Origin of the sequence: Pseudoalteromonas neustonica, from assembly GCF_001653135.1 — a bacterium.
Classification (GTDB): Bacteria; Pseudomonadota; Gammaproteobacteria; order Enterobacterales; family Alteromonadaceae; genus Pseudoalteromonas; species Pseudoalteromonas neustonica.
In genome coordinates this window covers 230686-346028 of sequence record NZ_BDDS01000003.1, presented here as the reverse complement: position 1 = coordinate 346028, position 115343 = coordinate 230686, and the positions used below count along the sequence as shown (strand labels likewise).

General features: G+C 38.5%; 90 protein-coding genes and 3 pseudogenes (1 of these 93 running past the window's edge). 63 read left to right on the top strand and 30 right to left on the bottom strand.

The window, feature by feature from the left end; genetic code table 11:
• Window positions 1-292 precede the first annotated feature (292 nt).
• The 3 genes and pseudogenes from tnpA (A7967_RS23625) to A7967_RS07250 all read right to left on the bottom strand — a co-directional run bounded on the left by tnpA (A7967_RS23625) (window position 293) and on the right by A7967_RS07250 (window position 2061).
• A pseudogene (gene tnpA, locus A7967_RS23625) lies at window positions 293-630 on the bottom strand (IS200/IS605 family transposase).
• Between the two features lie 238 nt (window positions 631-868).
• A complete protein-coding gene (locus A7967_RS07255; RefSeq protein ID WP_082916324.1) occupies window positions 869-1411 on the bottom strand; it encodes a hypothetical protein in 543 nt (180 codons plus the stop codon).
• A gap of 104 nt (window positions 1412-1515) precedes the next feature.
• A complete protein-coding gene (locus A7967_RS07250; protein ID WP_064435575.1) occupies window positions 1516-2061 on the bottom strand; it encodes a GbsR/MarR family transcriptional regulator in 546 nt (181 codons plus the stop codon).
• Window positions 2062-2326: 265 nt separating this feature from the next.
• On the opposite strand from A7967_RS07250, the gene adhP reads away from it, so the two are divergent.
• Window positions 2327-3337, top strand: a complete 1011-nt coding sequence (adhP, locus tag A7967_RS07245) for an alcohol dehydrogenase AdhP (RefSeq protein ID WP_064435574.1) — start codon at window positions 2327-2329, stop codon at window positions 3335-3337.
• Between the two features lie 82 nt (window positions 3338-3419).
• Here adhP and A7967_RS07240 read toward each other — a convergent pair whose 3' ends face one another.
• Together A7967_RS07240 and A7967_RS07235 are read right to left on the bottom strand one after the other, a co-directional pair.
• On the bottom strand, window positions 3420-5831 hold the full coding sequence (locus A7967_RS07240; RefSeq protein ID WP_099458975.1) for a TonB-dependent receptor: 2412 nt from the start codon (window positions 5829-5831) through the stop codon (window positions 3420-3422).
• 218 nt (window positions 5832-6049) lie between these two features.
• Window positions 6050-7315 (bottom strand): Xaa-Pro dipeptidase, encoded by a 1266-nt coding sequence (locus A7967_RS07235; protein ID WP_064435572.1) that lies wholly within the window; start codon window positions 7313-7315, stop codon window positions 6050-6052.
• Between the two features lie 196 nt (window positions 7316-7511).
• Here A7967_RS07235 and A7967_RS07230 point away from each other — a divergent pair, with 196 nt between their 5' ends.
• The 3 genes from A7967_RS07230 to A7967_RS07220 all read left to right on the top strand — a co-directional run bounded on the left by A7967_RS07230 (window position 7512) and on the right by A7967_RS07220 (window position 10428).
• A complete protein-coding gene (locus A7967_RS07230; RefSeq protein ID WP_064435571.1) occupies window positions 7512-9326 on the top strand; it encodes a DUF885 domain-containing protein in 1815 nt (604 codons plus the stop codon).
• 95 nt (window positions 9327-9421) lie between these two features.
• On the top strand, window positions 9422-9919 hold the full coding sequence (locus tag A7967_RS07225; protein WP_064435570.1) for a YcgN family cysteine cluster protein: 498 nt from the start codon (window positions 9422-9424) through the stop codon (window positions 9917-9919).
• On the top strand, window positions 9919-10428 hold the full coding sequence (locus A7967_RS07220; protein ID WP_064435569.1) for an RNA methyltransferase: 510 nt from the start codon (window positions 9919-9921) through the stop codon (window positions 10426-10428). The genes A7967_RS07225 and A7967_RS07220 overlap by 1 nt, the downstream gene beginning before the upstream one ends.
• A gap of 375 nt (window positions 10429-10803) precedes the next feature.
• Here A7967_RS07220 and A7967_RS07215 read toward each other — a convergent pair whose 3' ends face one another.
• The 3 genes from A7967_RS07215 to A7967_RS07205 all read right to left on the bottom strand — a co-directional run bounded on the left by A7967_RS07215 (window position 10804) and on the right by A7967_RS07205 (window position 14919).
• A complete protein-coding gene (locus tag A7967_RS07215) occupies window positions 10804-12534 on the bottom strand; it encodes a hypothetical protein (protein ID WP_054203721.1) in 1731 nt (576 codons plus the stop codon).
• A gap of 211 nt (window positions 12535-12745) precedes the next feature.
• Complete coding sequence (locus tag A7967_RS07210; RefSeq protein WP_054203720.1) at window positions 12746-13705, bottom strand: carbohydrate kinase family protein; 960 nt, start codon at window positions 13703-13705, stop codon at window positions 12746-12748.
• Complete coding sequence (locus A7967_RS07205; protein ID WP_054203719.1) at window positions 13702-14919, bottom strand: AGE family epimerase/isomerase; 1218 nt, start codon at window positions 14917-14919, stop codon at window positions 13702-13704. Before A7967_RS07205 ends, A7967_RS07210 begins: the two co-directional genes overlap by 4 nt.
• A 142-nt stretch (window positions 14920-15061) precedes the next feature.
• Here A7967_RS07205 and A7967_RS07200 point away from each other — a divergent pair, with 142 nt between their 5' ends.
• The 15 genes from A7967_RS07200 (at window position 15062) to A7967_RS07135 (ending at window position 33556) form a co-directional block, all read left to right on the top strand.
• Window positions 15062-16333 (top strand): sugar MFS transporter, encoded by a 1272-nt coding sequence (locus A7967_RS07200; protein ID WP_054203718.1) that lies wholly within the window; start codon window positions 15062-15064, stop codon window positions 16331-16333.
• Window positions 16334-16534: 201 nt separating this feature from the next.
• Complete coding sequence (locus tag A7967_RS07195; RefSeq protein WP_064435568.1) at window positions 16535-18892, top strand: GH92 family glycosyl hydrolase; 2358 nt, start codon at window positions 16535-16537, stop codon at window positions 18890-18892.
• A 3-nt stretch (window positions 18893-18895) separates the two neighbouring features.
• The gene (locus A7967_RS07190; protein WP_231658968.1) at window positions 18896-19663 is read left to right on the top strand and encodes a basic secretory protein-like protein; all 768 of its coding nucleotides are present in this window, start codon (window positions 18896-18898) and stop codon (window positions 19661-19663) included.
• A 240-nt stretch (window positions 19664-19903) separates the two neighbouring features.
• Entirely contained in the window at window positions 19904-21793 is a 1890-nt protein-coding gene (locus tag A7967_RS07185) for a methyl-accepting chemotaxis protein (protein WP_054203716.1), read from the top strand.
• A 32-nt stretch (window positions 21794-21825) separates the two neighbouring features.
• Window positions 21826-22917, top strand: a complete 1092-nt coding sequence (locus A7967_RS07180; protein ID WP_054203715.1) for a GGDEF domain-containing protein — start codon at window positions 21826-21828, stop codon at window positions 22915-22917.
• 30 nt (window positions 22918-22947) lie between these two features.
• Window positions 22948-23094 carry a hypothetical protein gene (locus A7967_RS23620; protein ID WP_316244659.1) on the top strand — a complete coding sequence of 49 codons (147 nt, stop codon included), beginning with the start codon at window positions 22948-22950 and terminating at the stop codon, window positions 23092-23094.
• A 15-nt stretch (window positions 23095-23109) separates the two neighbouring features.
• On the top strand, window positions 23110-23532 hold the full coding sequence (locus A7967_RS07175; RefSeq protein WP_331458687.1) for a DsbA family protein: 423 nt from the start codon (window positions 23110-23112) through the stop codon (window positions 23530-23532).
• Window positions 23533-23750: 218 nt separating this feature from the next.
• Window positions 23751-24503: a DUF3450 domain-containing protein gene (locus A7967_RS07170; RefSeq protein WP_054203714.1), complete on the top strand. Its 753-nt coding sequence runs from the start codon at window positions 23751-23753 to the stop codon at window positions 24501-24503.
• Between the two features lie 10 nt (window positions 24504-24513).
• Window positions 24514-25881: a MotA/TolQ/ExbB proton channel family protein gene (locus A7967_RS07165; RefSeq protein WP_054203713.1), complete on the top strand. Its 1368-nt coding sequence runs from the start codon at window positions 24514-24516 to the stop codon at window positions 25879-25881.
• Between the two features lie 3 nt (window positions 25882-25884).
• Complete coding sequence (locus A7967_RS07160) at window positions 25885-26412, top strand: MotA/TolQ/ExbB proton channel family protein (RefSeq protein ID WP_054203712.1); 528 nt, start codon at window positions 25885-25887, stop codon at window positions 26410-26412.
• 51 nt (window positions 26413-26463) lie between these two features.
• Window positions 26464-26874, top strand: coding sequence for an ExbD/TolR family protein (locus tag A7967_RS07155; protein WP_054203711.1), 411 nt, complete (start codon window positions 26464-26466; stop codon window positions 26872-26874).
• A 9-nt stretch (window positions 26875-26883) separates the two neighbouring features.
• Window positions 26884-27489 (top strand): energy transducer TonB, encoded by a 606-nt coding sequence (locus tag A7967_RS07150; protein ID WP_054203710.1) that lies wholly within the window; start codon window positions 26884-26886, stop codon window positions 27487-27489.
• Between the two features lie 33 nt (window positions 27490-27522).
• The gene (locus A7967_RS07145; protein WP_054203709.1) at window positions 27523-28830 is read left to right on the top strand and encodes a tetratricopeptide repeat protein; all 1308 of its coding nucleotides are present in this window, start codon (window positions 27523-27525) and stop codon (window positions 28828-28830) included.
• Window positions 28831-29149: 319 nt separating this feature from the next.
• Window positions 29150-30760: a beta-helix domain-containing protein gene (locus tag A7967_RS07140; protein WP_054203708.1), complete on the top strand. Its 1611-nt coding sequence runs from the start codon at window positions 29150-29152 to the stop codon at window positions 30758-30760.
• A 72-nt stretch (window positions 30761-30832) separates the two neighbouring features.
• On the top strand, window positions 30833-33556 hold the full coding sequence (locus A7967_RS07135; RefSeq protein WP_054203707.1) for a TonB-dependent receptor domain-containing protein: 2724 nt from the start codon (window positions 30833-30835) through the stop codon (window positions 33554-33556).
• Between the two features lie 219 nt (window positions 33557-33775).
• Here A7967_RS07135 and A7967_RS07130 read toward each other — a convergent pair whose 3' ends face one another.
• On the bottom strand, window positions 33776-34183 hold the full coding sequence (locus tag A7967_RS07130; RefSeq protein WP_054203706.1) for a hypothetical protein: 408 nt from the start codon (window positions 34181-34183) through the stop codon (window positions 33776-33778).
• Between the two features lie 267 nt (window positions 34184-34450).
• On the opposite strand from A7967_RS07130, the gene asd reads away from it, so the two are divergent.
• Window positions 34451-35596 (top strand): aspartate-semialdehyde dehydrogenase, encoded by a 1146-nt coding sequence (gene asd, locus A7967_RS07125; protein ID WP_054203705.1) that lies wholly within the window; start codon window positions 34451-34453, stop codon window positions 35594-35596.
• A gap of 68 nt (window positions 35597-35664) precedes the next feature.
• On the opposite strand, the gene A7967_RS07120 is transcribed toward asd, so the two are convergent.
• Together A7967_RS07120 and A7967_RS07115 are read right to left on the bottom strand one after the other, a co-directional pair.
• The gene (locus A7967_RS07120; RefSeq protein WP_054203704.1) at window positions 35665-37779 is read right to left on the bottom strand and encodes a TonB-dependent receptor; all 2115 of its coding nucleotides are present in this window, start codon (window positions 37777-37779) and stop codon (window positions 35665-35667) included.
• A 160-nt stretch (window positions 37780-37939) separates the two neighbouring features.
• Window positions 37940-38749, bottom strand: a complete 810-nt coding sequence (locus A7967_RS07115) for an ion transporter (protein WP_170172978.1) — start codon at window positions 38747-38749, stop codon at window positions 37940-37942.
• 101 nt (window positions 38750-38850) lie between these two features.
• Here A7967_RS07115 and A7967_RS07110 point away from each other — a divergent pair, with 101 nt between their 5' ends.
• The 6 genes from A7967_RS07110 (at window position 38851) to A7967_RS07085 (ending at window position 41142) form a co-directional block, all read left to right on the top strand.
• Window positions 38851-39072 carry a hypothetical protein gene (locus tag A7967_RS07110; RefSeq protein WP_054203702.1) on the top strand — a complete coding sequence of 74 codons (222 nt, stop codon included), beginning with the start codon at window positions 38851-38853 and terminating at the stop codon, window positions 39070-39072.
• A complete protein-coding gene (locus A7967_RS07105) occupies window positions 39065-39352 on the top strand; it encodes a hypothetical protein (protein ID WP_054203701.1) in 288 nt (95 codons plus the stop codon). The genes A7967_RS07110 and A7967_RS07105 overlap by 8 nt, the downstream gene beginning before the upstream one ends.
• A 4-nt stretch (window positions 39353-39356) precedes the next feature.
• A complete protein-coding gene (locus tag A7967_RS07100) occupies window positions 39357-39806 on the top strand; it encodes a hypothetical protein (protein WP_157601462.1) in 450 nt (149 codons plus the stop codon).
• Between the two features lie 57 nt (window positions 39807-39863).
• On the top strand, window positions 39864-40058 hold the full coding sequence (locus A7967_RS07095; protein ID WP_054203699.1) for a YwbE family protein: 195 nt from the start codon (window positions 39864-39866) through the stop codon (window positions 40056-40058).
• Window positions 40055-40573 carry a DUF4240 domain-containing protein gene (locus tag A7967_RS07090; protein WP_054203698.1) on the top strand — a complete coding sequence of 173 codons (519 nt, stop codon included), beginning with the start codon at window positions 40055-40057 and terminating at the stop codon, window positions 40571-40573. Before A7967_RS07095 ends, A7967_RS07090 begins: the two co-directional genes overlap by 4 nt.
• 104 nt (window positions 40574-40677) lie before the next feature.
• Window positions 40678-41142: a hypothetical protein gene (locus A7967_RS07085; protein WP_054203697.1), complete on the top strand. Its 465-nt coding sequence runs from the start codon at window positions 40678-40680 to the stop codon at window positions 41140-41142.
• Window positions 41143-41256: 114 nt separating this feature from the next.
• On the opposite strand, the gene A7967_RS07080 is transcribed toward A7967_RS07085, so the two are convergent.
• Window positions 41257-42519: a Y-family DNA polymerase gene (locus A7967_RS07080; RefSeq protein WP_054203696.1), complete on the bottom strand. Its 1263-nt coding sequence runs from the start codon at window positions 42517-42519 to the stop codon at window positions 41257-41259.
• Window positions 42507-42920 (bottom strand): LexA family protein, encoded by a 414-nt coding sequence (locus A7967_RS07075; protein WP_054203695.1) that lies wholly within the window; start codon window positions 42918-42920, stop codon window positions 42507-42509. Before A7967_RS07075 ends, A7967_RS07080 begins: the two co-directional genes overlap by 13 nt.
• 427 nt (window positions 42921-43347) lie before the next feature.
• Between A7967_RS07075 and A7967_RS07070 the strand changes: the two genes are divergently transcribed.
• From A7967_RS07070 to A7967_RS07050, 5 genes and pseudogenes are all read left to right on the top strand, one after another.
• Complete coding sequence (locus A7967_RS07070) at window positions 43348-44754, top strand: alanine/glycine:cation symporter family protein (RefSeq protein WP_054203694.1); 1407 nt, start codon at window positions 43348-43350, stop codon at window positions 44752-44754.
• Between the two features lie 73 nt (window positions 44755-44827).
• Window positions 44828-44944 (top strand): annotated as a pseudogene (locus A7967_RS22975) (patatin-like phospholipase family protein); the annotation flags it as partial.
• Between the two features lie 236 nt (window positions 44945-45180).
• On the top strand, window positions 45181-45726 hold the full coding sequence (locus tag A7967_RS07060; protein ID WP_004334904.1) for an SLATT domain-containing protein: 546 nt from the start codon (window positions 45181-45183) through the stop codon (window positions 45724-45726).
• Window positions 45723-47093, top strand: a complete 1371-nt coding sequence (locus A7967_RS07055; protein ID WP_054203692.1) for an RNA-directed DNA polymerase — start codon at window positions 45723-45725, stop codon at window positions 47091-47093. The genes A7967_RS07060 and A7967_RS07055 overlap by 4 nt, the downstream gene beginning before the upstream one ends.
• A gap of 20 nt (window positions 47094-47113) precedes the next feature.
• On the top strand, window positions 47114-48157 hold the full coding sequence (locus A7967_RS07050) for a patatin-like phospholipase family protein (RefSeq protein ID WP_054203691.1): 1044 nt from the start codon (window positions 47114-47116) through the stop codon (window positions 48155-48157).
• 112 nt (window positions 48158-48269) lie between these two features.
• Here A7967_RS07050 and A7967_RS07045 read toward each other — a convergent pair whose 3' ends face one another.
• Complete coding sequence (locus A7967_RS07045) at window positions 48270-48746, bottom strand: hypothetical protein (protein WP_054203690.1); 477 nt, start codon at window positions 48744-48746, stop codon at window positions 48270-48272.
• 627 nt (window positions 48747-49373) lie between these two features.
• Window positions 49374-49937 (bottom strand): lipid-binding SYLF domain-containing protein, encoded by a 564-nt coding sequence (locus A7967_RS07040; protein ID WP_054203689.1) that lies wholly within the window; start codon window positions 49935-49937, stop codon window positions 49374-49376.
• A gap of 116 nt (window positions 49938-50053) precedes the next feature.
• On the opposite strand from A7967_RS07040, the gene A7967_RS07035 reads away from it, so the two are divergent.
• Both A7967_RS07035 and A7967_RS07030 read left to right on the top strand, forming a co-directional pair.
• Window positions 50054-51265 carry a tyrosine-type recombinase/integrase gene (locus A7967_RS07035; protein WP_054203688.1) on the top strand — a complete coding sequence of 404 codons (1212 nt, stop codon included), beginning with the start codon at window positions 50054-50056 and terminating at the stop codon, window positions 51263-51265.
• Window positions 51266-52456, top strand: a complete 1191-nt coding sequence (locus tag A7967_RS07030) for a cation:proton antiporter (protein WP_054203687.1) — start codon at window positions 51266-51268, stop codon at window positions 52454-52456.
• Between the two features lie 95 nt (window positions 52457-52551).
• Here A7967_RS07030 and ydiJ read toward each other — a convergent pair whose 3' ends face one another.
• Window positions 52552-55623, bottom strand: coding sequence for a D-2-hydroxyglutarate dehydrogenase YdiJ (gene ydiJ, locus A7967_RS07025; protein WP_064435567.1), 3072 nt, complete (start codon window positions 55621-55623; stop codon window positions 52552-52554).
• Between the two features lie 150 nt (window positions 55624-55773).
• Here ydiJ and A7967_RS07020 point away from each other — a divergent pair, with 150 nt between their 5' ends.
• Window positions 55774-55983, top strand: coding sequence for a PGPGW domain-containing protein (locus tag A7967_RS07020; RefSeq protein ID WP_054203901.1), 210 nt, complete (start codon window positions 55774-55776; stop codon window positions 55981-55983).
• Between the two features lie 67 nt (window positions 55984-56050).
• On the opposite strand, the gene ppsA is transcribed toward A7967_RS07020, so the two are convergent.
• Window positions 56051-58426 (bottom strand): phosphoenolpyruvate synthase, encoded by a 2376-nt coding sequence (gene ppsA, locus A7967_RS07015; protein WP_054203902.1) that lies wholly within the window; start codon window positions 58424-58426, stop codon window positions 56051-56053.
• 153 nt (window positions 58427-58579) lie between these two features.
• On the opposite strand from ppsA, the gene ppsR reads away from it, so the two are divergent.
• On the top strand, window positions 58580-59389 hold the full coding sequence (ppsR, locus tag A7967_RS07010; RefSeq protein ID WP_054203903.1) for a posphoenolpyruvate synthetase regulatory kinase/phosphorylase PpsR: 810 nt from the start codon (window positions 58580-58582) through the stop codon (window positions 59387-59389).
• Between the two features lie 87 nt (window positions 59390-59476).
• Here ppsR and A7967_RS07005 read toward each other — a convergent pair whose 3' ends face one another.
• Window positions 59477-60826: a class II 3-deoxy-7-phosphoheptulonate synthase gene (locus A7967_RS07005; protein WP_054203904.1), complete on the bottom strand. Its 1350-nt coding sequence runs from the start codon at window positions 60824-60826 to the stop codon at window positions 59477-59479.
• Between the two features lie 987 nt (window positions 60827-61813).
• Window positions 61814-62113, bottom strand: a pseudogene (tnpA, locus tag A7967_RS23615) (IS200/IS605 family transposase); the annotation flags it as partial.
• A gap of 378 nt (window positions 62114-62491) precedes the next feature.
• Between tnpA (A7967_RS23615) and A7967_RS07000 the strand changes: the two are divergent.
• The gene (locus tag A7967_RS07000; protein WP_054203905.1) at window positions 62492-63367 is read left to right on the top strand and encodes a DNA replication terminus site-binding protein; all 876 of its coding nucleotides are present in this window, start codon (window positions 62492-62494) and stop codon (window positions 63365-63367) included.
• A 58-nt stretch (window positions 63368-63425) separates the two neighbouring features.
• Here the strand turns inward: A7967_RS07000 and A7967_RS06995 are convergent, their stop codons facing one another.
• Window positions 63426-64640 carry a hypothetical protein gene (locus A7967_RS06995; RefSeq protein WP_054203906.1) on the bottom strand — a complete coding sequence of 405 codons (1215 nt, stop codon included), beginning with the start codon at window positions 64638-64640 and terminating at the stop codon, window positions 63426-63428.
• Between the two features lie 774 nt (window positions 64641-65414).
• On the opposite strand from A7967_RS06995, the gene A7967_RS06990 reads away from it, so the two are divergent.
• From A7967_RS06990 to A7967_RS06970, 5 genes are all read left to right on the top strand, one after another.
• Window positions 65415-66653: an AAA family ATPase gene (locus A7967_RS06990; protein WP_054203907.1), complete on the top strand. Its 1239-nt coding sequence runs from the start codon at window positions 65415-65417 to the stop codon at window positions 66651-66653.
• A gap of 14 nt (window positions 66654-66667) precedes the next feature.
• The gene (locus A7967_RS06985; protein ID WP_054203908.1) at window positions 66668-67630 is read left to right on the top strand and encodes a transcriptional regulator; all 963 of its coding nucleotides are present in this window, start codon (window positions 66668-66670) and stop codon (window positions 67628-67630) included.
• 416 nt (window positions 67631-68046) lie between these two features.
• Window positions 68047-71196: a DEAD/DEAH box helicase gene (locus A7967_RS06980; protein WP_054203909.1), complete on the top strand. Its 3150-nt coding sequence runs from the start codon at window positions 68047-68049 to the stop codon at window positions 71194-71196.
• 1226 nt (window positions 71197-72422) lie between these two features.
• Entirely contained in the window at window positions 72423-73406 is a 984-nt protein-coding gene (locus tag A7967_RS06975) for an FHA domain-containing protein (RefSeq protein ID WP_054203910.1), read from the top strand.
• The gene (locus A7967_RS06970; protein WP_054203911.1) at window positions 73390-75987 is read left to right on the top strand and encodes a serine/threonine-protein kinase; all 2598 of its coding nucleotides are present in this window, start codon (window positions 73390-73392) and stop codon (window positions 75985-75987) included. The genes A7967_RS06975 and A7967_RS06970 overlap by 17 nt, the downstream gene beginning before the upstream one ends.
• Here A7967_RS06970 and A7967_RS06965 read toward each other — a convergent pair.
• Window positions 75984-76541, bottom strand: coding sequence for a hypothetical protein (locus A7967_RS06965; protein ID WP_054203912.1), 558 nt, complete (start codon window positions 76539-76541; stop codon window positions 75984-75986). The two genes, A7967_RS06970 and A7967_RS06965, sit on opposite strands and share 4 nt — an antisense overlap.
• 270 nt (window positions 76542-76811) lie before the next feature.
• Between A7967_RS06965 and A7967_RS06960 the strand changes: the two genes are divergently transcribed.
• From A7967_RS06960 to A7967_RS06950, 3 genes are read left to right on the top strand one after another with little or no spacing between them, the layout of a single operon-like run.
• Window positions 76812-78278, top strand: coding sequence for a DNA recombination protein RmuC (locus A7967_RS06960; RefSeq protein ID WP_054203913.1), 1467 nt, complete (start codon window positions 76812-76814; stop codon window positions 78276-78278).
• Between the two features lie 8 nt (window positions 78279-78286).
• Complete coding sequence (locus tag A7967_RS23295; RefSeq protein WP_231658978.1) at window positions 78287-79201, top strand: hypothetical protein; 915 nt, start codon at window positions 78287-78289, stop codon at window positions 79199-79201.
• Between the two features lie 12 nt (window positions 79202-79213).
• Window positions 79214-79792, top strand: coding sequence for a DJ-1/PfpI family protein (locus tag A7967_RS06950; RefSeq protein WP_054203914.1), 579 nt, complete (start codon window positions 79214-79216; stop codon window positions 79790-79792).
• Here the strand turns inward: A7967_RS06950 and A7967_RS06945 are convergent.
• Window positions 79789-80679: a LysR family transcriptional regulator gene (locus A7967_RS06945; protein WP_054203915.1), complete on the bottom strand. Its 891-nt coding sequence runs from the start codon at window positions 80677-80679 to the stop codon at window positions 79789-79791. The two genes, A7967_RS06950 and A7967_RS06945, sit on opposite strands and share 4 nt — an antisense overlap.
• A gap of 100 nt (window positions 80680-80779) precedes the next feature.
• Here A7967_RS06945 and A7967_RS06940 point away from each other — a divergent pair, with 100 nt between their 5' ends.
• From A7967_RS06940 to A7967_RS06920, 5 genes are all read left to right on the top strand, one after another.
• On the top strand, window positions 80780-81271 hold the full coding sequence (locus A7967_RS06940) for a DUF2938 domain-containing protein (RefSeq protein ID WP_054203916.1): 492 nt from the start codon (window positions 80780-80782) through the stop codon (window positions 81269-81271).
• Window positions 81272-81280: 9 nt separating this feature from the next.
• Complete coding sequence (tmpT, locus tag A7967_RS06935) at window positions 81281-81925, top strand: thiopurine S-methyltransferase (RefSeq protein ID WP_054203917.1); 645 nt, start codon at window positions 81281-81283, stop codon at window positions 81923-81925.
• 181 nt (window positions 81926-82106) lie between these two features.
• Window positions 82107-84464: a S9 family peptidase gene (locus A7967_RS06930; protein WP_054203918.1), complete on the top strand. Its 2358-nt coding sequence runs from the start codon at window positions 82107-82109 to the stop codon at window positions 84462-84464.
• 355 nt (window positions 84465-84819) lie between these two features.
• Window positions 84820-86079 carry an SMODS domain-containing nucleotidyltransferase gene (locus A7967_RS06925; RefSeq protein WP_054203919.1) on the top strand — a complete coding sequence of 420 codons (1260 nt, stop codon included), beginning with the start codon at window positions 84820-84822 and terminating at the stop codon, window positions 86077-86079.
• 10 nt (window positions 86080-86089) lie between these two features.
• Window positions 86090-86818 (top strand): SLATT domain-containing protein, encoded by a 729-nt coding sequence (locus tag A7967_RS06920; RefSeq protein ID WP_054203920.1) that lies wholly within the window; start codon window positions 86090-86092, stop codon window positions 86816-86818.
• Between the two features lie 292 nt (window positions 86819-87110).
• Here the strand turns inward: A7967_RS06920 and A7967_RS06915 are convergent, their stop codons facing one another.
• Both A7967_RS06915 and A7967_RS06910 read right to left on the bottom strand, forming a co-directional pair.
• Window positions 87111-87398 carry a helix-turn-helix domain-containing protein gene (locus tag A7967_RS06915; protein WP_054203921.1) on the bottom strand — a complete coding sequence of 96 codons (288 nt, stop codon included), beginning with the start codon at window positions 87396-87398 and terminating at the stop codon, window positions 87111-87113.
• 98 nt (window positions 87399-87496) lie between these two features.
• Window positions 87497-88345 carry a LysR family transcriptional regulator gene (locus tag A7967_RS06910; protein ID WP_064435566.1) on the bottom strand — a complete coding sequence of 283 codons (849 nt, stop codon included), beginning with the start codon at window positions 88343-88345 and terminating at the stop codon, window positions 87497-87499.
• 130 nt (window positions 88346-88475) lie between these two features.
• Between A7967_RS06910 and A7967_RS06905 the strand changes: the two genes are divergently transcribed.
• A complete protein-coding gene (locus A7967_RS06905) occupies window positions 88476-89150 on the top strand; it encodes an FMN-dependent NADH-azoreductase (RefSeq protein WP_064435565.1) in 675 nt (224 codons plus the stop codon).
• 204 nt (window positions 89151-89354) lie between these two features.
• On the opposite strand, the gene katG is transcribed toward A7967_RS06905, so the two are convergent.
• Window positions 89355-91532, bottom strand: a complete 2178-nt coding sequence (gene katG / locus A7967_RS06900) for a catalase/peroxidase HPI (protein WP_064435564.1) — start codon at window positions 91530-91532, stop codon at window positions 89355-89357.
• Between the two features lie 773 nt (window positions 91533-92305).
• Between katG and A7967_RS06895 the strand changes: the two genes are divergently transcribed.
• Window positions 92306-94384 (top strand): sensor domain-containing protein, encoded by a 2079-nt coding sequence (locus A7967_RS06895; RefSeq protein WP_064435563.1) that lies wholly within the window; start codon window positions 92306-92308, stop codon window positions 94382-94384.
• Between the two features lie 109 nt (window positions 94385-94493).
• On the opposite strand, the gene A7967_RS06890 is transcribed toward A7967_RS06895, so the two are convergent.
• The gene (locus A7967_RS06890) at window positions 94494-95363 is read right to left on the bottom strand and encodes an MYG1 family protein (RefSeq protein ID WP_054203926.1); all 870 of its coding nucleotides are present in this window, start codon (window positions 95361-95363) and stop codon (window positions 94494-94496) included.
• Between the two features lie 471 nt (window positions 95364-95834).
• Here A7967_RS06890 and A7967_RS06885 point away from each other — a divergent pair, with 471 nt between their 5' ends.
• From A7967_RS06885 to A7967_RS06870, 4 genes are all read left to right on the top strand, one after another.
• Window positions 95835-97346 carry a DUF3360 family protein gene (locus A7967_RS06885; protein ID WP_064435562.1) on the top strand — a complete coding sequence of 504 codons (1512 nt, stop codon included), beginning with the start codon at window positions 95835-95837 and terminating at the stop codon, window positions 97344-97346.
• A gap of 299 nt (window positions 97347-97645) precedes the next feature.
• On the top strand, window positions 97646-98707 hold the full coding sequence (locus A7967_RS06880) for a hypothetical protein (protein ID WP_064435561.1): 1062 nt from the start codon (window positions 97646-97648) through the stop codon (window positions 98705-98707).
• A gap of 262 nt (window positions 98708-98969) precedes the next feature.
• Window positions 98970-99608, top strand: a complete 639-nt coding sequence (locus A7967_RS06875; protein WP_054203929.1) for a glutathione S-transferase family protein — start codon at window positions 98970-98972, stop codon at window positions 99606-99608.
• 80 nt (window positions 99609-99688) lie between these two features.
• On the top strand, window positions 99689-100330 hold the full coding sequence (locus tag A7967_RS06870) for a glutathione S-transferase family protein (RefSeq protein ID WP_054203930.1): 642 nt from the start codon (window positions 99689-99691) through the stop codon (window positions 100328-100330).
• Between the two features lie 17 nt (window positions 100331-100347).
• Here the strand turns inward: A7967_RS06870 and A7967_RS06865 are convergent, their stop codons facing one another.
• Window positions 100348-101136, bottom strand: a complete 789-nt coding sequence (locus tag A7967_RS06865; RefSeq protein ID WP_157756405.1) for an SH3 domain-containing protein — start codon at window positions 101134-101136, stop codon at window positions 100348-100350.
• Window positions 101137-101331: 195 nt separating this feature from the next.
• On the bottom strand, window positions 101332-103035 hold the full coding sequence (locus tag A7967_RS06860) for a DUF3592 domain-containing protein (RefSeq protein ID WP_054203932.1): 1704 nt from the start codon (window positions 103033-103035) through the stop codon (window positions 101332-101334).
• Window positions 103036-103237: 202 nt separating this feature from the next.
• On the opposite strand from A7967_RS06860, the gene A7967_RS06855 reads away from it, so the two are divergent.
• The 7 genes from A7967_RS06855 (at window position 103238) to A7967_RS06825 (ending at window position 111211) form a co-directional block, all read left to right on the top strand.
• Window positions 103238-103858, top strand: a complete 621-nt coding sequence (locus A7967_RS06855) for a fused MFS/spermidine synthase (RefSeq protein ID WP_054203933.1) — start codon at window positions 103238-103240, stop codon at window positions 103856-103858.
• A complete protein-coding gene (locus A7967_RS06850; protein ID WP_054203934.1) occupies window positions 103851-104750 on the top strand; it encodes a spermidine synthase in 900 nt (299 codons plus the stop codon). Before A7967_RS06855 ends, A7967_RS06850 begins: the two co-directional genes overlap by 8 nt.
• Before the next feature lie 167 nt (window positions 104751-104917).
• The gene (locus tag A7967_RS06845; RefSeq protein WP_054203935.1) at window positions 104918-105679 is read left to right on the top strand and encodes an ABC transporter ATP-binding protein; all 762 of its coding nucleotides are present in this window, start codon (window positions 104918-104920) and stop codon (window positions 105677-105679) included.
• 17 nt (window positions 105680-105696) lie between these two features.
• A complete protein-coding gene (locus A7967_RS06840) occupies window positions 105697-107697 on the top strand; it encodes a TonB-dependent receptor (RefSeq protein ID WP_054203936.1) in 2001 nt (666 codons plus the stop codon).
• 11 nt (window positions 107698-107708) lie between these two features.
• Window positions 107709-109148 carry an ABC transporter permease gene (locus A7967_RS06835; RefSeq protein ID WP_054203937.1) on the top strand — a complete coding sequence of 480 codons (1440 nt, stop codon included), beginning with the start codon at window positions 107709-107711 and terminating at the stop codon, window positions 109146-109148.
• Entirely contained in the window at window positions 109141-110508 is a 1368-nt protein-coding gene (locus tag A7967_RS06830; RefSeq protein ID WP_054203938.1) for a DUF3526 domain-containing protein, read from the top strand. Before A7967_RS06835 ends, A7967_RS06830 begins: the two co-directional genes overlap by 8 nt.
• A gap of 328 nt (window positions 110509-110836) precedes the next feature.
• Window positions 110837-111211 (top strand): DoxX-like family protein, encoded by a 375-nt coding sequence (locus A7967_RS06825; RefSeq protein ID WP_054203939.1) that lies wholly within the window; start codon window positions 110837-110839, stop codon window positions 111209-111211.
• A 75-nt stretch (window positions 111212-111286) separates the two neighbouring features.
• Here A7967_RS06825 and A7967_RS06820 read toward each other — a convergent pair whose 3' ends face one another.
• On the bottom strand, window positions 111287-112816 hold the full coding sequence (locus A7967_RS06820) for a glycoside hydrolase family 19 protein (RefSeq protein WP_054203940.1): 1530 nt from the start codon (window positions 112814-112816) through the stop codon (window positions 111287-111289).
• 363 nt (window positions 112817-113179) lie between these two features.
• Entirely contained in the window at window positions 113180-114379 is a 1200-nt protein-coding gene (locus tag A7967_RS06815; protein ID WP_054203941.1) for an alkaline phosphatase family protein, read from the bottom strand.
• A 130-nt stretch (window positions 114380-114509) separates the two neighbouring features.
• On the opposite strand from A7967_RS06815, the gene dgt reads away from it, so the two are divergent.
• A protein-coding gene (gene dgt / locus A7967_RS06810; protein ID WP_054203942.1) for a dGTPase crosses the window boundary here: on the top strand, window positions 114510-115343 show its 5' portion. The gene runs 630 nt beyond the window's last position; only the first 834 of its 1464 coding nucleotides appear in the window; the start codon lies at window positions 114510-114512; its stop codon lies off the right edge, out of view.

Genomic DNA, 115343 nt, shown 5'->3' with positions numbered 1-115343 from the left:
TATCCTATCAGTCTGCATCTTTGCTTAGTATTAACAAGCCTTTCATTGCTCTTTTTTGTGGTGAAAACACTTCAAGTGAATTATTCACAAAGAGGTTATGAGACGCTGCGCTTAAGAGGATGTATAAAAATTTATAAGCATATAGCTGTAAATTAGAGCACAGGCAATGATTTTGATGCTTAAGGCGTGATGAATTCTATCAATTCCCAGGACTTTTAGTTGAACAAGGTGATTCTAATAATGAGCTGGTGTAATACTCCTTTATTAAAGAATCGGCCGCAAGCGACCGAGTTTAAAGGAGCCCTAACTGAGCCCCGTGTTTTTCTTTATTATCTAATTCGGTTAGCTGATTTTGCACATACGCTCTGATCGTATCTTCGTTTGCATTTCCTATCGTTTCGACAAAATAACTCTGAGTCCACAGCTTACCACCCCAAAAGTATCGCCTCTTTACATCTGGATAAAGTCGAAAAAATTCTCTCGCCAAATACTCTTTACTATCTGCATTATTTTACTAGGTGACATTTTCGGTTCACTTCGAACTACCATATGAATATGATCTTCTGGTATTTCTAACTCAATTATATCAATGTCATAGTCGTAACCAATCTTTTGAATAATTGCTTTCATCTCTGTCCTATAAGGCTCTGAGAACACTTTATGTGGATATTTAGGTATTCACACAAAATGGTACATGATCCTAAAAACGTGATGCGTATTTCTTTGAAGTTCCATGTGTTCGATAGTACAGACTGGGACAAGCCCAGTCTACACTATCCAGCACGGGGGCAAGCCCCCGAGGTTTTCGCTACGCTCTGTTAAAAGTCCTTTAAACCACTCTAGTCCACATAAAGCTTTGTTAGATAGTTTATTCACCAAATAATTCATTAAATCCTGGATGGTTTATTATTTTACCTATTAACTCTTGCACTGTTGGTAAGAACGATTTTGGCATGTCATCTCTACAAGCTATATCGCCCATAAAACTAGCACTATATTCTCTTTTATAATTAATAGTGAAACTTTTACCTTCAGTGTTAGAAACAGTTAAATTAAATGTCCAATGGGCATCCGTAACACCAGAACTTACGTCTGTATCATTCAGGTGACCCTTAATAATTATCTTTGAGTCTTTTGAATACGCCCCTGCCATTTTTAATTCTTCTATTAATGCATCTTGAATATAGCCTTCAAAAGATCTTCCATCAGTCATCTCTACATTATTTGCTAAGCGACATTGTACCTTATAGTCTGTTTTAGTTGCGGTAAACTTATCCACACCTAGCTTATGTTTAAAGGTTTTGATTTTGGTCTGATTATCAGCTGTTGCGTGATATCTGTCCACGGGAACCGCACAGCCTGTAACCATTAAGATTATTGCGAAAGGTAATGTTTTTTTTATTGTTAACAATTTAATTACTCCATAGTTTATTGAATCTGTCTAACATTTTAGTATTTATGCGACTGTAATGGTCAAATTTCCTAGAACCTAGAACCTAGCACCTAGTACCTAATTTACTGTTTCTTCAAAATCTTATCTTTAAAATCGAGTACTTTTCCTATGCCTGAGCCGAGTTTCATTAAGCTTTGTAATTGCTCTGGGCTTAGGCGTTGTAGCTCTGATGACCACTTTGTAACTGTCTCTAACAGGTCATGAATTTCATGCATTTGTTGTTGAGCAAACTTTTCATCGTCATTGGTGGCAGGCTCAATAAGGTTATCCCTTAACAGGCTTAAAGTAGGATCTATTTCACGCTTTTTACGCTCTTCAAACACGCGATTTGCCATATCCCAAATAGTACCGGCAGGTGCGTAATATTCTTTACGATCGCCGGGAATATGTTGAACTTTTATCAAGCGCCACGACTGTAACTCTTTAATACCCATACTGACATTACCACGAGAAATACTTAAGCCATCAGCTATCTCGTTAGCTGTCATTGGCTCTTTGGTAATAATTAAAAGTCCACACATTTGCCCAATGGTACGGTTAAAGCCCCAGCGGCTGCCCATTTCACCGCAGTGCATTACAAAAGCATAATTTTTATCCGATAACGTCATGGCTTTTCAAGTTTCAATAAATAATGAAACCAATGCTAGCACGATGAAATACGATAGCAAGATTTACCCTGTGCTTTAACGTCTGTTTTTTACTGCACGTAAAATTAGCTGGTTACGAGTAAGTACGGTCTTGCGGTGTTATTTTAGAGCATTAATACCAAAGTTTGATATGGATTAATATTTACTCATCTATTGTGGGTTATGTTGTGTAATAAGTGATAACCAAATGAATGACAACATTTTTCTAACCAACCAAGGGATGAGCATGAAAGCAGCAATCAACAACGAATATAAAGGTAAATTAGAAATTGGCCAACTCCCTATTCCAAAAGTAGGCCCAAACGATGTGCTGGTTAAAATAGCAGCATGCGGTGTTTGCCATACGGATTTACACGCTTGCCACGGTGATTGGCCGGTAAAGCCAAAAATGCCATTGGTTCCAGGGCATGAAGGCGTGGGTGTTATTGAGCAAATGGGCAGTAACGTTACTCACTTAGAAATTGGTGATAGAGTGGGTGTACCTTGGCTTTATAGCGCGTGTGGCCACTGTGAATATTGTTTAGACGGTAGAGAGACATTGTGTTTGTCACAGCATAATACGGGCTACTCTATTGATGGCAGCTACGCAGAGTATTGTTTAGCCCACGGTGATTATGTTGTTAAAATTCCAAAAGAGCTTGGTTTCACAGAGGCTGCGCCATTATTTTGCGCCGGTGTAACAACGTATAAAGCACTGAAAGTCTCGGATGCAAAACCGGGTCAATGGGTTGCTATTGTGGGTGTTGGTGGGTTAGGGCATTTGGCTGTCCAATACGCTAAAGCGATGGGTTTTAATGTTATTGCTGTTGATACAGGTAAAGAAAAACTAGCCCTAGCAAAAGAGTTAGGTGCTGATATTACGCTTGATTTTAAAGATGTTGTGCCAAGCGAGGCAATCTTTGAGCAGGTCGGTGGAGCGCATGCCGTAATTTGTACTGCTGTTTCTAAACCTGGTTTTGAGCAAGCGTATAAAAGTGTACGTCGTGGTGGTAAATGTGTTTTGGTCGGTTTACCTCCTGACGATATGCCATTACCGATTTTTGATACTGTGCTTAATGGTGTTTCGGTTGTTGGTTCAATTGTTGGCACACGAAAGGACTTACAAGAGTGCTTAGAGTTTGCCGCTCAAGGTAAAGTAAAAGCAATTGTTCAAGAAAAACGCCTTGAAGATATTAATGAGATTTTTGATGATATGTTAAAAGGTGAAATTAATGGGCGTATCGTTGTAACAATCTGATTTTAAATTAGTAAACAAAAAGCGCACTCCCTTGTGCGCTTTTTTATTGTCACTAAATCTATAGCGTTTATTGTCACTAAATCTATAGAGTATAGCTAAATGTTAGTTTAGCACTACGTTCTTCACCCGGCATGCCGCCTAGGAACATCGCCTTTGAATAATAAGATTTATTAAATAGATTATTAACGTTTAGCTGTAATTGCCATTGCTGTGTTTTATAGCTTAACGCAGCATCATACACTGTGTAACTTGGTACATAGCCATCTGGGATACCAAATGACGTTGAGTTTGTACTTCTATCATCTACGTACTTAATTCCGCCATTTATCTGAAGTGGCTCAGAAAGCTCAAACCATTGCGCGCTGTAGGTTACCCACGTACTTGCAGCTACGTGAGGCACACCTTTTTGACGTGTATCGTAATTTTGTGAATGTGGGTTTTTCTTATCTCGAGCATCTTGATACACACCATTGAAATTTATTTTCCATTGCTCATTGATATCGGCATTTAAATCAAACTCTATGCCGGTTGTTTGGTCTTTACCATCAAAAAAATCTTTTGGTACGTCAGGACCCGATACACCATCCTCGTAATCAGGGTTTGTATATTGTAGGTTTGTACGTTCAGTATTAAAGACAACGAGTGATGCTAGAAGTTGGTCGTCAAGTGCCTTAAAGCGAATGCCGAGATCAGAACTTAATGATTCAGAATCATCACGATCACCTTCATTTCCAAGTACAGTCCCAAGAACAGAATAGGCTGCTCGGCCTTTTGCATGATTAATGAATAATGCAATGTTATCTGTTGGTCTATAAGTTGCCCCTAGATTATACGTTATGCCTTTATTGTCAGTGCTTTGTTGCGGTGTTGGCTCTGAAGCACTGGCACGATAACGTGCATCAACTCCAAAGTGTTCATAGGTTTGTTTTATATTATTCATGGCAACCCCAGCACGGGTTGTTATTACGTCATTTATGTACGCAACATGCTGTATACCAACGCCCCAAGATTGTACTTTTTTGTTATAGTTACTTGTCATTAATGGATCATAATCAGCGAAGCTACCCGCTCCCCACTCAGGGCTACGAATGTCAAGGATATACGGCAAGCTTCCTTGATAGATTAAATTGCTTTGCTTATTTCTAATCATTTTATCAGCGTCGTAGATAGAATGCTGTGTTAAGCGGATATCTCTGTCTTCATAGTTGGCATTGACTAAAAATTCATTGTCGATATCGCCAAGTGCAAAGTCATAACGTAAATCGACAAAGTACTGTAAGGATTTTTCGTCAGCTTCTACTTGTCGATATTCTTGGCGTCGAGCAGCAAACGGATAAAGTACGTCATCAATCACTAATGGAGCACGCGGATCTGCGTTAATTATATTTCTTCTATTCCAATATACATAATTATACGCGCCTGTTTGACGGGCAAAGCTGGTTGTGAAATTACGATACTGGAGTTGTTGATTTAAAAATAAATCGTCAGTTAAAAAATAGTTATGACTTAATTTAAAACGCAGTTCTTCACCTTCATTATCTTTTGCCATTGGTGAAATTATGCCGTTATGGCCAAACTTATAGGGTGTTAAGCCATCAGAGCCAGCAAGAGAGTCCGCTAGTTGTTGACGTTGAGCGTCAGATAATTGCAGCCCCGCAGATGTTGGGTGGTTTACTAAGTCATCTCCCGTTATTTGATCTGCTGTTTTGCCACCTACGGATTCAGCGTTGTAAATCCTAATAGGGTGCCCGATAGAATCAACAGCAAGTGCGTCTTTAATATAGGCCCCAGAAATTAAAAAGTCTTGTTGATCATTTAATACATATTTAAGCGAGGCATAGATTTCATCACGGTCATCTTTTAAATCACGATACCCGTCGCTTCGCGCTGTTTTTATATTGATACGGTATGCAAGATCATCCGTTATTGCATTCGTACTATCAAACCCAAGTGAGTAAGTATCCCATTGACCAATTTCGGCAGTAATTGTGTGTTGCTCATCAAACTTTGGTTTTTTCTCAATAAGGTTAATTACACCACCAGCGCTGCCCATACCATATAAACCTGTAGCAGGGCCTTTTAAAATTTCTACCGATTCTACGTTTGAAAGTGAGCGTGTAGGGTTAAATGTATTCCCTAACCCTGCACCGCCATACATGCCATCATAGGTATAATTTGCACCAAGGCCACGAATAACTAAATTATCGCCAATACCATAATTGTTACCTGCTTGTGTTGCGCCACTTATATTACGTGCTAAGTCTTGTAAATTATCAACGCCTTGTGAATTAATAAGGGCTAGATCAACGACAACGATTGGCGCAGGCGTTTCCATTAGTGACATGTCAGATTTTGTGGCTAACCCTGAATTTAAAATTACGCGATTTTGCTTTTCATACACAGTTATGTGCTCAAGATCTGCTTGTTCGGTTGCAAAAGCAGTATAGGGTGATAAACAGGCTAACGAGATAAGTGAGAATTTAAACATTGTAATTATAAGTATCATTTTGAAATTTAAGGTAATGATAATGTTTGTTATTTGTATTACAAGATAAAATTACCATTCACTTAAAATTAATTAAATGTGAAACAATCTTATTATTATTCGTTTTTTTGTGGTTTACATAGTAACAATTTATTCAACTAATAGAGGCGTCAGAAAATAAAAATTCGAAATAAAGCGGGCCAACCATTGTGGTTAACCCTTAATAATTAATAAACTGTGCCTGCTTTCATTACAAAGCTAACATTTTCAAGCAATGTCACATCATTTAATGGGTTTCCTTTTACGGCAATTATATCTGCTGCAAAGCCCACTTTTAGTTGACCAAGCTTATCCTCAACCTTTAATAATTTTGCGCTATTGATTGTTGCAGACTGTATTGCTTGTAATGGGCTCATACCAAATTCAACCATACGAGAAAACTGTTTAGCGTTATCGCCATGTGGGTAAATAGCAGCGTCTGTACCAAACACCATATTAACGCCAGCATCAACTGCGCGCCTAAAACTATCTCTTTGCTTTTTTGATACTTGACGCTCTTTTTCTAAGTTCTCTTGTGCAACACCATTTTGCTCACCATAAGTGAGCGTATATTCGGTGTTATAGATGTCCATTGAAAACCAAGTTCCGTGTTTTTTCGCGAGCTTAATTGCTTCATCGTCAACAAAGCTAACATGCTCAACACTATCTACACCTGCTTTAATTGCTGCTGTAATTCCACTGGTACCGTGCGCATGCGCTGCGACCGTTAAGCCTCGCATATGGGCTTCGTCCACAATTGCTGTCATCTCTTCAAGCGAGTATTGCTGAATACCCACTTTAGTGCCTTTAGAAAATACCCCACCAGTGGCACAAAACTTAATAGCATTTGCACCATATTTTATATTTTCGCGTACTTTTGCACGCACAGCCCACGGACCATCGGCAACACCTTCTGCCGTGTACTTCATCTCAGGCGGCAGGCGGTTATTATCACAATGACCACCAGTAACACCTAGCGATGGTCCTGCGGCCCAAATTCTTGGGCCAATAATGTCGCCTGCATTAATACCATCACGAACAGCAATAACACTGTAACCTTGTGCGCCGACATTACGCACGGTTGTAAAACCAGCGTTTAAGGTTTTTTGTGCAAAGTATGCAGCTTTAATTGCTTGGCGAGGGATTGATTGACCAATACGATCACTACGAGGCACGGTAGGATCGCTGGTTAAATGCACATGCATATCCATAAGTCCTGGCATTATTGTTAATTCAGGTAATTGAATATGTTCATCGCCTTGTTGCAGCGTAGGTAAGTTTCCCGTGCTGACTTGAGTAATTACGCCATTATCAATTTGAATGAGTGGCGTGCTAATTAGCTTGCCGTTATTAACGTCAAGCATTGCTTTAGCTGTAATGTAGGTTGTTGCTTCAGTGCTAAAAGCAGATAGGCAAAGCAGGCTCAAAGGGACGCTAAGTGACAATTTATTCATTAGTTTCTTCTGATTATGTATGAATTAATTTTTAAATGTAGCAAGGTCGATTTACATTGTATACTAAACACGCTAATTCGTAGTTAATGGATTAATTAACATGCGAATAAATATCAGTTAGAGCATAATGCCTAATAAAACAAAATGGTAATCGTTTTTTACTCACAACGCGGGTTATTTATATTCAAGGATCTTCATGAAAAATTTTAAGTTAACAATGCTGGTAACGTGCGTTATAAGTGCATTATCAGGGTGTTCAAGTAGCAACAACACGGTGCAAATCACACCAAATTCGCCTAGTGCAACAACATCGCTTTCAGCACAGCAGTTAAATACATTAGTTGAGCAATATTTTGTAGAGTCACTTCAATTTAACCCATTAGGTGGTACTTTTATTGGTTATAACGAGTATAACAATCAATTTATAAATCCCATTTCTGAGCAACAACGCAATAAAATGCGCGCCTTTACTGAGGCCTATCAACAACGCTTAGTTGCGATAGACTCAAAACAGTTAACGGGTCAAGCGTTGCTTAGCTATCAAATATTGAAACGCGATTTAGCATTAAGTGTTGAAGGACAAGGCTTTCCAAGTTATTTGATCCCAATTAATCAAATGTCGGGTGCGCATAATACGTTTGCGGGTTTTGGTTCTGCGCAAAGTGCTCAACCGTTTAATAATTATCAGGATTATGAAAATTTTATAAGCCGTGCAGATGGCTTCATAACGTGGTTAGACAGCGTTGAACAAGCGATGCAACAAGGCATACAGCAACAAATAGTGTTACCAAAACCGCTAGCTGAAAAATTATTGCCGCAGTTTAAAGCGCATGTGGTTAGCGACGTAAAAGAGTCATTATTTTATAGTCCCATTAAACAACTACCAGAACAGTTTACAGCGCAACAAAAACAACAACTGACTGAGCAATACAGTGCGCTTATTATGGATCGTTTAGTCCCTGCCTATAAAAAGATGAGTGACTTTTTAGCCAATACCTATATACCTCAAAGCCGCGACTCAGTGGGCTACAGTGACTTACCAAATGGTAAAGCGTGGTATGAATATCAAATCAAGAAAAATACAACATTAAGTTTATCTGCGGATGAAATTCACACGATAGGTCTACAAGAAGTCTCACGTATTCTTAGTGAGATGAAAGCTGTAAAAAATAAAGTTGGCTTTGAAGGAAGTTTAGCTGATTTTTTTACTCATTTACGTGAATCCGATGAGTTTTATTATGATACTCCAGAACAACTGATTGCAGCCTATGAAGCAGTAAAACTTAAAATAGATGCCCGTGTGCCGAGTTTATTTAATATTGCACCAAAGGCAGATTATATCGTTAAAGCTGTTGAAGATTTTCGTGCAGAATCAGCGGCAGGTGCGTCTTATCAATCACCGTCACCGGATGGTTCTCGACCGGGCATATTCTATATAAATACGTTTAATTTAAAAGCGCAGCCTAAGTTTTTACTTGAGACACTGTCTATTCATGAAGCGGCACCAGGGCATCACTTTCAAATTGCACTGCAACAGGAAGTTGAGTCGTTACCGCTATTTCGTAAATTTGGTGGCTACACTGTCTTTGCTGAAGGGTGGGCATTATACGCTGAGAGCCTAGGAAAAGAGCTTGGTTTATTTACCGATCCATACATGTGGTATGGCCGATTAGCTGACGAGCAATTACGCGCGATGCGTTTGGTCCTTGATACGGGTTTTCATGCTAAAGGCTGGACACGTCAACAAGGCATTGATTATATGCTAGAAAATTCATCTATGGCGTTAAGTGATGTGACCGCTGAGGTTGAACGATATATTGCATGGCCAGGGCAGGCACTTTCATACAAGCTAGGGCAGTTTAAAATCCAAGAACTACGTGATTACAGTAAAAAACAACTAGGTAAACGCTTTGATATTAAAGAGTTTCACACACAAATATTAATAGATGGCGCGTTACCAATGCCTATTTTAGAAGCTAAAATAAAACGTTGGGTTGATTCACAACGCTAACGATATAAGCCGAAATAGCGCAAAGCTAATTGTGGCTTTGCGCGCGGTGCTCAATTACGTTAAAATGCGCGCCATTAGGGGCACTGAGTTATACCATGATTGAAAACCAATTTTGGCTTGAGAAATCACTTGAGCAAATGTCACAAAGTGAATGGGAAGCCATTTGCGATGGCTGTGGAAAATGCTGTTTGAATACGTTTATCGACAGCGAAGACGAAGATGATTTTACGGCGACAGATCAGCTACGCGAAGGTGAAGAGCTGATATTTACCAATATAGTTTGTCAATATTTGGATAACAAAACGTGCGGTTGCAGCGAATATGAGAACCGTCAAACACTCGTTCCTTCGTGTGTAAAATTAACCAAAGAAAATCTTAAAGATATTTTCTTTATGCCACAAAGCTGCAGTTATCGTCGCTTGCATGAAGGTCGCGGCCTTGCCTCATGGCACCCACTTAATAATGGGGGGAGTAAAAAACTAATGCATGAGCTTGGTATCTCTGTACGCGATAAAACAGTAAAAGACTGTGATGTTGAGCTTGATGATTTTGATTTATATGTAGCGCAGTGGCCTACCTTGGATTGTGATTAATGAGTGAAGTGCGTGCAACCATTGGTTTAATAAACCCAAAAAGCCCAACTAACGTTGGCGGTGTTTTACGCGCCGCAGGCTGCTATGGCGCTCAGCAAGTGTTTTTTACGGGCACTCGCTATTTAAAAGCCAAAAAATTTCATACCGATACTAAAAATGCGCTGGAACGGATACCACTCACCTCTGTGGAAGATTTAGCTCAAGCAAAGCCTTCAGGTGCTAAAGCTGTTGTTATAGAGTTGATTGAAGGCGCAACGCCTTTACCTGAGTTTATTCACCCTGAAAACGCTTTTTATATTTTTGGCCCTGAAGATGGTTCAATAAGTAAAGAGGTACTTAATTGGTGTGATGAGGTTGTATATATTCCAACAATTGGCTGCATGAATTTAGCGGCGACGTGTAATGTGGTGCTCTATGACAGGCAGGCAAAGCTCGGTGGAGTAGAAAGCTCTGATAAAACAATTATTGAGAGTCGCGATACGAATAATAAAATGAAATGGCAAAAATAATATAAACCTAGGGCGTGTTGACCTTTCGTGATTGATTTTGCAGCAGTCTATTTGGTATTTAGGCAAGGCAGCGCCTATGCAGTGTGGTTGTTCCCCATAAGTAGGCGATAACGCAGTATAGATGCCAAACATGCGCGGCCCAAAGGGTTCTTCCTAGGAGCGATTGACTCTTTGTTACCTACACGGATGTAGGTAAGGGGCGTGAGCAGGACGCGGAAGCTTTGCTCGGTTTTTACTTAGCCCGCTAGGTTACAAACCTCGCGCCGCGATTAAATCGCCCCTAGGTTGAACAAATTTCAATCCACAAAGGTCAACACGCCCTAATAGAAGATTAAATAAAAGGGGCAATCAATGCCCCTTTTTATTTAATTAAAATTACTCTTTAGTAATTTTGATCTCTGAATTAACAACAATCCCTTCATCTTTTATATCCGTAGCAAAGTAGACAGACATGGTTTGATTTTTTAACTGATCAAGTTGTTCAGGGAGCACTTGTCCTGTCATTTTAAATACGTTGATGACCGGCGTCATTAATGAATTAAGATCAACTGCGGTATTTAAAAATCCATTTTTTTCAAGCGCTTGCTCTGATAATGTATTTGCAATAGTCGCTGACTTTTCACCAGTGAATAAAACAAGATGTTTCCCTTTTTTAGCTAATTTAATATCAAGGCTAGCAGGTAAAGGATAAGGAATTGCAGTATTGATACTAACAGCATCTCCGTTCTCTGGTATTTCAATATCTGCTAATGCAGGTAAAAACCCTTTAGCAGTAAAAAGTAAATTATCAGGATCTGTTGCTGAAAGTGTGATTAGTGCATCGAAAGCTTTTAGTTGTGGCTGCTGATTTGCATCAGCTTCTAAAACAAGATCTTGAACACTTAAGCTCACACCTTGAATACCATTGGCCATAGCGGTCATCATTGATAGTGCAGCTAAATTTGTGTCTTGCGTTTGTTGTTGTAAGTCAACAAGAGGGGCACATTCGAATTCAGCTTTTTTAAATGCACTTGAAAGTATATTAATAAGCGGTGGAATTTTTGAAATATCCGCGCCATAAGCAAAGCTTAGCATTTGGCCGTCAAGTTGTGTTGTATGTTCAGGCACAAAACCACGAACAGATTTTAATGTCTTAATAATATCAGTCGCTGTGCTTTGTAAAATAGCATCCGCTTTAAAGTGAGCATCAGAGTTTGTTACTTGTATGTACGTGCTACCTGTTACTGATGCCGGCCAATAACTAACAAGGTTGGTAATGTCATTTTGACACTGCGGTGTTCTTGCAATGTCAAAAGCTTGAGGGTTGCCTAATTGTTGCAGCAGTTCATCAAGCATGTCACCTAAACGTGATGGTGTTTTGGCGGTAATAGCATTGGCAATTTCAACATGATCTATATAAGCAACTGAGTGGCCATCGAATGAATATTTAGCAATGTAATTATTAAGCTTATTGGTTTGTGTTAGCGATTTACTTGGTTTATCAATTGCTAACGCAAGGCGTAAATCGTCAGAGGTATTGAGTTTTGTATCAAACGTAATTGTGGCCCACTTGTCTTTAACTGACACAATTAGGTTTATCGTAATATCATCTTCAAATACTAAAGGATACGTAGTGTAGTCAACTCCTTCGATGGTTTTCGTTGTAAAGTTAATCCCTGCTTTATCCGCGGAGCTATTTATTGTATTAAATAATGCAGTTTCATCGTCTAATTGATAGCGCAACACGGGCATTAAGCCAATTGTATAGGCCAAGCCTTTATAGTCGTCTGCGAATCCCCAAGCTGCTTTTAGAGCATCATAAGAGCTCAGAGATGCTTGGTATTGTGTAAGAAGCGATGCTAAAAACTGTGCGTTTTTATTATTGTTCGTTGTTAAATTTTCGATTAACGGTGTTAAATCGTCTGCACCTTTCATTTGCTCTGGGAGTAAGTCAAAGTATTTACTGTATGGAAAAGGCTTTAACTGACCGTAAAATAAAGGGGTGTCAGCAGGGACGTAATCAAGTTGTGCAAGTTCAATTGAGGCTGATGAAGTTTCAGTTTGTGTATAGATTAATACCCCAGCCGCAACAGCAATTGCACAACCCGTAAGTAATTTTGCATTCATTAATAAATTCCTTTTTGCACTACGAAAGTACGTTTTTTGATGTTTGTTATCAAGACGATAGCATAAAAGTATCTTTGCAGGCTAGGCGAAACTATTTGAGTTTGGTTTCAGGATTACATTTAATCGTATTTTAATTTACGAACAGTGGGTTGGGTATCTTCAATTAGTGTTGAAAAGCGTGTGCGTTGATACACACGCTGTAAGGTTTTAGTTATTGTTGGGGCAGATCGGCTGCGGTTGGTAATGAGGAAAATGCACCATATTTACTGACTGCAAATGCGCCGGCACTGGCAGCAAAGCTCACGGCATTGGTGATATTTGATTGTTCAGCGCAAAGTAGTTTAAATGCTTTTTTATTTACACATTTAATGCCTATTTGCGATAGGAACCCGCCAATGAATGCATCGCCAGCTGCTGTGGTGTCGACAACTTTCGTTTTAGGTGGCATAACCTGGCCGCGATATGTGCTGTGGCAATAGTGAATTGGTGCACCGCCATCAGTTATAAGCAGGCAGGTTACACCTGCTTCAAGTACGGCAGAAATAGTATGTTCGAGATCATGATCTTTGTGGCTATTTTTATTTAAAAATTCAAGTTCTTCTTTTGATAATTTAACAATGTCGCAAAGAGAAATAACATGCCAAATTCGTTCAACAGTATAGCGTAAGCTTGGCCATAAATTTTCCCGTAAGTTCATATCAAAACTACAAATAGCCCCCGCTTTTTTAGCCTGTGTTAAGCCATATATGGTGGTTTGATATATATTATGCTCAGTTAGACTATTACTACACACATGAAATAACGCGTGCTCTGTAAACATGGCAGAATTAAAGTCGTCTACTTTAAATAACAAATCAGCCGCTGGTGGGCGATAAAAGCTAAAGCTACGTTCAGCGTGCTCATCAAGAGATACAAAAGCCAGCGCTGTTTTGGCTTTGTTAGTAAATTTACAATACTGCGTATTTACACCTAAGCTTGTAAATTGTTGCTCTAGAAACTCACCAAACATATCTTGACCTAGCATGCCACAAAAGCTACTTTTTAAACCAAGTTTAGCTGCGGCAACAGCAACATTTGCAGGTGCTCCGCCTGCATATTTAGTAAATGATTCAGGGTTTTTCCCATCAGATAAAAAATCGATTAATGCTTCACCAAAACACACTAAACTCATGCTTCACCACCTTTTGCTAATTTGAACGCACGTAACACTTCATAGCATGCTCCCATTGTATGGTAATCTGTTTTACCGGCTGGGGATTTTTCGTCATTGTATGCTTTATTGTCGTTGGTTAAAATTCGATACCAAGCTCCATGGGTATGATCAACCATGTGCTGCCAACTGTATTGCCAAATTTTATCATACCAGTGCCAGTATTTTTCATTACCTGTTGCCTGCGCGAGCAGTGCGGCAGCTGCAAATGATTCAGCTTGTACCCAAAAGTATTTATCATCATCACAAATACTGCCATCTGGAGCAAAGCCATAGCATATACCACCATAGGTGTTATCCCATGCATGCTCCATTGCGGTATTAAAAAGGTGCTCGGCACGTTCTATAAGCCATGCCTGTGGTTTGTGTCGATTTAAAATTAATAGCAACTTTGACCATTCGGTTTGATGGCCGGGTTGAAATCCCCACGGGCGAAACAGGTGTTTAGGATCATCTAAATTGTATTGCCAATCAATTTGCCACTGGCTATTGTAATGCTCCCAAACGAGTCCATTTTCTCTGCTGGCATTTTTTATTGTAAAAGTAAGGGCGAGTGTTTCTGCACGGTTTAAGTATTGTTTGTCTTGCGTTGCTTCGTAACACATTAGCAGCGCTTCGCATAAATGCATGTTAGCATTTTGCCCACGGTACTCATCCACAATAGAAAAGTCACCGTTAATTTCATCTAAATAGGCATTATATTTAGACTGATAGTATTTGCTTTCGAGCAATTGCCATACACGCTCAATGGTGTGTTTACACTCACTAAAACCAGCTTTTAATGCTACTGCGTTTGCCAATAGTACAAACGCAAGCCCATAGCAATGGTTTGTATCATCAACAATATGCAGATCTTTGTTGTCGTCGCTTTTTATTAACCAAGCATAGCCACCAGAGGATTGTTTATGTGCATTTTCTAAGTGGTCTAGACCATGTTGTATTAATGGTAAATAACGCTCGTCGGCGAATTCTAAATAAGCCATTGCATAGTTAAATACAAAACGCGTACTAGAGACTAGATGACGTGTCTGTCTATCATAAATGGTGCCATCGTCTTTATAGAAGTGGTAAAAGCCACCCTGATCTTGTTTATCAACACAATGTGGGTGATAAAAATTTAAGGTTGTTTTGATATGTTCTTGTAAAAAATCACAGCTTTGGAAATTAGCCAACATCTATATCCACTTCAAGTTAATTAAATTAGTTAAATAACTATACCATTAAATAAAAAATATGGAACGATCCAAATAAAAGTTTGTGATCTTCTTGTTGCAGTGTGTAGAATCAGAGATAACTTGTTAATGGAGTGAAAATCACGTGAGTGAAATAAATACAAATCAAAACTTTGCCACCAATGAACCGCAGTCAAATAAAAATTACCTGCTGCCATTGACGGCAATGACAACCCTATTTTTTCTTTGGGGTTTTATTACCGTTCTTAATGACGTATTAATCCCACGATTAAAAGGGGTATTCGATTTAAGTTACACTGAAGCGATGCTGGTACAATTTTGTTTCTTTGGCGCTTACTTTATTGTGTCTTTACCTGCGGGTATGTTGGTTAATAAATTTGGCTATAAAAAAGGAGTATTAACGGGGCTGATAGTTGCCTCTGCGGGTTGTATGTTGTTCTACCCAGCGGTTGTTGTTCATGAATATTGGTTATTTTTAACCGCCTTGTTTGTTCTTGCTGGTGGTATTACTGTTTTACAGGTATCAGCAAACCCTTATGTTGCAGCTTTAGGGCCTGACAAAACAGCATCATCGCGTTTGAACTTAGCCCAAGCGCTTAACTCTCTTGGAACCACAATTGGTCCATGGGTTGGCGGAATTTTGTTTTTTGGCGCAGCGGGCTCATTAACTGTCAATGCAGCGTCAGCTGAATCTGTAAAAGTCCCTTACCTTATGCTTGCAGCGGCATTAATGACAATTGCCGTTGTTTTTGCTTTTTTAAAATTACCAGAGATTAAATCACATAAAGAAGATTTTAACTGCAAAGCAAAAGATCATTCTTTAACACAAGCGCCACATTTGATTATGGGTGTCGTGGCTATTTTTTGTTATGTCGGGGCTGAGGTCGCGATTGGCAGCTTTTTGGTTAACTTTTTTGGCGAAGCACACATAGCAGGGCTTGAAGAGCATGATGCAGCTAAACTCATTGCCTACTATTGGGGCGGTGCGATGGTGGGACGTTTTATTGGTTCTGCTTTATTACAAAAAATAGCGCCATCTAAAGCGTTACTTTTCAATGCGTGTGCAGTAATCGCATTGTTGTTAGTGACGGTATTCACTGAGGGGAATATTGCGTTGTATGCCGTGCTTGCCATTGGTTTATTTAACTCAATTATGTTCCCTACAATATTTTCAGTTGCTATCGAGGGGCTGGGCTCACTAACGAGCAAAGGCTCTGGCTGGTTATGCTTAGCGATTGTTGGTGGTGCGCTTATCCCATTATTACAAGGTGTTATTGCTGATGTTGTAAACATACAAATTAGCTTTTTGGTTCCTGCAATCTGCTATGTATTTATCGCTTGGTATGGCATGAATGTTGTTAGATTAAGTAATGTATGGCAACAAAAAATTAGTTAAAATTGTATAAAATGATTTAAAAAAATGCATTTACACGCTGTGTAAGTGCATTTTTTATTACCTGAAAAAAGTACTTCCTTTCATCAATCGCAATTATTTTACAAATTTACCTATTTTCTATTGAATACGTATTCAATAGCGCGTTATTATAAGTTCACTGGAACGATCCAAAAATCAATAATTAATTAAAAAGGAACGACTATGAAAGCGTCTTTCTACACTTCTCTGTTGCTGTGTGGCAGTTTAGTGAGTCTAAATACGTATGCAACACAGCACTCAAATACCCAATGGGTAGACACGTTTATAGGGACAGGTGGAGATGGTCATTTGTTTCCAGGTGCAGTGGTCCCATTTGGAATGGTGCAATTGAGTCCAGATACAGATAATCCGATGCGCGGGGTATCACCGCAGCCTGAAATATACAAACGTTGTGCAGGTTATCATTATGATGATCACACTATTGTTGGTTTTTCGCATACGCATTTTTCAGGCACTGGGCATTCTGATCTGGGGGATTTGTTGATCATGCCCATGACCGGTGAGATTAAAACCACACCAGGTAGCGCTGAAAATCCTGAGGCAGGCTATCGTTCTCGTTTTTCGCACGATAAAGAGTGGTCAGAGCCAGGCTACTATGGCGTTGAACTACAAGACTATAACATTACAGCTCAAGTTACCGCCTCGCAACGCGTTGGTATGCATAAATATACGTTCAATGACGCTGATGCAGGGCATGTTTTAATTGATTTAACCGCTGCAATATATAATTTTGAAAACAAAGTAATTTGGAGTGACATTCGATTAATTGATGATCATACACTGGTTGCTTATCGTGCAACGAATGGCTGGGCAAATAACCGCCAGATGTATTTTGCTATCGAATTTTCAAAACCAATCAGTGAGTATAACTTTATTAATGAAGATGATAAACGTTACCGCTGTATGGATTGTTTAGGCAAAGAAAAACATTCAACAATTGAAAATAAAGCAGTGAAAATTGCAGCGGGTAAAGCCGTTAAGTTTGTTGCCAGTTTTGATGGTCTAAAAGATGAGCCGCTTTATATAAAAGTGGGTTTATCTGCTGTGAGCAGAAGCAATGCACTTGAAAACTTGAAAACAGAGCTGCCACACTGGGATTTTGATAAAACAAGAGCTGACGCAAAAGCACAATGGGCAACCTATTTAGATAAAGTCGATGTCGAAGGCACAAAAAGCCAAAAGCGTCAGTTTTACACCGCGTTATACCATGCGCTTCAAGCACCCAATATTTATCAGGATGTAAATGGTCAGTATCGTGGCGTTGATGGTGAAATCCATGAAGGTAAAGGGTTTGAGCATTACACCTTATTTAGTTTATGGGATACTTATCGTGCACTTCATCCACTACTTACGATAATCGACCCTGATCGCGTATCATCAATGGTGCAATCAATGCTGGTTCATTATCAGCAAAGTTATGAAAATATGTTGCCAATTTGGTCATTCCACGGCCACGAAACATGGACTATGATAGGCTATCATGCAGTGTCCGTTATTGCAGATGCGTACCTTAAAGGCATTCGTGACTTTGATATTGATTTAGCCGTTGAAGCAACAATTAATACTGCCAATAATCCGGTTTATGATGCTATCCCTCAATACAAAAAATTTGGCTATGTGCCAATGGATGTATTGCCTGAGTCAGTATCAATCACATTAGAATACGCTTACGATGATTTTGCAATTGCGCAAATGTTTAACGCTATGGGTAAAAAGCAGCTTGCAAAAGAATATTATGCTCGTGCAATGAACTACAAAAATGTATTTGATAAACAAACAGGTTACATGCGTGGCAAAGATAGTAAAGGTAATTGGAATCCTGATTTTAATCCTGAAGCTGCAAAATACATGGGGCCATTTACAGAAGGTAATTCAAATCAATACAGCTTTTATGTTCCGCATGACGTTGCAGGTTTGATTGACTTAATGGGAGGCGACGATAAGTTTGAAGGCCGTTTAGATGCACTTTTTGACACTCACCTTTCAGCTGACATGATCAAAGAACATGAAGATATTGCAGGGCTAATAGGCAACTATGCCCATGGTAATGAGCCAAGTCATCATATTGCTTATTTATATAATTACGCAGGTAAACCGTGGCGCACGCAAGAGCGTATTCGCCAAATAATGGATACACTTAGCTCAGATAAGCCTGACGGTTTAGCAGGTAATGATGATGTTGGCCAAATGTCAGCGTGGTATATTTTCTCGGCAATGGGTTTTTACCCAGTGGCACCGGGTGATTTAAGTTACGCGATAGGTGCTCCGCAAGTAGAAAAAGTGACCTTAAAGCTCGCAAAAGGGAAAAGTTTTACAACGTTCGCTAAAGATATCAGCGAAGAAAATTTATACATTCAATCAGTAACACTCAATGGTAAGCCACTTACACGTAACTATTTAATGCATGCAGAAATAATCAATGGTGGAGAACTACGTTACCAAATGGGTGATAAACCAAATAAAACATGGGGTACAGCTCATTCAGCACGCCCACCTGCACTTAGTAAATATAAGGAATAGAAAGTGACTTCTTTTGCTAAAAAATCATTATCAGCGTCAACATTGATAACTCTACTGTTGAGTGCGAATGTGATGGCTAAAACACCAGTGAGCGAGCAATTAAAACCCGTGCAGTTTAACGCTGATATTCAATGGCAACAGTTTTATTTACCAGCGGTTACGCTTACTAATACAAGTTCTGAGCAATTATCGCAGTGGAGTGATTTGACCACTGAGCTAGTACAACAAGTTAGCTATAATGTTGCCCGCTTACTTTATAAATACCAAGCGAATGCACCTGCGTTACCTACTTTAGCAATTAGTCTTGAAGATATGGATGGCGTTGCGTTCAAAGAAGGTGACTTTAGTGGTGCTAAAATTCACATTAGTGCGCAATACCTGAAAAAGTATCAAGCTGATCATGGTAAACGCGCTATGGCGGATGAATTGATTGGCGTTTTGTATCATGAAATTGCGCATGCCTATCAACTTGATGATGCAAACTATAAAAACATAGGACCACTTATTGAAGGCATTGCAGATGTTGTTCGTATAAAAGCAGGCTACGTTGATATGTCACAACGAAAAATTGGCGGTAATTATAACGATGGTTATAAAACAACTGCTTTTTTTATACATTGGCTTGAAAAGAATAAGCACCGTGATTTACTCATTAAGTTAAATGCACAGTTAGACCCTAATGATGGTAAAACGTGGCAATGGCAGAACTTTGAAAGTAATTTAAATATCAATCTTGTACGCGAGTGGAATAATTACCAAACATTACTTTAAGTTTCCGAATGTTAAAAGGGGCTATAATTAGCCCCTTTTTTGTTACTTTATTTCATATTTCTATTTTAATTCTATACTTATTAAATACCTGGATTGATAACACAGTTAGCTATTTAATCATCCTTTATTATTGTTTTTAACTGTATTGTCGTTACTAAATACAATTATATAAGACAAATAGGTCTATTTTTGTTACAAAGTCATTTGTTAATAAAAATAATAAATTAAAATAGGTTTGCCATGCAAAGCTCTCTCAAATTTACAACTAAAGTCACGATCGCAGCGTCAATTGTGCTGGTGTTAGTTCTTGGTTTATTTACTATAAATAACTTCATTTCAATGCGTACACAAACGCAACAGCAATTATCCCTTGTTTTACAAGAAAGCTCACAATCAGTTTCACAAAATATAGCTAATTGGCTTAATGATAAGTTAGCTATTGTTTTAGCGGTTGCTAAAACACATCAAGAGAATGACGCAAAATCACTCACGTTATCGCAATTAAATACTGCTGAAATGGCTGGTGGGTTTAAAAATACATATATTGGCAAACCGGATGGTACATTTGTTTTAAATGATCAAACGATTCAGCTTCCCGCAGATTATGACGCAACAACTCGACCATGGTATAAATTAGTTGAAAACAAAACAACAACCGCATTTACGACCCCTTATATTGATGTTACTACCAATGAGCTAACTATATCTGCTGTTGCGCCTATTACTATTGCAGGGCGCTTCACTGGGGTAGCCGGTGCTGATATTGATATGAAAACCATTACTAAAATTGTTAACGAAATAGATTTTTTAGGATTCGGTTATGGTTTTTTACTCGATAGCGATGGGCGTATTTTAAGTCACCCTCAGACCCAATATAATGATAAATCAATGGTTGATTTACTAGGTGAGAAACTTACTCTCGATCCTCAATTTGTAGAATTAGATATTAATGGTGTAGAGCATCTTGTGTCATTTACACGAATTAAAGGCATTGAAAATGTTGACTGGTATCTTGGTGTTGTGATTGATAAAAGCATCGCATTTTCTTCTGTTGATTCATTTCGCAATATGGCCGCGATTTATATGTTGCTAGGGATCACTGCTATTGTATTAATGATGCAGTTTTCTTTGCGTTATTTAATGCGGCCTATGCATCGTTTAAATGACGCAATAAAAGATATAGCACAAGGTGAAGGTGATTTAACTCGCCGTTTAGTTATTGAAAATAATGATGAATTTGGTGAACTCTCAGGTTACTTTAATGCCTTTATTGATAAAATACACACATCCATTGAGCAGGTTAAAACGACAACGATAGAACTTGAACGTTCAGTTGAGAGTTTAGTAGATCAAACGCAGTCAACCCTTAATATGTATGGCGATCAAACCAAACGTACAGATAATGTGGCTACTGCAATTAATCAACTCTCTTCTAGTGCGGTTGAAATATCGAACAGTGCGAGTAATGCCTCAAATCTAGCCAGTGAAGCAAATTCGCAATCAGTACAAAGCCAGCAATCATTAACTGATAACATTAATGCGATTAATGTGTTATCTGAAAATATGGAAAAAGCACAAGCCACAATTAATAGCTTAGCGGAGCATTCAGCAAGCATTGGCCAAGTGCTTGAAGTTATAAAAGGGGTCAGTGAGCAAACGAACTTACTGGCTCTTAACGCTGCAATTGAAGCTGCTCGAGCGGGTGAGGCAGGGCGAGGTTTTGCTGTTGTTGCAGATGAAGTTCGTCAGTTGGCGCATCGCACACAACAATCAACGCAGGAAATTGAAAACACCGTAAGTCAATTACAACAAGGGTCAGCCAGCGCTGTAGCGGTAATGAAAGCAAGCTTAATTGAAAGTGAAAATAGCGTTCAACAAGCACATGGTGCTGGTGAAAAAATGGCGGGAGTTACCAAAACGATTGAATCAATCGATGAGGTTAATCATAGCGTTGCTAATGCTACGACTGAGCAAAATGTCGTCATACAGTCATTAGATAGCGATATTCATACAATCAGTGAATTGTCACAGCAAGGACAGCTTAATTTAAATAATACTTTAGCTGAATGTACACACCTTAAACTACAATTTGATGAGTTAGAGAAAATGGTATTACGTTTTAAAGTCTAATAACTCACTGATTTAAAAATGAAAGATATATAATGCCTGAACAGAATACGAGCCAACCAAGTTGGCTTAAATTGATTAATATAGAAAGTGTCTATAGTGCAGAAAAACAACGCCGTGCTTTTACGTTTTTTACTATGATCTCTATTGCTTTGGTTTTAGTCACTACACTGGTTGTGCTCAATTATCATATTTACGCTAAGCCACTGACTGTCATGTTAGTCGTATCGGACATTACTTTTTTAGTGTGTGCAATTTACTTTATGCGTACTGGGCATTTAAATGCGGTTGCTGCGCTTGTGCTGGGTATTATCTGCATGTTATGTGTCGCGCTTGTTTACACTGGCGGTAAAGAAAATACGGCATTATATTGGTTAATGTTCTACCCAGTGGTTGCATTTTCAACGCTGGGTTTAAGAATTGGCTTAATCGGTGTATCGGTTTTACTATGTGTGTCGTGTTTTTTACTATATGGCCCTGATATAGGACAAGTTAAATACGGTTATGCGGAAAAAGTGCGCTTTAGTGCGTCTTTTATTTTAGTCTTTTTATTTACCTTTATAGGCGAGTATTTTCGGAATAAAAGTCATATGGAAATAGCGCATATGACGCTATTACAAAAACAGGATGCACACACAGATCAACTAACGGGCTTAGCCAATCGCCGATTTATTACGAGTCATTTTTTACCGCTTGCTAAGTCACGGCCAGAACAATACTTTCCATTTACAGTTTTACTTATGGATCTTGATAACTTTAAATATATAAATGATAGCTTTGGTCATGATTTTGGTGATCACGTTCTTATTGAATTTAGCACGTTTCTTGAATCCCAGTTACGCTCTTCAGATATAAAAGTACGCTATGGTGGTGAGGAGTTCATGGTTATATTACCTAGAATTGACTCCGATGCCGCTTTTTATGTTGCAGATAAATTTAGAGAGTATATTTCAACGCAAACAATCATGTTTACTCAAACGCAAAAAACCACCATTACTTGCAGTATTGGTGTTGTGCAGGTAAATAAAATATCTGAGTTTAATCAAGCCGTCAAACGCGCAGATGAGTGCTTATATGACGCTAAGCACGCAGGTCGTAATTGTGTTATGTCAGGTGAATTAGCATGAATAATAACGCAACCCTATGTTTATGAGCCTATGTGTAGTTTGTGTTGGGATTTTAGTAAAACGTGGCAAGAGATCCAAGCTCGCTTAGCCACAGAGCTTGATATTGTCTATAAAGTTGGCGGTCTAGCTCCGGATTCTGATGAGCCCATGGCAATGAGTATGCAAAAGTTTTTGTAGCAGACTTGGCAACGAATTTCAGATCAAACAGGGGCTGAATTTAATTTTGATTTTTGGCGTAATTGTGAGCCTAGACGCAGTACTTACCCGGCATGTCGTGCTGTTATTACTGCTCGGTACTTTAATAAAGAGCACGCCATGCTTGAAGCGATTCAAAAAGGTTACTATTTATTAGCTAAAAACCCCTCTAATGCCGATAACTTGCTCTCATTTGCTCAACAAGTAGGAATAGATACCAATGAGTTCTTACAATTATTTGGCAGTGACCTTCTGAATCAGGAATTTCAGCAAGAGCTTCAATTTGTTCTGCAATTACCGGTTCATGGTTTTCCATCACTGGTGCTTTATTATCAGAATCAATATTATGCAATTGCTATTAACTACACGAATGCGGATGACGTTATTACACGTATTCGTGACGTATTGACTCAATCTTAACGCCTCAATTAATCTGAGCATATATTCCCTGCGGCTGCTTAAAAAATCCTTCTTACTATTTATCCTTAGAATTAATACCTTTAAACGTTGTAATTATGACGGTTGTCATGAAATAGACTTTTTTGCGCAACACCCTTGTCATTTTTCACCTATAGAATCTCGTGCATTGATATTAAGCAACTAGCAAATCCGCTAATTAACGAGTAAAGGTGTATGCGATGAAAGGCGTTAAACCATTGATCTTAGCAGGTATTGTGGCCATGAGTGCGACAGTCCAAGCAAATGATTTAAATAAGGTTATCGATAAAAGCAGTGAAATTAATAAATCAGCTGCGCAATCACAAACAAAAATAGACAAGATTGCAGATTCAATGCAAGGGCGTTTACAACAGTTTAAAACCCTTAATAAAGAAATAGACGGTTTAACTGTTTATAACGCGCAGTTAAGTAAGCAACTGAGCAATCAAATGTCAGAAATGGAAGCTTTGAGCCTTTCAATGGATCAGGTTTCTATTATAGAGCGTCAAATTACCCCTTTAATGCTACGTATGATCACAGGTTTAGAGCAATTTGTTGCCCTTGACGTGCCGTTTCTTACTGATGAACGCGAAAAACGTTTAGCCTCTTTAAAAACCATGATGGACAGAGCGGATATTAACTCAAGTGAAAAATTCCGTCGTGTATTAGAAGCCTATCAGGTTGAAGTAGATTATGGCCGCACAATTGAAGCGTATACGGCTTTGCTTGATGTTGATGGGCAAGAGCGTGAAGTTGATTTTCTTCGCATCGGTCGTTTAGAGCTTATTTATCTGACTCGTGACGGTAAAAAAGCAGGTTCGTGGGATCAAGATAGTAATGGTTTTGTCGCGCTACCAGATTCAACAATCAGTCAAATTAATAAAGGTTTACGCATAGCACGTAAACAACTAGCCCCAGATATGTTAACACTGCCAGTTCACGCTGCGGATTAAGAGGTTAAAAATGACACTTTTTACAAAAATGACCAAAATCGCTTTATTTGGCGCAACACTTGGCTTTGCTGGCAGCACATTTGCTGCAGATGCTATGGATTTAGATTCATTACTTAAAACCTTAGAGCAAGGTAAAACACAGCAATCGGTCGAGAACAAGCAACGTGAGCAAGAGTTTATCGCACGACAAAATGATCAAGTGCAAATGCTCAAAAATACTCAAGCACAGCGTAACAATATGCTTTCTGAATCAGAGCGTCTTGAAACACTGTTTGAAGGAAATGAAATTAAGCTAGCCAATCAAACGGATACATTATCTAAACGAATGGGTTCGTTGAAAGAGTTATTTGGTGTACTGCAGCAAGTTGCTGGAGACTCAAGCAATAAGTTTGCAACCTCTGTTGTTTCTGCCCAATTACCAGGGCGCGGTCAATTTATGGATGATCTGGCTCAAAAAATGGGATCAACGTCTAAGCTTGCATCAATCGAAGACATTGAACAAGTATGGTACGAGCTGCAACGTGAAATGACAGAGCAAGGTAAAGTGTCTCGCTTTACGACGGATGTCATTGTTGAAGGTGGCAATAAAGCACAGCAAGAAGTTATGCGTGTTGGTGCATTTAACCTTATTTCACAAGGTAAATATTTAGAATATAACGCCAGCACAAATACGCTAAGTGAATTAACTCGCCAGCCAGTAGGACGTTTTACGTCAACTGCAGCAGACTTACAACAAGCGTCATCAGGGACTGTGCAATTTGCACTTGACCCAACAGGTGGCTCTATCCTTGGTTTACTTGTACAAGCGCCAGATACCACTGAGCAAGTACATCAAGGCGGTGCAGTGGGTTATGTGATTCTAGGTGTTGGTTTATTAGCACTATTAATTGCCATTGAACGCTTTATTTCGTTAATGCTGATGGGTGGCAGAATTCGTCGTCAACTTAAAGATGACGTACCACGTGATGACAACCCGCTTGGTCGTGTAATGAAAGTAAAAGACCAATACCCGTCTGTTGCATACGACACCCTTGAGCTGAAACTAAGCGAAGCTATTTTACGTGAAATGCCAAAAATTACACGTAACTTAACACTGATTAAAATTATCTCAGTGGTTGCACCGCTTTTAGGTTTACTAGGTACAGTAACGGGTATGATTAATACCTTCCAAGCAATAACTTTGTTTGGTACGGGGGATCCTAAATTAATGGCAGGTGGTATCTCACAAGCACTCGTCACAACGGTACTTGGTTTGGTTGTGGCTATCCCAACAGTATTTTTATACACCTTATTGAATACACGCTCTAAAAACTTGCTACTTATCTTACAAGAGCAAAGCGCGGGTATTATCGCTGAGCGTAGCGAAAAGGGAGCATAACCCATGGTGCTATTGATTGATTCAATCAATGCTATCCGTGATTTTCTCGACACTGGTGGCCAAGTTTTATTGGTCATCGGAGTGTTAATCTTCGCGATGTGGTTATTGATACTCGAGCGATTTATATACTTTTTTAATGGTTTTAGGCACTACAAGCATACTGTTAAAACAAGTTGGACAGGGCGTAATGAGCGTAATAGCTGGAACGCAGAGCAAATACGCCAAGCCACTATTTCACGTGCAGGGATGAGATTAAACGCTAATTTAGCGCTTATTAATGTGATGGTTGCGTTATGTCCGTTGTTAGGTTTACTCGGTACGGTAACTGGCATGATAGAAGTGTTTGATGTTATGGCGATAACAGGCACAGGTAGTGCTCGTTCTATGGCATCCGGTGTCTCAAAAGCAACTATCCCAACAATGGCAGGTATGGTGGGGGCGTTATCCGGCGTATTCGCTTCAACGTATTTACAGCGTAAAGCGAAGCGCGAAGTTGCACTACTTGAAGACAGCATGGTTTTAGACCATTAAAACAATAATTTTTTAGCATGCGGCGACAGCCGCATGCATCAGGAGAATAAAATGAGAGCCCCATTAGGAAGTCTTTTTCAAGAAGATGAAGCAGAAGAAATTAACATGACACCTATGTTGGATGTTGTTTTCATCATGCTCATTTTCTTTATTGTTACCGCCTCGTTTGTTAAAGAAGCGGGTATTGATGTAAATCGTCCTGAAGCGGCTACAGCTGTTAAAAAAGAACGGGCAAATATCTTAGTCGCTATTTCAGACGAAGGCGAAATTTGGATCAACAAACGCCAAGTTGATGTGCGGGCAGTGCAAGCGAATATTGAGCGCCTAAAAGCAGAAAACCCACAAGGCAGTGTGGTTATTCAAGCTGATAAAAAATCAACCACTGACACACTTATCAAGGTGATGGATGCAGCGCGTGCAGCAGGCGTGTTTGACGTATCTATTGCGGCACAAGAGGCCTAAGGAAGCATAATGCGTTATTTAGTAGCATTATTTATTGCCGGTGTTGTGACTTTTATGCTGTTTTTAGGCATGCAGGCACTTATCACCGGTGGCGAGGGGGCGATGACTGAGCCTGCCAAAGGCAATGTACTTGATTTTGTGCGTCTTAAAAAAGAAGAGAGTGTACAAAAGAAAGAGCGTAAGCCTCAAAAACCACCCACACCAAAAGAGCCACCGCCGCCAATGGAATCACCACAAATGCAAAATAGTGATCCTAATGCCAGTGCAGCTAATTTTGATTTTGGTGCCAGTGTGGACGCTGATGTGAGTTTAAGCGGTGGCTTAGCGCTTGATTCAAGTGATGGTGAATACCTACCCATTGTAAAAGTGGCACCCGTTTATCCGCGTCGCGCTTTATCGCGTGGTATTGAAGGGTATGTGATTGTTGAATTTACAGTAACCAGGCAAGGCACAGTACGTGATGCAAAAGTAGTAAAAGCTGAGCCAGAGTCATTGTTTGATCAGGCAGCGATGGATGCCGCTCTTAAATTTAAATATAAACCACGCGTAGTAGACGGTGAAGCGGTTGAAGTTGCGGGTGTACAGAATAAAATTTCTTTCCAGATAAACGGCTAGCCCTTAATAATTGGATAGAGAAACGAGGCGATTATGAAACTATTAAAAACAGCATTCTTTTGTTCTTTAGCATTGAGTGCAAGTATTACACTACCAAGCTTAGTGAGTATGTTACCAGGCATTAATGTGGCGACAGCCTACGCAGATGAAATTAAAACAAAGCGTGTACCAGCGCTACGTGAAAAAGTGTATAGCCAATTGGCGCGTGCACAAAAGCTTGCAGATGATGGTGATGCACAAGCGGGTCTTGCTGCACTTGACGACATTAATGAGCGTTCATCAAGTATGAACTCGTATGAAAAGGCCATGATGTACAATTTTTATGGTTTTATTTATTACAACGAGAATGATTTAACCAAAGCGATAGCATCGTTTGAAAAAGTGATTGCTGAGGATGAGATCCCAGAATCTCTTCGTTTAAGTACCAGCTTTAGTTTAGCGCAACTAGCAATGGCAAATAGCGACTACAACAAAACCTTAAACTTTTTAGCGCAGTGGGACACAATCAATACCAAGCCTAAAACAGACGCGTACTATGTGCTTAAATCACAGGCTTATTATCAGTTAAAAGATTATCAAAATGGTATTAATAATATCGAGCATGCAATTGCACTAAGCGATAGTGAAGGGAAAGAGCCAAAAGAAAATTGGCTTGTTTTGCAACGCGCTATGTACTATTCGCTCGGTAATACAGATAAAGTCGTTACAGTATTAGAGCGTATGGTAAAACTGTATAATAAGCCCCAATATTGGGTGCAGCTTGGCGGCATGTATGGTGAAACTGGCAAGGAGAAAGAACAGTTAGCTATTTTTGAAGCTGCCTATCAGCAAGGTTTTTTAACGTCAAAATCAGACCTTCGGCAGTTATCGCAAGTGTATCTATATAATGGCCTCGCTTATAAAGCGGCGAATGTTATGAGTACTGCAATAGATAATGAGATAGTCCAAGCGACAGCAAAAAATTATGCTTTTATCGCAGAAGCCATGATACAAGCAAAAGAAGAAGAAAAATCAATACCTTATTTTAGTAAAGCTGCACAGCAGTCAGATCACGGTAAGTACGAGCAACGTCTAGCAGAGGTGTACGTTAACCTTGAAAAGTATGAAGACGCTGCCGATGCAGCTCGTAAAGCGCTAGAGAAAGGATCACTCGATTTTGAATCTAATGCTTATGTAGCATTAGGTATGGCGCAATACAGTTTACAAAATTTTGATGCATCTATATTGGCGTTTGAACAAGCTGAAAAACATAAAAAATCTCAGCGATTAGCTGAACAATGGATCAAATACGTCAAGCGTGAAAAGCTCCATGCTGAAACCTTACGCACAGCACTGCTTTAATATTGTCGTAATTTAAATGACATAACGTGGGCTATGAGCTGATCATATCTTGAGTTTATAATCGCAACACCAAAACCGCCTTCGGGCGGTTTTTTCGTTTTTAACAATTTGTTATATAAGGATAATTGGTTTTTTAGTCAAAAATGCACATTGTCATTTTATGTTTATTAAAGTGTAACCTCGCTGTCATACACCTCCCGTATTGTAGTGCTCGTTCTAAGGCTCAAGTGACCTTAAGGCATGGCTTTCGTGCTTTAAAGTGACTTGAGTTTTACTTAATGCGCTAACAAAATAATTAAATACTTTAACGGAGTGAACAATGAAATTATCTGGTTTATTTAAAGTCAGCCTAGTGGCTGCTGCAATGACTCTTGCTGGCTGTGGTGGTGGTGATATTAATGTTACACCTACAACAGTAGATAACAGTGTAGACAATAGTGTAGATAATTCAGGTGGTGGCAATAACGGTGGTGAGACCTTAAATTGCGCTACATACACATTAGATGGAGCTACATTTACAGGTGAAGCTGAAGGTGTTAACTGTATTTACAGTCAAGCATTTGCAAGTAACGCAAAAGAAATTACCAGCTCTTTTGTAATCTCTGCCTTAGGCAATGGCGGCGCACACGTGTTTGAAGGTGCATTATTTATTGGTGATGATGTAGACACATCAACTGGCGCTACAATTGATGGCAATGGTCCTACATTATCAATTGAAGCAGGTTCAACAATTGCTTTTACTAAGCCTGAGAGCTTTATTCGTGTTGCTCGTGGTGCAAATATCGAAGCAATTGGTGAAGTAGATAAGCCAATCATTTTCACCAGTATCAAAGAAGTTGATGGTGATGATTCAACAACAGCACAAATAGGTGACTGGGGTGGCGTTCAGGTAAATGGCCGTGGTCATTCTATTCGTTGTACAGCCGCTGCTGCTGCACAGGATATGTGTAACCACTCTGCAGAAGGTATTGTATCGTACTATGGCGGTAACGATCCGCAAGATAGCAGCGGTATCCTCAAGCACATTGTTATTAAATATGCAGGTTTTGGTGTTGAAGGTGATGAGCTTAACGGTTTAACTCTTAATGCTGTTGGTTCAGGCACAACGATTGATTATGTGCATGTTCATAATGGTTTTGATGATGGTATTGAACTATTTGGTGGTAGCGTTAACCTCAAGCACATTGTTATCACTGATACAGGTGATGATGGTATTGACTGGGATGAAGGCTGGAAAGGGTATGGACAATTCATTCTTGTACGTTCAAATGAATATGGTAATCATGGCTTTGAAACTGATGGAGCAAAGGTTGACCCATTATCAGCAGATGCACAAGACTTAGTGACGAGCGTTTCTAACCCAACAATTGCTAATGCAACTGTTGTAACCACGGGTGACCAAGGCGCTGAAGGGCGTCGAACTGGTGCTGGTATGGAAATGAAAGAGTGGGGCAAAGCACAATTAGCTAACATGTTATTTGTTAACTCTTCGTCAGTAGATGGTGCAGGCTGTTTTGACTTATATAATGAAAAAGACAAATCAGGTGATGCAGGTGTTCATGCCAATGCAAATAATGGCGATATCGCATTTATGAGCTCAATATTTGCGTGTGGTAAGAACTTTGAAGACGTGAATACGCCTTTAACGGGTGCACTAGCAAGTTTTGATGTAAATACTTGGTTTACGGGTGGTGAAAACAACCAGTTGATTGGTTTTGCTGATTTTACAAATGTACTAGGTGCTGATGGTGTTTCAACAGCGGCAACAATTACTGATTCACAGGGTACTGCTGTTGCTACAACAGCTAAAGACATGAGCGAAGTTAACTCTTTCTTTACTAATGCAGGCTACATTGGTGCACTTAAAGACGGTGAATCAAGCGAGTGGGCTGATTTTGTAGCCGCATCTTTACAACGCGCTAGTAATTAATCTAGACCGGCTCTAATTACAAGGCGCTACGGCGCCTTTTTTAAGGGAATTTTAGGTTTAGAGGATATAAATATGAAACATCAAAAGCAGTTTAAAACCAATCTAATAACTTTATCTCTGCTCTCCCTTTTTTCTTCATTTCATTCTTTCGCTGATCAAGCACAAGAAATAATAGATGAAGAAGCAATAGAAGAAGTTGTTGCAACAGGCACACGTCTTAAAGGCAGTGCCAGTGCGGTAATAGATGAGCGTAAAAATCAGGCTTTCGTCGCTGATATAATGGGTTCTGAGCAAATATCGCGAACAGGTGACAGTGACGCCGCTTCGGCACTTCGTCGTGTTACAGGCTTATCGTTAGTTAATGATAAGTTTATTTATGTACGTGGATTAGGTGAACGCTACTCAAGTGTACGTTTAAATGGCGCAATAGTGCCGAGCCCAGATCTAACGCGAAATGTAATTCCACTTGATATCTTTCCATCAAGTATTATTGAATCATTGGCTGTTCAAAAGGCTTATTCACCTAATATGCCCGCAGCTTTTGGCGGTGGTGATGTAAATATCAGAACGAAGAGCATACCAAGTGACACTTTGTTTAAAGTTGAAATTGGCGCTAGTTACAAAGATACAAACGACGAAGGCTATACGTATAATGGCGGCAGTGATGATTGGCTAGGTCAGGATGATGGCACGCGAGCATTACCTAGTACAATTAGAACAGCGCTAAATACCTATATTAATGGCCTGTCTGATATCTCATATAGAAACATAAGAGATGTAGAGTCAAAACGTCAAGGCACTGATATTGGTCAAGCCGCTGCGATAGATTTAAATAAAAGTTTAGCAAAAGCATTACCAAGAGATTTTGGCTTAGAAAAAGAAAGCTTAAACCCTGATGCCGGTATTAAAGCTGTTTATGGCGACCGTTTTGATAATTTATTTGGCTTAGGCGGATCTTTTGGTTTTCTAGCATCCGTTGCCTATGAAAATGAATGGTCTAATGCTGAGAAGTTTAGCGCTGTACTGTCTTCTGTTGACGCATCTGAGTCCGCATGTTCAAAAGATGACTTTACGTGTTATTCGGCAACAGAAAAAGAAGTATCGACAAAGCATAATATAAAGTTAAATAGCTCAGTTAATTTAGGGTATAAAATTAAGGGACATGATTTAACCGCTACTTATATGATGTTGCGAGACACTGAAGATGAAGCCTCTGTTGCGTTATATCAAGAACCGTCAAAATCACTAAGTATTGATGCTGGGCAATTACAACGTAGCCACTTAACATCTTTCGAAGAGCGCGAACTTGAGATACTCCAACTTCGCGGTATGCACAACCTAGATTGGGGCTTGCTTGAAGGTGTTGGCGTTGATTGGCAATATACTGATTCAACAGCGACAACAAGTATTCCTGGAGAGCTTACAGTAACGGTTCGTGATGAGTACTTAGATGGTAAATACCAACGCACTTTTTACAATGGTAGCTTAGGCGGTAACCCTTATCTGTATCGATTTGTTGAGTTAGAAGATGATGTCGAAAACTGGGGCGTTAACGTAAACAAAGTTTTCTACTTTGATAACGCAGAAGTTGAGATTGCAGGTGGTGGTTATTTTGTTGAAAAAACACGTGATTACCGTACAGACTTTTTCAATTATCGTTTTAGCCAAACTCAGTCACTCGATTTAGCACAAAGTGAAGACGAAGCACTTTCAATAGGCAGTTATTTTGCTAATGATTCAGTTATTGACTCAACTGGTGTCGAGTTGTTGTTCCAAGAACCAACCGCCGATGATTACTTAGCAGCACAAATGATCGATGCTTATTATGGCTCTTTTGACATAACATTTGCTCAAGATTGGCGTGTAAGTGGTGGTGTACGTTACGAAGACTTCCGCCAAGTTGCGCTCGCTTTTTCTCGTTCAGCATTTGATCCTGCTTTACTTGCTGACAAGTTAAGTGCACAAGCAATAGAGCAAGCAAGTGTGATGGAAGATGAGTTTTTTACATCGTTATCTATGACATATAGCCAAGACTCGTATCAAATTCGTTTTGGTTATGGCAGCACTGTTGTTCGTCCTGATTTACGAGAGTTAAGCCCAGTTCAATTTCAAGACCCGCTTACGGGTTATCGAACACTGGGTAACCCTTACTTAGAATCTAGTTATTTAGATAACTTTGATGCGCGCATCGAATTTTATATGGATAATGGCGATAACTACTCAGTTGGCGCATTCTATAAAGATATTGATAAGCCAATTGAAGCGCTATTAACAGAAAGCGACGGCCGTTTTACTTTGCAGTTTGATAATGCAGACACCGCCTATGTTTACGGTATTGAAGCTGAATGGTTAACAGAGTTACATAGTGATTTACTCGGCGGTGCTTTCTTTACTTCAGGTAATTTAACTCTCAGTGATTCAGAAGTTGAAATTGCACAGGAGCAGCGCGGCGATCTGACAAACCTAAAACGACGTATGACTGGCCACTCAAAATATGTTGCTAATTTGCAATTGAATTACGATTCGCATGATGGCATGCATCAAGCATCTGTTATCTACAATGTATTTGGTGATCGCATTTTAGCTGCGGGAGTAAATAACTTTGATGATGCTTACGAGCAACCTTTAAACTCGTTAGACATGGTTTATAGTTATTATCCAACGTTTAATACCACACTGACATTTAAAGCGAAAAATATGTTGGGACAAAGTTTTGAAGTAGAGCAAAATGATGTACTAATTCGTTCTCAAGAAACGCCTAGAGAGTTAAGTGTGAGCTTTAGTTACGAGTTTTAACACTCTCTAATAAACGGCAGTAACAATAAGCTATTATTACCGAGCCCTGCCAAGTGTAGGGCTTTTTATTACTTGTTACTTATGAAATGAATAGTTATACGCGTTATTTTAATAGTGGAAGTTAATTCATGCTGGTGGGCTTAAGTTGATATCAATGTTCTGCTGGCTTGGGGTTACGATGGAGTAAGAACCCAGTCTTTACCGGGTTCTTTATTGCTTTTAGTTACCGCACTTAATGCTAGCGTATAACGGATAACACTGATTTTTGCTACCTGTGCTTTTTAATACCCACTGACTATCATACCAATCATAGTTTGCATAGGCCGATTCATCTTCGCCACACTTTATTGTACTGCCTGTTACCTCTTGCTTATGGCCTCGCTCTTTACAAAACTGATTGCCAGTAAGAGAGCCTACAAACATATTTCTATAACTATTATTAACTCTCACTGTTGGGTTGTTATAAATAACGGTTGATGAGCGGCGAGTTGCCCCTAGTTTTTGTTCAATGCTCGTAGTTGAGCTTGCAAAGGAAGTAAGTGATTCTTCGATGTTGTCATTTGTTTGTGCAAATGCGCTCAAAGAGAACAAGCTGGCAATTATACTACCTAGATAGAGTGCTTTCATGTGATAGGTCCTTTTTTAATAAATTGATACACAATACATCCAATTCCAAAGTGCTCAATAATCATAATTTTTATGTATTTCATTTGTATGAAGCTAGGGCGTGTTTAGATTAAGTTACACAATGGTGTAACAACGACATTGAATATGAAAAAATTTTATGTTCTATGAGTAACGCTGGTTTTGCTTTGATCACAGTGCTAGATTATCGGTTCTAAAAATTAAATCTCACGCAATGAATTTTAATTTTTAATGAATTAGGTATCTCTTATGACTCAAACACTGGAACAAACAATGAAAAAAGTAGGCTTGGTTGGTTGGCGCGGCATGGTTGGCTCTGTTTTATTAGAGCGTATGCAACAAGAAAATGATTTTGCACTGATCGACACCACTTTTTTTACCACCTCGCAAACAGGCCAATTAGGTCCTGATCTCGCTGGCAATGCAAAACCACTACTTGATGCAACGGATGTAGATGCCCTTGCCCAAATGGATATTATTATTACCTGCCAGGGGGGAGATTATACCAAAGAGGTATATCCTCAATTACGTGCTACCGGTTGGGATGGTTTTTGGATTGACGCGGCGTCCGCACTTCGCATGGCCGATGACAGTATTATTGTTCTTGATCCAGTAAACAAAGATGTCATAGAGCAAGGGTTAGAACAGGGGGTTAAAACCTTTGTTGGTGGCAACTGCACCGTATCGTTGATGCTATTAGCGCTAGGCGGCTTGTTTGAACAAGACTTGATTGAATGGGTAAGCCCAATGACTTATCAAGCAGCATCCGGTGCAGGTGCTCGTAATATGAAAGAGCTAATAGCACAAATGGGCTCTATTCATGCGTCTGTTGCTGATAAGTTAGCTGATCCACAAGCCGCTATTTTAGAAATAGATAAACTAGTGACAGAGCAAATTGCTGCAAGCGATTTACCGCAAGAGCAATTTGGAGTCCCCCTTGCTGGCAGCTTAATTCCATGGATTGATGTGCCTATGCCAAGTGGTCAATCCAAAGAAGAGTGGAAAGCGCAGGTTGAAGCGAACAAAATTTTAGGTTCATCTAAGCAACCAGTTCCCGTTGATGGTTTATGTGTGAGGATCGGTGCGATGCGTTGCCATTCTCAAGCGATGACTATTAAGCTGCGTGAAGATATCAGTGTAGAGAAAATTGAACAGATTTTAGCATCACATAATGAATGGGTTAAAGTGATCCCAAATGAACGCGATATTACAGCAACTGATTTAACACCGGTTAAAGTGACAGGCACGCTTAGCATTCCAATTGGGCGTATTCGCAAACTAACGATGGGCCCTGAATATATAAGCGCGTTTACAGTGGGCGACCAGTTATTATGGGGCGCTGCAGAGCCGCTTCGCCGTATGCTACGTATTATAGTTGCAGGTAATAACGCGTAGACATTAAATATCTATTAATATTAAAAGGGCGGATATTACCGCCCTTTTTTATTGCCAATTTAGTTTATTTAAAAACGGTAGTTAACACCTAAGTTTACGGTAGTACCGATCCCTTTGACATTAAACGCTCTAAACGTTAAAGCTTGTGAACGGGCAGGGAAGTAATCTTTATTAAGTAAGTTTTCAACACCTGCAAACACCGACCACTGTTCAAAATCGTAACTGCCGCTTAAGTTAACAATGCCATAGCCATTTACAGGCCCCTCATCGCCGGTGTAAACGCCTTTATCATTTTTTTCAAAACGATCTCGGTCGCTAACATGAATATAATGAACTGACATTCTTGCCTGCGTAGTTGGCTGCCAATTTAATGCAAGTGTGCCTTTAGGCGCAGATACTTCACGTGCTCCTAAATAATTGCCTGTATTGCTGTGCTTGCCTTCAACGTAACCATACGTTGCAGCTAAATCCCATTGGTCATTGAACGTGTAGTTAAGTACCCCTTCATAGCCCCAAATTTTTTGTGGTGCGCGTTGTGTTATATAAATCCCTGTTTTTGGATCCTGTACGCTGCGTGACCCTAAATCTGAAAAACTTTTATAAGCGGATAACTCAAATCTAAATTGTTCGAACTCGCTGACAAAACCGACTTCATAGTTATCTATTATCGCCGCTTCAGTTTGGATAAGTGCAATGTCTTGTACTGTTGCTGAGCGTAATAAAGCACCTAAATCAGGAATGTTAGCACCTTGCGAATAGCTTACGTAAGGTGTAAACGCTTGGTTTGCATTATAACGAAAACCAACATTAAACGTTGTTGCGGTAAACTCAATGGTTCCGCCTTTTACAGCTTTGGGAACAGAGCATTGATCAGCGCTTCTACATAGCTTTAATGTATTGTAATCATTTACTTCAATATCCATATTTTCATAGCGAAGCCCAGCTTTGACAATAAAGTCATCTTGAATAACCCACTTGCTTTGTAAGAAACCAGCAACATTAACCATGTCCATTTCTGGTACCCAAAGTCGACCATCAACCATTGGTTGAGAAGTGGTATCATTGAGGATATCAACGCCGTAAATAAAGGTCGCTTCAACATTATCCCAATCAGCTAACGTATTAAATACTGAGCGTAATCCCTGTTTTTCTGACTTAATTAACGACTGTCCACCTGCTAGGTTTAAATCAGGGTTTGCTAAAACCGTTGAGTAAAAAAATACATTTTCGATGGATTGTTTATACACATCTAAATTGAATGCGGTATTACTAAAAATCTCTGCATCAGTGTATTTTATCTGTAAATTATGATTACCACGTGGCCCTTGTGGCGCTGCATTAAATGGTGTGCTTACAGCGTCTTTTATTGCGTAGGTTTTTTCACCTTTATTGATATCACCAATAACATCAACCCATGCAGAATCTTGTTGCGATTCAAAATAGTTGTAGGTCATTTGCAGTGATTTATCAGCATCAAAGTCATAACTTAGTTTAGTGAAGAAATTACGCGACTTTGCTTCAGATAATCCATATTGTGTACCGAGTGCATCACCTTCAGCGTCTCTTAATACGCCATTATTTTCAATACCTAAGCTGACAATATAGCTAAAGTCATCAATTTCACCTGATGCGGTTGTCGTTACTTTTAAACCGGCAGAGTCATCAAGTTTTACCGCACTAAATTGTGTCGATGCAGTCGTATTTAAACTAAACTTACTGTTTGTTGCAGGCTTTTTAGTGATGTAGTTAATGATACCTCCCGCAGCACCATTACCATAAATAGAGGTCGCACCTTGAATAACTTCAATTCGTTCAATGACATGAGGATCTAATGAACGCATTCCTAAAGACCCATTTCTAAGTGGTGTTGATTGCGGGACACCGTCAATCATAACAAGTGCTGCACGGCCACGTAATGTTTGTGCAAAGTTACTTGATGTTCCACTGCTTGAGGCAATACCGGGTACATACATTGCTAATATACTTTGCAGATCAGTGGTTACTTTAAGTTGTGCTGCAAGTTCTTTTTGGCCAATAATTGTTACCGATGATGGAATTTCATCAATACTTTCAGCGATACGGCTACCGGTAACTAAAATACGTTCTAAGTCTTGTGGTTCATCGTTGGCGGTTACTTGAGCTGAAATTATAAGTGCTAGGATGCTAAGGTTGGTTTTGATCATATTCTTAAAAATGCGCAATATAAAAATGGAACGCAATAATAAACTAATTGGAAATGATTCGCAATTGAGTTCCTCTTTAGGGTTGTGCACGCTTCTAAAATGATTTTATGGTTTTAAAGTGTAATGACACTGCATTTAAGAAGTGTCATTACACGAAGAGTTACATTTTCCTTTCACTAAGCAATGTCTTTAACTCACTTAATTGTGTTTTTAATTCGTTTATTTGCCCTTGTGTTGCTGGCATATCATTAATGTTTGTTTGCTCTTCACGCGCATTGCGGTGCTCCTCAGACATTACCTCTAAAATAGCGCCTACCATCATGTTCAAAAACACAAAAGCGGTCAAAAATATAAATGTAAGGTAATAGATCCAGCTTAGCTTATACACGGCCATGGTTTCATACATGACGTCGGTCCAGTCTTCAAATGTTGCCACTCTGAACAGAGTAAGCATCGAAATAGACACATCCCCCCATAAAACAGGGTTTATTTCAGAAAATAACATACTTCCTGTTGCTGCATAGATATAAAAAATAACAAACATTAGAAGGGCGATATAGCCCATTTGTGGGATAGCTTTAAGCAGTGAATTAACTAATAAACGCAGTTCAGGAACCATTGATACCAGGCGTAGAACGCGAAAAATACGTAGCAACCGTGCTATAAATACACTTGAGCCTGCAGCAGGGTATAAACTGCCTACGACTACTATTAAATCAAAGATGTTCCACCCTTTGGAAAAAAAGTCTTTGATGCCTTTACTCGCGATATAACGAATGATCAACTCAATCAAGAAAAAGACGGTGATGCCAATATCCATCCAATGTAAAAAAAACTCAACCGTTGGATGTAGTGAGTAAGTATGTGCGCCTACTGTTAATGCAGAAATTATAATAACTACAATAACAAATGATTGAAATATTTTACTTTTATCGATACGCTGGAACAGCTCGTGTAACTGCGACAACATCATAATTAGCCCTTAACGGTTATAAATAAAAACGAGTGCAATATACAGCAAAATAGTCATGGATGAATTACTTTTCCGGTTTTAAATGTAAGGAATTTTTAATGCTTTTCAATATGCTAAAGCTCGCTATAAGTGCGATGCTAGTGGTTTTTTTAACCGCATGTAGCTCAAATTCACGTTACCATGAAATTCAATCTGCACGGTTAGGTGAATGTAATTATATGGCTGATAAAGAGTATCATGAGTGCATAAAGCGCCAAGAAGATGGCTACGATGAGTTTAAAAAGCAACGAGCAGAGCAGCAAGCGACTAAAAATGACTAAAACACAAAAGCAATTCGATAAAGTACTGCGTGTCAATTTAACGCGAGCTTGTGAAGAAATTAAAGATGAACTAAGTGAATTTAGTTGGCTAACTCATGAGATAGATTTAAGTAAACCAACTACATCACTTAAATTAAGCTGTTACTTTAAAGATCAATTAGCGCTTGAGCAAGCAACGAAAAATCAAGATACTCAATTAGTTAAAAATATAATAAGTAAAAAACTTGCAAGCATTGATTTAACAGTCAAAAAATTTATATTTAGCGCTGACAATATTTAGGATTATGATGTTTTCTAATTTAACGAATAAACAAAAGCAGCGTGGGCTGCTCATATTAGCAGGTTTATTTTTTATATTTGGGCTTTATCAGCTTCAACAACCCGTAGGTGCAAATCATGTGCTAAGCAATGGCTTTGTAGTGGCCATAGCGTTCTGGGCGTTTTCACGACGTTATAGTCAGCAGTTTTTAGAAAAAAATATGGTTACAGCGGCTATTACACGTGAAGGCAATGAGTTAATCATTAAACAAAGTATGGTAAATAAACTATCTCGGCTTGATATCCCCCGTATTAGCAAAATAATAATTGGTGACAATTACTTAAGTTGTATATTGGATGGCAATGGTCAAGGTTTTGATTTTCAATTAGTGGGTAAAGCGTGCGAGCTCAAAACACATATGTGCTCAATTTTAGCAGCTAATGAGCAGCAAACTATTCAAATCACTCTTGTTTAATTTGGTATTGCGATCACATAAGGCTATAATTCTACAAAATAGTAATAGAGATCAATAATGACTGTTCCTACTCGTTCACAAATTACCCCTGGCAGCGAAGTTAATATCGTTTTAAAAGAAGATCAGCGTAGTGGCACATTGACCCAAGGTGTTGTTGAGCGCCTACTCACTAAATCACCTAACCATCCTCATGGTATTAAAGTTCGTTTAGAGGATGGACAAGTAGGACGAGTGAAAGAGATATTGTCATGAGTGTACTTACCCCCGCTGAATTTTGGCAATTGGTTACCGTAGAAGATAAAACCGCTGAGCCAGAGTCAGTGAGCGAGCGCTTAAAAAACTTACTTACAGATTTAGACGACGATCAGTTAATTGAATTCGATAAGCAATTTAGTCTCTGTATGCGACAAAGTTTTACGTGGGAGTTATTTGGCGCAGCGTTTGTAATGGCAGGCTGTAACGATGAGTATGGTTTTTCAGAGTTTCGCTGTTGGTTAATATCTCGTGGCGAAGCTGCTTTTAACGCCGCCCTCGACAATGCAGATTCATTGGCCGATTGCACGCCTGTATACCATTTAAACGAGCAACCTTACCCCTATTTAGATGAGTATGATCTTATTGCAGGATTACTGTACGAAGAGCGCAATGAAGATGAATTACCTTTTGCTCCATCAGGGCAAGAACAGCCTAAAGGTAAACGCTTTAAAGACAAAGCTAAGTTTTTAAAACTCGCGTATCCGCAATTATTTGCTAAATATTGGCAATAATTTTAACTATAAAAAGTAAACAACGATTCATTATAGGTTTGTTTAATTTTAATAGACATTGCATGCTATGCTGTAAATACAAACCACTCTAAGTCAGGTATTTAATGGGCTATCGTAAAATATTACTGTGTTTCGTGTTTGTTTTTTTTAGCACTACAATCAGTGCTAAAACTGAACTACCAAGCAATAAAAGTCAGTTTATTAGTTTGTTAAACACTAAAGTAGGTACGTATAAGTTAGTTTCAGGCAGCGCGAGTGTGTGCACTGATGGGCAATTATCATGGTTTGATAAAAGCGCGCCAAGCCTAGGGTTTAAACTAGGTGAAGGGATTGTTTTTACCGCCTTGCATCATGGAACGCAAACGAATAAAACGGCAAACTTTTGTTTAGTGACGACTAAATACAAATACACAACGCAAAGAGTGACGCTATCGCTGCGCCATACTCGCTGTGAAAATCAGGCTGATAATTTAGATACGAGCCAAATGCTGCATTTCATCTCGCCTACGCGTATTCAATACAGTGTTGAAAATACCAATGTACGCTGTGAGTTTGAGCGCCAGCCATAATACCAATTTTATTAAAAACGTGATCATTCTAGCAAATTAAGTAACTCACTAACTACGTTAAAAATTACTTATATAGAACAACTACATATCATAATTTTGCCTTGTTCTAACCTTTTATAAGTTACAGCTTATTTTTGGCAAATGTAGCCAGCGAGTGGTGTATTGTGGAGATAAAAATTCACGTTTCATATGCCACGCTTGGCTTTGTTGCTGACTTGCCAAAGCAAGCGTATTGCTGCCATAACGCGCATTTACAGAATCCAAACATTTCATTAGTTTAATGTTATTTTTATTCGGCGTAAAAAGATCTGATTGCTGAAATTGCTGTGAACTAAGCTCTAATGCTCCCACGCCACACTTATAAAAGCGAACATTTTGTTGGTATAATTGTGCAAAAACCTCGCTAATTGCATTGGCAAATACACAGCTATCAGCGCTAGATGTGGGCAGCTCATACACTAATGATTTTTTATAAGCGTTTAGTTCATGTGGGGAGCTTGCCACAAATAATAATAAGCGTTTAGTTAAAGAGCGTTGCAGACGCAATTTTCGAGCAACAATAGTACAATGGTTTATCAAGGCTGTTTTTAATACCGTTGGATCTGTTAAACGCTCACCAAAGCTACGAGTCGAAAAAATCTCACGTTTATCTTGGCGTACTTCATCCCACTCTAAACAGGTTCGGCCGTTTAGTTCATCCACAGTACGAGCCAGTACTACATTAAATAAGCGTTTCATTTGCAGTGGATCTTGTTTTGCCAAATCAAGTGCACTGTTAATATGAAGTTGCTTTAACTTTTTGGCTAAACGTTTGCCCACTCCCCATATATCAGCGACATCCATCGCAGCTAAAATACGCAGTCGCGCTTGTTCGCTATCAATGACAGCAACCCCGTTAAAACCCTTAAGCTTTTTAGCTGCATGATTTGCTGCTTTGGCCAAAGTGGGCGTTGAGCCAAAGCCGACCCCCACAGGTAATTTAGTTTCACGCCATACTGTACGGCGGATCAAGTGTCCGTACTGATGCCAATCATTAATTAAAGGAGTAAAACCGGTAAAATGTAAAAATGACTCATCAATTGAATATATATATTGTTTATCACAAAAACGACTGATCACATTCATCATTCTATCGCTTAAATCTGCGTATAACTCATAGTTAGATGAACGAACGATTACTTTATGCTTAGCCAATAAATGCTTAACTTTAAAATAAGGTTGGAATTTAGGAATATTTAAACGCCGTGCTATAGGGCAAATAGCGCACACGCAGCCATCATTATTAGTAAGTACTACCACCGGTTTTGAACGAATTGCGGGATCAAATACTTTTTCTGCACTGGCATAAAATGCTACAGCATCCACTAAGGCGTACATTGGTGTAGCTCAGGACTTGGACGATGTAATCGAATAGATCGAGTGACAACACCTTCTAATTGAAATTCATCGGCATCACTTAGTTGCACAGGTGAATATAAAGCTGAGGCTGAGAGTAAGCGGGCATTAGTTTTGTCTAATAGCTTACATACAAATAAGCCATTTAAATTAGCCACAATAACGTCCCCATTTTTGGCTTCTTCAGCGCGATCCACAAGCAATAAGTCACCATCAAAAATGCCAACGCCTTGCATTGACTCCCCAGAAGCCACACCGATAAATGTCGCATCGGGATGTTTAATTAATAATTGATCCAAAGATAAACCAAGTTCTTTATATTGGGCGGCTGGCGATTCAAACCCGCATACGCCCGCTTCGATATATATAGGAATGACATGCATAGATAAAAACACATTATACTGTATGTTTATACAGTATAATGTAAAGTTAGCTAAAAAGCCAAGCAGGGGGTGACAGTAAATTAATTACTAAAACTTAAATACATGATTTTTATGTTTATTATTTTTTTCTTTCTAAAGTCTAGCTGTGTCTTTTCATCAATATAGAGAAACCATTATTTATAGTGAAATATTCAGCCAGACATAAGTACTTACTCAAATGCTGCTGAGTTCAAGCGCTAAGTGATGGTTACTTTGTTTATTGTAGGTAATTTCTTCTAGTAAAAATAAAAAATTCCCTTTAACGTTAATAGCTTCTTGATTATTTAACAAATCACGATAAAGTGCATGTTAAATAAAAATATGCATTTGGTGATTTATTATTCATAAAGGTGCTAGGTTTAATACTTGAATCCAAGAAGGGATAAACATGTTTAACACAGTTGTAGGCAGCATTAATAATCTTTTATGGGGTGAAGGGCAAGTCCTTATTTATATCCTGCTGTTTACCGGTATTTGGTTTTCAGTGCGACTAAAAGCTGTGCAAATTCTAAAATTTAAACATATGTTTAGCCTGCTTAAAGGCAGCAGTAAATGTAATAAAGACGATATAAGCTCTTTTCAAGCGCTTTGCACAGGCTTAAGTGCCCGTGTTGGCACAGGGAATTTAGCCGGTGTAGCGGTTGCTATATCACTGGGTGGCAGTGGCGCAATATTTTGGATGTGGGTCATTGCTATATTAGGCATGGCCACAGGCTTTGCTGAAAGCGTGCTTGGTCAAGTATATAAAGTACGCGATAGCCAAGGTGAATTTAGAGGCGGCCCTGCTTATTATATTAAACAAGGTTTAAATAGCCGCAGTCTCGCTATTGCATTCGCATTGTGCTTATTTTTAGGTTACGGCTTTACCTTTAGCGCTATGCAAACCAATACCATAACAGATGCACTTAATTTCGCATTTGAAATTCCAACATTCTACTCTGGTATTGTTATAACCATCCTCGCAGGCTCTATTATATTAGGTGGTTTCAAAGCCATTGCACGCTTTGCTGAACGAGTAGTGCCCGTGATGGGGATTATATTTGTGCTGGCTGCGGTCATTATTACACTACTCAACTTTAGCCAAGTACCTGCTATGTTAAAGGATATATTCCTATCTGCGTTTGGCCTGCAAGAAGCCGGTGCGGGGGCAATGGGAGCTGCAATAAAAAATGGTATACAACGGGGTTTATATTCAAACGAAGCAGGCGCGGGCAGTGTGCCGCATGCATCAGCTAGCGCCTCACCAACACCTAACCACCCTGTAACTCAAGGATATATTCAAATGTTGGGTGTATTCTTCGATACTATTGTACTGTGTAGCTGCACCGCGGTGATCATCTTACTTGCTAATGTGGATATTAGCGGCGAGATGGAAGGTATTCGTTTAACGCAAGCAGCTATGACCGCACATTTAGCACAGGGTGGCGTATATTTTGTGGCTGCAGCCATTACTTTATTTGCGTTTACTTCTGTAGTGGCCAACTACGCCTATGCAGAAAGCAACCTGCACTTATTTAAGCTTGATAACAAAATAGGGCGCGGCATTTATACACTATTATATTTATCAATGATGATGTGGGGCGCGTCTGCAACATTAAAAGAGGTGTGGGATTTAGCCGATATTGCGCTGGGTTTGATGACCGTGGTTAACGTTATTGCCATTATATTACTCACCCCGACTATTTTAAATGTAACAGATGATTATAATAAGCAAAGAGCCCAAGGTATTGAACCTAAATTTAATGCAAAAAATGTCATTATTCAAGGTAAGACCGAAAAGGGTATTTGGCATTAAATAGCTCGCTTATGCTGAATGTTTAATTGAATAAATATTCAGTGTGATCGCGCTAAAATAATTAAGTATTACCATGATAGAGATATATGCAGGTAAAACTGCTGCAAAAATAATTGCCGAACAAGGCTTTAAAGCACCGCTTTTTAATACCTTTTTAGGTGCATCCGGTGGGCCTAAATGGTTTACTTTGTAAAGCCAAACACCGACATTGTTTAAAAGAATTTTTTGAATTGTAAAATTCTCCCTATCTTCTTTAAAATCATTAAGATAATATAAGTAATTGGAGGAGGTCATTGTGGATCCTCTTTGAGGGTGAATCTAATAAATAATATAAGTGAAAGTTTATATTTGCGTGAAAACGTAGACCCATTTACTGGGTGTTAAAGTATCTAATTACTTACCTCCTCCTTTTTTAATGGATTAAATATGTCAAAATTATCAGATAAAATATGGTTCACTCGAAAGGCTAGGATTCAGGCTTCTGAAAGATTGCTAATGAACAATCAACACGCACAGTTCACACTTATCCTATATTCATTAGTTAATGTTGCACTTTCAATTTATATGTTGAAAGAATCAAATCCCGTTGGAAGAAATTCTGATATCACATTAACAATCATCTCTGTTTGCATATTAGTTTTATCACTTTTTATATCAAATATCGATTTCAAAGGGCGAGCTGAAAAATTAAAGAAAAATTACCTGAACTTGCACGAATTGTATGAAAAATCTGAACTACCTAATGCTGATGAATTACAAATTAATAGTGAATATATAAAGCTTTTATCTGACTCTGAAAATCATAAAACAATTGACGATAAATTTTTTAGGGTGACAAACTATAAATCTCTATCTTCTAGAAAACCAACTATTCCAGATTTTATCGAGGTGATTTTTTATACTTTTATAAGAAAGTTACTCATAATTTCTATCTACACAGCCCCATTTGCTTTACTGATATTTAACAAATGAGCGCATACCTTAAATTTAATAAACTTTTCAAAGTTTCATCACTTAAAAAAACTTATGAAAACAATGTTCAAAATAGCTTAGCTGTTGGTCTTGATAAAACAACTAGAACAACTTTCGAGAACAATATAGATAATGAACTCTTAATAATAAATAGAAAGGTCAACAATGGCAGTTATGCTTTTACGCCCTATAAGCAAAAGCTAATATCTAAGGGTGCAAATAGTCTTCCAAGAGCAATATCGATACCTACATACAGAGATAGGGTTACATTAAGGGGAGTTTGTGACTTGTTATTTCACGTTTTTTCTGAGGAACTAGAAGTTAATATCCCGCAGGTAAAAATAGAGTATATAAAATCGAATATTATAAAGCCTGAATTTGATACATTTATAAAACTAGATATCACAAATTTTTATCCTAGTATTGATCACTCTGCATTAGAAAAAACCTTAAGAAAAAGAATTAGAAAACCTGAGATCATCCAATTAATTTTAAAGTCGATTAGAAATTCAACCGTATCAAAAGCTGTTAACGGTGAACGTAAAATCAACTTGGTTGGTATACCGCAAGGGCTTGCAAATTCTAATGTTCTTGGTGAAATATATTTATCTGCAATAGATCAGAAGTACTCTAATCGAACAAACATATTTTATACTCGCTACGTGGATGATATTTTAATTTTTTGCTCTGATGACGATACTGATGATATTTCAAAAGAATTAGTCGAAGACATTGAAGATCTATCTTTGAACATCCATCCTCTCGATGAGGAAAACTCTAAATCATATACTGGTGTATTAACAGAACCATTTGATTATCTAGGCTACTACTTTAAAAATAGAGCGGCGTCATTAAGAATTTCTAATAGACAAAGGTTTGAGGCTTCAATTGCTAATATATTTACTAATTTCAAATATAAATACAATTCAGCTAAGACTGACACTAATAGAGAAAGAGCGTTAGAGATTTTAAGGTGGAGACTAAACCTTAAAATAACTGGCTGTATCTATGAGAAGAAAAAACGTGGTTGGATATTCTATTTTTCACAAATTGACGATAAACAAATATTATTTAAAATTGATTCATCGATAAAAAATATGGTTAAGAGGTTCAAACTAGAGGGTAAGGTTAAGCCTAAAACATTAATAAAATCTTTTCACGAATCTAAGAAGTCCGATAAAGAATCACATAAATATATTATTAATTTTGATTCTTTTGATACAAACCAGAAACGAAAGGTTTTAGAAATTTACCTTGGTAGTGGTAAGCTTGACGGGAAAAAAGACTCTGAGGTTGAAAGGCTGTTTAATTATCGAATACGCAAAGTAATCGAGGAGCTGGAAGAAGATATCCAGAATGTGTCTTAAAACCCTAAAGAAAAATAATTATGCTAGAAATATACGCAGGCTCCAATGCCTTAAAAACCATACAAGAACAGGGTTTTAAACCTGAACTTTTCACCTCTTTTTTAGGCGCAAGTGGTGGGCCAAAGTGGTTTACTTTATTTGGTTTAGATAAGTATATTTTTGGTGAGTTTTTTAAAAATAGAACGACGCAATTAAACTTAGTTGGCTCATCAGCCGGTGCATTTCGTGCCGCGTGTTTTGCACAAAAGGATCCTGTTGCAGCGATTGAGCGTTTAGCTAAATCGTATTCCCAAACACGTTACTCAACCGCTAAACCAACACCAGCAGAAATAACCGAAAAAGCAAAACAGTTATTAGATGATGTTTTTGCCCAAACAGGTGTTGCCGAAATTATTAATAATCCTATTTTTAAAGCACACTTTATTGTCGCTAAATCAAATGGCTTTGTAGGCAGCGATCATAAAGCATTACAGTTATTAGGCTTAACAAAAAGCTATTTGTATAATCGGGTTGATCGCCGATTTTTAACAAAGCAATACGAGCGCTTTATTTATCAAGCACCTAATAGTGATTTTTCAATTGAAGACAGTTATAAAATTAAAACTACACAATTAGATTTAACGAGCGAAAATTTAAAAGATGCTTTGTTAGCATCTGGTTCAATCCCATTAGTTATGCAAGGTATAAAAAATATTGCCGGCTCACCACCTGGCATGTACCGCGACGGCGGAATTATTGATTACCATTTTGATTTAAAAATTAACAACCCAGGTTTGATTTTATACCCACATTTTAATTCAGATCCCAAAGCAGGGTGGTTCGATAAAAATTTAAAACGCAAAGTCGCCACAGAAAATTACGACAACGTGGTAATGATCACCCCGTCTAAAAAATTCATCGCCAGCTTACCTTACGGAAAGATCCCAGATAGAACAGACTTTACAAAACTCGATACCGACACCCGAATAAAATATTGGAATACCGTATTTAGCGAGACTGAAAGGTTAGCTGACGCGTTTGACAAAAATCTAACAATAGGTAAGTTTGAAGTAAAGACAATTTAAGAATGTGAGTGTTTTTTACGTACAGCTTACGGTACGTAATATTAAAGAAAGGGCGAAAAGCCCTTTTTTATTAATGATTTAAGCTTGTTGTCAGTTGGGACAGTTTGTCTTGCTATTTAATCTTTATATATGGCGTCATTAACTTATTTAGCTCTTCTAAAAAACCATTTAAATTAGAGCAAGCTTCCATTCTGTATTTATCAATCATTTCTAAGGCAGTTGGTTCATCAGTATCTTCACTTGCTGTTTTAGTACTATTGAAAGATACGGCTGATTTATGTATTTCATCTAGAAACGCATAGACCCCTGAAGGTTTTGGAAATAGTACTTTTGATGCATGAAATGAACAAATAAAGTTGCTAAAAGTAACGTCAGAAATATATCCCTTAGTATATTCTTGATAAAGTCTTTGTGAATCTAAATAAACTTTAAATCTCTTTTCAAACAGAGCTAACTTAAGGTTACTCTTTTGTATTCGACACTGAGTGAAAGCAACCAAAAGTGCCATTAAAGCTATGATGTTTGTACTAGTAAGTGAAGGAGTATATGAATTAATTACTGTTAGATAATCTATAGTGTTGACAGGCATTTTTTGTCCTTTTTTATTTGTTAAGTTTAGAATAACAAATAGTTGAAGGTGATAAAAACTATTTAATTTAATGGCTTAGTTTACTGCATGGTCAACTAAATTTGAGTTTTTGCTAACTTCCAGTTCTTTCTGATATTTCTCTAATTATATCTAATAGTTGATTTTGTAATTCAGGTAAATATACATCTTGTGTTTTATTTTGCTCCTTAAGTGTTTTATACAGATTTTCTTGCTGACCATTTATATCGGCGAACTAGTTGTACATCGGATGCTTTAACTTTACCCCAAGGAGTAGTCATTGTATGGTCATGATAAGAAATTCTACAATCTGCCCATGGGCCAGTTGGAGGAAAATAGGCTCGATAAATTATTGGAGTTTGGTTTAGCTGACGCATTTGATATTAGCCTAGCAATAAGAAAATTTGAATCTAAATTAATTGACACTTTAAGAATGTGAGTTAATTTTTCTTACGGCTTACGGCTTACGGCTTACGGCTTACGGCTTACGGCTTACGGCTTACGGCTTACGGCTTATATCCTATAATCTATCTTATGTTAAATAGTGTGAATTAAATTAAAGCGGGCGTAATTACACAAACTAGCCCACTTTTAGAGGGGTTTGAATACTTAATTTAGCTCAGAATCTACCCAAAATTTAGTCCCTTTTAATACAGCTTGTAATGCAAGGCCGCTTTCGGTCAATGAATAAACAGTTACTTGATCGACAATTGCTTCGGCAACAATAGCACCGCCTTTATCTTGGTATTTAGCGGCTGCATCGGCATTACCACCGAAGGCCCAACCATGTTCAACAAAACGATTTAATGCAGCTTGATTATGAAAAACCATCACAACATTAAAATCTTTTACACCTAAACCTAGGCCTAAACCAGCTTCCCCCATATTCATATAAGTAGATTTACCCGTTAGGTTATTTTTAACAACCCCATAACCACCACCAAAACTGGCTAATACAACGTTAACATTGGCATTATCGAAAACAGCATAACCAGCCGCATTTTTAATTTGCTCTTTAACATCTGGCTTTTCTTTGTATAATTTGGTTAGCGTATCAGCTCTCATATTCTGCACAAGATCACGTTTTTCAGCAGGAGAAGCACTGCCCGTTGTAGCACAACCAGACAATGCAAACGTGAAGACGATTAAACTTAAAACCATAAACTTTTTCATATGCTTACCTTAAACGACGAACAACAAAATTATAGCATTATAAAGTCCAATACTAGACAGTATCGGACTTTAAAGTTAAACTGTAAGTACTTTATTTTATTAGAAATAACTATAATATGCTTGTTGCATTGGTCGATACATTAAAACAATTACGATATCAAATTGCTCATCTTGAAGATGATACATTGCGATCTGAATACCCAGAACTTGCCTCCTTTATACAGCAAGTTGGCTTGACTGTCGCTGAATCAAAGCATGAGTTAGTATTTCTGTATCAGTTTTTATATGTTTATGGTCGAAAATCAGAAGCGACTTTTAATCGTTTTCGGAATGAACTAGAACGCTTTTATTTATGGGCGTGGTTAGTTGCTGAAAAATCAGTATTTGAATTAAAACGCGAAGATATTGAAGCATACGTTGATTTTATGGTTGAGCCAGATAAAAACTGGGCATCAACATCTGTGCAATCACGTTATAAAAATGAACAAGGACTTAGGCGTTTAAATGAAAACTGGCGCCCTTTTATTCTTAAAGAGTCGATAGCCAGTCAACAAACTTTATCTGCAATGTTTACCGCGCTTAATGTATTTTATAAATTTTCGATTTTAGAAGAAAAAACGTTTGCGAATTTTGTTCCTGTTGTTAAAAAGAATAGTCCATACTTGGTTGTGCAATCACAAATTAAAATTCCTGATACGTTAAGCGATATTCAGTGGGAATATGTATTTGGTGTAACTCGTGATAAATGCGAACAAAACCCCGAGCTAGAACGTAATTTATTTACTTTAGCTTGTTTAAAAGGCCTTTATTTACGAATATCAGAGTTATCGGAACGACCACAATGGTCACCGGTAATGTCACATTTTTGGCAAGACAATGATGGCTTTTGGTTTTTAAGGATTATGGGTAAAGGTAATAAATTACGCGATGTAACCCTGAGTGAAGATTTTGTAACTTACTTAAAACGTTATAGATTATATCGCGGGTTAACGGCCCTGCCCCGTGTTGATGAAGCAGATCCTTTAGTGCATAAAATTCGTGGTCAAGGTGGTATGACGGTTCGTCAAATTCGTCGTTTAGTTCAGCAAAGTTTTGATTTAGCAAAAAAATCACTGCTTGATGATGGTTTTACTGATGATGCAGAGCAACTTGAATCCGCAACTGCACATTGGCTCAGGCATACCGGTGCAACACATGATGCACAAACACGACCTTTAAAACATTTATCTGAAGATTTAGGCCATGCAAAAATTGCGACGACCGACCAAATTTATATTCAAACAAATATAAAAGAGCGCGCAAAATCAGGACTTAAAAGGAAAATCTAAATGGAATATGGTGTATTAACAGCTGTAGGTTTAGCATTTTTAATTTACTCATTATCTATCCGCCAGCTCGAACGTGCAGAAATTACTGGGCCAATGTTTTTTGTCATTATTGGAGCTATGCTTGCAATTTTAATCCCTGGTAAAACTGTATTCTTATTAAGTGACCTTGAGCGTTTGTTACCTTTGATTGAGCTGACTTTGAGTATCTTTTTATTTACTGATGCGGCGAAAACAAAACTGTCGGTTTTAAAACATAGTTTTCAATACCCTAGCCTGTTACTTTTTGTTGCATTGCCACTTACTTTAATAATCGGAATTGTTATTGCAAGTTTAATGTTTACTCAATTAACACTTATTCAAGCAGCATTAGTCGCTGTTATTTTAACGCCAACAGACGCCGCGCTTAGTAAAGGCTTATTAAATAGCAGTGCAGTACCTGAAAAAGTTCGTGAAGGTATTAATACTGAAAGTGGATTAAACGATGGTTTATGTGTGCCAGTATTTTTAATACTTATGTTGTTAGCCAAAGAGCCCGCCTCTGCATTTTCGCTTTATGATACTGCACTGGTTTTTGCTCGTGAGCTTGGAGTCGCAATTTTTGTTGCTATTACGGCAATGGCTATAGTGATTCCATTAATTAAATTTTCGATGCAACGCCATTATTTTTCAAATAATACGAGCCCATTTTTAGTTGTTGGGATTGCTGTGGCTGTATTTTCTCTTGCGCAAAGTTTACATAGCAGTGGTTTTATTGCAGTGTTTGTTGCAGGATTAATTTTTGATAGATTTACAGAATCGTCATTACGTCTCAAACTGGTTGAAGACAGTGAACACATTGCAGATTTTAGTGGTTTGCTGATCTGGTGCTTATTTGGTTTTGTGTGTAGTTATTTAGTTTTACCAGAATTATCATGGGCTATTGTAGGATTCGCCTTGTTAAGTACAACACTGATCAGAATTATTCCTGTTATGTTGTCATTACAATTTACGCACTTGAAAGTAAAAGAGCGTTGTACTTTTGCCTGGTTTGGGCCTAGAGGGTTAGCATCTATAGTATTTACTTTGATGGTGATCGATAGTGATATAGAAAATAAATTTATTATAGCCACTATTACTATGACGACTATTTTGTTTAGCGTTTTTATTCATGGCATGAGTACAAAGCCAATTGCTGATAGTTATTTAAAATAAATTATATATAAAAATAAAATGCCGCATTATTATTAAAAAAATAATGTGGCATTTTTTATTCATTCTTGAATTCAAGTATTAAATAAAATCACTATTTATTTAATACTACCGGGGCTAATAAATTGTTCTGCGATAAGTTCTATTGGATGCTTGGGTTTAAATTTCTCATAGCGTTTTACTTGACTGCGACAAGAAAAGCCAGTTGCTAATAGTTGCTCAGGTTTATTTTTATTTACTACACCTTGCCAACTCATTTCATAAAGTGCGCGAGAGTTATTTTGGTTTTGTGCTTCGTGACCATAAGTACCAGCCATACCACAACAACCGGTGGCTGTTGTATTAAGAGTTAAACCTAAATCAGAAAAAATTGTTTGCCATACATTCGCTGCTTTTGGTAACGCAGTTGTTTCAGTACAATGACTTAATAATGTAAAATTTTTATCTTGAGTGTTTTTTATTTTATCAGCTAATGGTTTAAATGATTGTGTCGCTAACCATTCATGAGCAAGTTGCACTTCAAAATCCCCGCGCTCATCACCGAGAATCGAATTATACTCATCGCGATAACACATAACTAGGGATGCATCTAAGCCAACTAATGGTGCGTTTATTTCTGATAATGAATTTAAAAATGCGGCTGCATTTTTTGCTGTGATTTTAAATTCATGTAAAAAACCTTTAACATGCTGCGGTTTACCATTGGGTTTAAATGGTAACAGGATTGGTTTTTTCCCTAATGCTGAAATTATTTTTATAAAACTTTCGACTAGTTCAGCTTCATAGAAACTGGTAAATGGATCTTGAACAATGAACACATACTCATTTTGTTGTTCTGGATTGAGTGCTGATAAATGTGCAAAATTAAATTTGTGTGTTTTGTTTATTCGTTTTTCTAAACGTGGTGAACTTAATATGGGTGTATCAACATAGCCAACAGATTTTTTTATTAGCGAGCTAACTAATTTAGTTTTTACTATTGGGTTTATCACGTTTGAAAATTTTGCCATTAATGGTGCGCTTGCTTCAATATTACCAACTAAATAATCTTTTAAAGGGCGAGCATAATAACTGTGATAATAATTTAAAAAGCGTGATCTAAAAGTGGGCACATCTACTTTAATTGGGCAGGCGGTAGTACATGCTTTACACGCTAAACATTCATCCATTGAGGCTTTAACTTCATGAGAAAAATCGTACTCGCCTTTGCTTTTATCTCGACTATGTTGGTAACGTTCCCACCAGGTGATGACTTCACCTTTATTGAGCTCTTTTTCAACTTCAATTAAATCTATATTTTTTGCTTCTTGTAAACGCAGCCATTCGCGCATTAAACTTGCGCGGCCTTTCGGTGAATTACGACGATCACCCGTTACTTTATATGATGGGCACATTGGGGAGTTTTCATCATAATTAAAGCAAATACCATTACCGTTACAGGTCATTGCGTTGTTAAAGCTGGTTTTAACATCAACCGAAATTTGTCTATCGAACCATGCACGCTTCTGATCATCAACGCTTACAAGTGAGTCCTTACTATCAATAGGGGTGCATATTTTACCTGGGTTTATACGATTGTTTGGATCGAAAGCTGATTTTATACGGCGTAATTGTGTAAATAAATGCTCGCCAAAAAATTCAGGGCCGTATTCACTTCTATAACCTTTACCATGCTCTCCCCACATTAAACCGCCATACTTGGCTGTGAGTTTTACAACCTGATCGGAGATCACGCGAAGTAATTTTTCTTGTTCTGGGTCGCACATATCAAGTGCGGGTCGTACATGTAAAACCCCAGCATCAACATGACCAAACATTCCGTATTGTAAATTATGACTATCAAGTAACGCTCTAAATTCAACGATAAAATCGGCGAGGTTTTCTGGAGGAACTGCGGTATCTTCGGCAAATGCGAGTGGTTTTTGTGAGCCTTTAACATTACCGAGTAAACCAACTGATTTTTTACGCATGGCGTAAATTTTTAAAATATCAGCCTTATTACTCGTTAGTTGATACCCGATGACACCATTTTTTTGCTGCGCTGCACAGTCATCAAGTAAAGCACATAATGATTCAACTTTGTCTTTTATGTCATCGGCTGATACTGCATTAAACTCAACCATGTTGAGTCCTTGCATATCTTTATTTTCAACATCGGTTATTAAGTCCGATACTGAATGCCAGATTATATCTTGGCGTGCAAGGTTCAATACTTTGCTGTCGACTGTTTCAACAGACGTTGCACGTGCATCTACTAAAAATGGTGAGTGGCGAAGTGCAGAATCAAAACTATCGTATTTAATATTTATTAAGGTTTTAAATTCAGCAATTGGGGTAATGTTTAATTTAGCTTCTGTAACAATACCAAGTGAACCTTCTGAGCCTGTTATTAATCGGCTCATATCAAATGTTTGTAAGTCATCACTTAGCACATGCTCTAAGTCATACCCGGTTAAAAATCGATTTAAGCGAGGGAATTTGGCTAAAATAGCGTCACGCTCAGACAAGCAAATATCGAGTACCGTTGCGTATAATTTACCTATTGTGGTGTCTTGCTCTGCAATTAATTTAGCTTTATTAATGTCTATTGGATTGGTAGACATTTGTGTGCCGTCAACTAAATAGGTTGTAAGTCCTAAAACATGATCGCTGGTTTTACCATAAACGAGTGAACCTTGCCCTGAAGCATCAGTATTAACCATTCCGCCAATTGTTGCTCGGTTACTGGTTGATAAATCGGGTGCGAAGAAAAATCCATAAGGGCGTAAAAAGTCATTAAGTTGATCTTTTATTACACCTGTTTGCACTCTAACCCAGCCTTCTTCTGGGTTAATTTCGAGGATTTCACGCATATAACGCGATAAATCAACCACGATGCCAGGAGTTAACGATTGACCATTAGTACCAGTTCCACCGCCACGAGGACCAAAAGTGAGTGATAGATATGGGTCTTGAGCAGCCGTTTGCAAAGCAATTTGGATGTCTTTTTCAGTTTTAGGAAAAATAACACCTTGCGGTAACTGTTGGTAAATACTGTTATCGGTTGATGCAGTTATACGGGTGGCATAGCTTGCATCAGTGTCGCCAGTAAACCCTTGTTTTGTTATAGTTTTTAGGTAACTTGCGACTAAATTGGTCGCGGCATCTTGTTGGCTAATAGTTGCTATCATGACGGTGATAAATTAAGGCATTTGTTCGATTATATCATGCTCAAGAGCAATAGAAATTGAAGATTTTACAGTTTGTAACACTCTTTTGATCGTAAAAGTGCTGTGATTACTTATACTCGATATTAGAAGCTTAGTTGCGAGGGAATTTAAATGAAAAAATGTATTTTACTTTTAGTTGGCAGTTTATTTATATTGCTTGGGTTATTTTTTGCTGTAGTACCTGGGCCATCTTTAATCTTTTTTATTGTTGGGCTTATGTGTTTTTCGTTTTATTATCCAAAAGCACGCCATTACTTGGCACTCTGTCAAAAAGCACTCACTAAATCATGTGCTTTTTTAGATAAAAAATTAGCGCGATAAAAGCTATTAACGTCCTGATAAAAAAATGCCAGCAATGTTGCTGGCATTTTTTATTATGCTAAACGAGTTATTTTGCTAATTTTTTAGCAAGGTATAACCATGTTTCAAGTACTGTATCTGGGTTTAGTGAAACAGAATCAATGCCCTGCTCTACTAACCAAGCTGCAAAGTCTTCATGATCAGAAGGACCTTGACCACAAATACCTACATACTTTCCTTTTGCTTTAGCCGTTTTAATTGCCATTGAAAGTAGTTTTTTGATTGCAGGGTCACGTTCATCAAATAAATGTGCAATTAAACCAGAATCACGATCTAAGCCAAGCGTTAGCTGGGTTAAATCGTTTGAACCAATTGAAAAGCCATCAAAGTGTTCTAGGAACTCATCTGCAAGCAGTGCATTTGATGGAAGTTCACACATCATGATTACTTTTAAGCCATTTTCGCCACGTTTAAGGCCATGCTCTTCAAGTAATTCGATAACGCGTTTACCTTCTTCAAGGGTGCGTACGAATGGGATCATGATTTCAATGTTGGCCATATCCATGTCGTTACGCACACGTTTTATTGCTTCACACTCAAGTGCAAAACAATCACGGAAATCTTCCGAGATATAGCGTGCTGCGCCGCGGAAACCGATCATCGGATTTTCTTCTTCTGGCTCGTATTGTTGTCCGCCAACTAAGTTAGCATATTCGTTTGATTTAAAATCAGACATACGAACAATAACGCGCTCTGGTGCAAATGCACAGCCTAAGGTAGAAATACCTTCAACTAATTTAGAGATATAGAATTCAACCGGTGATTCATAACCTGCAATCATGTCGGTGATTTCAGCTTTTAATGCATCGGTTTGTGCATCAAAATTAAGCAATGCTTTAGGATGAACACCAATCATGCGGTTGATAATAAATTCAACGCGGGCAAGACCAACACCTGAGTGTGGTAAGCGTGCAAAATCAAATGCGCGATCAGGGTTACCGACGTTCATCATGATTTTCATTGGTAGTTCAGGCATTTTATCAACGCGTGAAGTGAGGATTTCGAAATCCAAAATACCTTCGTAAATAAAGCCGGTGTCGCCTTCAGCACATGATACTGTTACTTCTTGGCCTGCTTTAATTAGGTCTGTGGCATTACCACACCCAACCACTGCTGGAATACCTAATTCACGGGCGATGATTGCCGCATGGCATGTACGACCACCACGATTAGTTACAATCGCTGCAGCGCGTTTCATGATAGGTTCCCAATCAGGATCTGTCATGTCAGTAACTAAGATGTCACCTACTTGTACTTGGTCCATTTCTTTAATTGAATCAAGAACACGCACGACACCAGAGCCAATTTTATGACCGATGGCACGTCCTTCAACGACAACATTACTGCTGCCATTTAGTTGAAAGCGTTCCATTACATTCGTGTCTTCGTTTGAACGTACTGTTTCAGGGCGTGCTTGAACGATGTAAAGCTTGCCGTCATTACCGTCTTTAGCCCACTCGATATCCATCGCGCGGCCGTAATGCTTTTCGATGATCACGGCTTGTTTTGCAAGCTCTTGAACTTCAGCATCGGTAATTGAAAATTGGTTTGAAAGGGATGCATCTACGTCAACGATTTCAACTTGTTTACCATGTGCTTGATCAGCAGAGTAAATCATTTGAATCGCTTTTGAACCGATGTTACGGCGCACAACGGATGGTTTGCCTTTAGCAAGAGTTGGTTTATGAACATAAAATTCATCAGGGTTTACTGCACCCTGTACAACCATTTCGCCTAGACCATAACTAGATGTAATAAATACAACATCTTCGAAACCTGATTCCGTATCGATACTGAACATTACGCCTGATGATGATTTATCAGAGCGTACCATACGTTGAATACCCGCAGATAATGCTACGCCACGATGATCATAACCTTGGTGTACACGGTATGAAATCGCACGGTCATTGAAAAGCGATGCGAATACATGTTTGATGGCGACCATTACAGAGTCTATGCCACGCACATTGAGGAAGGTTTCTTGTTGGCCTGCGAATGATGCATCTGGCATGTCTTCAGCTGTAGCTGATGAACGAACTGCAAATGAAACATCGTCTGCTGCATCGCCGTGTAGTTGGCTGTATGCTTCGCGGATAGCTTTGTCTAAATTAGGTTGAAATGGTGTGTCGATAATCCACTGACGAATATCAGCACCGACTTTTACGAGTGTATTTACATCTTCCACGTCCAGTGTGTCTAAAATGTCGTGGATCTTTGCATTTAGTCCTGATTGCTCAAGAAACTCATTAAATGCGTCGGCGGTTGTAGCAAAACCACCTGGGACTTGTACACCAGCGTTTGCTAGGTTTGAAATCATTTCACCGAGTGAGGCATTTTTGCCGCCAACACGAGGAACATCTTGCATACCAAGCTCTTGATACCAGAGAACGTATTCTTGCACGGATCTTTCTCCAAAAAACAAATTGTAGTAATAACTGTGAGAGTTAAGAAAGAAAACCTTCTAAAAAGGTCGCCTTCATTCTACACTGGCAACAGACCTTACGTAAACCGTGGGGTGCCTATTTTAACTATTAAACGTAAGAAAAAGGTTAATATGAGAACTGCATTTTATATTTCTGACGGTACAGCGATTACTTCTGAGGTTTTTGGCCATGCTACTTTGTCATTATTTCCCGTTGAATTTAATCATAAAACTATTCCTTTTGTTGAAACTGAAGAAAAAGCAAACGAAGTAAAAGCGTTAATTAATGCAACTGCGCAAAGAGAAGGTGAAAAGCCGCTCGTATTTTTCACTTTTGTAAATCATAATTTGAGCGAGATAATTCGTTCTTCCTCAGCAATTACGTACGATTTTTTAACCACATTTAGTGATAAAATTGAACAAGAGTTAAAGGTTGCACCAGTTCCAAAAATTCACCGTACTCATTCAATGCATGAAAAAAGTTATGATTTTAGAATTGATGCTGTGAACTATGCGTTGACTAATGATGATGGCGCAAATATAAATAATTACGCAGAAGCGGATATTATTTTAGTGGGAGTTAGCCGCAGTGGTAAAACACCGACGAGTTTATACTTAGCATTACAATATGGTATTAAAGCTGCAAACTACCCTATTACAGAGGAAGACCTTGAAACTGGTAAGCTACCCGCTTGCTTAGTAGCATATAAGCAAAAACTGTTTGGTCTGACAATTGATCCAGTGAGATTAGCTGATATCCGCCAACGTCGAATGGCTAATTCAAAATACGCGTCGTTAAAGCAATGTAGAATTGAAGTGCGTGAAGTAGAAATGTTGTATAAAAAACATAAAATTTCATATTTGAATTCGACTAACCATTCTGTCGAAGAAATATCTGCAAAAATCATATCTGATACTAATCTTGAGCGTCGTAAGTACTAACTTAGTTTTTATTGAGATGCTTAGAGTGGTGAACTAAATAATATCGGACATTAAAAAAGCCGCACTTGCGGCTTTTATTTTCTTAGCTTACTTACGTGCGTCTTTTAATAAGTCAGCAACTAAGAAACCAAGTTCTAATACTTGATCAGCATTTAAGCGTGGGTCACATTGTGTGCGATAACGCTGTGCAAGGTCATCATCAGACAATCCATAAGCGCCACCGGTACATTCAGTTACATGCTGGCCTGTCATCTCTAAATGAACACCCCCAGCGTATGAACCTTCCGCTTTGTGAACAGCAAAGAACTGACTAATTTCACGAAGTATATTATCAAAACTACGTGTTTTATAACCTGATGTGGCTTTTTCTGTATTGCCGTGCATTGGATCAGAGCTCCAAATTACTTTGCGACCTTCTTGTTGAACGCGACGGACTAATGCAGGTAACTTTTCAGGCAGAACATCTGCACCCATACGTGTGATCAATGTTAAACGACCTGGTATGTTATCTGGATTAAGTGCATCAATTAAACGGATTAGATCGTCTGGGTCCATTCCTGGACCAACTTTAACGCCTATTGGGTTTTTGATACCTTTAAAAAACTCAATGTGTGCATGATCTAATTGGCGTGTACGTTCACCAATCCAAACGAAGTGTGCTGAGCAATCATACCAGTCACCAGAGAGGTGATCTCGACGAGTAAGCGCTTCTTCATAACCTAGTAATAATGCTTCATGAGACGTATATAAATCAGTCTCTTTTAAGCAAGGTGCGATTGTGGAATTTATGCCACATACTTCCATAAATTCAAGTGCATCTTGAATTTTATCAGCAAGTTGTTGGTATTTTTCTTTCAGCGGGTTCGCGGCTACAAAGCCCATGTTCCAGCGATTTACTTGATGTAAATCAGCAAGTCCGCCTTGGGCAAACGCGCGTAATAAATTAAGTGTTGCTGCACTGTGGTGATAAGCGGTCATTAAGCGTTGTGGATCTGGGATTCGCGCTTCTTCGGTAAAATCAAAATTATTTACTATATCACCACGGTAAGATGGTAATGAGACACCATCGATTGTTTCTAAATCTGCTGAACGTGGTTTTGCGTATTGGCCTGCCATACGGGCTATTTTAACTACAGGGCATTTTCCACCATAAGTTAACACTACAGCCATCTGTAAAATTGTTTTAAATGTGTCTCGAATATTTGCGGCATTAAAGTCACTAAATGATTCTGCACAATCACCACCTTGGAGCAAGAAGGCACGACCTTCACATACGTCTTCAAGTTGTTTAAACAAGCTACGAGTTTCTTCAGCGAATACTAATGGGGGTGCGCTTTTCAATTGTCCTTCGACAGTCTTTAGTGCTTCTTGATCTGGATACTGTGGTTGCTGAAGTATTGGGAGCTCTCTCCAGCTATTTGGGTTCCACGACTGCATATTATTTCCTCATTCCTACGTTTACCTGATAGGTGAAATTAACGTATGCAGTGGCGCTGTTCAAGGACTATATTCGCTAATTATCAATTATTTAGTTATGAGATAAATATTATTGATAATCAGAGGTGCTCAAAAGCACAATTACTGATACTAAGTTATTGTAAAAACCTATTAAGCTATTAATTAATATGAATAAATAGTTAATTAAAGAGATGGAATATATATGTACTTGAACATAATTAGTTAAACACCAACAAAAGAACACATCATACTTAAATTTAAGTGCATTGTAACCTTAACATTACAGTGTCTATTTAGTAATTTAGGGCTAACAGTGGATAGAATTAATAATGCGTGCTATGAAGAATTACTTTGGGTTTTAATATCTGGATTTTATTTCATCTAATAACTCGGTCATATCGCTTTAGTGATATCGAATTACCACGAATTAATATAAAACTGAATTGCTTTACCAAGGCTAGCTGTCTATTACATTTTAATATTTTGGTATGACTGTGAAGCTGAAGAAAATAGCTGTAAGTTTATAAATTAAATACCCTCCTATTTCAATTGACCAGTTTAAAGAGCTGCCTAGTTCATTGGCCTTAGTTTATAGTAGTTCATTCAGTAGGTGTTACCAGCAAGGCCCTGTAACTGTGTGCTAGGTAACTGGTCTTAAAGATATAATAAACTTCGCTAATAGAAGGTGAAAACATATCTACTGCAAAAACACCTACTTATTTTGCCGTATCGAAATATACCCAACCCTAAACTTAACCGCTCCAAGTTCGCTCTGCGCGTATCATTATTTACTATACAGGATAGCTAGAAAGCCTTTCCTATGTATGAAGCCCATTAATATGGTTATGCATTACCTTTTGTACACTTAAACCAGAATATCTTTATATATGCTCTGCGTCATATTTTTAAATGATTAGCACTAAAGCAACTTTTTTTGTTATTAACATAGGCTGCAAGCGACCGAGTTTAAAGGAGCCCTAACTGAGCCCCGTGTTTTTCTTTATTGTCTAATTTGGTTTGCTGATTTTGTACATTCGCTCTGATCGTATCTTCGTTTGCATTTCCTATCGTTTCAACAAAATAACTCTGAGTCCAAAGCTTGCCAGCCCAAAATTATCGTCTCTTTACATCTGAATAAAGTCGCAAAAGTTATCTCGCCGAAATACTCTTTACTATTTTACTCGGTGACATTTTCGGTTCAATTCGAACTCCCATATGAATATGATCTTCTGGTATTTCTAACTCAATTATATCATTGCCCAATCTTTTGAATAATTGCTTTTATCCCTGCTCTATAAGGCTATTAGAACACTTTATGTAGATACTTATGTATTCACTAGATCCTAAAACGTGATGCGTATTTCTTTGAAGTTCCATGTGTTCAATAGTACAGATTGGGACAAGCCTCCGTGTTTTTCGCTACGTTCTGCTTCACCCCCATTGTTTCATATACCTATGAAACAATGGGAGGAAAATAAATCTAGTGAAACAAAGAACACATCATACTTATTGTTTTAATAATAATAACTTAGCTCTGAGTATAGTTGAATATTTAATTGTCAGGAGAAAGGCTGTTTTTAATATTTCGAACCTGCTTCTCTATATGATAAAATATTGATCTTAATCTTTGTATGATGTGTTCTTATGGTGTCTAAAGTACAAATTAGAAGTCAGTTTGATTTACTAAATGATTTAACTAACCTTTTTATTGATGATTTAAAAGAATGTGGTTATTCAAAAGCCGATTTTTATCAATTACCTGACGTAGGCTGTAATGATGAAAAAATTGTACCTAACTCTATTAATGTTACTAAAATCACGGGGGATGCTGCACATAAATCAATTTTAAATTCGTTTGGTGATATATATAAAAAATCAGGTCTTAGTAGCCGAGTTTTAAAGCGACACCCTGGCTTATTAGTAATTAAAAATGCGGATCAACAACACCTTATTGCTCGAATTCAACAATTAAACAAAGCTAAAGCTGCATTTAAAGAGTGTATTTTAGCCATTGATAATAATGATGCGCGCTTTGAAGCTGTTCATAATGCTATTCCAAATTTAATCACGCTTGCGGCCTACCGTAAAATTCATTTTGAAGTGAATTCACCTTACTCAGTACGTTTTACTTGGATGCATAAACACGCAACAAAAACTTTAACAAAAAAAATGGCACTCGAAATGCTGGAAAAATCAGCCGGTTATTCTAACCCTCGAATGATAGACCAACAAAGTTGGCAATCACTTGTTGCTCAAGAAAAATTACGTGTAGCAAGCTTGGGAGATAAAGATAAACTCAGAATTAGACGACCAACCCGTGTAAGCCCTCAAGTTAATGTTAGATACACAGCTCAAGATCGTTATCATGTCAGTGCTGCCTTACCCTTTATTTTGATTAACCCTGAACCGGATGTAAAGCTGGGTATTTTATCTGATTATCTAAAACCAGATGGACACCCAAGAAAAAAAGAATATGATTTTCTTGTTGATAGGTTATATATGGAACAAATAGAAAGTTGATTATGTTAAAAAGGCCACTAAATAGCGGCCTTTTTAATAACTACACTAAACTAAGCGGTTAATCTTGGACTATCGCCTCAATAGTATCTTCATCAAGGTGAACTACATTTTCAACTACACGCTTACCGCCTTGAATTTCAATCCGCTTATTATGTTTATTCAAAGTAAGTATTTCATCACAAAATTGATCTGACGGGTGCATTTCATATGTATAATCAATAATATTTCCCGTTTTATCATCTTTTACATTCGTAATACTGTATTCTGAAATAGCGCCTTTCTCAATTAAGTCTTTCATCGTCGTTGTCATATCACGACGCAGCGCTTTCAACTTATTTTCAGTAATATTATCTGTGGAATAAATAGAGCCATATTTTTCCATGATCGATAGTAATCTAAAGTGGTAAGTTTTTCCTGGTGCAGCATAACGCCAAAGGTGATACAAACGTAACATCATCCAACGAGACAGACCACGCTTCAGCTCTTGCGCGCTGTTGAAATAATAACCTTTATATTCAAGGTTATCGATCATGTTATGAACAAACGCATTCAGGCATGCAACACATTTTACATTGCCTCCCTGCCCTTTTTTACCACTAAAATGCAACGATGAAAGAAAGTTCATATTTGACTCATAAAAAGAGTCATCAATATCTGTATTTTTTGTATCCGTCGCAGAATACTTAAATGATAACTTAGATCCTTGCAGTGCTTCTAAAGCTTCTTTAATTTGTGGATAAGGCATAGATTGCCCAACAGCTTTAAGTTCTTGAGCCAACTCGTTCATCGAAAAAACAACGGCATATTGAATACCGGACTTAAAATTTATTTTAACGATTTTACCTTTTGAAGCCAAACGAATGAGTGCGCGCTCAACTTTTTCTTCACGATCGGATGGCCAAACTAAATATTCAATATCTTCACCATCTTTACGGCTACTGACAACAGCTGGTGTTATTTTTATTTCACCGTCATACAAAATACCATCTACTTTTTCTGATATTTTACGTGTAATGATCGTTTTTTTTGGTGCTTCTTCTAAAGGGAGCTTTTTATGACCAGAGCGAACAAAACGTCCCCATAAATCATAATGATTAAATGTGTTTGAGTATGCTCGTAATCCATGTGCAGCATTTTCGATTGAAACACGGACATCTTTATTATCGGTGAATAAAGCGAGACTCTCGTTATCGATTGCACTTTCCACCCCGTGGATCTGTCCCCGTAATGTATCGGGTAAGTTATCTACCGAGATGTTGACCTTTCGGCTCATTGTTCTTATTTCCAAATTTTGTTGCGACATCTAATAACAACACATTAAACTGTAAAAGTTAAATGTTTAAGTTAGTATAAAACTGATCCAAGTTTAAAATATATCATCAGATCACTTTTATACTAAGTCAAGGTTGTAATCATGATTTACAGATCACTTTTTTACTAACTAGGCAGTTACAAATCTAATTTTTACTAACTCAATAGCAAATTTGTCCATTTCATTTTAGTTTTTATTAAAAAACACACGACATATCGTCCATTTAGAAAGCATGCCTGTGGATAATACAACTATGAGTTGGAATAGATCTGATCTCTACCTAGTACAGATCAGATCTATACTAATCAAACCCACTCATTTAACCACTCGTTAGTGTATAACTTATTAATTAACTTAGTAAAATAATGATCTAAACACTACTTATTGTGAACAACAATGTGTTTAACTTGTGTGTAACTCTATTGTTATATTTGTGCTTAGTAAAATAGTGATCCATCAGTAGTAAAAGATCTGATCTTAACCAAGTATAAACGTGATCTAACTTATTTACTATTGTTTATTAAAATCAATTAGTTAAGTTACTTTTTAAGACCCTTAACCTTTATTACCTTATATACTAACCACCTTTAACCTTCTTTATTTATACTAAGCAATATTAAAGTTTGAATATTAAGTTTTGAATGTCTTCTAAATAAAAGTAATGTCACCATAAATAGTTGTTTACAGTTAATTGAATGGACATTATACTTATCACCTAACTTTGAGGAATAAAGCATGTCAATTCATAGTAATGCGTTAGCAACATATGGTCTTTTAAAAGCAACTGCTGAAGTCGCAGAAAAGTCATTAGAAGGACGTATTCAACATTATCGCGCTCATCTAAAATCTGAAGAAAAAGAACTTAGAACATATACCCAAAAAGCAGCGGCAGATTTATTAGGGTGCAACAACCGAACCTTAAAAAGACGTCACGATAATGGCGACTTCGATGATTTAAATATTAAACGTGGTGCTAACGGTCATTATGCTTACACTCTGGTAAATATTTTCTCAATGGCTGATATCATGGATATTCAACCAGATCACCGCAATATTGATGATAAATTACAAGTTATTGTCATCAATTCACTCAAAGGTGGCTGTGGTAAAACAACTAGCATGGTAAATATTGCAGCAGCATTGGCAACTACAAATATTAAACGTTATCGTATTGGTATTATTGACTTAGATCCTCAAGGTTCTTCTTCTAGTTTTTTCCCACCGAGCGAACCAGAACCTATAACAGTCGGCGACTTAATGCGTAATTGCATTGAACTTGATGAAAATGAAACATGGGAACAACTTGTATCAAATTCATTTTTACCAACGCACATTCCAAATATTCGTATTTTACCTTCTGGTATGGACGACTTTTATTTTGAACATGAGACGGCAACGTTATTGAAAGATAGTTCAAGCTACGATAAAACACGTCATTATCATAAATTACTTGAAAAAGTGATTAACCCTGTAAAAGATCAGTTTGATATTATATTAATTGATACAGCACCTTCACTTAACTTTATGTTTTATAATGCTTTAATGGCATCTACAGCAATGTTAATACCTGTGCACCCTGAAGCCGTTGATTTTGATGCAAATAATAAATACCTAAAACGACTTGGTGAGATTTACCATACAGTGGCTTCTTTAGGCCATGAAGGTTGGGATTTCATGCAGTTTTTAGTGACTAATTACGTTAAAGGTAATCATTCACAGCGTGACATAGTGAAAGATGTTCGTAGTGCATTTGGGCGTCAAGTCATGAGCTATCCAATAAACCACAGCTCAGCAATTACAGCCAGTTCATCATCATTTAATACTATTTTTGATCAAAAAACATCAGATAGCCTTGCTAGTCGAGAATCATTGATCAGAGCACAAGAAAATATCAAAGATGTAGTTGATGAACTTGAAATGTTGATTCGTTCTAATTGGAAGTCAACGCAATCTCAACTTAATAAAGCTAAGTAAGGTAGTTAATAATAATGGCTAAAAAACGTAAAAATGACACCAGCTTAGATCCTTTTGCTACGTCTATCGGCAATAGCAGCCTTGATGAGCTACTTGAACAGGCCAATGCCGGTGATGTGATAAAAATGCCAGCTCCAAGCGATCCAAATCGTCAGATCACATTGGTGTGTAAAATGATCCCGCATAATGACATAGAACTCATGACTAAAGTGTATGGCAAAAACCGACGAGTACAATCACTTTTAAATGAAAAATCAGTAGCTGATATTCTTCCTGCAATCACTGAGGACGGGCGTAACCAACATCCAGCCCTATGCTGGGATAAAGGTGATGAAACACTTGTACTGGCAGGCTCACGTCGTCGTATGGCATGTATATTAGGAAATGCTGATTACATGGTACTTAGTTCAAGTGATTTTACAGATCTTGATGCCAAAATTTTAGCTGTTTCATCGGATCAATACATCGCACCAAGTTTGTGGGAGCTTGGCCAAGCGTATCAACAAACAAAAGATGAATTAATTAATGATGGTAAAAAGGGCTCCTATCGTGAAATAGCGGCAATTGAAGGGGTTTCTCACACAGCCATTGCTGATGCCATTAAAGCTTACGAGAAGCTACCTGCTAGCGTTCTAGCGTTGTATCCAACGGCTAATCATGTTGGCCGAGAAGTCGCAAAAAAATTAATAGCTGCAAAAGAACGCAATGAAACAACATTTAATCAACAAGTTGAATTACTCGCTAATGATCAAAGTATCAATGAGATTATTGGTGACGATAAGCGCGCAATGGCGATTACCAAATCTTTAACTGCCGAGCCTGTAAACACCCATCGTCGTGAAGCTTTACTTGAAAGCGACTATGTTAGTGTTCAGCGTAATGTTAAAAGTGGTGATTTATCGATTAAGATTGATAATAAAGTGATGACTGACAGACGCTTAGAACAGTTAACAAAGCTTTTAAATGCTTTTAACTAGTTGATAAAATAATGATCTGAGATCACGCTTTTGTTAGTAAAATAGTGATCTCGACTACCTCTAAGTTAGTTAAATAACGATCCGAATTACACCAAATCAAGCTAAATACCTATTAAAGATCATTATTTTACTAACTTAATGGTGGGTTTTTCTCCCTTCTTTGCTTATCAGCCATTGCTTAGTAAAAATCTGATCTGTAAACCCCCTCCATTGTTATTAAGTTGTTTATAACTTGTGCCTTAGTTGTTTGTTAATTGTTTCGTCGCCACCCCCGATGATTGTTTTTTATGCACAAAGCTATTTTTTACCAACTCACCAGCTCCAACAAGTATAATTTGTTGTTTTAATGCTTTAGCTCAGTACATATAAATCATATACTGGTAAAATTATTCTTTATTTTTAATGCTTCGAGCACTATGTCTGCTAATTTATCAAAGAATGACCTGTTAGCTATTTTTGAAGAAATAAAACAAGAACAAGCGACTCAATTTCCTCTATCTGAACGGTTTATAAAACAGTTGTTTAAACCTAATGTACTAAGTAGAGCAAAAGAATATTTAGCGAATGGTCAAATTAATTGCCTTGAATATAATAGCGATTTTTCTGTTATTGATGCGTCTATGCTCGGTAATGAAGGGAATACCTTTAATCAGCATATTGAGATCAAAAAATTACCAACTGGGTTTTCAGTTGAACGTCATTGTTCATGTAATGCAAAAACAAGTTGTCGTCATTTAGCTGCGGTTTTACTTAAACTTAAAATTGAGCATTCAGGTGAATACGGCCAAGATTACATAATAAATGATTGGTTTGATGAGCTTAAAACGTTAAAGCAAACAGAAGTTACGACAGTAAAAAATGTTTTGTTATTCGTACTTGATGTTGAAGATACTCGCGTTATTCTTACACCAAAGATTGCAGCCTATTCAAAAGAGCATAATTATACATTAGGCCGTAATTTAACTGAGCAACAGCTTAATAGCTTTGTTACACCTATAGACCTGCTTGAAAGTGATTTTCGATTATTCAGTTGGATACGTTCACAAAACGCCTTAGGTCATCTTGAGCTCAAAGGCCAATGGGGTTTTACTGCACTACAACAACTAATAGCAACGCAGCGTTTGTTTTTTGGACGCTCCCGTAGTTCAATCAAAGCGGATAGCGCTAAAGAACTCAGCTTTAGTTGGACACATAAAAAAGATCTTACGCATTTAAATATTGATTTATGCGATAAATCACCTTGGCTGCTATTAAAAACAACCCCACCCACTTACATTGAAACAGAGTCATTAAAAATAGGTCGTTTACGTACACCTCTCAGTGGTGAAGAAGTTGCACATATTCAATCTATACCAGCAATTCATACCACCAATTTCGAACGTGTTTATAAGCAATTAGTAGCCAATTTTGGTGATGGTGTTATTCCCCATTATCAGCCTGTAGAAAAAAAGAAATTGAAACGCATTGCTGATGCATACGCGGTGATAGACGTAAGTAATGATAAAAAGCAGTTACAATTTAGTTTGCAATTTAATTATCAAGGTCAGCTTTATCAGCCTAATTCCGCGCCGGTTAAATTACTTAATAAAGCGCTTGAGAATACAGTACTAAATGAATTAATTAACCTTGGATTTGAATCATGTAAAGGGGCTTTACAAAATACATTTATCTTTAGTAAACAGTCCATTACTCATAACCATTGGTTTAAATTTGAAGTAATTCCAATGCTTCGCCAGCGAGGCTGGAAAATTAGCGATAAAAAATTAGTGATCAAAAAAAGTTTAACAACGCCTTGTCTCGATATTAAACGAGGAAAAGGACATCAAGTTGTTAGTAAAATATTGATCTCAAATTTAAAAGCTGCCCATGTTTTAGCTAACGATAACCCTGAGTATCAGTCATTAAACCGTCAAAGTGAACATTTTTATTATTACACTGAGGGTAAACAATTCGGGGTAATTGAGAAATCGGTCTTCAATTTATTAACTGAGTTTAAGCAGCGGTTTGAATTTATAAAAACACGAGATGAGTTACTTATACCCCTGTCGTTTTTACCTGAATTAATGGCTTTGGAGTGTATTAATGTTAATTTAGTTGACGATAGTTTAGAACGTTATTTAGCAGAGCTAACAATACAAAAAAAAGACGTTAAGTATAAATTGCAGGGCTTAAACTCGGGGGTTCAACTTCGCGAATATCAGCAACAAGGCGTTGATTGGTTACATTTTCTAAAACGCCATCAACTCGGTGGTATTCTTGCCGATGATATGGGCCTGGGTAAAACGCTTCAGGTCATTGCTTTTTTAGCCAATGCTAAACAAAACCCACAAGCTGGACCAACATTGATTGTTTGTCCAACAAGCTTAGTTAGTAATTGGCAAAACGAGATCACTAAGTTTGCCAGTGACATAAAAGTGACAACAATATTTGGTTCTGCACGAGTCGAACAATTATCACATTTAGCGCAAGCAGAGTGTATTTTAACAACCTACCCGCTACTAAAACGTGATATAGCCTATTATTCACCATTATATTTTGAAAACATTATACTTGATGAAGCGCAATATATTAAAAATGACAGCGCACAGGTATCGCGATTGGTTAAACGTTTAAATGCCGATTTTAAACTTTGCTTAAGTGGGACACCGATCGAAAATAATCTCTTTGAACTTAAATCGTTACTCGATTTTGCTATGCCATCATTACTGGGTTCGCAAAGCCATTTTAAACAACATTTTCAAACCCCGATCGAGCGTGATGGTGATAGTGAGCGTGCCCGCGAATTAAAGTCATTAATAATGCCATTTATTTTGCGCCGTACTAAAGCTGAAGTGGCACAAGAGCTACCTTTAAAGACTGAGTTGATAAAAGAATTTGAGTTTGAATCACAGCAAAAAGCAATTTATCAAGGGATCACTGAAGCACTTGAAGAAAAGATGATCGATTTATTTGCCGCGCAAGGTATGCAAAAAAGCAAGCTTGCATTTTTAGATGCGTTATTAAAGTTAAGGCAAATTTGTTGTCATCCGCAATTAATTGATGAGCATACTACTGCACGCAGCGCGAAGTTAGATTGGATCAGTAATCACCTACCTATGATGCTTAGCGAAGGACGTAAAGTGATTATCTTTAGCCAATTTACTAGCGCCTTAGACATTATTGCCACACAACTTAATGAACAATCAATTAGCTTTAGCTTACTTACAGGGCAAACACGGCATCGCGATAAAGTAATAGATGAATTTACCAGTGGTAACACCTCTGTATTTCTAATTAGTCTTAAAGCGGGTGGAACAGGTCTTAATTTAACTCAGGCTGATACAGTGATCCATTTTGATCCATGGTGGAACCCTGCCGTTGAAAAGCAAGCAACAGATCGCGCTTATAGAATCGGTCAAACAAACCCCGTTTTTGTTTATAAATTAATTATGGCGAATTCAATTGAGCAAAAAGTGTTTAAAATGCAACAAGAGAAGCAAGCCCTTGTTGATGCATTATTTACTGATAAATCAATGAGTTTTACTAAGTTAGATGAAGAACAAATGTTGTCTTTGATCAAAAATTAAAAAAGATACTCAAAATAGAGGATCTTTTATTGAACTTAACCTGTAAAGCGCACGTCTACTATTGTGCTTGTTGATGAATTGCAGTTTATCCGAGCGACTTGTTGATTTCCCCCTATTAGTTACTAAATTTAGTAATGATTGAGCCGGCCCATTTTGAGCTGGCTTTTTTTATGGCTGTCGCTTTGAGACTAAATTAAATTTTAATTATTTTGAACTTAATCAGTAAGGCGGCGTCTACTATTGTGCTTGTTGTTAAATTGCAGTTTGCACAAGCATCATGTTGATTTCCCTATTTGATTACTAAATTTAGTAATGATTGAGCCAGCCCATTTTGAGCTGGCTTTTTTTATGGCTGTCGCTTTGAGACTAAATTAAATTTTAATTACTTTGAACTTAATCAGTAAGGCGGCGTCTATTATTGTGCTTGTTGTTAAATTGCAGTTTATCCAAGCATCATGTTGATTTCCCTATTTGATTACTAAATTTAGTAATGATTGAGCCAGCCCATTTTGAGCTGGCTTTTTTTATGGCTGTCGCTTTGAGACTAAATTAAATTTTAATTATTTTTGAACTTAATCAGTAAGGCGGCGTCTACTATTGTGCTTGTTGATGAATTGCAGTTTATCCAAGCAACATGTTGATTTCCCTATTTGGTTACTAAATTTAGTAATGATTGAGCCAGCCCGCTTTGAGCTGGCTTTTTTTATGGCTGTCGCTTTGAGACTAAATTAAATTTTAATTATTTTTGAACTTAATAAGTAAGGCGACGTCTACTACTGTGCTTGTTGATGAATTGCAGTTTATCCAAGTATCATGTTGATTTCCCCCCTATTGGTTACTAAATTTAGTAATGATTGAACCAGCTTTTTAAGCTGGTTTTTTTTGTTTTAATTTTATCCATATCCATTAACCTAATTTTGATTAAGAGGTTTACGAACCTATTGATTTAATTTATAAAAAATAACTAATCTATTTAGTTGAAAATAGCCACTCTACTGGTGTGTATTAGATAAGAAATGAGTTCATATACTTAGGATTGTTTTGTTTTTTATGATATTGGGCACAATTACCTTAAAAAAGTACATATTATTTACTTTTCGAAGTGTAATCTTCACTAATTATCAATATACTCAGTAATGTAAATCTCTTGCGTTTAGCTTTAAAATGTAAGGAATTTTTACTGATACATTTGGCTTCTGTATTCAACGATAGAACAAGGTGCAATTATGGCTCATTTAATTGATAAACGTACAAACGATTATTGTTTTTTATACGCACATCATACCTTTGGTCGTTATCAATACTCAGTCGATACTTTGGTAAGTGATCCGAGTGTATCTAAAATCCATACTATTATTGAATGGGTAAACGGTAAATGGTTTATTAGAGATTTAAGCCTAAATGGAACGTGGCTAAACAATAAACGCCTTGTAAAAGATGAGCCCAAGTTACTTTGCATTGGCGACAAAATATATTTTTCAGGTAACTCAGAAACAACGTATGTTGTAAAAAACCTAGCAGCACCTGCAGATCAATTAATTCGACTTGATGAGTATAATAAAAAAACAACAGACGTCATTTCGCTTAGTCATTATCATCTAGTACCTGAGCACAATCCTGATCATGTTGTTGTTTTTGAAAACAGCAGTGGTCAGTGGCACTTAGAGTCATTAGATGACGCCACACAAGATGACCCTGAAGTGTTGCAAGATAATCATATAATTACCCTTGGCGATTCTCGTTGGATGTTTCTATCTAGTCATATAGACGATGTAACACAAATGAGCAGTGTGCCACAGTTGTATATTAATGATTTGGAGTTTCATTTTAACCTGAGCCTTGATGAAGAAATCTCTGAACTTACAATAAAGTACAATAACAAAGAAATTGATTTACATGCTCGCTGTCATCACTATCTAACACTTAATTTAGCGCGATATCGTGCTGAAGACGCACAGCGTGGTGTTACACCCGCTAACCAAGGCTGGGTAGAAACAGATCGGTTAGTTAAAGACTTAGGGGTTGATATGCGATATTTAAATATTCAGATTCATCGTGCCCGCAAACAGTTTTCTGAAGTTTTAACGCATGTTCATGATGCTGAAAATATTATTGAGCGACAATTACGCAGAGTTCGCTTTGCAGGTAAAACCTTTGAAATATACAAAGGGCATGAGTTAGAGAGAACCTCGAATGTCGCAACCGCATAACAGCGTGGAAAAATTTAATACAACAATCGTTAATTACAAATTAATAAAATTACTTAATCAAGGCGGAATGGGCTCTGTCTACCTTGCTGAAGATACCCGCTTGAAGCGCTATGTGGCAATTAAACTTATTAAAGTTAATTCCACACAATCGGCGGCAGATATCAACGTTCTTAATGAAGCACAATTATTAGCTCGTCTTAATCATCCACATATTGTGCAAATACATGATGTACTGATGTTTGAAGATCAACTATGCATTGTTATGGAGTATTTGAAAGGCAAAACCTTACAACAGTTCCAGCAACAGCATATTTGTTGTTTGTTGGATAAACTGAACATACTTTTACAGCTATGTGCAGGCTTGTCTCATGCACATAGTCAGCAAGTAATTCATTGCGATTTAAAGCCCGCAAATATCATAATTGATACTGAAAAAAACGTATTAAAAATTACAGATTTTGGTATTGCCGCTTTACATAATACTGATACTAGTGAGTCTGTTCAGGGGCTGAGTTTTGGCAGTGCAAGTGCGATGTCACCTGAACAGATAAGAAAAGAGCCTGTTGATTTTAAAAGCGATTTATTTTCATTTGGTATACTAGCATATATGTTTATTAGTGGCCGTCATCCCTTTGGTGAAGGGGCCGCGCAAGCATTAGCTAATAATATTGCAAATGGAAAAGCCAGCAATGCACACGAGATAATTCCCGGACTACCCAATGAATTATGTGATTTACTCAATCAATTACTACAGCGAAAAAAATCACGTCGTCCCGTAAATGCTCAAAGCGTCGAACGCAGGTTACAAGACATTATTATTGCTATTAAACAGCAAGAAATTTTAGCGCAAGAGACAATTCCACTTGATCAATTAGTCGTAAAAACAAAATCACCTAAAAAGTGGGTGATTTTAGGTGCAGTGATGGGGATTGCAGCCATAACCACAGGCTTAATGTATAAGTTTGAAGTACATAAACCAGAAGAACATTATGTTGTATTTTTAGCCCCTGAAATAAAAGTACCTCCGCTTTTCGAAGCTGATATAAATATGGTAAAAGCTACGATAGATGATGCCGTTAGACAAGGTATTATTAATAGTAAACACTTACACCTTATCTCAGAAGATGAAATAAAAGTTATTGAAGATAGTAACAACCAACAAACTTTAACACAGAGGTTAAAACAGTTAAGTATTGCAACAGGTATGCAAGAAGCTGTAAGAGCTGAACTCAATTGTATGCAGCCACAATGTTATTTAACGTTAGTTCGTTTAGAAGCACCTAATTGGACGGTCAAAGCACGTAAGCAATGGCCTATTATTATTGATAATTATAGTCAAATGCACCATTCAAGCAGTCAGCAATTAACTGCACTTTACCCTGATTTTGATAATAAATATGTTGTAATGTCGCAGTTGAGCGACAAAGTACAAATTGAACATATCGAGTTGTATCAAAAAGTGCAGCATGTAGGCGATTACAGTGAACGGCTATTCATGCAAATTAGTAGCGCGATTGAACAAACCCCGCAGTTATACGCTAACTATGAGTTATTACGTGAGGTTGCACTGAGTTTATACCAGCAGTCTCAACAGGATGAGTATTTAAATACTGCCAGTAAGTTGCTTTTTAACTCGCCGTTGGCATATCAAAATACCCCTGCATTTGCTAAAAATGCCATGTTAATAGCGGTTGCTAGACAAGATTGGTCTGCGGCTACACAGTATTTGGCCAAAGCTGAACAAGTAGGCGCTAGCACCTTAACTCTTTATGAACTAAAGGGAATGCTGTATTTACATCAAGATAAGTTATCTGAGGCTCAAAGTGCGTTTGAACTTGCATTAAAAATACGGACGAATCCTATAATTAAGCAAAATTTAGCTTTAGTTATGTGGTGGCAAGGTGATATTGAAAAAGCAAAGCAGTTACTTAATGAGGTGATAAGTGTCAGCCCACAAAATTATATGGCCAATCAATTATTGGCTGATATAGCACTTACCGAAGGTGATTTAGTAATTGCTATAAAGCAATATAAACAGGCTATAAATATTAAGGCTGATAGTACAGATTTGAGTAACTTAAGTATTGCTTATTCATTGCAAGGTGAGTTTGAACAAGCATTAATAGTTGCCCAGCAAGCAGTTGATATAAACCCTGAACATGTTAGCTTTAGGCTTAATTTAGCGGATACACAAAAGGCGCTTAGCCTGATTGAATCATACCCAGCTAATTACCTAAAAGTCATTGAATTGACGCAAGATAAACAGACTCTTGATGGTTATTTAGAGGTGGCGCAAGCGCATAGCCAATTAGGCGAGGCTAAACTTGCATTACAGGCACTAAATAAAGCAATTAGTATCTCGTCAGAGCACTATGAGTATGTGTTTACTGCGGCACTTGTTTATAGCGTTATTGGTGAATACCAATCAGCGATAATGTATATAGAGAAGTCATTAACAATTGGTTACCACCCGATGTGGTTTAAGTTACCTTGGTTTAAACCTTGGTGCAAAAAAGAAGAGTTTATTACATTAATGCAGCAATATGACTCTTCTTTTAGTTGTGGCTTTACTTTAAATTAAAGAGTTGCCCCTGGTCTACGTACAACAATCTTAGGATCTTGCGACATATAAATTTGACCTGAATTATGTTTTGCAACATATCTAAAGCTAATAGGTAAGTAAGCAGTATCTTCACCTTGCGTTACTTCGATTACTTTATCCAAGTTACCTGTATCGACCCCTGCAAACGCATAGGTCGCTCCAACATCTGTTACTTTTAAAGTAAGCACCTTGCCTGAAGCATCTATTGAGGTTGAAATGTTATACTGGCAGTTACTGCCAGCACCACAGTATTCAACACCATTACCATAAAACACCCATTCATCAGCAACAGATTGATCAAGTGTTACAACAAGCTCAGCAAATTGTTTTACTGCAAGCCCGGCTGGGGTTGTGCCTTTTGGGTTTTGAAACTCGATACTTAAGGTTTCAGTTAAAAGTGTGCTACTTTCTGTGTTTACATGGAAGGTAAGCCAACTTTCACTTGTATGCGGAAGCAGCGTAAAGTGGGCTGTTTGCGAAAAATTGTCTTCATTACATGGAACTTGAATATCAGGGTGTTGAGCAATCGTCATTTTATCTTTCCTTGTTACAGTTGGTGTAGTCGGTACTTATTTGGTACGAGTTTTATTGTAGGTGATACTTTTTACTAATAAAAGCTATTACGTTTATTTGTAATAGCGTGTAATATTTTTAATGGGGGAAGCGCGTAATACAAACGTGTTTTTGGTTATTCGTTTGAATTAAATCATCTATGTTTACCTGTATCTTAGAGCCAAATATGGCTATCTTGCTTGTTTGATCTTCGTTATGATTAAGTGTCTTTAGGCTAATGAAGTTTATTTATGTATATACAGCTACTTACAAGCATCGATTGGGTGAGTGTTGGGGTCGGTTTGACCACTGGTGCCGTACTTCTAGGTCTCGTTTACTCAAATAAAGGTAAACGCTTATCGCAGCAAATGAGTGAGCATCAACAGCAACTGCTACTAATACAAAATCAACTAAGTGAAAAGCAACAACAATACAGCACCTTATTAGATGAACACGATTTGCTCGAGCGAAGCCATCAAGAGCAACGTGATGAAACCCAACATTTTAAAACACGTTTTACCGAGCAAGAAAAACAAAGCCAACAGTACAACCATTATTGGCGTAAAGCGGAAAGCGAACTAACAGCCCTGCGTGGCGAACACAATGCCCGTGGCATAGAGCTTAGTACAATGCGCACTGTACTTGAACAAAAGCAAACACACTTTGAAGAGCAGCTTGAACACATCAAACAAAGTAAAGAGCAGCTAAAAAAAGAGTTTGAAAATTTAGCGAATCAAATCCTTGAAGAAAAATCGCAAAAGTTTAAAGCTTTAAACCAAGAGAGCATTGAACAACTATTAAAACCAGTGCAAGGCGAGTTAAAAGGCTTTAGGGATAAGTTAGAGTCTATTCACGTTGAAGATGTAAAACAGCGCGAGGCACTTAAAATAGAGCTGCTGCATTTACAAGCCAAAAGCCAAGCAATAACAGATCAAGCAGATAGGCTCAGTAACGCACTCCAAGGGCAAAAGAAAACCCAAGGTAATTGGGGAGAACTTATGCTTGAAAACGTGTTAGATAGCGCAGGCCTGCGCGCTGGAACTGATTACAAACGCGAGGTGTCGTTTAATACTGACGATGGCCGCCTTCGTCCCGATGTAGTGGTATATTTACCGCAAGGTCGCCATTTGGTTATAGATGCTAAAACGTCACTCAATGCTTACACCCGCTATGTAAATGCAGATAACGAACTTCAAGCGCAACAAGCGATTAAAGAGCATGTAGAGGCTGTTAAAGCGCGTATTAATGAATTGGCGAGTAAATCATATGATCGCCTCCCAGGAATTAATTCACCAGAGGTTGTGGTGATGTTTGTGCCAATAGAGTCTGCTTTTGTTGAAGCACTTAAATACCAAAGTGATATCTACCAACAAGCAATTGAAAAAAACATTCTAGTTGCGACTCCCACTACCCTACTCACAAGTTTAAATATTGTTAAACAGTTATGGCGCTTTGAAGAGCAAACCAAATACTCTAAAGAGTTAGCTAATCGTGCTGAGCGTTTTTATAATAAGCTCAATGGTTTTTTAACCAGTATGGAAGGTGTTGGTAAACAATTAGATAAAGCCAAAGAAAGCTACGACAAAGCATTTTCTCAGCTATATCGTGGTAAAGGTAACTTAATTAAACAAGCCTCTGAGTTTAAAGAGCTTGGTGTCTCAGTGCAAAAAGACTTACCCGCTGAAAGTGTTGAACGAGCCCAACTAGAATTGGATTAATAAAGAGAATGAAACAGTTTTTAAACAAAGGAATTGCTACGCTAAAATTAGCATCAGATAAACTCACCGATGAGTTTAGTAAAGGCTATGTTTTAGCAAAAGAAAAGGTCAATGGACTCCCTATTTTCATGTCGTTAGAGCACTGTGGAAAAGTAAGCCCGCTATCGTTTGACGAAAAACATTATTTTGTAATCCCTTTCGAATTATCAGAGTATAAATTTGCTCTACACACCATGCGCTGCCTGCCTAAAGGTGTCCCCGAAGTGAATAACTTGCCTAAACGACGAGTGTTTCATTTCCCAAACGAACACGCTGAAGCCGGACTTAGGCTCTACATGCTAAACAGCACTGATGAGATAATGCGAGCACAAGCGACTGGGCAAACGAATACCTTGCAGTCACTAGCAAATGATATAGACGCGTTAGATCAAAAGCTTACTTACGGTATGCTATTAGTCGGTGGCCTTGCTGCCATAGCAAATCCTTTATTAGGGGCAGGTATAGCAGCTAAAGCAGTGTTGCCAAGCGTCACAGGCCTATTGAACAAATATGGTTTGCGTGCTTCTGCGGATAAATTTTCCCAATATCAACTTGAAAAAGAAATCAAAACAGCTCAAAACAATATCATTCAAGAATTTGAGGCTGCTAATACACTGCAAGTAATAAACCCTATTTTGCAAGAGTTGGAGCTCACACTTAGAACAACCGAAGCAGAGCATGACCCTTTAACCAGCTTTAACTTAGGTGAATGTTCTATACCTGAGTTAGGAGATGAAACGTGGCGTGAGCTTACCGATGTTGCAATTTGTCATGTTTATAAAGATGTATACGATGATGAATCACTGCATGAACAAGCACATCTAACGACTAAAAATTTAAGGTGGTTAAAACTAATTTTTGACGCAAATGATACTAAAGCATAAGGAAAACAAGTGATGAACATTGGTATATATATTTACAATGATGCAGAAGTGCTGGATTTTTCAGGCCCATTTGAAGTGTTTAGCACGGCAAAACGCTTAGCTGATAATGATTGGCAGGTATTTTTTGTGGCCGAGCAAAACAAACCAGTACTTGCGCGTGCAGGCTTTAGTGTAAACCCCCATTACAGTTTTGATAATCATCCGGCGATAGACTTGCTAATAGTTGTTGGTGGTGTACATACCTATGAACTTGAAAAAAGGGCCGTAATTAACTGGATACGAGAAGCCGCTGACGCTGCTGCTAAAGTAGCCTCGGTTTGCACTGGTGCTTTTTTATTAGCCAAAACTGATTTACTTGATGGCTTAACGGTTACCACACATTGGGAAGATCAAGCTGATCTTGCTGCTATGTTCCCAAGCCTAAATGTGATCACCAATAAACGCTGGGTATCGCAAGGTAAATTTACCACCTCAGGCGGAATTTCTGCGGGAATTGATATGAGTTTAGCGCTAGTTGCAGAGTTAATAAGCCCTGAACATGCTGAGCTTACGGCGAAGCAAATGGAATATCGGTGGCACACAAACACTTAGCCCTCTGGTAGTTGCTGTTGTATAAATATATGTATGTAATCACGTAAACAAACCGATTTTTTACTAAGTAAACGCCCGCTTGGCCAAATAGCAAAAATCTCCCTTGGTAGACTTTGCCATTCAGGTAAAACCCTTACTAACTCGCCTGTTTTAAGCTCATTTATAATTTCAAATCGCGGTAGTAATCCTATCCCTTGATGATCGCATATTTGATATTTCACAAAACTTGTATCGTTATAAATGCTATTAAAGCGGCACATATGCGTGTAACTGGCGCGAGTTTTGGTATTGGTCAGCGGCCATTTATTTCTAAGCGTAGTGCCAATTAAGCGGTGCTGTTTAAGATCATTTGGCTCTTTAAGTTCAGCGGTGCTAGTTAAATAGTTAGGGGTCGCCACCAAAATAGAATCTGCTTGTCCGAGCTTTTTTTGTTGTAGCAGTGAATCTTCCTGTGGGCCTATTCTTAGGGCTAAATCGGCTTGGTTTTTTATGATGTCTTCAAGCTGGTTACCCAAAACAAGCTCTAATTGAATATCAGGGTACGCTTTAGTGAACGACAACCACATGGGTCGTAAAAAACCATGGCAAATATTAAGCGGCGCAAGCACTTTGAGTTTACCGCTTAGTTGTTCTTTTTGTTGATTAAGTTGATGACTGGTTTGTTCAAATTGCTCAACTAAATTTGCATAACTTTGATAGTACACCTGCCCTTGCTGTGTCAGCGTACATTGGCGCGCAGAACGGTGTAGTAACTTTTGGCCAAGGCGAGACTCAAGACGTTGTAAACGCCGGGTGACCGTCGCACCAGGCAGCGATAAATACTGCCCAGCTTGCGATAACCCACCTTGCTGCACTATATGCACAAATAACACTATATCATCTAACATGATTCCACTTTTGCAATTTAAGTTTGATTAAAGCTTTGTATTTAACGTTTGTGTAAGTGTATATCATGATTACTAAGTTTTCTTAGTAAAGAGTATTTTTATGTTTGAAGGTATTGATTGGGTTACTGTTATAGCAATTGGTGTAGGTGCTACAGCTGTGCTCGACGTATGGGCGCTATTACTTGCCAAGGTGTTTGGCATTAGTGCTTTAAATTTTTGCATGGTAGGCCGTTGGGTAAGTTTAATGCGAAAAGGCCAATTTAATCATGCTGCGATTGCTCAGGCACCCACTCAAAAATACGAATGTGTTATTGGCTGGTTTATTCACTATGTAATAGGCATCGTTTTTAGCTTAGTCTTCTTACTGCTTGTATCATCCAGCTGGCTGGCATCACCAAGCTTAGTACCTGCGTTGTTATTCGGTTTAGCGACCGTGTGTATGCCGCTTTTTATTATGCAACCGGCGCTAGGCTTGGGGATTGCTGCTAGTAAAACTCCTAAACCTGCTTTAGCCAGAGTCAAAAGTTGTGTATCGCACTGCGTGTTTGGTGTGGGGGTTTATATCAGTTCAATTGTTTTACTACTATTTTAGAGGATCGTTATGTCAGCTAATTATTGGTTAAAGCGATGGAAAGATGACGATATTGGTTTTCATGAAAACAATGTAAATCCTTATTTAGATCGTTATTTTACTAACTTAGTCCCATCTATTGATAGCCGTATTTTTGTGCCTTTGTGTGGTAAAACAAAGGATATTGCTTGGCTGCTTAATAAAGGAATGCATGTTGTGGGTGTTGAGCTTAGTGTAAGTGCGATTAAGGCGTTATTTATCGATTTAGGTTTAGCACCCACCCTAACTCAGTATGGTCAACTGACGCAGTATTGCGCGGGTAATGTGACTATTTGGGTCGGCGATATTTTTGCTTTAACAACTGAGTTACTTGGATCAGTCGATGCTATATATGATCGCGGTGCCTTGGTTGCTTTGCCTTTCAAATTACGTAAAAAATACACTGCACATATCACTAATATTACAAAGAGTGCCCCGCAATTGCTTATTTGTTGTGTGTATGACCAATCTAAGCATGATGGCACACCATACAGCGTTAGCGCTCAGGAAGTGTTTGATCATTATCATCGCATCTATTCGCTAAAGTTAATAACGTGTGATGCCATTACCAATGGCGTTAAAGGTGTTAAGCCTGCCAATGCAGTCGTTTGGCTATTAAGCAGAAAAAATTGCTAGCATTGCATATTGCATGCAATAATTGAGTTCAATGCGTGAATGCTTGCGATAAGTGTTCTGATATTAAGTACAAAATTTGCTAAAGTAAAAGTTGTTTAACATTATTTTTGTATCGGATAAATGTGTTAGACAACCCTTAAAAATAACGACAATAAGCAAATACTCCACTTTAGGAACTTACATGAAATTATTCAAATCCACCGCTATAGTACTGTCGGTACTCGCTGGGTTATCGTTATCTGGCTGCTCAATGACCGAAAGTGGCAGCACACAAGCCGCTACAAACCAAATAAGTAACCCTCTGAGCTTTGAACAAATCTATAAAGATAAATATTTTAAAGCGCAGCGTAGCACTTACTTTAAATGGTTAGACGATGGCACTGGCTACACAGTGCTTGAAGCGCGTGAGAGCGAAAAAGATAAAAAAGACGACGCTGATAATGCTAAAGCGGATGACGAAAAAGCTGATGATGACAAAGACAATGGCATAAAAGGTAACGACATTGTGTTCTACAATGCCGATGGTACTGACCGTAAGGTATTAGTTGAGTTTGAAAAGCTACACCCAGAAGGCGCTGAAGAGCCGTTGGCAATAGAAAGCTACCAGTGGTCAAAAGATGGTAAATGGCTCATGGTATTTACCAATAGCGAGCAAGTTTGGCGCTCACGCAGCCGCGGAGACTTTTGGTTACTCAACCTTGAGACTAACCAATTACAGCAATTGGGTGGCGCAGACGTTGAGCCTACTAAGCTCATGTTTGCTAAATTTTCGCCAGATAGCTCAAAAGTGGCTTACGTGCGCGATAACAACATTTATATGCAAGCGGTTGGCAGTAACGATGTAACTGCGCTCACAATCGATGGCAGCGCCACCATTGTTAACGGCAACTTTGATTGGGTTTACGAAGAAGAGTTCACCATTGCTGATGGCTTTCGTTGGAGCCCCGATAACAAATCAATCGCTTATTGGCAGCTTGATACCAGCGGTGTTAAATTTTTCACTATGATCAACAACACCGATGAGCTCTACCCTACTCTCAAAACGTTTCCGTATCCTAAAGCCGGTGAAACTAACTCAGCAGTTCGTGTTGGTGTGGTAAGCCTTAGCGACAAACAAACCCGCTGGGCAAAGCTCGAAGGTGATAATCGCGATCGCTACATTCCGCGTATTAGCTGGGCAGGCACAGGCGATGAGTTAATGATCCAAGATTTAAATCGTCCACAAAGCCACAACAAGGTTTGGTTATTTGACTGGCAAAAGCAGCAACTGACTAAAATTTTAGAAGATAAAGACGATGCGTTTATCGAATGGTTTTATAAAGCCAATTGGTCAAAAGACGGCAAATTCTTTATTTGGCACAGCGAACGTGACGGCTGGCGTCATCTTTACCGTGTATCGCGCGATGGCAAAACCATTATTGACCTAACGCCTGGCGATTACGATATTGTTGATATGCTCACGATCAATGAAGACAAAAACGTCATGTATTTTATTGCTTCACCAAACGATCCAGGTCAGCGCTATTTATATAGCACGCCACTTGATGGCAGTAGCAAACCTGTGCGTGTAACCCCTGCTGAGTTTGAAGGCTCAAACAGCTATTACATGTCTAAAGATGCCTCATGGGCGATGCACACGTATTCTAAATTTGGCACACCGCCAACAAAAGAAATCATTAAAGTGGCAGACCACAGTAATGTAAAAACGTTAGTTGAAAATAAAGAACTAAAAGAAAAACTGGCTGAGCAAAGCTTACCAAGCCATGAGTTTTTTAAAGTGAATGCGCAAGACGGCACTGAGCTTGACGGCTACATTATGTTCCCAGAGAACATGGATAAAAATAAAAAATACCCGATTGTTTTTTACGTATACGGTGAACCGTGGGGCTCAACAGTGCAAGACCGCTATGAAGGCAATAGCTATTTGTACAAATCACTGTTAACCCAAAAAGGCTTTATTGTCGCATCGGTTGATAACCGAGGTACTCGTGCTCCAAAAGGCCGCGATTGGCGTAAATCGATTTATAAAAAAATCGGCTCTATTACCGTGCAAGATCAAGTGGATGCACTTGATGCCATGGCTAAACGTTGGGATGTAATAGACACCGATCGTGTTGGCGTGTGGGGTCACTCAGGTGGCGGTAGCTCAACGCTTAATTTATTGTTCCGCCATGGTGATAAGTTCAAAGTGGGTATTGCCTCAGCGCCAGTGCCAGATATACGTTTATACGACACTATTTACCAAGAGCGTTATGCGGGTAATCCAAATACCGATCCTGAAAGTTACGACAATACCTCGCCTATCACGTTTGCTAAAAACCTAACTGGTAAGCTATTGCTGATTCACGGCACCGGCGATGACAACGTGCATTACCAAGGCTCAGAGCGCTTAATTGATGAACTCGTTAAGCACAACAAACAGTTTGAGTTTTTCTCATACCCAAACCGCTCACACAGCCTACGTGAAGGTAAAGGCACTGCCCTGCACTATCACACCATGATGGCCGAGTTTTTTGAAAAGAACTTATTGAATCAGTAGTTTGATTAGTTAGTTTAAATACTAAAAAGCCACATACTAACAAATAGTCTGTGGCTTTTTTAATCAAAATGTAATGGGGGTTACACAACGAGGTGAAAGTTATCAGGGGAAAGGTTTTTAATTAGTTGGATATTGGTTGAGGTGAGTACAGTAAAACCTATCATAAAATAAATAATGATAGTTAAGTCAATATTTTATCCTATTTAATTTCATCAACTTGTGGGATTTTTTTATCATTTATATTTTTACTATGCTATTTTGGTTTAGAGAAAAGAAATCTCTTGATCCAATAAGCTATTTCACAAAAATTCAAGCTCTACTGCTAGCGTTGCAATTTAATTACAAGGATTAGTATATGACTACAAGACGGGACTTTAGTGTCTTTCTAGATAATCTAAAGATTAAGAAGAAAGACACTATTTCGAGTCGCTATGGAAGCATAACGAAGAATCTCAATGAGAAATTCCGAAATTTGGAAAATGATAAAAAAAGTTATAGCCTTCAAGCAGGTTCATATGGCCGCTACTCAGGTATCCAAGGTATTTCTGATCTTGATATGCTGTATATACTACCTCCTAGCTCTTGGCCTACTTACAGAAAAGACCCCGCTAAAGCTCTTGATCACGCTAAAGATGCTATCTGCAAAACTTACAAAACAAGTAAGGTGAGAAAAGATCGTAATGTAGTTGTTGTAGAGATGCAGGACTTTACTTTTGAAGTTGTCCCCGTATTTGAATGGAACGGGATATTTAAATATCCCGATACATATACCGGTGGTTCATGGCGTAAATGTGATACCCGCGCTGAGCTACAAACATTCAAAGAGCTGAATAAAGAGCGAAAAGATAACCTTCGTAAACTTGCTAAAATGATTCGCGCATGGAAGTTTAGAAATAATATCCAGATGAGTGGGTTTCTAATAGATACTCTGTGTTACAATTTTTTTAATGGAAATAACCTATACGATAACACTAGTTTTGGTGGTTTTGATAAAATGCTGGCTGGCTTTTTTGAGTTTCTTAGCAAAGAACCAGTGAAAGATTTCTATTACGCGTTTGGGAGTAACTCCCGAGTTTATGTTAAAAAAGCATTTCAGAATGATGCGGGTACTGCTTTAGATAATGTGAATGAAGCGATTCAAGCAAGAGTTGATGGTCATGAAGAAAAATGCAATCAGCGATATAAGTCTATTTTTGGCACTAAGTTCCCTAACCGTGAGGCTAAACAAGTCTCTGCAATTAATGAGCAGTTTATAGAGGAACTGTTCGATATGGATATAACCAACCAAATAGTCATTGATTGTGAAGTGAAAAGTGACCTAATAACCAAAATGCTATCAAAACTTGGAGGAGCACGAATTCAACCTGAACGGAAACTACACTTCTATATTAAACAAACAGATATTGTTGAGGATTATGAGGTTAAATGGAAGGTACGGAATTACGGACTAATAGCTGACAGAGATAAAAATCACCGTGGAAATATTATGAATGATAATGGCAGTAAAACCCTTGTAGAAACATCATCTTTCTACGGGGATCATACTGTTGAGTGCTACGCTATTAGCAATAACACTGTAATAGCACGTCATCAAATCACAGTCCCAATCGAATAGGAGTTAAACCATGGCAGAACAAGCAATTAAGAAGCAAATTGCAAGTGAGTATTATAATGTCATATATGGTGCCAAACTTCATCTAGCATCGTTTGACATTTGTGAAAAATTACCAACATTGATTAGCGTAACTTCATTATCTTTTGGTGTTCTTGGCTTGGCGTTTAATGATTTCAATACCAATGCTTTGGCTGCACTGCTGCTTATTATAGGTATCGTTGGTATAATTCTTAAACCTCGAGAGCTTCAAAAAGAGCAATACAAATCAATAGGTGATAGCCTTACCCACATAAGTAAAAAGTTAGAGAATACTTATTATAAAGCCGAAATGCAAAATGAAGCCATGGTTGCACAAGCTAGGTCCGAACTTATTCAATTACAGGAAGAGCATAAAGCGGTCAAAATGATGCCTCCGGTATTTTTATCTTCATGGTATGCCCACTATAAGGTTTTTTCTGAACATAATAGTGACTGGATGAGTGCTGAACTTGGTCTAGGGTGGACTGATAAAGTACCTCTGAGCTTGCGCTTATTCGTGATTATCATATTAGTTGCAGCTCTTTTATGGGCAACACCTTTATGCATAACAAGTAAAGCTTGGTCATGGTTTTCTGACTTTTGTATGGATGATAGACAAAAGCAAGAGATTATGTATGAAACGACAATAATTCCATCTGAAAATTTGAAAACAGAATTAAAGAGAGATACTGAAGTGAAAGCCAAGGAGGGCACTCATTAGAAAGTTCAGATCAAGCAGGTGACTGTGTTTTCTTGATCTCTTTATTCGAGGGCTTTTAAAAAACCATGTGTTGTTACTTTTTTAACCCACTATAAATATGACTATGCATCCAGTAATGATGTCGATTGCTGTGAATATTCAAACATCATAATTATTGTTTGATTATTACTATACCCTATATGTATTATCCGAGAGGTATGATTCCATTGCCCTATTTTTAAAAGACCAAAAACCGTTACTATCTTGTAACTGGCCCATTAGCTGTTTGCCAGCATAAACATCGAGAGATCTATTATTCATGGCCAGCCACCATGTTCTGGATTTGCGTTATTAATTTACTTTTAGCCTTTTCATCGTGTTGAGGTACAACTACGTCTATTTTTACTTCTAAACCTAAAGCTTCCATTAAGTCGAACGCGCGGCCAATTGATAACGATCCTGTGCCATTTTCAAAGTCACTCACCGTATTGATACTAATACCGGAGAAGTCCCCTGCCGTTTTCTGATCAAGCTTTTGGCTTTTCCTTACAATGCTTGCCAATTTACCTAATTGTTTTGCTGACTTTATTGTGACTTCCATTACCAATCCAAAATTAACAGTATTCTGTGAATTAATGTCTAAACAGACTCATAATCACCTAAATTCACAATAAACTGTGTTTCATAAATCTAACGACATCAATCCAACAACCCTTCTACCCACTCTAAAACTAGGCGTGTATCTCTAGTTGAAAAGCGCTGTTTATTCGGTATGTAATAGCAAAACTCAGATTCAACCGCGTGAGTATTAAAGTTTTTTAGTAACTCCGTGTTTAAAAGTCGTTGCACAAGAGTGGTTGAGCAAAACACCAGTCCTGAGCCTGCCATGGCTTCTTGGATGCCAAATAGTTCTTGGTCAAAGGTTTTAATAATAAATAACGCGGGATCTAAGTTGTTTTGAGTAAGCCATTGTTTAAGTGGTGGCTCACTCAGTGCTTTGTTTTTCCATTTTGTGGTATAGAGCGTAACAGAGCCATTTTGCCATGGAGTATCCGTTGCTTTATATGAGCCAAATATATTAAATTGCTCGGTTTTTATAATGTCGTCAGCGTTTATATGCAGACGTTCCCCAAAGCGAATGGGCAAGGTGTGCAATTGTTTATCAACGGCTTCACTGGTTGATATATCCACCTCAAGATTAGGCTGGCTGACCGATAGCTCCTGTAATGCGGGAATTAAGCGCAGTGCGGCCAGTGACGAGGTGGTGGTTATTTTAACGGTTGCCCCTGTAGCTTGCACAGTTGCTAATGCTTGGTCTATGCGGTTAAAGCCGTCGCTCGTTGCGGCACTTAAATATTCACCAGTCGGTGTGAGGGTGATTTTTCTAACTTGGCGGTAAAACAAATCCACATTTAATCGACTTTCAAGGTTATTTATATGATGCGAAATTGCAGTTGGCGTGAGCGATAGTTCATCAGCTGCGGCTTTAAAGCTGCCTAAACGTGCCGCAGCTTCAAAGGCTTTAAGTGCTTGTAGTGAGACTTGCATAAAGTGATACCTGCGAAAAAGTGGAATAAATATAGGTGATTATAACTCATTTATAGGTGAGGTTAACTCGTTTGTGAAATAGCGCTTTAAGTTAGATGATTGCCCTATGTTCACTATGAGGATAAACACTATGACTACCCTATTACACATTGATGCAAGCGTAAGAGCTGCCAAAAACGATAACCCAGATCACGATTCAATCTCTAAAAATATTTCTAGGCGTTTTATTAATACCTTTAGAGAGCAACAAGATATAGGTGAGTATATTTATCGTGATGTAGGTGTGAACCCACCCTCTTTTATTACCCAAGAGTGGATTGGCGCAGTATTTACACCAGAGCACAAAAAGTCAGCACAGCAAAAGCACATACTTTTAGAGTCAGACCAGTTTATTTCTGAAGTGAGTAAGGCTGATATTATTGTGATTTCGTCGCCTATGTACAACTATGGCATGCCAGCGCAACTAAAAGCGTGGTTTGATCAAGTTATTCGGATCAATAAAACCTTTGATTTTGATCTGGCCCGTGGTGACTTCCCGCTACAGCCTTTGCTGGGCGGAAAAACATTGATTGTGATCACATCAACCGGTGAATTTGGTTTTGAGCAAGGCGGTATTCGTGAGCACATGAGCCATTTAGTGCCGCATTTACGTAGTTTAAGCAAATATTTAGGTGTTACAACGATTCATGAGATAGCGTCAGAGTATCAGGAGTTTGCTGATGCTCGTCATCAACAATCGTTAAGCAATGCCTATGACCAAGCAACTGTGCTTGCACAACAACTTTCCAATATGGCTGCTGAGTAATTGTAATATGCATAAACCTTTGAACAATTTAACAGACTAAATAATACACGCTTTACTGTGGTATTTTTAGCCAAACCGTAATAGGGGTTTACAGTTTATATTGTTTTACAAATTCAGATTTAAGGTTTCTGATATAAAAAAGCGCGAGGGTTAATACCCTCGCGCTCTTGGTTTTTGTGCTTTAATTAATAATCGATGTTTTGATTAAATATCAAAGCGGTCTGCGTTCATTACTTTTACCCATGCATTAACGAAGTCTTTTACAAAACGTTGTTTGTTATCGTCTTGAGCATAAAACTCCGCAAGCGCTCGTAGGATGGAGTTTGAGCCAAACACTAAATCAACACGAGTGGCGGTCCACTTTGTATTGCCAGAGCTGCGCTCAACAATGTTATAGGTGCTTTTGCTGGCAGGTTCCCAGCGATTATTCATATCGGTTAAGTTTACAAAAAAGTCATTGCTCAATGTGCCCACGTTATCAGTGAACACACCATGGTGACTGCCACCGTGGTTAGTGCCCAATACACGCATACCGCCAATTAATACCGTGACTTCTGGTGCGGTTAAACCCATGAGTTGGCTGCGTTCTAACAGCAACTCTTCAGCTGATACGGTGTAGTCTTTTTTTTGCCAGTTTCTAAAACCATCGTGAATTGGCTCAAGCACATCGAATGACTCTGCATCGGTCATTTCGTCAGTTGCATCACCTCGTCCTGGCGAAAACGGTACAGTTACATTTACCCCAGCTGCTTTTGCAGCTTGTTCCACCGCGGCTGTACCACCGAGTACAATTAAGTCCGCTAAACTAACTGGTTTGCTTAAACCCGCTTGTACTTTTTTAAGTGTACTTAATACGTTGGCCAAGCGTTCAGGCTCGTTACCTTGCCAGTCTTTTTGTGGGCTTAAGCGAATGCGTGCGCCATTGGCTCCGCCGCGATGATCAGAGCCTCGATAAGTACGTGCGCTATCCCATGCGGTGCTGATCAAGTCACTGGCACTGATGCCACTATTTAACAGCTTAACTTTTAGAGCGCTGATTTCAGTATCACATAAGGTGTAATCGACACTTGGGATTGGGTCTTGCCAGATCAGATCTTCGCTTGGCACATCAGCACCAAGGTAGCGTGATTTGGGGCCTAAGTCGCGATGGGTAAGCTTAAACCAAGCACGTGCAAATACATCGCTAAAATACTCAAAATCATCATTAAAGCGTTCGATAATTTTACGATACGCAGGGTCCATCTTCATTGCCATATCGGCGTCGGTCATGATTGGGTTCAAACGAATTGACGGGTCTTCAACATCAACTGGTCTATCTTCTTCTTTAATGTTTACAGGTTCCCACTGGTTTGCGCCCGCAGGACTTTTGGTAAGCTCCCACTCGTAATTTAGAAGTAAGTAACAGTAGCCATTATCCCACTTAGTTGGGTGTGTGGTCCACGCGCCTTCGATGCCTGAAGTCATGGTATCGCGGCCTATGCCACGTGTTTTATGGTTATTCCAACCAAGTCCTTGCTCAAAGACGTCGGCTGCTTCTGGTTCTGGGCCAAGGTTTTCTTCGCTGCCATTACCATGCGTTTTACCTACCGTATGACCACCTACAGTAAGTGCTGCGGTTTCTTCATCATCCATTGCCATTCGAGCAAAGGTTTCGCGCACTTGCTCAGCGGTTTTAAGCGGATCAGGTTGGCCGTTTACGCCCTCAGGATTGACATAAATTAAGCCCATTTGGACGGCCGCTAAGGGGTTTTCCATTGTGTCTGGTTTTTCGACATTGTCGTAACGTTCATCACTTGGTGCAAGCCACTCTTTTTCAGCGCCCCAATATACGTCTTTTTCTGGGTGCCAGATATCTGCACGGCCACCGGCAAAGCCAAAAGTTTTTAAACCCATTGATTCATATGCCATATTACCGGCTAGAATGATTAAATCAGCCCACGATAATTTGTTGCCGTATTTTTTCTTTATAGGCCAAAGTAAACGGCGGGCTTTATCAAGGTTGGCGTTATCAGGCCAAGAGTTTAAAGGCGCAAAGCGTTGGTTAGCTGTGCCACCACCGCCACGGCCATCAGCTAAACGGTATGAACCAGCTGAGTGCCATGCCATACGGATCATCAAACCACCGTAATGCCCCCAATCGGCAGGCCACCAATCTTGGCTTTGTGTCATTAGGTTTTTTAAATCGGTTTTAACGGCTTCAAGATCTAACTTTTTGAATTCTTCGGCGTAATTAAATTCATTTCCATAGGGATTTGTTTTAGTGTCGTGTTGATGGAGAATGTCTAAATTTAATGTATTGGGCCACCAATCAGTATTGGAATTAGACGTTTGTGTGTTGCTACCGTGCATGACGGGGCATTTCCCAGCACCTGAATTGCTCATTTCTAGCTCCTTTATTGATAAATAAAACTCAAACTATTACTTGCTACAGTTACAGTTTAGTTGATTGCAACATACTTGCTTAAATCAATGATAGGGTATTAACGATTAAAAACTAGATCCCGATCAGTGCTTTAAAACGATTGCAACCATCGATTATTTAGATTCCACTCGTAGAAAACCTATTAGGTTGTAGTACATATACCTAAGTTACCAAAAAATATTGGATTTAACGCTTCATAGAAGCTTAATATCAATATGTTCCTTTATAACAATGCCAATCTCTTTGAATGTCAAAATTAGCGTCTATCGTAAGGGGTTAAGTTTAACCCCTATTCTACTTTGCAGAAATCAGAGCCAAACTGTAAAGGGGGATTACATTTTGTTTGTGTCATAAGTGATCAACATAATTGTGGTATGAATTTAGTTGACCCTTAAATATCAGTTTTAATACTGGGTGTGGTTAAGGCATAAGTCGATTGAAAATTTTTTGTTGCTAGGGCGTGCTAACCTTTCGTAATTGATTTTGCAGCAGTATAAATACCAAACATGTGCTGCCTAAAAGGTTCTTCCTAGAGGCGATTAACTCTTTGCTCGATTCTTACTTAGCCCACTCGGTTACAAACCTCGCGCCGCGATTAAATCGCCCCTAGATTGAATAAATTTCAATCCACAAAGGTCAACACTCCCTAGGTTGAAATTATTAATTTTAAATATGCTAATTCAATCATTTCATCCTATTATTAAATAAAATAATTATTGGTTTACGCCTTAGCATGAATTCTAAAACAGTCGTTAATATGTTAACTCATCAGTATGCTATCAATGATCCGTTACACCAACTATTTGATGCTGTGAATGTTATTTCTGTTCAGGGGTATGATCAAGAACGACGAGTTATTTACTGGAACCAAGGTAGTGAACTTCTTTATGGTTATACCGAAGAGGAGGCTAAAGGGAAAAAACTTGAAGATTTGATTATACCTGAGCCTATGCGTGAGGGAGTGATTGCGGCGCACAGTGACTGGGTAAAGCATGGTATAGAAATTCCAGCGTCAGAGGCTATATTGCGTGATAAAAGTGGGAAGGATATCATCGTTTTCTCCAGCCATGTAATGTTCACTAATCAGCATAATATTAAACAAATGTATTGCATTGATATTGACTTAAGCGATGTTAAGCAGGCTCAAGCTCAGGCAATATTTAAAGACCATATGCTTGAAACAATATTTGGTGCTATACCCGATTTATTCTTTTTGATGGAAGAATGCGGAACTATTATTGATTATCACGCCAGTGATGACGAACATCTTTATGCATCACCTGAGCAGTTTATCGGTAATAATATGGCTGATGTGTTACCTGAGGAAGTTGCGAGTAAGTTTCAATCCCATATTGCAAAAGCATTGCAACAAAAAACAATGGTAAGTTTTGAGTATGCGCTGACTATGCCCCACGGTGTTGTTTATTTTGAAGCGAGAATTGGTCTATTATCCGAATATCATCAAGTAATGCTGATTATTCGTGATATTACAGAGCAATACAAATCTGCTGAGGTTATTCGACATCAGGCCTATTTTGATAGTTTAACTTCATTACCAAATCGCTTTTTAGCGCTCGATCGTTTATCTCAAATACTTATTGAAGCGCAAAGAAGTAACGAAAAGGCCGCGGTGTTTTTTTTGGATTTAGATGATTTTAAAAAAGTGAACGACTCATTAGGGCATGAGGTTGGTGACAAGCTTTTAATCGAATCGGCTAAGCGCTTACAGCAAGTTTTACGAAAGGAAGATACTGTAGGTCGCCTTGGCGGTGATGAATTTATTGTATTGCTGCGTGGTTTAACTGAACATCATAATGCACTTGTCATTGCTGAAAACTTACTTAAAGCCTTTAGAAAACCTTTTGAAGTGGATGGCAGAGAGCTCGTTCTTACTTTGAGCATTGGCATTGCTATATACCCTAAAAATGGGAATTGCGCGTCTGATTTATTACGCTGTGCCGATACTGCCATGTACCAAGCTAAAGCGCTTGGGCGAAACACCTATTCATTTTTTACGAAAGAAATGAATATTATTATGCAGCGGCGGTTTGAAATTGAAGGGCAAATGCGCGGTGCATTAGAGCGAAATGAATTTGAATTATACTACCAACCTCAAGTTGATGTAAAAAAGGGGCATATCATTGGCGCTGAGGCACTGCTTCGCTGGAACAACCCTGTTTTAGGTAACGTAACACCTGAAGAGTTTATTCCTATTGCTGAGAATTCGGGTCTTATTGTACCAATCGGACGCTTTGTTATTAAACAGGCGCTTTGGTTTTTACATCTGTGGCAAAATACTGAACAGAAAAAGTACACTATGGCTGTTAATTTATCGCCTCGTCAATTTCGCGATACTGAGTTACTTAATTTTATAAAAAATATACTCAAAGATAAACAGATTGATACCGATAGTTTAGAGCTTGAAATAACGGAAGGAGTGCTGATGACGGGGCAATCTTTTATTCACGACGCGATAGTTGAAATTAATGCGTTAGGAATAAAATTATCAATGGATGATTTTGGTACAGGTTATTCGTCGTTAAGCTATTTAAGGCAATACCCATTTGACGTACTAAAAATTGATCGCAGCTTTATTAATTGCATAACTGAAAATAAGCCTGACTGTGACTTAGTTAAAGCAACTATTGCGATGTCGCACAGTTTAGGGCTTAAAGTTGTTGCTGAAGGTGTTGAAACTAAAGAGCAGCTTTTACTGTTGAATGATTTAAATTGTGATTTTGTGCAAGGTTATTATTTTAGTAAACCACTGCCTGCAAAGCAGTTGCTGGAATTATCCGCAGCACATAAATAATCAGCCTATTGTTAAAAGCTAATTGTTAAAATTGATAAGTGGTATAAATTAGTTTAAACAAAACGTAACAAGTAACGTTGTTACGTTTATAATTTAAGCTGCAGCTTCGTTATTCAGCAAGGGCAATCGCGGCCATTTTCATTGCGCTGCTAAACGATTTTGCACCGGCAATAAATAACCCATTGTGACAAAACATAGCGTCATCGAGGCCCGTTGCATCTTGAAACTCTTTGTCTGATAAACCTGCCCACGCTTTTGGCAACGGTTTTCTGTCTTCAAACGAACCAAGCTCAGCAGGCACTGTTTGAATTATCCATTGCCCAGAATGCGAAGGGTAAACCATATATAAAGCGTCGTCAGATAATGCATGGACTGTTTTTTTCCATGGCGTGTATTTCTCTAATACGATTACTCTAGGATCTTCTGCATTTTTGACTGCTTGAGCAACAATGGCTTTGGCGTTAATGCCGCCGCTTGCTGCTGCAATGAATCGCGTTAAAATACGAGATGCAAACTCAACAGCTTCATTAAAACAGCTATCAAAGTCGCTTTCTTCTTGCCACGTAGGATTAAACATGGAGATGGTTTGGCTTAGGCTAATCCCTTTTGATACACCTTCAACGTGACCACAATCAATGGCATCGATTGTTGACACTAGACTAGAATCAACAGAATTTGCAACGTCTTGATCGCCATTGCACAGTGTTAAGCCATATTTTTGCCAAATTAAACCAAATGAAGAATAAGGAATGCCGTTCTCACGTTCGCCTGCCCCACCACGTTGGTGATGATCAAAGCGGCCAGTATCAGGGTTATGTTCACCCCCTACATCAATCACAATATCAGCCTTATTTATAAGCTCTAAATCGCGGGTACGTATGAGTTTAAAAGAAGGGTAAATGCTTTTGAGTGCGGCAATGCTGAAAACATCATCTGCATGAAAATTACCGTTGTGAGTTGCTATCGTTATTTCATTCATTTGTATTGTGTCATTTTTGAAAGGGAGAAGAAGGTGTCGTTATTTACACTTAACTATTTTTGGCTACGTAGAGCCAGTGGGCACTTAAGTAAAACCACCGTGAGGATACTATATCAGGGCAGTTAACAAAACCGTTTACTGTATTTGAGCTGGGCAATTCGCGATTTTATTAGACTAAAGGCGTATACCTAAGATATTACACGTTTTTAGCTTGTAAAATAATCACTTACACTTAAGTGTTAATTCATTTGTTTAATAATAGTAAATTGATTTAAAACAATATTTTTAAATTTCATTTAGATTTTAAAACCTCAAATTAAATGTTTTCAATAACAAAAAGCTCACCATGCAAGACCTTTTGCCTAATCGCAATTATCTGCTGCCTGATTTACTCTGCTACCTCAATATTTATTTGCTTTAAACAAAGCTGTATTTTTATTTTGAGTAAGCAACTATGTTGCAGGAGAAGCCATGAACACAACGCCACACGATGAGGCTCAAGCGAAAAAGAGACCGGGTGAAAAAGCAGTTACCGATAGCTATGAAAATCTTCACAAACCTAGTTCTGAATTTGAAAGCCGAGATGAATATCTCGAACATGAACTGCAAATTATGCAGCCAAAACGCTGGCGTCCTAATTTACCTTTTAGAGATTACCGCTTCGAATTTGAAGACACTATTCCAGCAATGGCAGGCACAATAGGTAAAGTTGTTATGGTTGGTGCCATTGCAGCTACGTTTGCTGGTCAACTCGGGTTAAGTGACGCATTTATTTTAGAAAACGTACGCTATGAGCTACTGATTGTTTCTTTCTTTATTATTTTGTTTTCCGGTTTTATTTTACCTACAGCCAATTTAGCGGGAACACACGGGCCGCTAATTCCATTAATTCCAATCGTCGTTGCGGCGGGAGGACACCCAATGGCATTTGGCTTACTCATTGGTGCGTTTGGGTTGATCCTTGCTTTTAGTAAAGGAGGGAGCTTACTTGCTCGACTCACCAGTAAAGGCGTATGTGGCGGGTTATTACTTTATTTAGGTTTTATTGGCACTATTTCACAAGTAAAAAAATTGTTTGCTTGGGCGGAAGAAATTCAAATGACCCATATTGCTTTCATCGTTATTTTGGCAACTATTTTACTGTACGCGTTATTAGAGCACTTTAAAAAGCGCTGGTTAGCAGTCCCGCTTAGTTGCCTATTAGGTGGGTTAACGGCATTTGCATTAGGCGCACCGTTTGAATTTAAAACAGCACCGGGCTTACCTAACATGAACCCTATGTATTGGTGGGGTGAAAATACTGGTTGGATGCTCGGTTTACCTACACTTGAAAGCTTTATAGTGGTATTGCCATTTGCAATTCTTGCTGTTGCTATGTGGTCTCCTGATTTTTTAGGGCATCAAGTGTTTCAAAAAATTAGCTATCCGCAACGTACTGAAAAAGTTCAAATGAACATTGACGATACCATGCTTAGCGCCTCGGTAAGGCAAACATTTGGCTCACTTTTAGGGGGCTCTAATTTTACCTCGTCGTGGGGCACATACATTGTCCCTGCGGCTATTGCAAAGCGCCCAATACCAGCGGGGGCTATTTTAACCGCTCTGTTTTGTATTGTTGCAGGGTTATGGGGTTATCCAATGGACCTTGCTATTTGGCAACCGGTACTGTGTATTGCACTCATAGTGGGAGTTTTTATACCATTACTTGAAGCGGGCATGGAAATGACCCGTGTTGGCAAAACAACACAATCAGCCGCTATCGTGGTATTTGCATCAACCTTGGTCAACCCTGCGTTTGGTTGGTCATTGACCATGCTACTGGATAACTTAGGTTTGATAGGCTGTAAGGAAAGAAGCTCTGAATTAACGCCTATGAGTCGTTGGATCATCCCATTAATTATGTTTGTAGTATTAACGGGTGTAATGGCATTGGTTGGCTTATTACCGGGGATCCCAGCTTTAATGCCTAGTTTTAGGCAGTAGCGTTACTTGGTTAAATTTACAGCGGTAAGTGCATGAATGTGCGCTTACCGCTTTCTTATTCGTAGTTATGATAATTCCCTTTTTATAACCCCACCTGTAAATTCATTTTAAAAACCTAAGTTTAGGGTTATTCATGTGCATACAGCAGCCTACTAAGCAGCCATAGTGTGAGTTATTTCATAGCAAATTTAGGAAATTTCTTACTGTTTATTTTTTAATCTTCATCTATTTTTTATTTTGTAACCCCGCCCTAGCTATTGAGCTGTTAGTTAGGTTTTACTTGGCAACGGAGACTGCCCATGAAAACAGCTACACTAATCTTAAGCTCGCTAATTATCACTGGTTGTAATTTGACCACTAACACACCTGCAACGTTGGCTGAAACGCAAACATCCTATAGTTATATTCCTTTTGACCCTCTCCCTGTGCAAACGTTACTAGGGGCAAGTTGCTCACCTAGCGAAGAAGAAAAATTATTTAAATCAATTAGGCAACCTGTATTACGTGATTTAAGGCATGCATTTCCTGATCAAACCGTACGCCTCGCTGTAGCAGAATTTACAGCTAATGGTGGGCTGAGCTTTGGCCCATCAACAGTTGGGTTTGAGGGTAAGTCATACCAAGTTATTATAGATTATGCGAATACTGATACAGTAAAAGGCAGTTTTTTAGTTAAGCGTGAAATATCAGGTCAAATCCCTGAAACTAAATGGTGGGGTGGTAAATACACCCTGCCAAAATATGAAACATATGAGCAGGTAAAATTATTTGAAGATATTCCTATGCGGGTTATTTCAAAATACAGTGTAGAGCCAAACCCAACAGTTAGCCTCTTTAATAAACCGCCGATTCAGTTTGTGGAAAATAAATCATCTGAGCTAAATCAAAAAGTCGTAAAACAGCGGATTGATCAAGCTGAAAAACTATTAATGGAAGGCTATGAAGTCGTTAACCTACCCGTTTATGTAGGTGTAGGGCTAAGGTTAACAGCCACTATTAATGTATTAAATGGAAAAGTTAATTTATCTGGATTGCCGGCAATAGCGGCTGAGGCACAAAGTGGCAACTTAACGGGTACTTTAGTGGTGCAAACGCTCGGGGCTACAGGAGAGCTAGTTTCGGCTAATTTACCGTTGCCAAGTGAATTAAATAGAACAACAGTGCAAAACTCCATTTTGTCTCTTGGTTCAATAAAAGCGTTGCTCTATGATGATAAAATGCATATTACACCAAGGGTCATAGGTATATATAACCCCATTGGCGGCGGTCAAAGCTTTGTTAATGGCATTATTTCGGCGCTCGCATCGGAGCGATTAACGTGGTATCGCCCATGCGATTATATCTACGATGATAAAAGTTAGTGTTGGTATATGGCTCGTTGTAGGTGTTCAAAATGAGAGGTCTAACATTCATTTTTAGGCTGTAGCCATATAAAATATATGGCTACCAAAATTACTTGAGACACGACGTTGCTGCGTTTTTGGTTTAATATTTTTAGCGGTAACTGAGTTACATCATGATGGTATTTTGGCTAAACACAATTAGCTGTTTAAATAGCCTTTTTGTACATTTTTAAGGTAAAATTAGCTGCCTAAAAATAACAGCGAATGGATGCCATTTTTCATGTATAAACTCTTTTACTACCCGCTGAACGCCAGTATGGCCCCTCACTTTGTACTTGAAGAACTCAACGCCGATTTTGAACTCGTGCTGGTTGATCGAAAAACCAATGCGCACAAAGCAAAAAACTATTTAGCCTTAAACCCTGCTGGGCGAATACCTACTTTAGTTGATGATGAAAGCGTGCTATTTGAAAGCGCTGCAATCTGTATTCATTTAGCTGAATCAAATCCAAAGAATAAATTAATCCCTCAAGTTGGTGAACCAGAACGCGCGCTATTTTTACAATGGATCATGTATCTAACAAACACCCTGCAAGCTGAACTTATGGTGCATTTTTACCCGCAAAACCATACTAATAACGTTGATGCAATTGCAAATATTACTGCTACTCAAGAAAGCCGAATAACGGCCATGCTTGGGCTCTTGGATACAGAGCTGGCAGATAAAAAATTTTTGGTTGGCGAGCAACTTACAGTGTGTGACTTTTATTTATTTATGCTCGCCATATGGGCGGATGAATTTAAACAGCCACCGCTTGCTTTTAAGCACCTTGGCCTTTATTTACGCCGCTTAGCTAAACGAGATGCAATAATTAAGGTCTGTAAAAAAGAAGGCTTAAGCCTTGCTGATTATGTTTAACCTGAATTTGGATAATAAATTAATATGCCGCTAAACCTCTTAGCCAATATTTAGGTTATTTAAAAACAAAAGGATGTTTGATGAAAATTTATGGTAGAACAACCTCTTTTAATGTGCAAAAAGTTTTATGGTTTCTTGATGAGCTTGCTTTGGATTATGAACACATTGAAGTGGGCGGGCGTTTTGGGGGTCTTGATAGCACTGAGTTTATAGTATTAAATCCAATGCAAAAAGTCCCGGTGTTAATCGATGGTGGTAATATCATTTGGGAGTCGCACACTATACTGCGCTACTTAGCAGCTAGTTATGGGGCCGATGATTGGTATTCTCTCTCCCCTTTTGAGCGCTCTTTGTATGAGCGCTGGTTGGACTGGTCACAAGTGACGTTTCAGCCAGCTTTTATGGGCACTTTTTGGGGGTATTATCGCACCCCTGCGAGTAAACGTTGTATGGATAAAGTAAATCAAGATTTACTGGCGTGTAATAACTGTTTAGCACTTGTTGAGCAACAGCTTAGACAATCTACTTATTTGGCAGGATCAAAAATTACTCTTGCTGATATTTGTGTTGGCGCGATAATTTACCGTTTAATATCACAGGGATTAACGTTCACTTTACCACCACATGTTGAAAAGTGGCACATGCATTTAAAAACCAGAGCAGGTTATAAAAAATGGATAATGAGCGATTTTAGTGAGCTAAAAGGGCGCGAAGATTATTAGCGCCCGTTTGAATTACATTATAAACCTGTTGATTTTGCTAATTTAATTTCATTAATGGTCAGTGGTATATTTTCAGGTGCAGGAGCCTTTGTTTCACCGCTGTCATTTAATGTGTAAGTTTGCTGGGTTGCGGTATAACTTAAGGTCTCGAGATTTATGTTGGCTGTTAAAGCATCGTAATCACAGCAAGAATGAAATGACTTACCAGTAAATGCTAGACGCCCGTCTTCAATGCTATAGTTTATTTGATCAGTTGTGGTGTGGGTTGGAAGTTGAAAAACAGTCAGCTTGAGCTTATTCACAATTGCTAAATAAGAAGTATAGTAGCTTCGACTCCCAGATATATGGGTTGTTATTAAGTAGGCGTTAGTATCAGGGTGTTTGATTTTAAATAATTTGGTATCAATCTCTGAGATACCACTGCCCGCTAATGGTCCAAAGCTCGCGTGTCCAAATTTGTTACTTTGATAATTTAGGAAGTAACTGCCAGGTAAGTGTGGGTAATGCCATCCTGACATCGAGAATACAGCGCTTTCATTACTTTTAATTGAGTAGTGTATATCTGCTTTGTATTGTTGCTTTATCAGTGCTGACTTATGTATATATGCATTTTGGTTATCAAAGTAAACTTTAGCCCAATCAGAATCTAATGAAAACTCAGCCTGCACAGTCGTTCCACCTGCTAACAAACCCAGTTTATTGCTACTTCTGTTTGGGGATGTTCTTACATTTACGTTCTGCTGCACAATGGCTGGTAAATAACCTGATGCGGACTGTATTTCAGTTAAACCATCAAGATTGTACATTTGGTTACTGTGAGCGTTAAAAGAGTGGAGCAATATATAAGTAAAAGTCAGTAGCGTAATTTTTGTCATAGTATGTTGTGGGTATTGCTTAAATGGGGAGGTAGTTTACCCATTTACTCCCGCCAGATCAGCCAATTAAGCTATCTGGAGGGAGGTTTATATTCGTTTAATTAAAGCCATGCTGATTTATTGGTACTAGTCGCTATTTTTAGCAAAGCGACAGCCTAAAATGCGTTCTATTTTTTGTTTCAGGTGTAAGGCATTTTTTATTGTTTTGAAATCTCCGCCTAGGTTAATCGTTTTGTTTGAGTGTGTTATCAAGTGCAGTGAAAACTTCTCACTGGATTGTTTGCCGCTGGTTTGGACTTTTGATGATACAAAAGCGTCAATATCTTTTATCTCAGACGCTGTAAATGATAATGCCTGTACATGCTTAGAGAAGAAGTAAACATCCAGTTGCAAGCTATTTCTGCTGACTTTAATTTTGCAGTTTCGCCCGTAGCCCCAAATGCCTAAAGCTAAAAATAGGCAGCTCATCGCGGAGAATACAATACCAAAAAAAGAGCCATTTAAAGTTGCAATTAACACCCCAACAATAAAAAATATCGCCCCTAGGGCTATAATAAACAGGCACTCTTTAGCGCCTGGCGTTTGCAGGGTCAGTGCTTGTGTCGTGGTATCTTCATCAATCGTTAAGCGCGCATGCATTGCTGATTGTTCGGTTGGCGTTAATGGCTGATTTTTTAATTCTTGCTCCACCGATACACTTTGCGCTGTCACAAATACGGGGATGATATATTCACGGTCAAAACTATGTCCATCAATCTCGCCTTGAATAACCAATGCCCACTCATGGTAGCGCTTACTTGGCGTGCTTGATTGAGGCTGTCCTGGGGGTACATCAAAACTAAAATCAAGGCCTGCGCCTTTAGCGCTTGTTCTAGGTGTAAGGTCTTTTTCTACTGAAAAAACGATACAGCGACTCGATTTTCTTTCAGTGCCACTGCGTTTGGTTAAATGTTCGGTGCATTTTAATGTTGCTGTAAACGTCGTGGCTGTACTTGTTTGACCGGGAATAGTTAAGCTGCCTTTCACTTTACCGCCAATCACACCTGGGTAAGGATTAATGGTCAATGGCACTTCTTTAAAATGTAACCATTGTTTTTGAATTTTTCTTGCCCGAATAATTAACCACAAAGGTAAAACTAAGAACAATGCAGCAAGCACCGTAGTGAATGTATTGCCGCCATATAAGCCTACAGAAAATGCCCCGCTAAATAAGCAGCCTAAAAGCGCAAAGTACCAAGCATATTTAACACTTTTTTTAGCACCAGAATAAATAACGGGTGACGCCCATTGTGTTCGGGTCGTCCATGGTTTTTTTTCATCGACGTTTGTTAGCGGCTGTGCTGATTGAGAGCCGGTATAAATAAAAACACCTATGCCTACAGCCATAAATATACCGCTAAAAAGTGACATAAGCAGCAGGAACTTAACACTTAAAGAGCGATCATATACGGATTCACTAACGTCATTTGGGTTATACCAAATCATTAACCCGCCAGATGAGTTTTGCTCAGTTCGGGCTTGACCAAGGAGTGAATATGCGCGGCTACTGTCACTGTTACTCTGGTTGTTAACCTGAGGCCGATAACCAATGTACTCTTGTCCATCGACTTGATATTTATATTGCATATCAAGCTTATACAATGTGGTGTAATGGCCTTCATTATCACGTGATTCAAAGCTGGACACATCAGCACTGATTAATTGTGCTTGTGCCACATGCCAAAATTGCATTTTAGCTGCGTCAATTACAGGCGATAACACCGTAAAATAAAAAACAGCAAACCCAGCTAAAAAAAACACACCACCAAATAACGCGCCACCTCTTTTCATAAATGTCCTTATTATTTTTAATACGTATTTGCTCGTAAAATACGACCTAGTTAAATCATACCCTACAAATTAAAGTATATGGGCTTTTTATTTATGAGCTGTAAATGGGGTTTACAGCTCATAAATTAATCGGCTAAGTCTAGCCTATGGCTCTTCATCACGTTAAGATGGTTTAAACATTAAACAACAAGAACTAAAATGAATGTTAAATAAAACCAATGGACTTATCTATTTTTTAGCCTTTAGTAGCGGCTTTAGTATCATGGGAATTGAGCTTCTAGGGGGACGAATTTTAGCGCCTTTTTTTGGTAGTAGTGTGCATATTTGGGGCAGTATTATTACAGTATTTATGCTGAGCTTATCGTTTGGCTATTTGCTTGGTGGTAAGTTATCGATTAAACGACCCTCTTTAACAAAATACGGCTTAATCTTTTTACTCGCCAGTATTGCCATACTTCCTATCGCATTGTTTGCTCAACCAATTATGGCGTTTATTTTTACGCACGTTGAAGATAGCCGCTATGGCTCGTTGTTAGCATCAACAGCGCTGTTTTTTATTCCCACGATTATTTTAGGTATGATCTCGCCCTACTCCGTTCGCTTATTGGTCACCGACAGTGAGCACAGTGGTCAAGTGGCTGGCGGTTTGTACTTTGTTAGCACATTAGGCAGTGCGTTGGGCACAATTATTACTTCATTTTATATGGTGTTAGCATTTGACGTTAATGCCATTATCATTGGATTTGCTTCATTTATTGGTTGCCTTGGGTTATTCGCTATTGCACTTGATAAGCTAACAATAAAGGAGCCTGTCTATGCGTAAGCTAACGGTTCGTTGTTTGCTACTTGTTGGTGTAACATTATTTTCAAATGCGAGCATTGCAAAGGTTATTCACAGCGAGCGCTCGCTTTATCGTAATATTTTAGTGGAAGAAACAGGTGATTTACGTTGCTTAAAATTTGACGAAAAAACACGTCAAAGTAGCCAAAGTTGTATGTATAAAAGCAAACCGAAAAAGTTGGTGTTTAACTATACGAAATTAACGTTTGCCAGCTTATTGATGATCGATAACCCAAAAAATGTGTTAATTATCGGCCTCGGCGGCGGTACATTATCAAATGTAATTCATGAGCTTTACCCGCAAGCGACAATAAAAAATGTTGAAATTGACCCTGCAGTGATAAAAGTTGCGCGGGATTATTTTGATTTTAAAGAAAGCGAAAAAGTAACTTCAAAGGTGCAAGATGGCCGTATTTTTATAAAACGTGCGGCACTTAAAAAACAAACGTTTGATTGGATCATTCTTGATGCCTTTAATGGCGACTACATTCCTGAGCATTTACTCACAAAAGAGTTTTTTGAAGAGATAAAAAGTGTTTTAGCTGAGGGAGGAATTGTTGCGGCTAATACCTTTTCATCAAGCAAATTATATGAACATGAATCAGCTACATATCATGCGGTATTTGGTGATTTTATTAATGTAACGACGGCTAAAAAGAGTAATCGGATCATTTTAGCCGGGTTTAACAAAGCCCCGACTAAAGAACACCTTACTGAGCGAGTAAAAAAATTAGCGCCGTTATTAGCCCCATATAGTATAGATATTGATGCTGTGAGCAAAGGCATGCGCTCAACTAAAAACAACCAAGACTGGCCAAGTGATACAAAAGTACTCACGGATCAATATTCACCCGCCAATTTACTTAATTTCTAACCATAATTTGGGTTAAGAGGCTCTTTATGCTGAGGTAATGACCTTAGCTTAGCGAGCCTCTTTTGCTTAAATCTAATTTGAGAATAACTCTTATTGTTGAAAATGTGATTTTGATATAACATAACAAAAGTTATGTTATATCAAAATAATGCAATAGGGATTATGTAATGATTGAAATTAGCCATTTAAGTAAATCGTTCGGCGATAACCACGCACTAAATGATTTATGTTTATCTGTACCTGCAGGGCAAGTTACGTGTTTATTAGGTGCAAACGGTGCAGGTAAAAGTACCACTTTAAATTTACTGTTAAACTTTATTGAACCTGACTCCGGGCGCATGACAATCGATAGTATTGATGTGCAATTAGAGCCTGAAAAAAGTAAGCAAAAATTAGTTTATTTACCAGAGCAAGTAAATTTATTCGAAGAGTTTGATGCAATAGAAAATCTGCACTACCTCGCCTCACTTACAAAGCAATCGACCACAAATGAAGAAATTGCAGCGGCGCTTACCCAAACAGGTTTGCAACAAAGTGCATGGAAAAACCCTCTAAGCAGCTACTCAAAAGGTATGCGCCAAAAGGTGGGTATTGCATTTGCTATTTTACGTAAAGCCAAAGTACTACTGCTTGATGAGCCGACATCAGGGCTTGATCCAAGTGCCACGCGTGAATTTATTAAAATTATTGATTTACTTGCTCAGCGCGGCGCCGCAATTTTAATGGTTACCCATGATTTGTATTGCGCTCATTGTCTCGCAACACAAATAGGCATTATGAAACAGGGTCAACTACGCACTTTACTTGATAATAAAAATCTTTCGCTCGATGACCTTGAAGCTAACTACCACCACATTATTAGCGGTGATGAATTACCACAGCAAGCACAGTCAAAAAATATTAAATCGTCAGAACCTGAACTCGTATAAAAAATAGGATAACAATCATGTGTAGTACCCGTATTTCGCCAATTAATATTGCTTTATTAAGCTGCTTGAGCTTCTCAACGATTGCCTTTGCTGATGATGAGCAAAATAAAGATTCAACATTATTTATTGGTGATGTGATCGAGGTTCATGGTCAAAGTAATGGCGCTAAAGATGTTCAGTTAGTGGGCTCTGTTGATGTAGTTAATCGTGATCAATTACAAAATGAGCATGTAAATATCACTGTGGATTTATTCACTAAAATACCTGGTGTGTATTTCTCGCGCTTTAATCAAGGTGTCGTATCAACAGACGTCGCCATGCGTGGCTTTAATGGTGAAGGGTCGATGCCACATACCAAACTGTTAATTGATGGCATACCGAGCAACTTACATGTTGGTTTAGGCGAAATGGATGCTTTATTTCCGATGGAAGTGGAGTCTATCGAAGTGGTTAAAGGCAACCAAGATGCGCGTTATGGCCTGCATAACTTAGCAGGTAATATTAATATGACCAGCCGTCGTGATGACGCAAAGGAAGTTGAATTTTTGGCTGGTAGTTTTGATACCTATGAAGCACAAGGGTATTTTGGCGATGTAAATAATGGTTTTTCTCAGCATTATTTTATAGGCGTGCGTGATACTAAAGGCTATCGAGATCATAGCGCCCTTGAAAAACATACTTTTTCAGGAAAGTGGTTCTACCAACCAAGCAATAATACAGAGCTTGGTGTTATTGCACGTTACTTTGACTATGAAGCTGATGCCCCGGGTTACCTAACTGAGCAAGAAGCGCATCGTGACTCCACTCAATCTGCCGATTACGCACAAAACGACAGTGGCGATAAACAAACACGTCATTTAAGTATGCATTTAGATCATGCGTTTGACCCTGTATGGCAGTTGAGTGTTAAAAGCTACATACAACAATTTGATCGTCATCGTTATTTACAGTACACAGCATCTTCAGCTCAGCAAGAACGCCTAGAAAAAGATCGTCAATACGGAGCAGTAGCTACATTAAGTGCAACGTTTAGCCCTACTTGGTTACTCAGTATGGGTCTTGATTATCAAGCGCAAGATAACAGTAATGAACGTTTTGTAACGGTAACGAAAGTACGCCAAAAGCAATTTAGAAATTGGGATTTTGACTATAACAATTATGGCGGTTTTACTCAGTTACAGTACAGAGGTGAGCGTTTACTCATTAGTGGTGGCTTACGCTTTGATGGCTTCAGTGGTGATTTGTTCGATGGCATAAGCGAGCAATACAAAACCATAAATGATGAGGGTATTACCCTTCAGCCTAAGTTTAATGTGCTTTACGAGATGACCGATAGACTAAATCTGTTTGCTAATTATGGTGTGAGTTTCCAAGCACCTACAGGCAGCAAAGCCTATATAAATGAGCAAAGCTCAGGGTTTGATTTCTCTAAAAACTATGGATTTGAAACGGGTGCAAAATGGCAGTTATTTGATTGGTTAAATACGCGCTTATCAGTTTGGCAGCAAGACGCCAAAGACGAGTTAACGCCAAAAACGGATGGTTCAGGTGGGTTTGAAAACATCGGCGAAACCAAACGTAAAGGCTGGGATCTCGCATTGAGCGCTGATATCAATACGCAGTGGTCTGGCTTTGCATCGTATACCCGTCAAGAAGCAAAATTGGTCGAACCCGGTGAAGCAAAAATTGCTCAAAAAGGTAATTGGTTATTAGGCGTGCCTGAGTTTACTGCAACGGCAGGGATCATCTACCGTCCGGTTAACAAACTTAAAGTGTCGTTGTTTGGTCATTTTCAAGGTGATTACTATGTCAGTAATGTTATCCAAGATAAGCAATACGGTGATTATAAACTAGTTGATTTAGCCTTTGATTATGATTTGGGCTGGGGAAATGCTGGGCTGCGGATCAATAACCTATTTGATAGCTACTCAGATTATGTTTACTTAGTGGGTGATGAAACAATTCACTCTCCTACCGATGGGCGTGCGATTAACTTTAGCGTGTCGTATCGATTTTAAAAGGAATTACTATGTCTCATTTTATTAGTTGGCAAGTGTGCAAGCACGAGCTAAAACAAAAAGTAAAAAATCGCACATTGTGGTTGTTATTTGCACTCATGCAAGTACTGCTCGCGGTGGCGTTGGTAACAAGTTGGCAGCAATACCAACAAAGTAGCAGTTTACAAATTAGCTCACAACATATGGTAGAGCAGCAATGGTTAGCTCAACCCGATCGCCACCCGCACCGAGTAGCGCACTTTGGTCACTTTGCATTTCGCCCGCCCAGCGCGTTGAGCTATTTTGACATTGGTGTGAATAATTGGGTGGGTAACAGTGTTTTTTTAGAAGCACATAAACAAAATAGCGCTAACTTTGCCAATGATAGCCAGGCAAGCTTGCTGCGTTTTTCTGAGCTTTCGGTTGCTAATTTATTACTGTTTGTTTGGCCGTTACTGTTAATAGCATTAGGTTTCTCATGCATTAGCGGCGACCAGCAAAAAGGGACTTTAAAGCAATTGTTGGCCATTGGCGTTAAATTTAATCATTTACTCCTTGGTAAGGGATTTGCTTATTTACTGCTTAGTATTGGGTTTTTACTGCCGGTATTTATTGCCTCGATAATGATAAGTGCGCTGGCTGATGCAGTGCTAAGTGCTGAAGTGCTGCTTCGTATTGGCTTGTTGTTTTTACTGTATTTAGGGTACTGCTTATTTTGGGTTTGTGTCATTTTACTCGTTTCTAGCTTAACCCGTATGCCAAAACACAGCTTAACAGCGTTAATTACCGTGTGGTTTGTGCTATTAGTATTAGCGCCGAGAACACTTGCTGATATTGCCCAACAATTACACCCGCATAAAAGCCGTAATATGCTGGCGTTAAAAGTGCAAACAGACATTCGTAAAGTTGGCGATAGCCATAATCCGAACGACCCACACTTTAATGAGTTTAAACAGCGAATATTAACTCAATATGGCGTTGATACCATTGAGCAACTCCCTGTTAATTATGGTGGCTTAATAATGCAAGAAGGTGAGCGAATTAGTGCTGAAATTTATCAACGTCACTACCAAACACAGCTTGATCAATTTGCAGCACAGCGTGAGTTTATTGGTTACTTTTATTGGCTTAATCCTTACTTAGCCGTACGCGATTTATCAATGGCGATAAGTGGTGCCGATAGCCGACATTTCTTTTCATTTGAGCAGCAAGCTGAGCAACATCGTTTTGAACGTATTCAACGTTTAAATACAATACACACACAAGAGATTGACCATCATAATGACCGTGAGCAGCGCGTATCTGCATCTTTATGGCAAGATTTCCCTGAGTTTCACTATCAGCCAGCAAGTTTAAGTTGGTCATTAAGCAATAGCTTAACGGCAATACTGGCTTTTGTAGCGGTCATTACTTTATTACTCGGTGTGCTTGTAACACCGAGTGTGCAACGGAGGGCATTTATCCATGCTTAAGTTTGAATTAAAGCGTTTACTATCACCGCGTGCAAATCAAATAAGTTTATTGGTCTTTTTTGTCAGTGCTTTACTAGCGATTTATTTAGGCGCACAAGGTTACAAACAGGTGCGTAAAGATCAAATCATAGCGCAAGTGGTGTTTGATAAAGAGCGAGAGCATATAAAAGCACGTGAGTCGCTACCTGAAATTGGCTCTCTTGCTTATTACGCAAAAGCACCTACTCAATGGCAGCTTTCACCTTGGGCTGCTTTGTTTGTAGGGCAAAGTCAAAATAGCCTCGCGGCGATGAAGGTCAATGCTTTGGCGTTACAGGGGCAAATTTATAACAAAGAGGTGATCAACCCTGAGAAATACCGTGCTGGCGGTTTTGATTTAGGGTTCGTATTAGCCTACATGCTGCCAATTTTGATTGGTGTATTGTGCGTTAATTTACTCAGCGATGAGCGTCAATCGGGGCGTTTTAGATTGCTCAGTGCCTTTGCAGGTAATGCGGCTGTGAAAAGCATTATCCGCGCTTTGTTACTGCGTTTTTATTTAGTCGCAGGGATCATTGTTTTACTGTTTTTAGTTGCAGCAATGCTACTTTCATTACCGTTTGATGGACTATTTATACAAGCCTTAGGACTCAGCCTTGTCTATTGTGCTTTTTGGTTTTTAGTAGCCACTTTGATCATTAGTTTTAATATGAACGGCTTGTTTAATAGTTTGGCATTTATTAGCGTGTGGCTAGGGTTTGCTGTGTTAATTCCTGGTGTTATTCATCTTGTGCTTAACCAACAATTTAATGAGCAGCCCGCACTAAAAGCCAGCATAGAGCAACGTTTAATTTTAAATGATGGTTGGGATCAAGATATGCAAGACTCATTGCAACGCTTTGTTGAGCAATACCCGCAGTACAGCGAAAAAACACAGTTTAGCGGACGCTTTCATTGGAAGTGGTATTATGCGATGCAACAACTTAGCGACCTTGCAGTTGAGCAGCATTGGCAAGATCATTTAACTCAACAACAAGCGCGCTCGAGTAACTTAGCGTTAGTGAGCTGGCTTTCGCCTAATTTGTTGTATCAACAAGCGCTTGATCAATTAGCTGGCAGTGATGCACAGGGTCAACGAGCTTACTTGTTGCAGGTGAGCGCTTACCATCAACAAATTAGAGAATTTATATACCCTTATTTATTTAATGATACAGCGATCACGTCCGAAGACATTGAACGTTTTCCATTATTTAAACCTTCACAGCAAATACAGCCGGCTCAGTTGCAAGGCGTACACTACGGCGTGATGTTGTTACTTGCGTTAGGTGCATTTTGCCTATTGGTTGCAAATACACGTTTTAAACGTTTAACGGTTATATAGCATGATTTAAATAGCGCAGTGTTGGTACTGCGCTATTTACTCTTTATATAAGATAATTTAACTCTATAAAAATTCCTCCTTCTCATACTGCAACTGCAGTTAACATCCCGTTTAGATATAAAAATTTATGGTTATGAATAATCATCGCTCAATGTTTGAGTTATTTCATAGTAGAATTCAGCGTTTCAAAGGAGCTTAATACCATGGCGTTACTTTGTCCGTCCCTTTTAACGCCAACTGAAACTGCATCTTGAGGTGGCTTGGGTATAACAGTACACTCATTTAATGTAGTAGGGATTATCTGACTAAAAGCATATGGAGTTATTAGATGTCATTAACACAAATTGCCCGATTTATTATAGGGTTTAGCTGGCTCTATCATGGACTATTTCCAAAATTGTTACACATTGATCCGATTGAAAAAATGATGACAGCAAGTCTTGGTTTTTCGGATGAAATTTCTTATTTAATAACAAAAGCAGCGGGTGTTGGTGAGCTGGTATTTGGCTTAATTTTTATTTTGTTTTATAAAAACCGAACAGTCGTCTGGCTCAATATTGTAGGATTAATTGGGTTGTTATTTTTTGTTATTGTTTTACAGCCACAATTACTTGTTGGCGCGTTTAACCCAGTAACAACGAATATACCGTTAATCGGGTTAAGTTTTATTTTGTTGGAGAGTAAATCAAAACAGCGTTTATAAGTAACCTAAATTGAGCTCAAGTAATAACAGCCTTAGCCGGCTCCTTATGCGCCAAGGCTGTTATTTAATCTTGCGTTATTCTACTGTTGCGTTAAATTTCTCTTCTACACAGCGTTTGTAAGCACCTTCACTTAGGGCAAAATAAGGTGTTTGATAAGGCACTAATTTGCATTCAAAGCTTTTACCATCTGGTCGGTATTGTTTCCAGCTCCAATCCTCGCTCCAATGAATGTTAAGCGCACCTGAGCCATCATTTGTAAAGCTGTCTTGGTTGCTGCAATTGAGCACTTCATTATTATCAATAGGTACATTTAAGTACGCTGCAAATTGCTCGTAATATGCAATACGGTTAAGTGCTTGTGGTTTGTCGTAGCCGTGGCCACATTCAATACCGCCATTAATAATATTAATTGTAGCACCAAAACCTGGGCTAATACCGCGAGCGATATCTGCTTCATTTGGTACCCATGAGCCGTCAACAACCGACATCATGTCTGGTTTTGGTGGCTGGGGATACACAAAGAAAAATACGGCAGAGGCTAAATTAAGCCACGTATCAGCTACTAACTCAGGGTTATTAAGTAGTACATTTACGTCGCCAAACATCGCGTCTGAAAATGGGCCATAATTATAATTGTACGATAATTGTTTTGCACCACGGCCAAAATATTTTAAATATAACCCTTGCTCGTCAGTACCACATGGCCATGTTTGTCCTTGCCATGTTGAGGGTCCGCATGAGTTGTTATAACCACAACCTGCGCTGGTTTCGCTACAGCCAGCTTCACGTATAAAGTATAAGCCTTGGCGCCATTGTGGAATGGCCGAATGCGGATCGTGGCCACCTGTTTCTTGGGTAAAATGAGCAAACATAGTTGCCAGTGCTTTACGGCACACTGCCTCGGCTTGTTGCTCTGAATCATAATCATCACAAAAAGCAGGAAACTTTGCCACCGCTTGTAAAAACTTACGATAGGTATATTCAGGTGCACGTTGAGCAAATAAAAACTCAAAACTGGCTTGATCTAATATCGCTTCTAAGCGCTTAACATTGCGAGGGTTAGCTGCTCTTAGTGGGGTTACAGATTCAACACTTGCATTATCAAGCTTACGAATCGTATTTTTTACTTTGCTAAATAATGGCGAAGATGTTTTTTCAAGCTCGGTGTTTGCCACTAATGCAGGGTTAATAAAATAACCGCCAGCGGGATTTTTTGTAACGCCTGTTTCGTATGGGTCACCTGATGGCGGTGTCACTGGCGGTTCTGCCGGTGGCTGAATCGGTGGATCTATGGGCTCTACTGGAGGATCAATTGGTTCAACTGGTGGGTCTACGGGATCGACCGGTGGCTCAACAGGCGGGGAAACAGTATTATCGCATACAGTTGAGTCAGCTTTCGCAACCCATGCCCCCCATTGTGATGAGCCTGGTTCTTCACCTGGATTGGCCCACCAACGTGCTTTGTATAGCGTGCTTGCAAAGCATACTTCACTGCCAGCGGTATATGAAATTGACTGTTGCCATACATCGTTTGCGGTGCTCTGCCACGGTATAGTAGACAACGCTGTCATCACAGCCAATGTTATAGATTTTTTAATATTCATTGGTCAATCCTTAATGGGGTTAAACGATACATCACCTAGCTATGTGCTATTATAGGCACAATATCTGGTAACAATCAATTAACCTAGTTTACAATTTGTTTTATTGTCGGATTATAAAGAGTTTATAACGTAGGAATTAACCACCGTGTAATGTTATCAGCAAGTATTATTCAAATATGGTGGTGGCAGCAAACTAAGAAAATCAGACAGGGTTATTTCATAAACAGACGACAATGGAGCACAAAGATAAAACATGTCCTGTCTAAAGGGTTTTCTAAGGACGCGAGGGCTTGACTCAATTCTCATTGAGCTAAGCTCTCGCGATTAAATAGCTATCAGAGCTTTAACGTAACAATAAGCGGCTTACTCTACTAACGCAGGCCACAAGGTTGTTCCATCACTATCGATTTTATTGAGTATTTTAATTCCGAGGACTTTGGCTATCAGCGGGTAAATATCAAGATTATTGACTTCATCTAATAATAAGCCTTGTTTAAATGCTGGGCCATTAGCAATAAAAGTTGCAGCCATATCATCAGTGTAGGCATAGCCATGGGTGCCAAGGTAATCTACTTTACCTTTATTTGAAAATACTCGTGGAGCGGTAGTTTGCAAAATAATATCGCCAGTACGGCCATTATTTTGATAATGATATCCCTTACGCTGTGCATCGGTTAGCACAATATAGCGGCCCTTTGCGGCATTCATTAAACGTTCTTTATAAGCTGGAATATCGGCTTTACTGTCTTTATTTGCATAGAAGAGCACGCGTGGGCCAGTATTTTTAACCATAAAGTTTTCATCTTTAGGTAGGCTGCTTAGGGCAATACTTTGCTGTGGTTCAACCGCACTCATACCATGATCAGAAACAATCACTAAATTAATATTAAGCGACAGCTGTGCAATACGTGACTGTAGCTGACCCATTAACTCATCTAACTGATGAACAGCATCTCGGGTTTGTGTTGCATCAGGGCCATATTCGTGACCCATGCTATCGACCAATGAAAAATAACTAACAATAAGGCGTGGGCGCTGTGCTTTAGGTAGCTCTAGCCACTGAATCACTTGATCAATACGTTGTTGGTAATCGCTATGTTTTGAATAATGGTAGAAGTAATCAGGGGTCATACCGTTAAAGCGCGCATCCGACTCTGGCCAAAAATAGGTGGCAGATTTTAGCCCTTGCATAGAGGCTAAATTCCAAAGAGGGATGCCTTTGAGCCATGTGCTATCTTTTAATCCTTTGCCCATGCTGTAGCAGTCATTACGGTCACTATCGCAAAAACGATTATCAACAATACCATGATTAATCGGAAGTAAACCGGTTATGATCGACAAGTGATTTGGAAATGTTTTAGTTGGGTACACAGGGCGCATTTTTTTCGCACGTACACCAGATCCCGCCATTTTTGCTAGATTGGGTGCGCTGTGTTTTTCAATATAATCCCAGCGAAAGCCATCAAGGGAGATAAGTACGACAGTATTGTCGGTTTTAGCACTTATAGTTAAGGAGCTAAAAGCTAAAAAAGTTAATAGCAAGAGATGGCTGAGCCACTTCATAATTTTTCCGTTCGGTAATAAAAAATTTATAATTGCTGAGTTTAACGATATTTTTTTATAAATATAACGTATTAATTTAGAATTGTTGGATAAAGCTGTTAATTTAAAAAGACTTTAAGAAGGAACTACTATGATCGATTTTACTAAAAAAATAACCCCCGCTCGAGAAGTTCGCTCCACACCTAATTTACAAACTGCGCTTGAAAGCGACCGTGGCCGTATCATTAACAGCGCTGCTATTCGTCGGTTGCAGCAAAAAACGCAGGTTTTTCCATTAGAGCGCAATGCTGCGGTGCGCTCTCGACTTACCCACTCGCTTGAAGTACAACAAGTTGGCCGCTTTATCGTGCAGCGTATTTTTAATTACTTAAGCGATCAGCAGCAGCGTGAGTTTGGTTTAATAGATTTAGAACGCCCCTTGGAAAGTTTGGTCGAAATGGCTTGCCTGATGCACGATATTGGTAACCCTCCATTTGGACATTTTGGTGAAGCAGCAATTAATCATTGGTTTGACAAGAACCTCACTGCATTGATACCACAGCGCTGTGCAGATCCGCACACAGGTATTGGTGTTATATTTAAGCACTTAGCGCAAGATGTATGTAATTTTGAAGGCAATGCACAAGGTATTCGTATTGTTCATTCACTGCTTGGTCTAAACTTAACATACAGCCAAACGGCAGGAATATTAAAATACACTCGTCCCGCCACAATGCAAAAAGCAGATATTCCTCAGAGCAAAAATTATTTAATGAAAAAAGTGGGTTTTTACTTTAGCGAAAAAAACTTTGTAGAATCATTGCAAAAGGAACTTGAAATAGACCCACAGTGTCGCCACCCTGCGAGTTACATAATGGAAGCGGCAGATGATATTTCATATTGTCTGGCAGATATTGAAGATGCCGTTGAGAAAGACATTATAAGCGTTGAGTTATTATGCGAAAAACTCAAGCTGCATTATAAA

Excerpts from the sequence above, each read along its gene's own strand:
- A7967_RS06815 (WP_054203941.1), bottom strand. The coding sequence starts at position 114,379 with ATGAAGTGGCTCAGCCATCTCTTGCTATTAACTTTTTTAGCTTTTAGC.
- A7967_RS07140 (WP_054203708.1), top strand. The coding sequence starts at position 29,150 with ATGAAATTATCTGGTTTATTTAAAGTCAGCCTAGTGGCTGCTGCAATG.
- A7967_RS06845 (WP_054203935.1), top strand. The coding sequence starts at position 104,918 with ATGATTGAAATTAGCCATTTAAGTAAATCGTTCGGCGATAACCACGCA.
- A7967_RS06860 (WP_054203932.1), bottom strand. The coding sequence starts at position 103,035 with ATGAAAAGAGGTGGCGCGTTATTTGGTGGTGTGTTTTTTTTAGCTGGG.
- A7967_RS07075 (WP_054203695.1), bottom strand. The coding sequence starts at position 42,920 with ATGCATGTCATTCCTATATATATCGAAGCGGGCGTATGCGGGTTTGAA.
- A7967_RS07095 (WP_054203699.1), top strand. The coding sequence starts at position 39,864 with ATGACTGTTCCTACTCGTTCACAAATTACCCCTGGCAGCGAAGTTAAT.
- A7967_RS07030 (WP_054203687.1), top strand. The coding sequence starts at position 51,266 with ATGGAATATGGTGTATTAACAGCTGTAGGTTTAGCATTTTTAATTTAC.
- A7967_RS06930 (WP_054203918.1), top strand. The coding sequence starts at position 82,107 with ATGAAATTATTCAAATCCACCGCTATAGTACTGTCGGTACTCGCTGGG.
- A7967_RS06995 (WP_054203906.1), bottom strand. The coding sequence starts at position 64,640 with ATGAGCCGAAAGGTCAACATCTCGGTAGATAACTTACCCGATACATTA.
- A7967_RS06865 (WP_157756405.1), bottom strand. The coding sequence starts at position 101,136 with ATGTACAATCTTGATGGTTTAACTGAAATACAGTCCGCATCAGGTTAT.
- tmpT (WP_054203917.1), top strand. The coding sequence starts at position 81,281 with ATGTCAGCTAATTATTGGTTAAAGCGATGGAAAGATGACGATATTGGT.
- A7967_RS06915 (WP_054203921.1), bottom strand. The coding sequence starts at position 87,398 with ATGGAAGTCACAATAAAGTCAGCAAAACAATTAGGTAAATTGGCAAGC.
- A7967_RS06985 (WP_054203908.1), top strand. The coding sequence starts at position 66,668 with ATGGCTAAAAAACGTAAAAATGACACCAGCTTAGATCCTTTTGCTACG.
- A7967_RS07040 (WP_054203689.1), bottom strand. The coding sequence starts at position 49,937 with ATGAAAAAGTTTATGGTTTTAAGTTTAATCGTCTTCACGTTTGCATTG.
- A7967_RS06980 (WP_054203909.1), top strand. The coding sequence starts at position 68,047 with ATGTCTGCTAATTTATCAAAGAATGACCTGTTAGCTATTTTTGAAGAA.
- A7967_RS06975 (WP_054203910.1), top strand. The coding sequence starts at position 72,423 with ATGGCTCATTTAATTGATAAACGTACAAACGATTATTGTTTTTTATAC.
- A7967_RS06890 (WP_054203926.1), bottom strand. The coding sequence starts at position 95,363 with ATGAATGAAATAACGATAGCAACTCACAACGGTAATTTTCATGCAGAT.
- A7967_RS07180 (WP_054203715.1), top strand. The coding sequence starts at position 21,826 with ATGCCTGAACAGAATACGAGCCAACCAAGTTGGCTTAAATTGATTAAT.
- A7967_RS06840 (WP_054203936.1), top strand. The coding sequence starts at position 105,697 with ATGTGTAGTACCCGTATTTCGCCAATTAATATTGCTTTATTAAGCTGC.
- A7967_RS07020 (WP_054203901.1), top strand. The coding sequence starts at position 55,774 with ATGAAAAAATGTATTTTACTTTTAGTTGGCAGTTTATTTATATTGCTT.
- A7967_RS06895 (WP_064435563.1), top strand. The coding sequence starts at position 92,306 with ATGAATTCTAAAACAGTCGTTAATATGTTAACTCATCAGTATGCTATC.
- A7967_RS06835 (WP_054203937.1), top strand. The coding sequence starts at position 107,709 with ATGTCTCATTTTATTAGTTGGCAAGTGTGCAAGCACGAGCTAAAACAA.
- A7967_RS07035 (WP_054203688.1), top strand. The coding sequence starts at position 50,054 with ATGCTTGTTGCATTGGTCGATACATTAAAACAATTACGATATCAAATT.
- A7967_RS07110 (WP_054203702.1), top strand. The coding sequence starts at position 38,851 with ATGCTTTTCAATATGCTAAAGCTCGCTATAAGTGCGATGCTAGTGGTT.
- A7967_RS07005 (WP_054203904.1), bottom strand. The coding sequence starts at position 60,826 with ATGCAGTCGTGGAACCCAAATAGCTGGAGAGAGCTCCCAATACTTCAG.
- A7967_RS23620 (WP_316244659.1), top strand. The coding sequence starts at position 22,948 with ATGTGTAGTTTGTGTTGGGATTTTAGTAAAACGTGGCAAGAGATCCAA.
- A7967_RS07055 (WP_054203692.1), top strand. The coding sequence starts at position 45,723 with ATGAGCGCATACCTTAAATTTAATAAACTTTTCAAAGTTTCATCACTT.
- A7967_RS06990 (WP_054203907.1), top strand. The coding sequence starts at position 65,415 with ATGTCAATTCATAGTAATGCGTTAGCAACATATGGTCTTTTAAAAGCA.
- ppsR (WP_054203903.1), top strand. The coding sequence starts at position 58,580 with ATGAGAACTGCATTTTATATTTCTGACGGTACAGCGATTACTTCTGAG.
- A7967_RS06885 (WP_064435562.1), top strand. The coding sequence starts at position 95,835 with ATGAACACAACGCCACACGATGAGGCTCAAGCGAAAAAGAGACCGGGT.
- A7967_RS07225 (WP_064435570.1), top strand. The coding sequence starts at position 9,422 with ATGATTGAAAACCAATTTTGGCTTGAGAAATCACTTGAGCAAATGTCA.
- A7967_RS07185 (WP_054203716.1), top strand. The coding sequence starts at position 19,904 with ATGCAAAGCTCTCTCAAATTTACAACTAAAGTCACGATCGCAGCGTCA.
- asd (WP_054203705.1), top strand. The coding sequence starts at position 34,451 with ATGACTCAAACACTGGAACAAACAATGAAAAAAGTAGGCTTGGTTGGT.
- A7967_RS07215 (WP_054203721.1), bottom strand. The coding sequence starts at position 12,534 with ATGAATGCAAAATTACTTACGGGTTGTGCAATTGCTGTTGCGGCTGGG.
- A7967_RS06850 (WP_054203934.1), top strand. The coding sequence starts at position 103,851 with ATGCGTAAGCTAACGGTTCGTTGTTTGCTACTTGTTGGTGTAACATTA.
- A7967_RS07105 (WP_054203701.1), top strand. The coding sequence starts at position 39,065 with ATGACTAAAACACAAAAGCAATTCGATAAAGTACTGCGTGTCAATTTA.
- A7967_RS06830 (WP_054203938.1), top strand. The coding sequence starts at position 109,141 with ATGCTTAAGTTTGAATTAAAGCGTTTACTATCACCGCGTGCAAATCAA.
- A7967_RS06910 (WP_064435566.1), bottom strand. The coding sequence starts at position 88,345 with ATGCAAGTCTCACTACAAGCACTTAAAGCCTTTGAAGCTGCGGCACGT.
- A7967_RS07230 (WP_064435571.1), top strand. The coding sequence starts at position 7,512 with ATGAAAAATTTTAAGTTAACAATGCTGGTAACGTGCGTTATAAGTGCA.
- A7967_RS07210 (WP_054203720.1), bottom strand. The coding sequence starts at position 13,705 with ATGAGTTTAGTGTGTTTTGGTGAAGCATTAATCGATTTTTTATCTGAT.
- A7967_RS07160 (WP_054203712.1), top strand. The coding sequence starts at position 25,885 with ATGGTGCTATTGATTGATTCAATCAATGCTATCCGTGATTTTCTCGAC.
- A7967_RS07120 (WP_054203704.1), bottom strand. The coding sequence starts at position 37,779 with ATGATCAAAACCAACCTTAGCATCCTAGCACTTATAATTTCAGCTCAA.
- ydiJ (WP_064435567.1), bottom strand. The coding sequence starts at position 55,623 with ATGATAGCAACTATTAGCCAACAAGATGCCGCGACCAATTTAGTCGCA.
- A7967_RS07085 (WP_054203697.1), top strand. The coding sequence starts at position 40,678 with ATGGGCTATCGTAAAATATTACTGTGTTTCGTGTTTGTTTTTTTTAGC.
- A7967_RS06925 (WP_054203919.1), top strand. The coding sequence starts at position 84,820 with ATGACTACAAGACGGGACTTTAGTGTCTTTCTAGATAATCTAAAGATT.
- A7967_RS06825 (WP_054203939.1), top strand. The coding sequence starts at position 110,837 with ATGTCATTAACACAAATTGCCCGATTTATTATAGGGTTTAGCTGGCTC.
- A7967_RS06950 (WP_054203914.1), top strand. The coding sequence starts at position 79,214 with ATGAACATTGGTATATATATTTACAATGATGCAGAAGTGCTGGATTTT.
- A7967_RS07165 (WP_054203713.1), top strand. The coding sequence starts at position 24,514 with ATGACACTTTTTACAAAAATGACCAAAATCGCTTTATTTGGCGCAACA.
- A7967_RS06855 (WP_054203933.1), top strand. The coding sequence starts at position 103,238 with ATGTTAAATAAAACCAATGGACTTATCTATTTTTTAGCCTTTAGTAGC.
- A7967_RS06945 (WP_054203915.1), bottom strand. The coding sequence starts at position 80,679 with ATGTTAGATGATATAGTGTTATTTGTGCATATAGTGCAGCAAGGTGGG.
- A7967_RS07150 (WP_054203710.1), top strand. The coding sequence starts at position 26,884 with ATGCGTTATTTAGTAGCATTATTTATTGCCGGTGTTGTGACTTTTATG.
- A7967_RS06965 (WP_054203912.1), bottom strand. The coding sequence starts at position 76,541 with ATGACGATTGCTCAACACCCTGATATTCAAGTTCCATGTAATGAAGAC.
- A7967_RS06920 (WP_054203920.1), top strand. The coding sequence starts at position 86,090 with ATGGCAGAACAAGCAATTAAGAAGCAAATTGCAAGTGAGTATTATAAT.
- A7967_RS07205 (WP_054203719.1), bottom strand. The coding sequence starts at position 14,919 with ATGTTGGCTAATTTCCAAAGCTGTGATTTTTTACAAGAACATATCAAA.
- A7967_RS23295 (WP_231658978.1), top strand. The coding sequence starts at position 78,287 with ATGAAACAGTTTTTAAACAAAGGAATTGCTACGCTAAAATTAGCATCA.
- A7967_RS06940 (WP_054203916.1), top strand. The coding sequence starts at position 80,780 with ATGTTTGAAGGTATTGATTGGGTTACTGTTATAGCAATTGGTGTAGGT.
- katG (WP_064435564.1), bottom strand. The coding sequence starts at position 91,532 with ATGAGCAATTCAGGTGCTGGGAAATGCCCCGTCATGCACGGTAGCAAC.
- A7967_RS07235 (WP_064435572.1), bottom strand. The coding sequence starts at position 7,315 with ATGAATAAATTGTCACTTAGCGTCCCTTTGAGCCTGCTTTGCCTATCT.
- A7967_RS07250 (WP_064435575.1), bottom strand. The coding sequence starts at position 2,061 with ATGACGTTATCGGATAAAAATTATGCTTTTGTAATGCACTGCGGTGAA.
- A7967_RS07155 (WP_054203711.1), top strand. The coding sequence starts at position 26,464 with ATGAGAGCCCCATTAGGAAGTCTTTTTCAAGAAGATGAAGCAGAAGAA.
- A7967_RS07195 (WP_064435568.1), top strand. The coding sequence starts at position 16,535 with ATGAAAGCGTCTTTCTACACTTCTCTGTTGCTGTGTGGCAGTTTAGTG.
- A7967_RS07220 (WP_064435569.1), top strand. The coding sequence starts at position 9,919 with ATGAGTGAAGTGCGTGCAACCATTGGTTTAATAAACCCAAAAAGCCCA.
- A7967_RS07045 (WP_054203690.1), bottom strand. The coding sequence starts at position 48,746 with ATGCCTGTCAACACTATAGATTATCTAACAGTAATTAATTCATATACT.
- A7967_RS07080 (WP_054203696.1), bottom strand. The coding sequence starts at position 42,519 with ATGTACGCCTTAGTGGATGCTGTAGCATTTTATGCCAGTGCAGAAAAA.
- A7967_RS06875 (WP_054203929.1), top strand. The coding sequence starts at position 98,970 with ATGTATAAACTCTTTTACTACCCGCTGAACGCCAGTATGGCCCCTCAC.
- A7967_RS07000 (WP_054203905.1), top strand. The coding sequence starts at position 62,492 with ATGGTGTCTAAAGTACAAATTAGAAGTCAGTTTGATTTACTAAATGAT.
- A7967_RS07070 (WP_054203694.1), top strand. The coding sequence starts at position 43,348 with ATGTTTAACACAGTTGTAGGCAGCATTAATAATCTTTTATGGGGTGAA.
- A7967_RS07060 (WP_004334904.1), top strand. The coding sequence starts at position 45,181 with ATGTCAAAATTATCAGATAAAATATGGTTCACTCGAAAGGCTAGGATT.
- A7967_RS06870 (WP_054203930.1), top strand. The coding sequence starts at position 99,689 with ATGAAAATTTATGGTAGAACAACCTCTTTTAATGTGCAAAAAGTTTTA.
- A7967_RS07145 (WP_054203709.1), top strand. The coding sequence starts at position 27,523 with ATGAAACTATTAAAAACAGCATTCTTTTGTTCTTTAGCATTGAGTGCA.
- A7967_RS07135 (WP_054203707.1), top strand. The coding sequence starts at position 30,833 with ATGAAACATCAAAAGCAGTTTAAAACCAATCTAATAACTTTATCTCTG.
- A7967_RS07090 (WP_054203698.1), top strand. The coding sequence starts at position 40,055 with ATGAGTGTACTTACCCCCGCTGAATTTTGGCAATTGGTTACCGTAGAA.
- A7967_RS07100 (WP_157601462.1), top strand. The coding sequence starts at position 39,357 with ATGATGTTTTCTAATTTAACGAATAAACAAAAGCAGCGTGGGCTGCTC.
- A7967_RS06970 (WP_054203911.1), top strand. The coding sequence starts at position 73,390 with ATGTCGCAACCGCATAACAGCGTGGAAAAATTTAATACAACAATCGTT.
- A7967_RS06880 (WP_064435561.1), top strand. The coding sequence starts at position 97,646 with ATGAAAACAGCTACACTAATCTTAAGCTCGCTAATTATCACTGGTTGT.
- adhP (WP_064435574.1), top strand. The coding sequence starts at position 2,327 with ATGAAAGCAGCAATCAACAACGAATATAAAGGTAAATTAGAAATTGGC.
- A7967_RS06820 (WP_054203940.1), bottom strand. The coding sequence starts at position 112,816 with ATGAATATTAAAAAATCTATAACATTGGCTGTGATGACAGCGTTGTCT.
- A7967_RS07050 (WP_054203691.1), top strand. The coding sequence starts at position 47,114 with ATGCTAGAAATATACGCAGGCTCCAATGCCTTAAAAACCATACAAGAA.
- A7967_RS07170 (WP_054203714.1), top strand. The coding sequence starts at position 23,751 with ATGAAAGGCGTTAAACCATTGATCTTAGCAGGTATTGTGGCCATGAGT.
- A7967_RS07115 (WP_170172978.1), bottom strand. The coding sequence starts at position 38,749 with ATGTTGTCGCAGTTACACGAGCTGTTCCAGCGTATCGATAAAAGTAAA.
- A7967_RS07130 (WP_054203706.1), bottom strand. The coding sequence starts at position 34,183 with ATGAAAGCACTCTATCTAGGTAGTATAATTGCCAGCTTGTTCTCTTTG.
- A7967_RS06905 (WP_064435565.1), top strand. The coding sequence starts at position 88,476 with ATGACTACCCTATTACACATTGATGCAAGCGTAAGAGCTGCCAAAAAC.
- A7967_RS06960 (WP_054203913.1), top strand. The coding sequence starts at position 76,812 with ATGTATATACAGCTACTTACAAGCATCGATTGGGTGAGTGTTGGGGTC.